This is a genomic window from Ectothiorhodospira sp. 9100 (assembly GCF_022227565.1).
Classification (GTDB): domain Bacteria; phylum Pseudomonadota; class Gammaproteobacteria; order Ectothiorhodospirales; family Ectothiorhodospiraceae; genus Ectothiorhodospira; species Ectothiorhodospira marina.
The window spans coordinates 1-113,699 of sequence record NZ_JAJNAN010000002.1; the positions used below are offsets into that span (position 1 = coordinate 1).

112 protein-coding genes, 1 tRNA gene and 4 pseudogenes (1 of these 117 running past the window's edge) are annotated in these 113,699 nt (G+C 62.0%); 63 read left to right on the top strand and 54 right to left on the bottom strand.

The window, feature by feature from the left end:
* Window positions 1-567 precede the first annotated feature (567 nt).
* The 15 genes from mnmG to glmS all read left to right on the top strand — a co-directional run bounded on the left by mnmG (window position 568) and on the right by glmS (window position 15,545).
* Window positions 568-2,460, top strand: a complete 1,893-nt coding sequence (mnmG, locus tag LPW29_RS00830) for a tRNA uridine-5-carboxymethylaminomethyl(34) synthesis enzyme MnmG (RefSeq protein WP_238626429.1) — start codon at window positions 568-570, stop codon at window positions 2,458-2,460.
* A 43-nt stretch (window positions 2,461-2,503) separates the two neighbouring features.
* The gene (gene rsmG / locus LPW29_RS00835; RefSeq protein WP_090252080.1) at window positions 2,504-3,118 is read left to right on the top strand and encodes a 16S rRNA (guanine(527)-N(7))-methyltransferase RsmG; all 615 of its coding nucleotides are present in this window, start codon (window positions 2,504-2,506) and stop codon (window positions 3,116-3,118) included.
* A 3-nt stretch (window positions 3,119-3,121) separates the two neighbouring features.
* Window positions 3,122-3,922, top strand: a complete 801-nt coding sequence (locus tag LPW29_RS00840; protein WP_090251936.1) for a ParA family protein — start codon at window positions 3,122-3,124, stop codon at window positions 3,920-3,922.
* An 86-nt stretch (window positions 3,923-4,008) separates the two neighbouring features.
* Window positions 4,009-4,872, top strand: a complete 864-nt coding sequence (locus LPW29_RS00845; RefSeq protein WP_238626430.1) for a ParB/RepB/Spo0J family partition protein — start codon at window positions 4,009-4,011, stop codon at window positions 4,870-4,872.
* Between the two features lie 135 nt (window positions 4,873-5,007).
* Window positions 5,008-5,409, top strand: coding sequence for an ATP synthase subunit I (locus LPW29_RS00850; protein ID WP_238626431.1), 402 nt, complete (start codon window positions 5,008-5,010; stop codon window positions 5,407-5,409).
* A 15-nt stretch (window positions 5,410-5,424) separates the two neighbouring features.
* On the top strand, window positions 5,425-6,198 hold the full coding sequence (gene atpB, locus LPW29_RS00855) for a F0F1 ATP synthase subunit A (RefSeq protein ID WP_238626432.1): 774 nt from the start codon (window positions 5,425-5,427) through the stop codon (window positions 6,196-6,198).
* Window positions 6,199-6,292: 94 nt separating this feature from the next.
* Window positions 6,293-6,562, top strand: coding sequence for a F0F1 ATP synthase subunit C (gene atpE / locus LPW29_RS00860; RefSeq protein ID WP_025283074.1), 270 nt, complete (start codon window positions 6,293-6,295; stop codon window positions 6,560-6,562).
* A 60-nt stretch (window positions 6,563-6,622) separates the two neighbouring features.
* Window positions 6,623-7,093: a F0F1 ATP synthase subunit B gene (locus LPW29_RS00865; protein WP_238626433.1), complete on the top strand. Its 471-nt coding sequence runs from the start codon at window positions 6,623-6,625 to the stop codon at window positions 7,091-7,093.
* 10 nt (window positions 7,094-7,103) lie between these two features.
* A complete protein-coding gene (locus tag LPW29_RS00870) occupies window positions 7,104-7,640 on the top strand; it encodes a F0F1 ATP synthase subunit delta (RefSeq protein WP_238626434.1) in 537 nt (178 codons plus the stop codon).
* 29 nt (window positions 7,641-7,669) lie between these two features.
* On the top strand, window positions 7,670-9,211 hold the full coding sequence (gene atpA / locus LPW29_RS00875) for a F0F1 ATP synthase subunit alpha (RefSeq protein WP_238626435.1): 1,542 nt from the start codon (window positions 7,670-7,672) through the stop codon (window positions 9,209-9,211).
* A gap of 14 nt (window positions 9,212-9,225) precedes the next feature.
* On the top strand, window positions 9,226-10,086 hold the full coding sequence (gene atpG, locus LPW29_RS00880; RefSeq protein ID WP_238626436.1) for a F0F1 ATP synthase subunit gamma: 861 nt from the start codon (window positions 9,226-9,228) through the stop codon (window positions 10,084-10,086).
* Between the two features lie 44 nt (window positions 10,087-10,130).
* Window positions 10,131-11,513, top strand: a complete 1,383-nt coding sequence (atpD, locus tag LPW29_RS00885) for a F0F1 ATP synthase subunit beta (RefSeq protein WP_238626437.1) — start codon at window positions 10,131-10,133, stop codon at window positions 11,511-11,513.
* A gap of 12 nt (window positions 11,514-11,525) precedes the next feature.
* Window positions 11,526-11,957 (top strand): F0F1 ATP synthase subunit epsilon, encoded by a 432-nt coding sequence (locus tag LPW29_RS00890; protein ID WP_238626438.1) that lies wholly within the window; start codon window positions 11,526-11,528, stop codon window positions 11,955-11,957.
* A 180-nt stretch (window positions 11,958-12,137) separates the two neighbouring features.
* Complete coding sequence (gene glmU / locus LPW29_RS00895; protein WP_238626439.1) at window positions 12,138-13,511, top strand: bifunctional UDP-N-acetylglucosamine diphosphorylase/glucosamine-1-phosphate N-acetyltransferase GlmU; 1,374 nt, start codon at window positions 12,138-12,140, stop codon at window positions 13,509-13,511.
* 201 nt (window positions 13,512-13,712) lie between these two features.
* A complete protein-coding gene (glmS, locus tag LPW29_RS00900) occupies window positions 13,713-15,545 on the top strand; it encodes a glutamine--fructose-6-phosphate transaminase (isomerizing) (RefSeq protein ID WP_238626440.1) in 1,833 nt (610 codons plus the stop codon).
* 603 nt (window positions 15,546-16,148) lie between these two features.
* Here the strand turns inward: glmS and LPW29_RS00905 are convergent.
* The 3 genes and pseudogenes from LPW29_RS00905 to LPW29_RS15710 all read right to left on the bottom strand — a co-directional run.
* A complete protein-coding gene (locus tag LPW29_RS00905; protein WP_238626441.1) occupies window positions 16,149-16,484 on the bottom strand; it encodes a type II toxin-antitoxin system PemK/MazF family toxin in 336 nt (111 codons plus the stop codon).
* A 32-nt stretch (window positions 16,485-16,516) separates the two neighbouring features.
* Window positions 16,517-16,771: an AbrB/MazE/SpoVT family DNA-binding domain-containing protein gene (locus LPW29_RS00910; RefSeq protein WP_238626442.1), complete on the bottom strand. Its 255-nt coding sequence runs from the start codon at window positions 16,769-16,771 to the stop codon at window positions 16,517-16,519.
* 536 nt (window positions 16,772-17,307) lie between these two features.
* Window positions 17,308-17,382, bottom strand: a pseudogene (locus LPW29_RS15710) (FitA-like ribbon-helix-helix domain-containing protein); the annotation flags it as partial.
* 250 nt (window positions 17,383-17,632) lie between these two features.
* Between LPW29_RS15710 and LPW29_RS00920 the strand changes: the two are divergent.
* Window positions 17,633-18,814, top strand: coding sequence for an MFS transporter (locus LPW29_RS00920; RefSeq protein WP_255705602.1), 1,182 nt, complete (start codon window positions 17,633-17,635; stop codon window positions 18,812-18,814).
* A 15-nt stretch (window positions 18,815-18,829) separates the two neighbouring features.
* Here the strand turns inward: LPW29_RS00920 and LPW29_RS00925 are convergent, their stop codons facing one another.
* The 4 genes from LPW29_RS00925 to LPW29_RS00940 form a co-directional block, all read right to left on the bottom strand.
* On the bottom strand, window positions 18,830-19,381 hold the full coding sequence (locus LPW29_RS00925) for a DJ-1 family glyoxalase III (RefSeq protein ID WP_238626443.1): 552 nt from the start codon (window positions 19,379-19,381) through the stop codon (window positions 18,830-18,832).
* The gene (locus LPW29_RS00930; protein WP_238626444.1) at window positions 19,321-20,058 is read right to left on the bottom strand and encodes a divergent polysaccharide deacetylase family protein; all 738 of its coding nucleotides are present in this window, start codon (window positions 20,056-20,058) and stop codon (window positions 19,321-19,323) included. The genes LPW29_RS00925 and LPW29_RS00930 overlap by 61 nt, the downstream gene beginning before the upstream one ends.
* A 97-nt stretch (window positions 20,059-20,155) precedes the next feature.
* Window positions 20,156-21,457: a S41 family peptidase gene (locus LPW29_RS00935; RefSeq protein ID WP_238626445.1), complete on the bottom strand. Its 1,302-nt coding sequence runs from the start codon at window positions 21,455-21,457 to the stop codon at window positions 20,156-20,158.
* A 96-nt stretch (window positions 21,458-21,553) separates the two neighbouring features.
* Window positions 21,554-22,744, bottom strand: coding sequence for a murein hydrolase activator EnvC family protein (locus LPW29_RS00940; RefSeq protein WP_238626446.1), 1,191 nt, complete (start codon window positions 22,742-22,744; stop codon window positions 21,554-21,556).
* 117 nt (window positions 22,745-22,861) lie between these two features.
* On the opposite strand from LPW29_RS00940, the gene LPW29_RS00945 reads away from it, so the two are divergent.
* From LPW29_RS00945 to LPW29_RS00965, 5 genes are all read left to right on the top strand, one after another.
* Entirely contained in the window at window positions 22,862-23,176 is a 315-nt protein-coding gene (locus tag LPW29_RS00945; protein ID WP_238626447.1) for an ArsR/SmtB family transcription factor, read from the top strand.
* 76 nt (window positions 23,177-23,252) lie between these two features.
* Window positions 23,253-23,681 (top strand): rhodanese-like domain-containing protein, encoded by a 429-nt coding sequence (locus tag LPW29_RS00950; protein WP_090251985.1) that lies wholly within the window; start codon window positions 23,253-23,255, stop codon window positions 23,679-23,681.
* A 27-nt stretch (window positions 23,682-23,708) separates the two neighbouring features.
* Entirely contained in the window at window positions 23,709-23,987 is a 279-nt protein-coding gene (grxC, locus tag LPW29_RS00955) for a glutaredoxin 3 (RefSeq protein ID WP_238626448.1), read from the top strand.
* Window positions 23,988-24,067: 80 nt separating this feature from the next.
* Entirely contained in the window at window positions 24,068-24,589 is a 522-nt protein-coding gene (gene secB, locus LPW29_RS00960) for a protein-export chaperone SecB (RefSeq protein WP_090251988.1), read from the top strand.
* Between the two features lie 20 nt (window positions 24,590-24,609).
* Entirely contained in the window at window positions 24,610-25,611 is a 1,002-nt protein-coding gene (locus LPW29_RS00965; RefSeq protein ID WP_238626449.1) for an NAD(P)H-dependent glycerol-3-phosphate dehydrogenase, read from the top strand.
* Here LPW29_RS00965 and trmL read toward each other — a convergent pair.
* A complete protein-coding gene (trmL, locus tag LPW29_RS00970; protein ID WP_238626450.1) occupies window positions 25,608-26,072 on the bottom strand; it encodes a tRNA (uridine(34)/cytosine(34)/5-carboxymethylaminomethyluridine(34)-2'-O)-methyltransferase TrmL in 465 nt (154 codons plus the stop codon). The genes LPW29_RS00965 and trmL overlap by 4 nt on opposite strands.
* Here trmL and LPW29_RS00975 point away from each other — a divergent pair.
* Complete coding sequence (locus LPW29_RS00975) at window positions 26,071-27,018, top strand: dihydroorotate dehydrogenase (protein ID WP_090251996.1); 948 nt, start codon at window positions 26,071-26,073, stop codon at window positions 27,016-27,018. The two genes, trmL and LPW29_RS00975, sit on opposite strands and share 2 nt — an antisense overlap.
* Window positions 27,019-27,088: 70 nt before the next feature.
* Here the strand turns inward: LPW29_RS00975 and LPW29_RS00980 are convergent.
* Window positions 27,089-27,164, bottom strand: a tRNA-Thr gene (locus LPW29_RS00980).
* A 235-nt stretch (window positions 27,165-27,399) separates the two neighbouring features.
* Between LPW29_RS00980 and LPW29_RS00985 the strand changes: the two genes are divergently transcribed.
* The gene (locus LPW29_RS00985) at window positions 27,400-27,888 is read left to right on the top strand and encodes a hypothetical protein (RefSeq protein ID WP_238626451.1); all 489 of its coding nucleotides are present in this window, start codon (window positions 27,400-27,402) and stop codon (window positions 27,886-27,888) included.
* A gap of 16 nt (window positions 27,889-27,904) precedes the next feature.
* Here LPW29_RS00985 and fnr read toward each other — a convergent pair whose 3' ends face one another.
* The 7 genes from fnr to LPW29_RS01020 form a co-directional block, all read right to left on the bottom strand.
* Window positions 27,905-28,690 carry a fumarate/nitrate reduction transcriptional regulator Fnr gene (gene fnr / locus LPW29_RS00990; RefSeq protein WP_238626452.1) on the bottom strand — a complete coding sequence of 262 codons (786 nt, stop codon included), beginning with the start codon at window positions 28,688-28,690 and terminating at the stop codon, window positions 27,905-27,907.
* A gap of 141 nt (window positions 28,691-28,831) precedes the next feature.
* The gene (locus tag LPW29_RS00995; RefSeq protein ID WP_238626453.1) at window positions 28,832-29,236 is read right to left on the bottom strand and encodes a fluoride efflux transporter FluC; all 405 of its coding nucleotides are present in this window, start codon (window positions 29,234-29,236) and stop codon (window positions 28,832-28,834) included.
* Window positions 29,233-29,625, bottom strand: a complete 393-nt coding sequence (locus LPW29_RS01000) for a fluoride efflux transporter FluC (RefSeq protein WP_238626454.1) — start codon at window positions 29,623-29,625, stop codon at window positions 29,233-29,235. Before LPW29_RS01000 ends, LPW29_RS00995 begins: the two co-directional genes overlap by 4 nt.
* Window positions 29,626-29,630: 5 nt before the next feature.
* Window positions 29,631-30,596, bottom strand: coding sequence for an alpha-L-glutamate ligase-like protein (locus tag LPW29_RS01005; RefSeq protein WP_238626455.1), 966 nt, complete (start codon window positions 30,594-30,596; stop codon window positions 29,631-29,633).
* On the bottom strand, window positions 30,593-32,119 hold the full coding sequence (locus tag LPW29_RS01010; protein ID WP_238626456.1) for an inactive transglutaminase family protein: 1,527 nt from the start codon (window positions 32,117-32,119) through the stop codon (window positions 30,593-30,595). Before LPW29_RS01010 ends, LPW29_RS01005 begins: the two co-directional genes overlap by 4 nt.
* 27 nt (window positions 32,120-32,146) lie before the next feature.
* Window positions 32,147-32,629, bottom strand: a complete 483-nt coding sequence (locus LPW29_RS01015; RefSeq protein WP_370642796.1) for an ATP-dependent zinc protease family protein — start codon at window positions 32,627-32,629, stop codon at window positions 32,147-32,149.
* A gap of 131 nt (window positions 32,630-32,760) precedes the next feature.
* Window positions 32,761-33,708, bottom strand: coding sequence for a LysR family transcriptional regulator (locus LPW29_RS01020; RefSeq protein ID WP_238626457.1), 948 nt, complete (start codon window positions 33,706-33,708; stop codon window positions 32,761-32,763).
* Between the two features lie 135 nt (window positions 33,709-33,843).
* Between LPW29_RS01020 and ppsA the strand changes: the two genes are divergently transcribed.
* Window positions 33,844-36,228 (top strand): phosphoenolpyruvate synthase, encoded by a 2,385-nt coding sequence (ppsA, locus tag LPW29_RS01025; RefSeq protein WP_238626458.1) that lies wholly within the window; start codon window positions 33,844-33,846, stop codon window positions 36,226-36,228.
* A gap of 234 nt (window positions 36,229-36,462) precedes the next feature.
* On the top strand, window positions 36,463-37,278 hold the full coding sequence (gene ppsR, locus LPW29_RS01030; protein WP_238626459.1) for a posphoenolpyruvate synthetase regulatory kinase/phosphorylase PpsR: 816 nt from the start codon (window positions 36,463-36,465) through the stop codon (window positions 37,276-37,278).
* 16 nt (window positions 37,279-37,294) lie between these two features.
* Here the strand turns inward: ppsR and cysQ are convergent, their stop codons facing one another.
* Both cysQ and nudE read right to left on the bottom strand, forming a co-directional pair.
* Entirely contained in the window at window positions 37,295-38,110 is an 816-nt protein-coding gene (gene cysQ, locus LPW29_RS01035; RefSeq protein ID WP_238626460.1) for a 3'(2'),5'-bisphosphate nucleotidase CysQ, read from the bottom strand.
* Window positions 38,107-38,655, bottom strand: coding sequence for an ADP compounds hydrolase NudE (nudE, locus tag LPW29_RS01040; protein WP_090252019.1), 549 nt, complete (start codon window positions 38,653-38,655; stop codon window positions 38,107-38,109). The genes cysQ and nudE overlap by 4 nt, the downstream gene beginning before the upstream one ends.
* 107 nt (window positions 38,656-38,762) lie before the next feature.
* Here nudE and yrfG point away from each other — a divergent pair, with 107 nt between their 5' ends.
* Both yrfG and LPW29_RS01050 read left to right on the top strand, forming a co-directional pair.
* Complete coding sequence (gene yrfG / locus LPW29_RS01045) at window positions 38,763-39,431, top strand: GMP/IMP nucleotidase (RefSeq protein ID WP_338018668.1); 669 nt, start codon at window positions 38,763-38,765, stop codon at window positions 39,429-39,431.
* Window positions 39,432-39,544: 113 nt separating this feature from the next.
* Window positions 39,545-40,231, top strand: a complete 687-nt coding sequence (locus LPW29_RS01050; RefSeq protein ID WP_238626461.1) for a sulfite exporter TauE/SafE family protein — start codon at window positions 39,545-39,547, stop codon at window positions 40,229-40,231.
* A gap of 42 nt (window positions 40,232-40,273) precedes the next feature.
* Here the strand turns inward: LPW29_RS01050 and LPW29_RS01055 are convergent, their stop codons facing one another.
* A complete protein-coding gene (locus LPW29_RS01055; protein WP_090252024.1) occupies window positions 40,274-40,573 on the bottom strand; it encodes a DUF167 domain-containing protein in 300 nt (99 codons plus the stop codon).
* A 124-nt stretch (window positions 40,574-40,697) separates the two neighbouring features.
* On the opposite strand from LPW29_RS01055, the gene LPW29_RS01060 reads away from it, so the two are divergent.
* Together LPW29_RS01060 and LPW29_RS01065 are read left to right on the top strand one after the other, a co-directional pair.
* Window positions 40,698-40,925: a hypothetical protein gene (locus LPW29_RS01060; protein WP_238626462.1), complete on the top strand. Its 228-nt coding sequence runs from the start codon at window positions 40,698-40,700 to the stop codon at window positions 40,923-40,925.
* Between the two features lie 46 nt (window positions 40,926-40,971).
* A complete protein-coding gene (locus tag LPW29_RS01065) occupies window positions 40,972-41,301 on the top strand; it encodes a high-potential iron-sulfur protein (RefSeq protein ID WP_238626463.1) in 330 nt (109 codons plus the stop codon).
* 100 nt (window positions 41,302-41,401) lie between these two features.
* Here LPW29_RS01065 and LPW29_RS01070 read toward each other — a convergent pair whose 3' ends face one another.
* From LPW29_RS01070 to LPW29_RS01080, 3 genes are all read right to left on the bottom strand, one after another.
* On the bottom strand, window positions 41,402-41,956 hold the full coding sequence (locus LPW29_RS01070) for a YggT family protein (protein ID WP_090252030.1): 555 nt from the start codon (window positions 41,954-41,956) through the stop codon (window positions 41,402-41,404).
* Between the two features lie 9 nt (window positions 41,957-41,965).
* Entirely contained in the window at window positions 41,966-42,793 is an 828-nt protein-coding gene (gene proC, locus LPW29_RS01075; RefSeq protein WP_090252100.1) for a pyrroline-5-carboxylate reductase, read from the bottom strand.
* 77 nt (window positions 42,794-42,870) lie between these two features.
* Complete coding sequence (locus LPW29_RS01080) at window positions 42,871-43,554, bottom strand: YggS family pyridoxal phosphate-dependent enzyme (RefSeq protein WP_238626464.1); 684 nt, start codon at window positions 43,552-43,554, stop codon at window positions 42,871-42,873.
* A 92-nt stretch (window positions 43,555-43,646) separates the two neighbouring features.
* Between LPW29_RS01080 and LPW29_RS01085 the strand changes: the two genes are divergently transcribed.
* From LPW29_RS01085 to LPW29_RS01135, 11 genes are all read left to right on the top strand, one after another.
* Entirely contained in the window at window positions 43,647-44,681 is a 1,035-nt protein-coding gene (locus tag LPW29_RS01085) for a type IV pilus twitching motility protein PilT (RefSeq protein WP_090252035.1), read from the top strand.
* A 159-nt stretch (window positions 44,682-44,840) separates the two neighbouring features.
* Window positions 44,841-45,029 (top strand): hypothetical protein, encoded by a 189-nt coding sequence (locus LPW29_RS01090; RefSeq protein WP_238626465.1) that lies wholly within the window; start codon window positions 44,841-44,843, stop codon window positions 45,027-45,029.
* The gene (locus tag LPW29_RS01095; RefSeq protein WP_238626466.1) at window positions 45,014-45,652 is read left to right on the top strand and encodes a type II toxin-antitoxin system RelE/ParE family toxin; all 639 of its coding nucleotides are present in this window, start codon (window positions 45,014-45,016) and stop codon (window positions 45,650-45,652) included. Before LPW29_RS01090 ends, LPW29_RS01095 begins: the two co-directional genes overlap by 16 nt.
* A 2-nt stretch (window positions 45,653-45,654) precedes the next feature.
* Window positions 45,655-46,356: a DUF3800 domain-containing protein gene (locus tag LPW29_RS01100; RefSeq protein WP_238626467.1), complete on the top strand. Its 702-nt coding sequence runs from the start codon at window positions 45,655-45,657 to the stop codon at window positions 46,354-46,356.
* A gap of 18 nt (window positions 46,357-46,374) precedes the next feature.
* Window positions 46,375-46,809: a hypothetical protein gene (locus LPW29_RS01105; RefSeq protein ID WP_238626468.1), complete on the top strand. Its 435-nt coding sequence runs from the start codon at window positions 46,375-46,377 to the stop codon at window positions 46,807-46,809.
* Between the two features lie 156 nt (window positions 46,810-46,965).
* Window positions 46,966-50,061 (top strand): type I restriction endonuclease subunit R, encoded by a 3,096-nt coding sequence (locus LPW29_RS01110; RefSeq protein ID WP_238626469.1) that lies wholly within the window; start codon window positions 46,966-46,968, stop codon window positions 50,059-50,061.
* A gap of 38 nt (window positions 50,062-50,099) precedes the next feature.
* Complete coding sequence (locus LPW29_RS01115) at window positions 50,100-50,315, top strand: linear amide C-N hydrolase (RefSeq protein WP_238626534.1); 216 nt, start codon at window positions 50,100-50,102, stop codon at window positions 50,313-50,315.
* A gap of 141 nt (window positions 50,316-50,456) precedes the next feature.
* A complete protein-coding gene (locus tag LPW29_RS01120; RefSeq protein ID WP_238626470.1) occupies window positions 50,457-50,774 on the top strand; it encodes a cupin domain-containing protein in 318 nt (105 codons plus the stop codon).
* 70 nt (window positions 50,775-50,844) lie between these two features.
* Window positions 50,845-51,150, top strand: coding sequence for a hypothetical protein (locus LPW29_RS01125; RefSeq protein WP_238626471.1), 306 nt, complete (start codon window positions 50,845-50,847; stop codon window positions 51,148-51,150).
* Between the two features lie 111 nt (window positions 51,151-51,261).
* Window positions 51,262-52,428 carry a PilT/PilU family type 4a pilus ATPase gene (locus LPW29_RS01130; RefSeq protein WP_090255224.1) on the top strand — a complete coding sequence of 389 codons (1,167 nt, stop codon included), beginning with the start codon at window positions 51,262-51,264 and terminating at the stop codon, window positions 52,426-52,428.
* A 40-nt stretch (window positions 52,429-52,468) separates the two neighbouring features.
* Window positions 52,469-53,692 (top strand): PilT/PilU family type 4a pilus ATPase, encoded by a 1,224-nt coding sequence (locus LPW29_RS01135; protein WP_338018669.1) that lies wholly within the window; start codon window positions 52,469-52,471, stop codon window positions 53,690-53,692.
* A 49-nt stretch (window positions 53,693-53,741) separates the two neighbouring features.
* On the opposite strand, the gene LPW29_RS01140 is transcribed toward LPW29_RS01135, so the two are convergent.
* From LPW29_RS01140 to gshB, 11 genes are all read right to left on the bottom strand, one after another.
* Window positions 53,742-54,623: a dihydroorotate dehydrogenase electron transfer subunit gene (locus tag LPW29_RS01140; protein ID WP_238626473.1), complete on the bottom strand. Its 882-nt coding sequence runs from the start codon at window positions 54,621-54,623 to the stop codon at window positions 53,742-53,744.
* Window positions 54,624-54,638: 15 nt separating this feature from the next.
* Window positions 54,639-55,919 carry a dihydroorotase gene (locus tag LPW29_RS01145; protein WP_238626474.1) on the bottom strand — a complete coding sequence of 427 codons (1,281 nt, stop codon included), beginning with the start codon at window positions 55,917-55,919 and terminating at the stop codon, window positions 54,639-54,641.
* Window positions 55,916-56,932 carry an aspartate carbamoyltransferase catalytic subunit gene (locus LPW29_RS01150; RefSeq protein ID WP_090255217.1) on the bottom strand — a complete coding sequence of 339 codons (1,017 nt, stop codon included), beginning with the start codon at window positions 56,930-56,932 and terminating at the stop codon, window positions 55,916-55,918. Before LPW29_RS01150 ends, LPW29_RS01145 begins: the two co-directional genes overlap by 4 nt.
* Window positions 56,929-57,438: a bifunctional pyr operon transcriptional regulator/uracil phosphoribosyltransferase PyrR gene (pyrR, locus tag LPW29_RS01155; protein ID WP_090255214.1), complete on the bottom strand. Its 510-nt coding sequence runs from the start codon at window positions 57,436-57,438 to the stop codon at window positions 56,929-56,931. The genes LPW29_RS01150 and pyrR overlap by 4 nt, the downstream gene beginning before the upstream one ends.
* Window positions 57,431-57,907, bottom strand: a complete 477-nt coding sequence (gene ruvX / locus LPW29_RS01160) for a Holliday junction resolvase RuvX (RefSeq protein WP_238626475.1) — start codon at window positions 57,905-57,907, stop codon at window positions 57,431-57,433. Before ruvX ends, pyrR begins: the two co-directional genes overlap by 8 nt.
* Window positions 57,900-58,457 carry a YqgE/AlgH family protein gene (locus LPW29_RS01165; protein ID WP_090255210.1) on the bottom strand — a complete coding sequence of 186 codons (558 nt, stop codon included), beginning with the start codon at window positions 58,455-58,457 and terminating at the stop codon, window positions 57,900-57,902. The genes ruvX and LPW29_RS01165 overlap by 8 nt, the downstream gene beginning before the upstream one ends.
* Before the next feature lie 90 nt (window positions 58,458-58,547).
* Entirely contained in the window at window positions 58,548-59,432 is an 885-nt protein-coding gene (locus LPW29_RS01170) for an energy transducer TonB (protein WP_238626476.1), read from the bottom strand.
* Window positions 59,429-59,938, bottom strand: a complete 510-nt coding sequence (locus tag LPW29_RS01175) for a Gx transporter family protein (RefSeq protein ID WP_090255206.1) — start codon at window positions 59,936-59,938, stop codon at window positions 59,429-59,431. Before LPW29_RS01175 ends, LPW29_RS01170 begins: the two co-directional genes overlap by 4 nt.
* Before the next feature lie 22 nt (window positions 59,939-59,960).
* Window positions 59,961-60,323: a NusG domain II-containing protein gene (locus tag LPW29_RS01180; RefSeq protein WP_238626477.1), complete on the bottom strand. Its 363-nt coding sequence runs from the start codon at window positions 60,321-60,323 to the stop codon at window positions 59,961-59,963.
* Window positions 60,320-61,408 carry an FAD:protein FMN transferase gene (locus LPW29_RS01185; RefSeq protein ID WP_238626478.1) on the bottom strand — a complete coding sequence of 363 codons (1,089 nt, stop codon included), beginning with the start codon at window positions 61,406-61,408 and terminating at the stop codon, window positions 60,320-60,322. The genes LPW29_RS01180 and LPW29_RS01185 overlap by 4 nt, the downstream gene beginning before the upstream one ends.
* Entirely contained in the window at window positions 61,405-62,370 is a 966-nt protein-coding gene (gshB, locus tag LPW29_RS01190) for a glutathione synthase (RefSeq protein ID WP_238626479.1), read from the bottom strand. Before gshB ends, LPW29_RS01185 begins: the two co-directional genes overlap by 4 nt.
* 141 nt (window positions 62,371-62,511) lie before the next feature.
* Here gshB and LPW29_RS01195 point away from each other — a divergent pair, with 141 nt between their 5' ends.
* From LPW29_RS01195 to LPW29_RS01220, 6 genes are all read left to right on the top strand, one after another.
* A complete protein-coding gene (locus tag LPW29_RS01195) occupies window positions 62,512-62,946 on the top strand; it encodes a response regulator (RefSeq protein WP_370642793.1) in 435 nt (144 codons plus the stop codon).
* Window positions 62,947-63,033: 87 nt separating this feature from the next.
* Window positions 63,034-63,396, top strand: coding sequence for a response regulator (locus tag LPW29_RS01200; RefSeq protein ID WP_090255198.1), 363 nt, complete (start codon window positions 63,034-63,036; stop codon window positions 63,394-63,396).
* Entirely contained in the window at window positions 63,396-63,956 is a 561-nt protein-coding gene (locus LPW29_RS01205) for a chemotaxis protein CheW (RefSeq protein ID WP_238626480.1), read from the top strand. Before LPW29_RS01200 ends, LPW29_RS01205 begins: the two co-directional genes overlap by 1 nt.
* Before the next feature lie 61 nt (window positions 63,957-64,017).
* The gene (locus tag LPW29_RS01210; RefSeq protein ID WP_238626481.1) at window positions 64,018-66,114 is read left to right on the top strand and encodes a methyl-accepting chemotaxis protein; all 2,097 of its coding nucleotides are present in this window, start codon (window positions 64,018-64,020) and stop codon (window positions 66,112-66,114) included.
* Window positions 66,115-66,199: 85 nt separating this feature from the next.
* Entirely contained in the window at window positions 66,200-71,695 is a 5,496-nt protein-coding gene (locus tag LPW29_RS01215) for a hybrid sensor histidine kinase/response regulator (protein ID WP_238626482.1), read from the top strand.
* The gene (locus tag LPW29_RS01220; RefSeq protein ID WP_238626483.1) at window positions 71,692-72,159 is read left to right on the top strand and encodes a chemotaxis protein CheW; all 468 of its coding nucleotides are present in this window, start codon (window positions 71,692-71,694) and stop codon (window positions 72,157-72,159) included. Before LPW29_RS01215 ends, LPW29_RS01220 begins: the two co-directional genes overlap by 4 nt.
* Here LPW29_RS01220 and LPW29_RS01225 read toward each other — a convergent pair whose 3' ends face one another.
* Together LPW29_RS01225 and LPW29_RS01230 are read right to left on the bottom strand one after the other, a co-directional pair.
* The gene (locus tag LPW29_RS01225; RefSeq protein ID WP_238626484.1) at window positions 72,160-72,924 is read right to left on the bottom strand and encodes a 16S rRNA (uracil(1498)-N(3))-methyltransferase; all 765 of its coding nucleotides are present in this window, start codon (window positions 72,922-72,924) and stop codon (window positions 72,160-72,162) included.
* A 73-nt stretch (window positions 72,925-72,997) separates the two neighbouring features.
* Window positions 72,998-73,681 (bottom strand): annotated as a pseudogene (locus LPW29_RS01230) (ATP-binding protein); the annotation flags it as partial.
* 104 nt (window positions 73,682-73,785) lie between these two features.
* Here LPW29_RS01230 and LPW29_RS01235 point away from each other — a divergent pair.
* The 6 genes from LPW29_RS01235 (at window position 73,786) to LPW29_RS01260 (ending at window position 82,461) form a co-directional block, all read left to right on the top strand.
* A complete protein-coding gene (locus LPW29_RS01235; RefSeq protein ID WP_238626485.1) occupies window positions 73,786-74,466 on the top strand; it encodes a TnsA endonuclease N-terminal domain-containing protein in 681 nt (226 codons plus the stop codon).
* Window positions 74,466-76,400, top strand: a complete 1,935-nt coding sequence (locus LPW29_RS01240; RefSeq protein ID WP_238626486.1) for a Mu transposase C-terminal domain-containing protein — start codon at window positions 74,466-74,468, stop codon at window positions 76,398-76,400. Before LPW29_RS01235 ends, LPW29_RS01240 begins: the two co-directional genes overlap by 1 nt.
* Window positions 76,397-77,287, top strand: a complete 891-nt coding sequence (locus tag LPW29_RS01245) for a TniB family NTP-binding protein (RefSeq protein ID WP_238626487.1) — start codon at window positions 76,397-76,399, stop codon at window positions 77,285-77,287. The genes LPW29_RS01240 and LPW29_RS01245 overlap by 4 nt, the downstream gene beginning before the upstream one ends.
* Window positions 77,284-78,351, top strand: a complete 1,068-nt coding sequence (locus tag LPW29_RS01250) for a TniQ family protein (RefSeq protein ID WP_238626488.1) — start codon at window positions 77,284-77,286, stop codon at window positions 78,349-78,351. The genes LPW29_RS01245 and LPW29_RS01250 overlap by 4 nt, the downstream gene beginning before the upstream one ends.
* Before the next feature lie 506 nt (window positions 78,352-78,857).
* Window positions 78,858-79,949, top strand: a complete 1,092-nt coding sequence (locus LPW29_RS01255) for a hypothetical protein (protein WP_238626489.1) — start codon at window positions 78,858-78,860, stop codon at window positions 79,947-79,949.
* 985 nt (window positions 79,950-80,934) lie between these two features.
* A complete protein-coding gene (locus LPW29_RS01260; RefSeq protein ID WP_238626490.1) occupies window positions 80,935-82,461 on the top strand; it encodes a hypothetical protein in 1,527 nt (508 codons plus the stop codon).
* A 40-nt stretch (window positions 82,462-82,501) separates the two neighbouring features.
* On the opposite strand, the pseudogene LPW29_RS01265 reads toward LPW29_RS01260, so the two are convergent.
* From LPW29_RS01265 to LPW29_RS01310, 11 genes and pseudogenes are all read right to left on the bottom strand, one after another.
* Window positions 82,502-82,897: pseudogene (locus LPW29_RS01265) on the bottom strand (transposase); the annotation flags it as partial.
* 52 nt (window positions 82,898-82,949) lie between these two features.
* Entirely contained in the window at window positions 82,950-84,218 is a 1,269-nt protein-coding gene (locus tag LPW29_RS01270) for an McrC family protein (protein ID WP_238626491.1), read from the bottom strand.
* A 20-nt stretch (window positions 84,219-84,238) separates the two neighbouring features.
* Window positions 84,239-85,849, bottom strand: a complete 1,611-nt coding sequence (locus tag LPW29_RS15595) for an McrB family protein (protein WP_238626492.1) — start codon at window positions 85,847-85,849, stop codon at window positions 84,239-84,241.
* Window positions 85,850-85,852: 3 nt separating this feature from the next.
* On the bottom strand, window positions 85,853-86,881 hold the full coding sequence (locus LPW29_RS01280; protein ID WP_238626493.1) for a DNA-methyltransferase: 1,029 nt from the start codon (window positions 86,879-86,881) through the stop codon (window positions 85,853-85,855).
* A 192-nt stretch (window positions 86,882-87,073) separates the two neighbouring features.
* Entirely contained in the window at window positions 87,074-87,241 is a 168-nt protein-coding gene (locus tag LPW29_RS01285; RefSeq protein ID WP_238626494.1) for a hypothetical protein, read from the bottom strand.
* 184 nt (window positions 87,242-87,425) lie between these two features.
* The gene (locus LPW29_RS15715) at window positions 87,426-87,908 is read right to left on the bottom strand and encodes a helicase-related protein (protein ID WP_443112346.1); all 483 of its coding nucleotides are present in this window, start codon (window positions 87,906-87,908) and stop codon (window positions 87,426-87,428) included.
* Between the two features lie 21 nt (window positions 87,909-87,929).
* Entirely contained in the window at window positions 87,930-88,085 is a 156-nt protein-coding gene (locus LPW29_RS15720) for a hypothetical protein (RefSeq protein WP_443112347.1), read from the bottom strand.
* A gap of 134 nt (window positions 88,086-88,219) precedes the next feature.
* Window positions 88,220-88,417, bottom strand: coding sequence for a carbon storage regulator (locus tag LPW29_RS01295; protein WP_238626495.1), 198 nt, complete (start codon window positions 88,415-88,417; stop codon window positions 88,220-88,222).
* A gap of 91 nt (window positions 88,418-88,508) precedes the next feature.
* Window positions 88,509-89,168, bottom strand: a complete 660-nt coding sequence (locus LPW29_RS01300; RefSeq protein WP_238626496.1) for a DUF4145 domain-containing protein — start codon at window positions 89,166-89,168, stop codon at window positions 88,509-88,511.
* A gap of 97 nt (window positions 89,169-89,265) precedes the next feature.
* Window positions 89,266-90,519: a hypothetical protein gene (locus LPW29_RS01305; RefSeq protein ID WP_238626497.1), complete on the bottom strand. Its 1,254-nt coding sequence runs from the start codon at window positions 90,517-90,519 to the stop codon at window positions 89,266-89,268.
* A gap of 656 nt (window positions 90,520-91,175) precedes the next feature.
* A pseudogene (locus LPW29_RS01310) lies at window positions 91,176-92,033 on the bottom strand (YifB family Mg chelatase-like AAA ATPase); the annotation flags it as partial.
* 114 nt (window positions 92,034-92,147) lie between these two features.
* On the opposite strand from LPW29_RS01310, the gene LPW29_RS01315 reads away from it, so the two are divergent.
* The 4 genes from LPW29_RS01315 to LPW29_RS01330 all read left to right on the top strand — a co-directional run bounded on the left by LPW29_RS01315 (window position 92,148) and on the right by LPW29_RS01330 (window position 96,581).
* A complete protein-coding gene (locus LPW29_RS01315) occupies window positions 92,148-93,059 on the top strand; it encodes a lysylphosphatidylglycerol synthase transmembrane domain-containing protein (protein ID WP_238626498.1) in 912 nt (303 codons plus the stop codon).
* Window positions 93,060-93,127: 68 nt separating this feature from the next.
* A complete protein-coding gene (locus tag LPW29_RS01320; RefSeq protein ID WP_090255231.1) occupies window positions 93,128-94,135 on the top strand; it encodes a glycosyltransferase family 2 protein in 1,008 nt (335 codons plus the stop codon).
* Window positions 94,136-94,316: 181 nt separating this feature from the next.
* Complete coding sequence (locus LPW29_RS01325; RefSeq protein WP_238626499.1) at window positions 94,317-95,957, top strand: tetrathionate reductase family octaheme c-type cytochrome; 1,641 nt, start codon at window positions 94,317-94,319, stop codon at window positions 95,955-95,957.
* A 12-nt stretch (window positions 95,958-95,969) separates the two neighbouring features.
* Window positions 95,970-96,581, top strand: coding sequence for a cytochrome b/b6 domain-containing protein (locus LPW29_RS01330; RefSeq protein ID WP_090255188.1), 612 nt, complete (start codon window positions 95,970-95,972; stop codon window positions 96,579-96,581).
* A gap of 118 nt (window positions 96,582-96,699) precedes the next feature.
* Here the strand turns inward: LPW29_RS01330 and LPW29_RS01335 are convergent, their stop codons facing one another.
* On the bottom strand, window positions 96,700-96,903 hold the full coding sequence (locus tag LPW29_RS01335) for a cold-shock protein (protein ID WP_090255187.1): 204 nt from the start codon (window positions 96,901-96,903) through the stop codon (window positions 96,700-96,702).
* A gap of 218 nt (window positions 96,904-97,121) precedes the next feature.
* Here LPW29_RS01335 and LPW29_RS01340 point away from each other — a divergent pair, with 218 nt between their 5' ends.
* From LPW29_RS01340 to LPW29_RS01350, 3 genes are all read left to right on the top strand, one after another.
* Complete coding sequence (locus LPW29_RS01340; RefSeq protein ID WP_238626500.1) at window positions 97,122-99,305, top strand: tRNA(Met) cytidine acetyltransferase TmcA; 2,184 nt, start codon at window positions 97,122-97,124, stop codon at window positions 99,303-99,305.
* A gap of 226 nt (window positions 99,306-99,531) precedes the next feature.
* On the top strand, window positions 99,532-101,289 hold the full coding sequence (gene ilvG / locus LPW29_RS01345; RefSeq protein ID WP_238626501.1) for an acetolactate synthase 2 catalytic subunit: 1,758 nt from the start codon (window positions 99,532-99,534) through the stop codon (window positions 101,287-101,289).
* Window positions 101,286-101,567 carry an ACT domain-containing protein gene (locus LPW29_RS01350; RefSeq protein ID WP_090255182.1) on the top strand — a complete coding sequence of 94 codons (282 nt, stop codon included), beginning with the start codon at window positions 101,286-101,288 and terminating at the stop codon, window positions 101,565-101,567. Before ilvG ends, LPW29_RS01350 begins: the two co-directional genes overlap by 4 nt.
* A gap of 327 nt (window positions 101,568-101,894) precedes the next feature.
* On the opposite strand, the gene LPW29_RS01355 is transcribed toward LPW29_RS01350, so the two are convergent.
* Genes LPW29_RS01355 through LPW29_RS01365 form a run of 3 tightly spaced genes read right to left on the bottom strand, consistent with a single transcriptional unit; the run spans window position 101,895 to window position 105,200 of the window.
* Window positions 101,895-103,226, bottom strand: a complete 1,332-nt coding sequence (locus LPW29_RS01355; protein ID WP_238626502.1) for an MFS transporter — start codon at window positions 103,224-103,226, stop codon at window positions 101,895-101,897.
* Between the two features lie 29 nt (window positions 103,227-103,255).
* Window positions 103,256-104,329, bottom strand: a complete 1,074-nt coding sequence (gene metA, locus LPW29_RS01360; protein WP_238626503.1) for a homoserine O-succinyltransferase MetA — start codon at window positions 104,327-104,329, stop codon at window positions 103,256-103,258.
* Window positions 104,330-104,351: 22 nt separating this feature from the next.
* Window positions 104,352-105,200, bottom strand: a complete 849-nt coding sequence (locus LPW29_RS01365) for an ATPase (RefSeq protein ID WP_090255175.1) — start codon at window positions 105,198-105,200, stop codon at window positions 104,352-104,354.
* A gap of 144 nt (window positions 105,201-105,344) precedes the next feature.
* Between LPW29_RS01365 and uup the strand changes: the two genes are divergently transcribed.
* Window positions 105,345-107,246: an ATP-binding cassette ATPase Uup gene (gene uup, locus LPW29_RS01370; RefSeq protein WP_238626504.1), complete on the top strand. Its 1,902-nt coding sequence runs from the start codon at window positions 105,345-105,347 to the stop codon at window positions 107,244-107,246.
* A 147-nt stretch (window positions 107,247-107,393) separates the two neighbouring features.
* Here uup and LPW29_RS01375 read toward each other — a convergent pair whose 3' ends face one another.
* Window positions 107,394-107,933, bottom strand: coding sequence for a SprT family zinc-dependent metalloprotease (locus LPW29_RS01375; protein ID WP_238626505.1), 540 nt, complete (start codon window positions 107,931-107,933; stop codon window positions 107,394-107,396).
* 371 nt (window positions 107,934-108,304) lie between these two features.
* On the opposite strand from LPW29_RS01375, the gene cspE reads away from it, so the two are divergent.
* Entirely contained in the window at window positions 108,305-108,511 is a 207-nt protein-coding gene (gene cspE / locus LPW29_RS01380; protein WP_025280460.1) for a transcription antiterminator/RNA stability regulator CspE, read from the top strand.
* 101 nt (window positions 108,512-108,612) lie between these two features.
* On the opposite strand, the gene LPW29_RS01385 is transcribed toward cspE, so the two are convergent.
* The gene (locus tag LPW29_RS01385) at window positions 108,613-109,101 is read right to left on the bottom strand and encodes an FKBP-type peptidyl-prolyl cis-trans isomerase (RefSeq protein WP_090255170.1); all 489 of its coding nucleotides are present in this window, start codon (window positions 109,099-109,101) and stop codon (window positions 108,613-108,615) included.
* A gap of 64 nt (window positions 109,102-109,165) precedes the next feature.
* Window positions 109,166-110,335, bottom strand: coding sequence for a ribonuclease D (rnd, locus tag LPW29_RS01390; RefSeq protein WP_090255168.1), 1,170 nt, complete (start codon window positions 110,333-110,335; stop codon window positions 109,166-109,168).
* A gap of 182 nt (window positions 110,336-110,517) precedes the next feature.
* Between rnd and LPW29_RS01395 the strand changes: the two genes are divergently transcribed.
* Window positions 110,518-111,504 (top strand): ChaN family lipoprotein, encoded by a 987-nt coding sequence (locus LPW29_RS01395; RefSeq protein WP_238626506.1) that lies wholly within the window; start codon window positions 110,518-110,520, stop codon window positions 111,502-111,504.
* Window positions 111,505-111,542: 38 nt separating this feature from the next.
* Here the strand turns inward: LPW29_RS01395 and LPW29_RS01400 are convergent, their stop codons facing one another.
* Window positions 111,543-113,138: a sulfatase gene (locus LPW29_RS01400; protein WP_238626507.1), complete on the bottom strand. Its 1,596-nt coding sequence runs from the start codon at window positions 113,136-113,138 to the stop codon at window positions 111,543-111,545.
* A gap of 30 nt (window positions 113,139-113,168) precedes the next feature.
* Here LPW29_RS01400 and LPW29_RS01405 point away from each other — a divergent pair, with 30 nt between their 5' ends.
* On the top strand, window positions 113,169-113,699 hold the beginning of the coding sequence (locus LPW29_RS01405; protein WP_238626508.1) for a glucan biosynthesis protein. Its footprint extends 984 nt past the window's final position; the window shows 531 of its 1,515 coding nt (coding positions 1-531); its start codon is at window positions 113,169-113,171; its stop codon lies off the right edge, out of view.

Genomic DNA, 113,699 nt, shown 5'->3' on the forward strand with positions numbered 1-113,699 from the left:
CCCCCCCCCCCCCCCCCCCCCCCCCCCCCCCCCCCCCCCGCGGGGGGGGGGGGGGGGGGGCCCCCCCCCCCCAGGACCGGCACAGTGCCTACCCCACCCCCTCATCCCCGCCCCTTCTCCCCCAGGGGGGAGAAGGGAGTGTCTCAAGCGAACCCCGGTTCCTTCACGTTCAGGCCAGCGATTACCTACGAGCCATTCGGAGGGCACACCCAACGCGAAGCCACGAATGCATCCAAACCCCTTTGTGGAGGGTGAGCCTGTCCGCGGGTGTGCGCCGCATGGAAGCGGCGCCCAAGCCTACAGGGACGTATTCACGGCGTCCCGCGGACAGGCTCACCCTCCATAAAGGGGTTCCCTCCAATGCCAAGCCAAGGGAGCGATGCTCACCCGTAGCAACCGACACTGATACCCTGCCCATCTCTCCAAGTGGGGTTCTCCCCTATGCCAAACCAGGGGGGCAATGCCAAAAGGTGCCAACCGATGCCCAAACAACCCCCTCACGATCCCCCTGCAACCAACCCCTCAACCGGTTAAACTAACCCCATATCCCAACCCCGGCCCTCAACCATGCACTACCAGGCTCAATACGACGTCATCGTTGTCGGCGGCGGACATGCCGGGACCGAGGCAGCCCTGGCGGCCGCACGCATGGGCTGCAACACCCTGCTGCTCACCCACAACATCGACACCATCGGCCAGATGAGCTGCAACCCCGCCATCGGCGGCATCGGCAAAGGCCATTTGGTCAAGGAAATCGACGCCCTGGGCGGCCTCATGGCCCGGGCGGCTGACCGGGGCGGCATCCAGTTCCGCACCCTCAACAGCCGCAAGGGCCCCGCCGTACGCGCCACCCGGGCCCAGGCCGACCGCAGCCTCTACAAGGCCGCCGTGCGCCATGCCGTGGAAAACCAGCCCCACCTGCAACTCTTCCAGCAGGCCGTGGATGACCTCATCATCGAAGGCGAACGCGTCACCGGCGTCATCACCCAGGCCGGCCTGCACTTCATGGCCCCCTCAGTGGTGCTCACCGTAGGCACCTTCCTGGCTGGCCGCATCCACGTGGGCGAGGCCAACCACGCAGGAGGCCGCGCCGGCGATCCCCCCGCCACCCGCCTGGCCGAACGCCTGCGGGAACTGGCACCCCGGGTCGGACGCCTCAAGACCGGCACCCCGCCCCGCCTGGACGCCCGCAGCATCGACTTCAACCGGGTCAGCGAACAGCCCGGCGACACCCCCACACCCGTGTTCTCCTATATGGGGAGTGTCGCCGAGCACCCGCGCCAGATCAGCTGCCACATCAACTGGACCACACCACGCACCCTGGAGATCATCCGCGAGAACCTGCACCGTTCCCCCCTGTACAGCGGTCTGATCGAAGGGGTCGGCCCCCGCTACTGTCCCTCCATCGAGGACAAGGTGGTCCGCTTCGCCGACAAGGAACGCCACCAGATCTTCATCGAGCCCGAAGGCCTGGACACCCACGAGATCTATCCCAATGGCATCTCCACCAGCCTGCCGTTCGATGTGCAGGTCCAGGTGGTGCGCTCCATCGAAGGCTTCGAGCAGGCCCATATCACCCGGCCTGGCTATGCCATCGAATATGACTTCTTCGATCCCCGCGACCTCAAGCCCAGCCTGGAAACCCGGGCCGTGCCGGGGCTGTTCTTCGCGGGCCAGATCAACGGCACCACCGGCTACGAAGAGGCGGGTGCCCAGGGTCTGGTGGCCGGTATCAACGCCGCCCGGCGCGTGCAGGACCAGGACGCCTGGTGCCCGCGCCGGGACGAGGCCTACATCGGCGTGATGATCGACGACCTCATCACCCGCGGTACCGGTGAGCCCTATCGCATGTTCACCAGTCGCGCCGAGTACCGGCTCACCCTGCGTGAGGACAACGCCGATCTGCGACTCACCCCGGCGGGGCGTGAGCTGGGCGTGGTGGACGACGCACGCTGGGCAGCCTTCACCGCCAAGCGTGAGGCCATCGAGCGGGAAACTGCCCGGCTGGACAGTGTGATGCTCAAGCCTGGACGCGTGCCCGAGGATCAGGCACGGGCCCTGTTCGATGGGCCCCTGACCCGGAACTGCTCATTGCTGGAGCTTTTGCGCCGTCCCGGCGTTGGCTACGCCGAACTCACCGCCCTGCCGGATGCCGGGCCGCCGGTGGCTGACCCGCGGGTGGCCGAGCAGGTGGAGATCCAGGTCAAATACGCCGGCTATATCCAGCGCCAGAAGGACGACGTGGAACGCGCCCGTCGCCTGGAGGATGCCGGTTTGCCTGATCACCTGGACTACCACGCCGTGGCCGGTCTGTCCCATGAAGTACGCCAGAAACTGGCCGAACACCGTCCAGCCACCGTGGGGCAGGCGTCGCGTATCCCCGGTGTGACGCCGGCGGCCGTCTCCCTGCTGCTGGTGCACCTGAAGAAACAATCCATGAGTCTCAAGCGCAGTGCCTGATTCCACCCACCTGTCCGATGCCCCTCATCCCTTTCCGCCCCACGTGGGTGAGCGCCTGGCCCGGGGATTGGGCCAGCTGGGGCTCAACGCCGAACTGAAGGCGCCGCTGCTGGCCTACGTCTCCCTGCTCTCCCGCTGGAATAAGGCCTACAACCTCACCGCCGTGCGCGATCCTCGGGACATGGTCAATGTCCACCTGCTGGATTCGCTGGCCGCACTGCCCCATGTGCGGGGTCCGCGTATCCTGGATGTAGGGACCGGGCCGGGTCTGCCGGGCATCCCCCTGGCCCTGGCCAGGCCCGAGTGGCAGTTTGTGCTGCTGGACTCAGGGATCAAGAAGACCCGGTTTCTGCGTCAGGTGGCCATGGAGTTGGGTCTCGAGAACGTTGAAGTGGTCCATGCCCGGGTGGAAAACTACCGTATGGAGCAGGGCTTTGATACAGTCATCAGCCGCGCATTCTCCGCCACCGGCACATTCACGCGTGTGGCCGGCCACCTGTGCGGGCCCAGCGGGCAGTTGCTCGCCATGAAGGGCCGTGACGCCGACAACGACCCCGAAGGGCTGCCTGCCGGCTGGTCCGTGGTGGCGACCCATTCGCTCCGGGTGCCCGGCCTATCCGCCGTGCGCCACCTGGTCGAAATCACAAAGGATTCCTGAGACATGGTCAGAATCATCGCCGTGGCCAACCAGAAGGGTGGGGTCGGCAAGACCACTACCAGCATTAACCTGGCCGCCTCCCTGGCGGCTGCCCGGCGGCGCGTGCTCCTGATCGACCTGGACCCGCAGGGCAACGCCACCATGGGCAGTGGTGCCGACAAGTACGACCTGGAACACAGCGCCTGTGACGTACTCATGAAGCGCACCACGGCCGCCGACACCATCATGAAGATGGAGGCCGTGGGTTACAGTCTGATGCCCGCCAACAGCGACCTCACTGTGGCCGAGGTGAACCTGATGACTGCCCTGCGCCGGGAATACCGTCTGCAGGAGGCGCTGGCTGGCGTACAGGAAGACTACGACTTCATCATCATCGATTGTCCGCCCGCACTGAACATGCTGACCGTCAATGCCCTGGTGGCGGCCCATGGAGTCATCATCCCCATGCAGTGCGAGTATTACGCCCTGGAGGGGCTCTCGGCGCTGGTGCAGACCATCGACAGCATCCGTGAGTCGGTCAATCACGAACTGCAGATTCACGGTTTGTTGCGCACCATGTTCGATCCGCGCAATAACCTGTCCACCGAGGTGAGCGAACAGCTCACCCAGCACTTCGGGGAGCGGGTCTATCGCACCGTGATTCCGCGCAATATCCGTCTGGCGGAAGCGCCCAGTCATGGGCTGCCGGTCATCCTGTATGATAAGTCCTCCCGCGGCGCCCTGGCCTACCTGGCCCTGGCCGGCGAGATCCTGCGTCGCGAAGGTCGGGCCACAACACCTGAGAATGTCCCGGGCGTGGCCTGAGTCCATTCGCCGACCGCGACTGGGTTGCCCGTCCCGCGGCGCGCCCCATCCGCTTTGCAGCCCCTTACTTTCGGGTAAACAGCATCATGGCAAGAAGAAAATCGGGACTGGGTCGCGGCCTGGACGTGTTGCTTTCCAGCGCCAGCCAGGCCGGACATGAACGGGATGACCCTTCCGATCTGCGGCAGGTGCCGGTGGAGCAGATCCGCCGTGGGCGCTATCAGCCTCGTGTGAACATCCAGCCGGAGGCGCTTGAGGAGCTGGCCAGCTCCATCCGCGCCCAGGGCATGGTGCAGCCGGTGGTCATTCGGCCGGTGGGGGAGGGGTTTGAACTGGTGGCCGGTGAGCGTCGCTGGCGGGCCGCGCAGATGGTGGGTCTGCACGAGATCCCCGCCGTGGTGCGCGACGTGCCCGACCGGGCCGCCGCGGCCATGGCCCTGATCGAGAATATCCAGCGGGAAGACCTCAATCCCCTGGAAGAGGCCAATGCATTGCATCGTCTTATTGAGGAGTTCGGCCTCACGCACCAGCAGGCGGCAGACTCCGTGGGGCGTTCCCGCACCAGTGTCACCAACCTGCTGCGCTTGCAGGAACTGGAGGATCCGGTCAAGACCCTGGTGGACGAGGGGCGTCTGGAGATGGGGCACGCCCGGGCGCTGCTCACCCTGATGGGGTCGGTGCAGGTGGACGCCGCACGCCGCGTGGCCGAGAAGGGGCTGTCCGTGCGCGAGACCGAGCGTCTGGTGCAGTCCCTGCTCAATGCGCAGGAAAAGCCCCCCGAGACCGCCAAGCCCCCACGCAATCCGGACGTGGAGCGCCTGGAATCCGAGCTTTCCGACCGCCTCGGCGCGCGGGTGAATATCCAGTACAATACCCGCGGGCGAGGCAAGCTCGTCATCCAGTACAACAGCCTCGACGAGCTCGATGGCATCCTTGGCCACATTAATTGATGGGACATCAAACGTCGCGTTTGTCAATTCCAGCGTTGACCGCCCGTTAGTGGACTCTTATAATGCCGCGCTGCTGTCATCGGTGCGCGGTCTTCCGGAGCGCCGGAACAAAAAGGTGAATCACCGATCGACGACATGACCCACCACCCGCTCGCCCAGGCAAGACTCTGGAACCGGGCGACCAAGTTCATCCTTGGCCTGCAATTGCTGGTCGCGGCCCTGGGTTACCTGGGGGGATACTTGGCAGGCGGGCCGGAGACGGCGTGGGCGGCCCTGATGGGCGGCTTGATCAGTTTCATCTCGACAGCGTATTTTGCGTTCCGCGTCTTTTCTGGCCGCAGGGGGCGGCCGGCGAAAACCATCGTAAGAAGTTTCTATGCCGGGGAGACCCAGAAAATCTTCCTGACTGTGGCCCTGTTTGTGGTCGCAATCGTGTGGCTGGAGGTTGAGTTCCTGCCCATGTTTCTGACTTACATGGCCGGACTCATGGCCTTTTGGCTGGCCCTGCTGCCGGTGATGTCCGGCGCAAACGAGTAAAAGCGAGCGAACACCATGTCAATGGAATACGAGTCTGCTGGAGACTACATCAAGCACCACCTGAGTCATTTGACTCTGGGCAACCCGGAATCGTTCTGGTCGATCCACCTGGATACCATGTTCTTCTCCCTGGCCATGGGTGGTTTGTTCCTCTACATCTTCATGCAAGCCGCCAAATACGTCACACAAGGCGTGCCGGGCAACCTGCAGAATCTCGTGGAGATCATCGTAGGCTTCGTGGATCAACAGGTGAAGGACACCTTCCATGGTCGCAGCAATCTGATCGCGCCGCTGGCGCTGACCCTGTTCGTGTGGATCTTCCTCATGAACCTGCTCAAGCTGCTCCCCTATGATCTGATCCCCTATCTGGCCCATTCGGTGGGGATCGAGTACATGCGCATCAACCCCACCTCGGACATCAATGCCACCTTCGGCATGTCCCTGGCAGTGTTCGGTCTGATCATCTTCTACAGCATCCACATCAAGGGGGGCGTCGGTTTCGCCAAGGAAATGCTCCTTCACCCCTTCGGCAAATGGCTGATGCCCTTCAATCTGGTCCTCAAGGTGGTGGAAGAGATCGCCAAGCCGGTCTCGCTCTCACTGCGACTATTCGGCAATATGTATGCCGGTGGCCTGATCTTCACCCTGATCGCCCTGCTACCCTGGTACATCCAGTGGACGCTGGGGTTGCCCTGGTCGCTGTTCAAGTTGCTGATCATCACCTTGCAGGCGTTCATCTTCATGGTGCTCACCATCGTGTACCTGAGCATGGCCCACGAAGATCATTGACGAACGGCATCCCGGTCGCCGTTGGCGGCCCGGGATGGATTCACCCCAAGCTGTTCTTTGTAACCTTTGACTTTTAAACTTTCTGGAGGAAGTTATGGAACTCGCCATCGCTAACGTTCAGGGCATGACCGCCATTGCTGTCGGCCTGATTCTGGGTCTGGGCGCTCTTGGTACCGCCATCGGCTTCGGCCTGCTGGGTGGCCGTTTCCTGGAAGGCGCCGCGCGTCAGCCCGAGATGGTCCCCATGCTGCAGGTGAAGATGTTCATCGTTGCCGGTCTGCTGGATGCCGTGACCATGATCGGTGTGGGTCTGGCCCTGTTCTTCACCTTTGCTAACCCCTTCCTGGGCGCGGTGACCGGTTAAAGCGCGGATGTATTATCGCGCAGTCCACCCGATACAACCGTCTCTAGGGGAGGTAGCAACGTGAATATCAATCTCACGCTGCTCGGTCAGATGATCACCTTCGCCCTGTTGGTGTGGGTCACCATGAAGTATGTGTGGCCCCCCATCATCAAGGCGATGAAAGAGCGTCAGAAAGAGATCGCCGATGGCCTGGCGGCCGCCGAGCGCGGCAAGCATGAGCAGCAGCTTGCCGAAGAGAAGGCTAAAAAGGCCCTTCAGGAAGCGAAGCAGCAGGCTGCGGAGATCGTCGCCACAGCTCAGAAGCGCGCCAACGAAATCGTTGAATCCTCCAAGGATACCGCTCGCCAGGAAGCCGACCGCATCAAGGAATCCGCTCAATCCGAGATCGAGCAGGAGGTCAATCGTGCCCGCGAGGAACTGCGCAAGCAGGTGGGTACGCTGGCGGTCACCGGTGCCGAGCGAATCCTGAAAAAGGAAGTCGACGCCAAAGCCCACAATCAGGTGATCAAAGACCTGGTGAGCCAGATCTAGGTGAGCCGCCATGTCTGAGAAAACCACGGCCGCAAGGCCCTACGCCAAGGCGGCGTTCGAGGTCGCAAAGGACGCCGGCAATCTGGCCGGCTGGTCCGATCAACTCGCTTTCATGTCCGCGGTCGCCAGCGACGCGAAGATGAACGAGTTCCTCGATAGCCCCAAAATCACCCGCGAGACGATGGCCAAGGCCTTCCTCGAGACCTGCGAAGGCAAGGTGGACGATGGTGGACGCAACTTCATACGCCTCCTGGCGGAGAATGACCGTTTGCCGCTGCTGCCCGAGATCGCCTGGCTCTTCGAGACCATGAAGGCGGAAGCAGAACGCAAGGTGGAAGCCACGGTGTTCTCCGCGCAGGATGTGGATGCGGATCAGAAAAAGTCGATTGCCGACGCGCTGAAAAAGCGCCTCGGGCGTGACGTGGATCTGGTCTGCAAGGTGGACGACAGCCTCATCGGCGGCGCCATCATCCGCGCGGGAGACCTGGTCATCGATGGCTCGGTCCGAGGGCGCCTGTCGCGCCTGGCCAGTAGTCTGAGCCGCTAAGAGGATTCGAGCTAAGAGGATTTCGAACTATGCAACTCAACCCGTCTGAAATCAGTGAACTGATCAGCCAGCGTATCAAAAGCTACGAATCGGCGGCCGAGGCGCGCACCGAGGGCACCGTGGTCAGTCTGTCCGATGGTATCTGCCGACTGCACGGTCTGGCCGATGTCATGCAGGGCGAAATGATCGAATTCCCCGGCGACACCTATGGCCTGGCGCTCAACCTTGAGCGTGATTCCGTGGGCTCCGTGATCCTGGGTGATTACAAGCACATCACGGAAGGCGACACCGCCAAGTGCACCGGTCGCATCCTGGAAGTGCCGGTAGGCGAGGCCCTGCTGGGTCGCGTGGTGAACTCCCTGGGTATGCCGGTGGATGGCAAGGGCAGCATCGAATCCGATGGGACGGCCCCCATCGAGAAGATTGCCCCGGGCGTGATCGAACGCCAGTCCGTGGATCAGCCGGTGCAGACCGGTCTGAAGGCTGTGGACGCCATGGTGCCGGTGGGTCGCGGCCAGCGTGAGCTGATCATCGGCGACCGCCAGACCGGCAAGACTGCCGTGGCCGTGGATGCCATCATCAATCAGAAGGGCACCGGCATTAAGTGCATCTACGTGGCAGTGGGGCAGAAGGCCTCTTCCATTGCCAGCGTGGTGCGCAAGCTGGAAGAGCATGGCGCGATGGAGCACACCATCATCGTCGCTGCCACTGCGTCCGAATCTGCCGCGATGCAGTACATTGCTCCGTACGCCGGTTGCGCCATGGGTGAGTACTTCCGTGACCGGGGTGAAGATGCCCTGATCATCTATGACGACCTCACCAAGCAGGCCTGGGCCTATCGCCAGGTCTCCCTGTTGCTGCGTCGTCCGCCGGGTCGTGAAGCCTATCCCGGTGACGTGTTCTACCTGCACTCCCGCCTGCTGGAGCGTGCTTCCCGCGTGAACGCTGAATACGTGGAGAAGTTCACCAACGGCAAGGTGAAGGGCAAGACTGGTTCGCTGACCGCTCTGCCCATCATCGAGACCCAGGCCGGTGACGTGTCTGCCTTCGTGCCGACCAACGTGATCTCCATCACCGACGGTCAGATCTTCCTGGAAACGGACCTGTTCAACGCAGGTATCCGGCCGGCCATCAACGCGGGCCTGTCCGTGTCGCGTGTGGGTGGCTCGGCCCAGACCAAGATCATCAAGAAGCTGGGTGGCGGCGTGCGTCTGGCACTGGCGCAGTATCGTGAGCTGGCGGCCTTCTCGCAGTTTGCTTCCGACCTGGACGAAGCCACCCGCAAGCAGCTGGAACGCGGTCAGCGCGTCATGGAACTCATGAAGCAGAAGCAGTATGCGCCGCTGTCCATCGGTGAGATGGCCTTCTCGCTGTTCGCTGCCGAGGAAGGCTATCTGGACGACGTGGAAGACAAGAAGGTCGTGGACTTTGAACACGCTCTGCATGATTACCTGCGCTCGAGCCAGAAGGAACTCCTGGACAAGATCAACGAGACGGGTGATTTCGGTGACGACATCAAGTCCGGCATGAAGGCCGCCCTTGATGAGTTCAAGGCAAATCACAGCTGGTAATCGGGGGCTGACTTATGGCAGGCGCAAAAGAGATCCGCGGCCAGATCAAGAGTATCAAGAATACTCAGAAGATCACCAAAGCCATGGAAATGGTGGCCGCCAGCAAGATGCGCAGGGCGCAGGACCGCATGCTGGAAACTCGCCCCTACGCGGAAAAGATCCGGCAGGTCATCGGCCACGTGGCCATGGCGAACGCAGAGTACCGGCATCCGTATCTGGAAGAGCGGGACGTCAAGCGGGTGGGCATCATTGTGGTGTCCACCGACCGGGGGCTGTGCGGTGGTCTGAACATCAACCTGTTCAAGAAGACCGTGCAGCAGATGCGCGAGTGGCAGGAACAGGACGTGGAGATCGATTTGTGCCTGATCGGCAGCAAGGCCCTCGGGTTCTTCCGTCGCATGGGTGGCAATGTGGTGGCCAATACGGCCAACCTGGGCGACAAGCCCCGTCTCAATGACCTGATCGGCACCATCAAGGTGATGCTCGAGGCCTATGACGAGGGCCGGATCGACCGGCTATTGCTGGTGGAGAACGAGTTTGTCAACACCATGAGCCAGAAGCCCAAGGTCACGACCCTGCTGCCCATCGAGCCCGCCGGCGAGGACGAGCTCAAGCATCACTGGGACTACATCTACGAGCCGGATACCGTGCCCGTGCTGGACACCCTGCTGACCCGTTACATCGAGTCCGTAATCTACCAGGCGGTGGTCGAAAACGTGGCCTGTGAAATGGCAGCCCGGATGGTGGCGATGAAGTCGGCCACCGACAACGCCGGGGATCTCATCGATGAGCTGCAACTGGTGTACAACAAGGCACGCCAGGCAGCCATCACCCAGGAGATCTCCGAGATCGTCGGCGGCGCCGCTGCGGTTTGAGGCCGACCCCGGTTCAAGATTCGAAAGACTAGAGGATTATCAACATGAGTGCTGGAAACATCGTTGAAATTATCGGCGCGGTGGTGGACGTAGAGTTCCCCCGTGACGCCGTGCCCAAGATCTACGATGCCCTCATGGTGGAAGAGGTCGGCCTCACCCTGGAAGTTCAGCAGCAGCTGGGTGACGGTGTGGTGCGGACCATCGCCATGGGTACTACCGACGGCCTGCGCCGTGGCATCAACGTCTCCAACACCGGCAAGGCCATCACCGTGCCGGTGGGCAAGGGCACCCTGGGCCGGATCATGGACGTGCTGGGCAAGCCGGTGGACAACGCCGGCGACGTGAAGGCGGAGGACTCCTGGTCCATCCACCGTGCGGCGCCCAGCTACGAAGAACAGGCCGGTTCCACCGACCTGCTGGAGACCGGCATCAAGGTGATCGACCTGCTTTGCCCGTTTGCCAAGGGTGGCAAGGTGGGTCTGTTCGGCGGTGCCGGCGTGGGCAAGACCGTGAACATGATGGAGCTGATCCGCAACATCGCCATCGAACACTCCGGTTACTCCGTGTTCGCCGGTGTGGGGGAGCGTACCCGTGAGGGTAACGACTTCTACCACGAGATGAAGGACTCCAACGTGCTGGACAAGGTGGCCTTGGTCTATGGCCAGATGAATGAGCCTCCGGGCAACCGTCTGCGCGTGGCACTGACCGGTCTGACCATGGCGGAATACTTCCGTGACGAAGGCCGTGACGTGCTGATGTTCATCGACAACATCTACCGTTACACCCTGGCCGGTACCGAGGTGTCCGCACTGCTGGGCCGTATGCCCTCCGCAGTGGGTTACCAGCCCACCCTGGCTGAGGAAATGGGTGTTCTTCAGGAGCGTATCACCTCCACCAAGAAGGGCTCCATCACCTCCATCCAGGCCGTGTACGTGCCTGCGGACGACCTGACTGACCCATCCCCGGCCACCACCTTTGCTCACCTGGATGCCACGGTGGTGCTGTCCCGTCAGATCGCCGAGCTGGGCATCTATCCGGCAGTGGATCCCCTGGACTCCACCAGCCGTCAGCTGGACCCGCTGATCATCGGTCAAGAGCACTACGACACTGCCCGTGCCGTGCAGAACACCCTGCAGCGCTACAAGGAACTGAAGGACATCATTGCCATCCTGGGTATGGATGAGTTGTCCGAGGAAGACAAGCAGGTGGTGTCCCGGGCGCGTAAGATCCAGCGCTTCCTTTCCCAGCCCTTCTTCGTGGCAGAAGTGTTCACCGGCGCGCCCGGCAAATATGTGTCCCTCAAGGACACCATCAATGGCTTCCAGGCCATCGTCGACGGCGAGTACGATCACCTCCCGGAGCAGGCCTTCTACATGGTGGGCAGCATCGAAGAGGCCGTCGAGAAGGCGGAGAAGCTCAACAAGTAAGCGGGGGCAACCATGTCCATGACGTTTCACGTCGATATTGTGAGCGCGGAGGAGTCCATCTACTCCGGTACGGCTCACATGCTGGTGGCGCCGGCAGAGCATGGCGAGGTGGGTATCATGCCTCGTCACTCCCAGTACATCTCGCTGCTCAAGCCGGGCGAGATCCGGGTAAAGGTGTCGGACTCCGGTGAGGAGCACAACATCTTCATCTCCGGGGGTGTGCTGGAGGTGCAGCCCCATGTGGTAACCGTGTTGGCGGATACCGCCATCCGGGCCAAGGATCTGGACGAAGCGGAGGCCCTGGAGGCCAAGCAGCGTGCCGAGGATGCCCTGGCCAACCGCAGGGCGGACTTCGACTACGCCAAGGCCCAGTCGGAGCTCATCGAGGCGGCAGCACGCCTGCGCATGATCCAGAAGCTGCGTAACAGCGGTAACAATCAGTAAGGCCGGACGGGCACCGTTCCCGTTCGTGACAAAGGCCCCTTGCCCGCCTGGGAGAGGGGCCTTTTGTCGTTCTGCGTCAGGCATGGGACGAGGCAGTCGGGGCCCTGTCGGTTCCCCCGCCGCGTTCCATTCCGGTAGACTTTCCCACTTCATTGGAATATAGATCGGGAAGGCCCCCAAGTGAGCAACCCAACCACCGTCATCATCCTCGCCGCTGGCCAGGGTACGCGCATGCGCTCAGCCCTGCCCAAGGTTCTGCACCCTCTGGCTGGACAGCCCTTGCTGGCGCATGTCATCCACACCGCACAGGGGTTGATGCCCGAGCGGATTGTTGTCGTCTATGGTCATGGGGGCGATCAGGTGCGTCAGGCCATGGCAGATGCCCCGGTCACCTGGGTGGAGCAGGTCGAGCAACTGGGCACGGGGCATGCGGTGGCTCAGGCCCTGCCTGAGGCCGGGCAGGACGATCGTGTTCTGGTTCTCTATGGGGATGTACCCCTGGTGGCCCAGGATAGCCTGGCTCGGCTGCTTCAGGGCCTGGATGACCATGAACTGGCCGTGCAGACCATGATGCTGGAAGATCCCACAGGCTACGGACGCATCCTGCGCGACGCCAAGGGGCAACCGGCACGCATTGTTGAACAAAAGGACGCCACAGCCGATGAGCTTGCCATTCGCGAGGTGAACACCGGTTTCATGGCCGCCCATCGCCAACGGCTGGAAGACTGGCTGGGCCGGGTGGACCGCAACAATGCCCAGGGCGAATATTATCTCACCGACTGCATCTCACTGGCTGCCGGGGATGGTGCCCGGGTGGCGGCGGTGGTGGCCGATGATCCCGAACAGTTCCAGGGCGTCAACGATCGGCTTCAACTGGCGACCCTGGAACGTGCCTATCAGCGTCGCCAGGCGGAAATCCTGATGCGCGCCGGCGTCTCGGTGCGTGATCCGGCGCGTCTGGATGTCCGTGGTACGGTCACGGCTGGGCAGGATGTCGTCCTGGATGTGAATGTGATCCTGGAAGGTCAGGTCACCCTGGCCGAGTGCGTTCAGGTGGGTGCCCATTGCGTGCTGCGCAATGTGATGGTGGGTCCGGGCACCGTGATCCAGCCCCATTGTATCCTTGAGGACGCAACCATCGGCCCCGACGCTCGTATCGGGCCCTTCGCGCGCATTCGTCCGGGTACGGATCTGGCGGCCGGCGTGCACGTGGGTAATTTTGTCGAGATCAAGAAAAGCCAGGTGGGCGAGGGATCCAAGGTGAATCACCTGAGCTATGTGGGCGACAGCCAGATAGGCCGAGGTGTGAACGTGGGCGCCGGGACCATCACCTGCAATTACGATGGCGCCAACAAGCACCTGACCGTGATCGGCGACGGCGCCTTCATCGGCTCCAACACCGCCCTGGTGGCCCCGGTCACGGTGGGCGAGGGCGCCACCATCGGTGCCGGTTCCACCATCAACGCCGATGCCCCGGCAGGGCAACTCACGCTGACCCGCGCGCCGCTGGAAACCCGCGCGGACTGGCAGCGACCGACGAAGAAGGGCGGTTGAGGGACTTGGGGTGCCATACGGGCCCTCACCCCAACCCCTCTCCCGCTGGCGGGAGAGGGGCTCAATACCCCTCTACCCCAGGGCACAGGGGCTACAGCTCCCTTCTCCCCTCGGGGGAGAAGGGCCGGGGATGAGGGGCGCGGCGGGCACGAAGCCCCGGCCCAGATACTCGCCCTCATGACATAAACAAAAGGATTCACCATGTGCGGAATCATCGGCGCCATCGCCCAACGTGACGTCCAACCCATCCTCATCGAAGGCCTCAGGCGCCTGGAGTACCGGGGCTACGACTCTGCCGGCATGGTCATCATGGACGCTCAGGGTCGCCTGCAGCGGGAACGCTCCGTGGGCAAGGTGGAAGCCCTGGCGCAGCGGGTGGCCGGCAGTGGCCTCACCGGCACCCTCGGCATCGCCCACACCCGCTGGGCGACCCATGGTGGCCCCACCGAGCGCAACGCCCATCCCCACCTGAGCGGCGAGCGCATTGCCGTGGTCCACAACGGGATCATCGAAAACTACCAGGCCCTTCGGGACGATCTCAAGGCTCGGGGCTTTGAATTCACCTCCGACACCGACACCGAAGTCATCGCCCACCAGATCATGGACTACTGCCAGCAGGGTCATGATCTTCTGGAGGCGGTGCGGCGGGCCACGGCGCATTTCAGTGGCGCCTACGCCCTGGGTGTCATGAGCCGGGACGAGCCCGGTCGCCTGATCGCCGTGCGCGAGGGCAGTCCATTGATCATCGGACTGGGCATCGGCGAGCATTTCATCGCCTCGGACATCCAGGCCATGCTGCCGGTCACGCAGCGCTTCGTGTACCTGGAGAACGGCGACATCGCCGAGCTGCGACGGGACGGCTATCGAGTCCTGGACGCGCAGGGCCACACCGTGGAACGGCCGGTGACCGAGAGTTCGCTCACGGCCGGGGCCGCCGATCGCGGCCGCTTCCGCCATTTCATGCTCAAGGAGATCCACGAACAGCCCCGCGCGGTGGCCGAGACCCTGGAGGGCCGCCTGGCCCCGGATGGTGTGCTGGAAGGCATCATGGGCCCCGGCTCCGAGGAGATCCTGGCGCGGGTGAAGTCGGTGCAGATCCTCGCCTGCGGCACCAGCTACCATGCCGGCCTGGTGGCCGGTTACTGGATCGAGGGCCTGCTGGGGCTGCCCTGCCGGGTGGAGGTGGCCAGTGAATTCCGCTACCGGCGCCATGCCGTGCTCCCCGACTGCCTGCTGGTGACCATCTCCCAGTCCGGCGAGACCGCCGACTCCCTGGCGGCCCTGCGTCAGGCCAGCGAGGATGACTACCTGGGCTCACTGGCCATCTGCAACGTGCCGGAGAGCTCCCTGGTGCGTGAGTCCGACATGGTGCTCATGACCCATGCCGGCCCCGAGATCGGCGTGGCCTCCACCAAGGCCTTCACCACCCAGCTGGTGGCCCTGTTCCTGCTCGTCCTCTCCCTGGGTCGCCACCATGGCCTGTCGTCTGCCCGGGCACAGGCCTTCGTGGAGCAGCTGCGCGCCCTGCCTGCCGCCCTGGAAAAGGTGCTGGCCCTGGATAAGCCCATCGAGCGCCTGGCCATGGGCCTGGCCGACAAGCATCACGCCCTGTTCCTGGGGCGTGGCTGCCATTACCCCATTGCCCTGGAAGGCGCCCTCAAGCTCAAGGAGATCTCCTACATCCACGCCGAGGCCTACCCCGCCGGGGAACTCAAACACGGCCCTCTGGCCCTGGTGGACGCCGACATGCCCGTGGTGGTGGTGGCCCCCAACAATCATCTGCTGGAAAAGCTCAAATCCAACCTGGAAGAGGTGAGGGCCCGCGGCGGACACCTGATGGTCTTCACCGACGATGTGGCCGCCCTGGGCAGCGACGACTCCATCCAGAGCCTGGCCGTCCCCCCCGTGGACGACTGGCTCTCCGCCATCATCCATACCGTGCCCCTGCAACTGCTCTCCTACCACACCGCCATCCTCAAGGGCACCGACGTGGACCAGCCCCGCAACCTGGCCAAGTCGGTGACGGTGGAGTAGGGCGATGCTAGGCCCGCTGCAGTGGGTATGGAGCCAAACGCCAGATACATGATGATTGCTGTCATGTGCTTTGCTGCCTAATTTCTGACTAAAAATTGGCTCAGCCTTTGCGGGCGGTATTCCAAATATCGCTTCGATAGGATGGTGTTGTCATTTACTAGGGCGAGATCCGCCCATCACGAAGATAAAGCTAGGAATATAGGGTGTGGCGATGGATCAAGATACGCACGTAACACAATCTAGATCTGTTCAGGCGCTTGAAAATCTACGCATGAGGTTGCTGGATTTGACCGCGCGTAATCGGCTAATCAACTATCGCCACAACAAAGCTAGCACTGCCCTTTACCCACAAGTGTCGCAGACCAGTTACTTTTGCCGAGCATGATCATTCGATTCCATCCCGCAAGGCATAGGCAAAGCTCATGCTGGTGAGCTTGGTGTAGCCATGCCAGATGAGTTGACGGACTTGGCAATATCAACCCCGACGCGGATAATGTTCATGTGGACTTCTCCTCATCTTCATGATGGTTGACAGTTCACTCACCATTTTGGCACATAGATGCCGGTTAGGTGAGGAGGAGTCCATCCCATTGCTTACGAGCTTCAAGCCAACTGAATAACCTGATTCAGCAGTGCCAGTACTTCGGCGAAGCGGGCGTCGGTGATTTTTTTCATCGGGTGTGGCGCTCCGCCGCGCAGACGCCAGTCAAAAGATTTGGGTTGGTGACAGGGCACGTAGCTGGGTTTTCCGGCCTTGCGCCCGCTTGCTACCCCTACGTTAATGGCAAAAGGGTTGTCGGCGTTGTACTCGGCGGTGGTCATGGGCAGGCCGATCACCAGCGAGGTGCGTTTGTTGAAGGCTTGGGGGGACAACACCAAAAATGGGTGCACGTCGCGCATTTCCTGCCCGCGCTGGGGGTTGCAGTCAATCCAGATCACATCTTGGCGCTCTGGTATCCAGGCGCTGCGCTTTACCACTTTTCGGCGCCCAGGTTGTCGCTGGTTTGCATGGCTTCGCCGCCGTGACGTTCTGGATCAAAGCGGGCCAGGCGTTGTTCCAGCGTGAGGGGCTCATCGTGCAAAGGGGTGATAATGACGCGCTCCCCTTCCACAGTAATACGCACGCGCTGGTCAGCGTGCAGATGCGCGGCACGAGCCACAGCTGCGGGCAAGCGCACACCAAGATTGTTGCCCCAGTGTTTGATGTCGAGCACGGTTTCAGTCATGACGGATTCCAGTCAAATGTTTATACAAAGTTTAAACATCGTTATGACTGTTGGCAAGCGGTAACGACAAGTCTCGTCTATAACAGCTTCAGTTTAGAGGGTGTGGCCGGGTGGCCACTCAAACAACCTGAGTATTCCACGCCCATTCGGCCACCTTCAGGGCAGGAGGCGACGCAGGACATCCATCGTTAGGATCGGCCCCTTTTCCGGAGCGAAAGGGGTCCAGATGGGGCGTGCGCTGGGCGGAAAAGAGCGGACCGAACACCGCCGGGCTTATCCGCCACATTCTCAACCGTCGCGCCCATCCCCAGCAGGGCTTCCGGTCTTGCCTCGGCATCCTGCGCCTGGGCGAGCAGTACGGCAGCGATCGTCGAGCGCCCGGCGCGAGCAAACCCAAAGGATGCCAGTTCTATATCGGTCAGCTTGGCCGTGCGGCCAATGTCTGCCAACAGAGAACCCAGCCGGATGCGCCCTTCGGGTGCTACAGTGGCTTCCAGGATTTCGCGGACCTCCGCTTCCATGCTGTGCCCGCGCAAGGCTGCACGGACACGCAGGGCGCGATGCACCTCGTCGGGCAGGTTGCGTACTGTGAGCATGGCCATAGCCTGCATTTTCCATTGCCTTCAATGCAGTCACTGTATGGCAATGCATGCGGCATGGCGGCAGAAAGTCTGCCGGGATGCATCCTGTATCGTCGTACCTGGTCTTTGATCAAGGATGCTGGAGTAGGTCTCGATCTGGAAAATCTGGGAGGTGCGTTTGGTGGCTGTCTTGCTACTTGGACCGGGGGCAGGCCTTTAGCCTGCCGTATTCGTTTTGCTCTGGATCTGTGAGCCTTTGGGAGGACGAAACTTTATTTTCTTGCCACAGCCACTCACCACCCTCATCCGCCGCCATCCGGTCCCCGTGGTGGTCCTGGCCCAGCTGTTCGGGACGTCGCTGTGGTTCAGCATCAATGGTGTCTGGCAGTCCATGTCCGAGGACCTGGGGCTATCGGATGCGGACCTTGGGTATCTCACGCTCACGGTACAGGCCGGCTTCATCGTGGGCACGCTCACCCTGGCCGCCACCGGCCTGGCGGACCGGTTCCGGGCGAGCCACATCTTTGCGGTGGCCAGCCTGTGCGGCGCCCTGGTGAATGCCGGTTTTCTGCTGGTGGCGACCCAGCCTTATCTGGACGTCCTGGTGCGTTTCCTCACCGGGCTGTGCCTGGCGGGGATCTATCCGCTGGGAATGAAGCTGGTCATTTCCTGGGTGCCTCAGTACGCCGGGGCGGCGTTGTCCTGGCTGGTGGGGATGTTGACCCTGGGCACGGCCCTGCCGCATCTGATGCGCGGGGCCACCCTGGGACTGCCGTGGGAGTGGACCTTGCTGGCGGCATCCGGGCTGGCGCTGCTGGGGGGGCTGTTGATCCTCACCCTGGGCGATGGCCCGCATCTTCCCAGGGCCGGGGGCAGGACGTCCCTGCGCCATGGGCTCTCGGGCCTGAAGCTGCCGCATTTTCGCGCCGTGGCCGGGGGCTATTTCGGCCATTGCTGGGAGCTGTATGCCTTCTGGATGCTGGTGCCGCTGCTGGTGGGGCGGGAGGTCGCCCGGCTGGAGGCGCCGGAGGCCTGGATTCCCTGGCTGGCCTTTGCGGTCATTGCCGTGGGCTTCCTGGGCTGCGTATGGGGGGGGCGGCTCAGCCGGCGTCTTGGCAGTGAGTGGGTGGCCCGTCGCGCCCTGGCGGTTTCGGGCGCCCTCTGCCTCGCCTACCCGCTGCTGGCCTGGGCCCCCGCCGGCGTGCTGCTGATCCTGCTGGTCCTATGGGGTGTGACCGTGATCGCCGATTCGCCCCAGTTCTCCGCCCTGGCGGCGGCCCATGCGCCCCGGGAACTGGTGGGGTCGTCGCTTGCGGTGATGAACGCCATCGGTTTCGCCCTGACCGTGCCGGCCATCTGGCTTACCAGCCTGCTGTGGGAGATGCAGGGCACCTGGGTGATGCTGTGGCTGCTGCCGGGGCCGCTTCTGGGGCTGTGGGCGATGCGGGGGCTGCACCGGTGACAAGGTGCCGGCCTGTCAGGGTCGGCACAGGGGGCCCTCCACCTCCCGGCGCTTATCGGTGCCAGCCAGCAGCTCGATCAGGGCCAGGGCGAAGTCCATGGCGGTGCCCGGGCCCTGGGAGGTGGCGATGTTGCCGTCCACCTCCACCGCCTGCCCCGTGAATCGGGTCTCCGGCAGGTCCAGGGCATTCACCACCGAGGGGTGGCCGGTGGCGGTGCGACCCTTGAGCAGGCCGGCGCTGCCCAGCACCTTGGGCGCGGCGCAGATGGCGCCGATGAATCGCCCTTCATACTGCATTCGGCGCAAGAGGGCATGCATGCGGGGATCGGCGTCGAAGCGGTTGGCCCCTGGCAGGCCACCGGGCAGCACGACCAGGTCGAAGGGGTCATCCAGGACCTCGTCTAGGAGCACGTCGGGCTTTATGACGACGCCCCGGGAGCAGGTCACCGGGCCCGGTTCCAGACCGGCGACCACCACCTGGAAGTCGGCGCGGCGCAGCAGGTCGATCAGTGTGACGGCTTCGAGTTCTTCGCTGCCGTGGGCGATGGGGATAAGGATGCGTGCCATTGCTTCACCTCCTGCTTGCGTGTGAGGTAATCGCTGACGGTGACCAGGCGGATACCCTGGGCCTGCAGTTCGGGCAGCATCGCCTCCAGCACCTCCAGGGTTGCGGGGTAGGGATGTCCGATGCCCAGTGCATAGCCCCGCAGGCGTGCCAGCCGGCTCAGCCGTTTCACCTGCTTGCGCACGAAATCCGCGTCGTGGGGTTTTGCGTCCAGGAAGACATCCCGCTGGGTGCTGGGCAGGCCGGCCCAGGTGGACACATGCCGCACCAGAGTCTGTGCATGGGTGCGGCTGTCCACGAAATAGAGCGCTGGATCGGTATGGCTGACTTCTGCCATCACCCAGGCCAGATGATGCGCCTCGCGGGATAGGCGACTGCCCATGTGATTGTTCACGCCGCGGACGTATGGGACGCTGGCCAGTGCCTCGCGGACCGTGTCCCGGGTCTCGTACTCGGTCATGTGTCGCAGGATGGCCCCGGGGCCGGGGTCGTGCCCATTGTCGGCTTCCATGGGCAGGTGCAGCATGACTTCATGGCCTCGTTGATGGGCCCAGAGGGCGGCGTTGTGCGCCTGAGGGGTATGAGGCAGTACCGCCACGGTGAGGGGGCCGGGAAGCGCAACGGTGCGTCGCGCCTCCCGCGGGTCATTGCCAAGGTCATCAATGACGATCGCCACCACGGGCCACGGATCCGCGTCCGCAGTTGCCCCGGTGGCGGCTCCCGTCAGGGCCCAGAATAGAAGACCCCAGAGGCTGGCTCGCCCCAGGCCTGGCACCTCAGCGACGCGCCTGGAGCAGATCCAGCCCCTTGAGCATGTTCAGGGCCTCATAGAGCTGGTAGTCCCGCTGCGCCAGGGATTCCAGCGTCTCTTCACCTTCCTCGTCGTCGGCTTTCTCGTTCTCTCCCGCGAGGTGACGACTCAGTTGGGCCTCCGTGATCGGGCGGATGCCGGGTTCACCGGATTCGGCCAGGGTGATCTGTTCCAGCTTGATGTCCGGCTCGATGCCGTCGGCCTGGATGGAGCGGCCCGCCGGGGTGTAGTAGCGTGCGGTGGTCAGCTTGAGTGCCTCGCCCTTGTCCAGAGGCAGGATGGTCTGCACCGAGCCCTTGCCGAAGGTGGAGGAACCCATGATGATGGCCCGCTCATGGTCCTGCAGGGCCCCGGCGACGATCTCCGATGCCGATGCCGAGCCGGCGTTCACTAGCACCACCAGGGGCGCGCCATTGAGCACGTCTCCCGGGGAGGCGGTGTAGCGGAACTCAGAGTCCTTCACACGGCCTTCGGTGTAAACGATCAGACCGTCGTTGAGAAAGGCATCCGACACGCCCACGGCGCCGTTGAGAATGCCCCCCGGGTTATTGCGCAGGTCCAGCACCAGGCCCTTGAGGCCGCCGCTTTCCTTCTGCAACGCACGGGCCTCTTCCACCAGCATCTGTGCGGTGCGTGACTGGAAGGTGGTCACCCGCAGGTAGCCGAAGCCTGGCTCCAGCATTTCACTACGCACACTCTGCACGCGAACCGTGTCCCGTGTGATCTCCACCTCGAAGGGGGCCTCACGGCCCTCACGAACCACGGTCAGGGTGATGTCACTGCCCTTGGGGCCACGCATCTTGCTCACGGCCTCGTTGAGGGTCATGCCCTTAACCGGCGTGTCGTCCAGGCGGATGATCAGGTCGCCCGCGCGCATGCCGGCGCGACTGGCCGGCGTGTCGTCGATGGGGGAGATGACCTTGACGAAGCCATCTTCCATACCCACTTCCAGCCCCAAACCGCCGAATTCGCCCTGGGTGCCAATCTGCAGTTCCGAGAACTCATCGGAATTGAGGAAGGTGGAATGGGGGTCCAGGCCGGAGAGCATGCCTCGGATGGCGTTCTCCAGCAGGTCCGAGTCTTCCACTTCGTCCACGTAGTTGCGCTTGATGCGCATGTATACGTCCGTGAAGGCCCGCAGGTCCTCAAGGGGAACAGCTTGTGAGGATTCCTGTCTGTCGGCGACCACGCCGAAAGAGATGCTGAGCATCACGCCCAGGATCACGCCCATCAGCAGGCCTGCGCCCACGCGGGTTTGGGTTTTCATATACTTTTACTCCACTACTGTCCCGTCGTGCGGGGAATCCGCGGGATACTGTGACAGGGCCTCAATAGGCCAGACGGTCTTGGCTGGCATGCGCCATTAACGAGAGCCTACCATTCGCTGGTTAGAGTCGCACCATCGGGCGGGGTTCACGGGCTGGCCCTCGTGGCGGATCTCGAAGTACACCCCCGGTGTCTGATCGGCGCCGCTGTCCCCGGCATGGGCGATGGCGTCACCTTGTCGTACCCAATCTCCCGGGGATTTGAGCAGGCTCTCGTTGTGACCATACAGGGTCATGTAGCCATCACCGTGATCCACGATCAGTAGCATGCCGAAGCCCCGCATCCAGTCGGCAAACGCTACCCGGCCGTGATGGATGGCCCTCACTGGATCGCCTCGCTCCGCGGTGATCACCAGGCCACGCCAGCGTTGCCCGGTGTCGCTGGCGCGGGTTGTGCCGAAACCGTGCCGGATCTCGCCGGGCACGGGGTAGGGCAGTTGACCGCGATGATCGGCGAAGGCCTCATCCATGAGCGATTCGTCCGGGATGTCGCTCAATGCGGCATCCAGGGATTCAATGAGGTCTTCAAGGGCCTGTTGATCGCTTTCCAGTTGAGTGAGGGTCTGGCCAGCGGCGTCGATGTCCGCCTGTAGCGCAGCCAGGGCCCCGGCCCGTTCCTCCCGACGCCTCTCCAGTTCATTTTGCAGGCGTTGCCGGGCGGACCGTTGCCGGGCCTGGTCCACCCTGACCTCGTCAAGGGCCTGTCGGGTGTGCGCCAGGTCGGCCAGGGCCTCCCGGGCTTCCCGGATGCGTTCGCTGCGCGCCGCGTTGAAGTGGCGATAGTAAGTGAGCATTCGCTCCAGTCGCGCCGGGTCTTCCTGATTGAGGATCAGCTTGAGTTGATCCTGCTGACCGGCCTGATAGGCGTGACGCAATTGCAGGGCGAGGCCTTCGCGGTGCGCCTCCAGGCGCGCCTCCTCCTTCCGGGCGCGGGCCTCCAGGGTGCGCAGACGTGAACGGGTTTTCTCCAGATCGGCCTCGCTTTGGGTCAGGTCCCGGGACGTTCGACTGACCGCGCGCTCGGTCTCGCGCAGTTGCGCTTCCAGCGTGCCTCGTTTGCCCCGGGCCTTCTCCAGTTCATCCCGAACCTGCTCAATTTCCTGCTGCACTTCCTGAAGGCGCTCGCGGGCCTGCTCCCAGTCCGTCCCGTCGGCGCTGGCCGCCGGGGACAGTGCCAGCAGGGCGGTGAACGTGATCGCCCTGAACAGGCCTTCTGACCGGTCACCCATTGAAATATTTTTGATAAAGATCATAATTGGATTAACCACTACTAATATACGAGATGTCCGATGCCACCGGTTCCATTCGCTAACAGTGCTGCTGAGCCCGTCAACAGGGTTGGGTCCATGCCATCCGACCCGTCTGAATTGATGGGCAAGGAGGAGGATATCGAGCGTGCCTCGCGTTCGCTCAAGGCCATGGCGCACCCGCTGCGTCTCAAGATCCTCTGTGTGCTCGGGGACCGCGAGGTGAGTGTGCAGGAGATCGTGGACCATGTGGGCACTTCCCAGAGCAATATCTCCCAGCACCTGGCGATCCTGAGGGATAAGGGTATTCTCTCCGCCCGCAAGGACGCCAATCGGGTGTATTACCGGGTGGGCGATGGCCGCACCCTGCGCCTGATCGGGATGATGCAGGATGTGTTCTGCCGGTCCGTCTGAGTCCCCTGGCTTGCCCGCCGGGCCCCGAGGGGGCAGAATGCGGACCTCCCAATGATTGACCCAGCCCGAGCGATTCATGGACCAGTATCTGGAGTTTGTTGCCAACCACCCCCTGCTGTTCGGCCTGCTGGCCGCCGTGATCGGTGCCATTGGCTACACTGAGTTCTCCCGCCTGACCCGAAAGTTTCAGGTCATGGGGCCACAGCAGGCGGTGCGCGCCATGAATCAGGACGACTCCCTGGTCCTGGATGTGCGAGAAGAGGCGGAGGCCCGCAAGAATGGCAAGATCACCGGTGCCCGCCATATCCCGCTCACCAAACTCAAGGATCGCTTGAGCGAGATCGACAAGCACAAGGACAAGACCGTGATTGTCTACTGCGAGAGTGGCAGCCGCTCCGGCCAGGCCTGCAACACGCTGGTGAAGAATGGCTTCGATAAGGTCATCGATCTGCGTGGCGGCGTGCTGGGCTGGCAATCCGAAGGCCTGCCGCTGAGCAAGCGCTAAGCCCGATCGACCGTTGAGAGTCCCCCGTTGACTGAATCCTCCCTCCGTAAGCCGGTTCCCGTGATCATGTATGGCACCGGCTGGTGCGCCTTCTGCATGATGGCCCGACGCCTGCTGCGCGGCAAGGGTGTGGAGATTCAGGAAATACGCATCGATGATGATCCGGCACAACGCCGCGTCATGGAAGAGCGTTCCGGGCGGCATACGGTTCCGCAGGTCTTCGCCGGCGAGGATCACCTTGGGGGGTATACCGATCTGGTGGAGCTGGAACAGCGGGGCGAGCTGGACGAACGCCTCGGCCTGTAGACCCAGCTCTGCCACCGTTGCACCCCGGGGGGGCGCACCCTATCATGCCCCCCGAATAGTCACTTGCCCGCGGAGTTATCATGTCGGAAAACCAGTCACCGAATGCAGGCGCCGACGGCGCCGCCCAGGATCAACCGCAGCAGGAGTTCGGGCTGCAGAAGATCTACACCAAGGACATCTCCTTTGAAGCGCCAGGTACGCCGGGTGTGTTTACCCGTGAGTGGAAGCCGGAAACCAATGTCCAGCTGAATTCCCAGGCGCGCGCCCTGGACGAAAAGGGCGTGCATGAGGTGGAACTGACCCTGACGGTAACCACCAAGTCCCAGGGTGAGACCGCCTACCTGGTGGAGGTCAAGCAGGCCGGTGTGTTCATGGTTCGGGGAATTCCCGAGGAACAGAAGGGACCGCTGCTCTCTTCCTACTGCCCCAACATCCTTTTCCCCTTTGCCCGCGAAGTGATTTCCGATCTGGTCACCCGCGGCGGTTTCCCCCAGCTGCTGCTGGCGCCGGTGAATTTCGATGCCCTTTATGCTCAGAAGATGCGCGGTCAACAGCCGGCCACTGAGGGGCGCAAGAATGGCGACGCGGGTATCATCACGTAGAACGGATCCGGACCGATTTCATGAGTGACGTTCGGAATGTGGCGGTGGTGGGTGCCGGCTCCTGGGGCACGGCACTGGCCCTGCACCTGGCTCGCAAGGGGCTGGGAGTCGGCCTGTGGGGTCGCGACGCGGACCATGTCAGGGCCATGCAGGCAGAGGGCCGCAATGCCCGTTATCTGCCGGATGTGCCTTTCCCTGCGACCCTGGAGGCCACATCAGACCTGGAAGGTCTGGTGAGTCGGGCCGACCATGTACTGCTTGCCGTGCCCAGCGGTGGCTTTTGGGCGGTGCTCCATCGCATTGCGCCGCATCTGGGTTCAGGGGGCCTGATCTGGGCCACTAAAGGACTGGACCTGGACAGTACTCGCTGGCTGCATGAGCTGGTGCTGGAGGATCTGGGTCCGGATCGACCCTGGGGCGTGGCCTCCGGGCCCTCCTTTGCCGGTGAACTGGCCCGGGGGTTGCCTACCGCCCTGACCCTGGCCTCCCCTGATACGGATTTTGCCGAGGAGGCCATGGCCTGGCTGGCGGGGGGCACGCTTCGTGTTTATACCAGCGATGACGTCGTGGGGGTGCAGTTGGGCGGGGCCTTCAAGAACGTGCTGGCCATCGCGGCTGGGGTGTCTGACGGTCTGGGTTTCGGTGCCAACGCCCGCGCCGCCTTGATTACCCGGGGGCTGGCGGAACTGATGCGTCTGGGAGCCGCCACCGGGGCCCGTTCCGAAACCCTCATGGGGCTGTCCGGTCTGGGGGATCTGGTCCTCACCTGCACCGACAACCAATCCCGTAATCGCCGCCTGGGCCTGGCCCTGGGGCAGGGGCAGAGCCTGGAAGAGGCCGTCGCGGCCATCGGTCAGGCGGTGGAAGGGGTGAGTACGGCCCGCATCGCCGTGGCCAAGGCCTCGGCCCTGGGGGTGGATATGCCCATCTGCAGTCAGGTGGCGCGGGTCCTGTTCGAGCAACTGCCCCCCACCGTGGCAGTGGAGGAACTGCTCAGTCGGGATCCCAAACCCGAATTCTAGGCCCCGCCTGCATAACTGCATTGCCGCCAGGCCTCGTACACCACCAGGGCCACCGAGTTGGACAGGTTGAGGCTGCGGCTGTCCGGTACCATGGGGATCCGTAGCCGCCGGTTTGCCGGCATGTCCGTCAATATCGTTGCCGGCAGGCCCCGGGTTTCAGGCCCGAACAGCAGTGCATCCCCCGCCTCGAACCGGGTGTTGCCCAGGGTCTGCTGTCCCCGAGTGGTGACGGCAAACAGTCGCCGGGGGGCCACTGCTTCCGAGAAGGCCCCCAGGCTGTCATACTCCGTCACCGACGCTAGATCCCGATAATCCAGTCCGGCGCGACGCAGCCGTGTGTCATCCAGGGTGAACCCCAGGGGATGGATCAGGTGCAGGCGGCAGCCCGTGTTGGCCGCCAGGCGCATGATGTTGCCGGTGTTGGGGGGGATTTCCGGTTGATACAGGACGATGTGAAACATGCCAGTCGATACCCATCACAAACAGACCCTTGCCATCGATTTCTGCGGTCTGCCATTTGCCTCGCCCCTGGTGCTGCTCTCGGGCTGCGTTGGTTTTGGCGAGGAGTATACCCGCGTGGCAGGGTTCTCCAATCGTCAGGTGGGGGCGGTGTGCCTCAAGGGCACCACGGGGGATGCCCGCCTGGGCAATGCACCCCATCGGGTGTATGAAACGCCCGACGGCATGCTCAATGCCATCGGTTTGCAGAACCCCGGGGTGGACCATGTGGTGGATGACATCCTGCCCCGACTGGACTTCGATGAGACGCGTTTCATCGCCAATGTGTCCGGCTCTACCCTCGAGGAATATATCCGGGTGACCCAGCGGTTTGACGACTCCCCGGTGGATGCCATCGAGATCAACATTTCCTGCCCCAATGTGAAGGAGGGCGGGGTGGCGTTTGGCAATGATCCGGATATGTCGGCCCGGGTGGTGGAGGCCTGTCGCAAGGTGACGCAAAAGCCCCTGATCACCAAGCTGTCGCCCAATCAGACAGACATCGCCGGGAATGCCCGGCGCTGCATCGAGGCGGGTACCAATGGGCTTTCCGCTATCAATACCCTGATGGGCATGGCCATCGACACCGAGCGTCGCCGCACGGTGATTGGCAATAACCAGGGGGGGTTGTCTGGCCCGGCGGTGAAGCCGGTGGCCCTGCTGCGGGTGCATCAGGTCTACCAGGTGGCTCGTCCTCACGGCATACCCATCATCGGTCAGGGTGGGGTGGCCAGTGCCGATGATGCCATCCAGTTTCTGCTGGCCGGTGCCACGGCGGTGGGGGTGGGTACAGGGCTGTTCTACGATCCGCTGCTGTGCGGCAAGATCAACCAGGGCATCAACGACTATCTGCAGCGCCATGGCATGAGCCATGTCTCGGAGCTCACCGGGGCATTGGAGCTCAACTGAACCGATCCTGTGCCCGGGGCACACATCACCGGATACGAAAAAGGGCGGCCCCAAGGGCCGCCCTTTGCATTGGTGCCGGAGAGAGGAGTCGAACCCCCGACCTTGGCATTACGAATGCCCTGCTCTACCAACTGAGCTACTCCGGCGTGCCCGGGCAGGTGGCTGGGACGATGATCTCGCGCCTACCTCTCCGACAGCCCGCGAAGGTTACAACAACCAGCCGAAGGACTCAAGATTGAACCTTGACGGAAGTGGGGGCGCAGCGGTCTCGACAGGGAAGGAGCAGGCGTGTACAGATGAAGCCATGTAACGGGCACCCACCCTCTTGTGGATGCCGGATGCATGGCCCATTGATCCACTTTCACGTCCCGAGGAACTGCCATGTCGGAAAAGTCCCGCTTTCTGCCCCATGCCGAACGCCTGGTGTGGTTCGGTTTCATGCTGTTCCTGCTGATCACCGCGATGATCTACATCCATCGGGGGATGGGTCTTGAACGGGATCTGCAGCAGGCCCATCAGGAAACCCTGGCGCTGCAGATGCGCCTGAATGCGTTCATGGCGGGGCAGGTGGAGCAGCCCGCTGCCGTCGGGCTCACCAAGGCGCAGACGCGTCGTCTGCGGCGTCAGGGACTGAATCAACCTCGGGAGGATCTGCTCAATGATCTGGTCCAGCGACCGGAACTCATCGATCATGAGCCCGTGCTGGGCGGAACCCTGTTCTTCGTGCCGGATGAAAGTCATGTCCTCAATGACCAATGGGTGCTGGCCACGCTCGAGGACGGCCATGTCCGGGGGCAGATGTTGCTGGAATACCAGGTGGCCTTCGGTACCATCGACTGGCGCGTGCTGGCTTCCCATCTGGACCGGTAAACGGAAGAGAAGACCCTCAGCCGCTCGCGGAAGCCTCGGAACGGTGCTCGCATTCCGTGGTACATGGTTGCTGGCCGTGCAGTCCTGCCACGCGCCGCAGGCCTTCGATGTCGTGGAGGGTGATCAGCTTGCGCCGCACGGTGATCAGGTCCTGGGTTTGAAAGCGGCTGAACATCCGGCTGACCGTTTCCACCGCCAGCCCCAGATAATTGCCGATATCATTGCGGGACATGGTCAGGTTGAATTCGTGCCGGGAAAAACCCCGGCGCCCGAAGCGGTCGGAGAGGTTGAGCAGGAAAGCGGCCAGGCGGGCATCCGAGGCGCGCTTGCCCAGCAGGGTCATAAGCTGTTCATCGCTTTGCAGCTCGCGGCTCATGATCCTGAGCAGTTGATGCTGCAGGCCCGGCGTGCGTGCCGCCAGGGCCTCCAGGCCCTCAAAGGGGATCTCGCAGACACTGGAGGTTTCCAGGGAGATGGCCGTGCAGGGGTGTACCCCCTCGCCGATGGCATCCAGCCCCAATAACTCCCCCGGCAGATGGAAGCCAGTGATCTGTTCCTCGCCGTCATCGGTGAGCACAAAGGTCTTTACCGATCCACAGCGCACGGCATACAGGCAGCCCAGAGAGTCTCCCGCCTGATAGAGCGTGTCGCCGCGATGTACCGGTCGCTTGCGGCTGATGATGCCTTCCAGCAGTTCCAGATCCTCCAGGGGGACCCCAAGCGGTAGGCATAGATCACCCAGACTGCAGGCCTGGCAGGCCTGTTTGAGATTCTTGATGTTCATGACATTGCTCGGGGTCATAGCTGCACTCGTCAAGTGGATTCGACCGCCTGTCCGGAAAATCCTGGGGAGCCGGAACTCAACATACTTGAGTTTAGCACTGAGGTACAAGCCTGCCAGGGGAAGTTCATTTCGCCTGACTGCTGAGTTTTCAGGACGGCTTCAAGGGTTGCGCGGGCGAGAGGCGTTGTAACGGGCGGCCAGGCCATGGCCCAGCCAGGCCGCCGCCAGGGCTGCGATCAGGTGCAGACCCATGGCGATTGTCGCGGAGGTTAACCCGTTCGAGTGGGCCCAATCCAGGGTTTCCACGCTGAGCATGGAAAAGCTGGTGAATCCCCCAAGGAATCCCGTGACCACCGCCTGGTGGGTGACGGGGCCCACCCTGAGGCGTCCGCCCGGCCCGGTGAGGGTGGCAAAGGCACCGATCAGCAGGCAGCCCAGCAGGTTGACACCCAAGGTGGCGATGGGATGCACCAGGCCCAGGCCGCCGACCACCATGATACCTGTCAGATAACGGGTGAGCCCCCCCAGGGCGGTGCCGGCGGCGATGGCCAGACGCAGTCTCACGGGTGGCCCAACCAAAGCGTGGTCGATTGGTATCCCAACCAGACTGCCCCCAGGCACAGGAGACCCGAGGCCAGGAGGTTGCCCGTGGCCTTGAGCTGATGGCCCTGTCGAGCCAGGTTGAGGGTCTGCAGGGCAAATGAGGACACCGTGGTGTACCCCCCTAGAAAACCCGCCATCAGCAGGGCCTGCAGCCCCGGTGAGGACGGATCTTCAGCGGGCCACAGGGCAATGAGCACGCCGGCGGCGAGGGCACCACTGACATTGACCACCCCTGTGCCCCACGGGAACGAGGTGCCGGCGAACTGAGTGACCCAGGCCCCTACCTGAAAGCGGGCGACGCCGCCCGCAGCGCTACCCAGGAGTACGCCCGCCAGGACTTCGATCGTCATGGTGCTCATGCCGCGGGTTGTATGGCCTGAGAGAAGTGTTCCTGGGCCAGAGTGGCGCGGCTCTGGGGGGTGTGCCTCTCTCGCTGAAGTGCATCGATCACGCGCACCCGCTCACCCAGACCGGCACCATTGGCCAGTTGCACGGCCAGACCGGGACGGGCATTAAGTTCCAGCATCAGGGGCCCGCGCTCCCGGTCCAGCACCACGTCCACGCCCAGGTAGCCCAGGCCGGTGAGTTCAAAGCATTGTGCCGCCAGTTCCAGCAAGGTATCCCAGTCGGGGATCTGCAGGTTCTTGATGGGGGCGCCGGTGTCCGGGTGGAGGTCGACGATGCGGTTATGCCACACCCCCTGCCCGGTGCGCCCAGTCGCCATGTTGATACCCACACCCACCGCGCCCTGATGCAGATTGGCCTTGCCGTCGGAATCCCGGGTGGGCAGGCGCACCATGGCCATGATGGGGTAACCCTTGTAGACCACGGTGCGGATATCCGGCACGCCCTGAAAGCTGACCTTTTCGAACAGGGGGTCGAATTTCACCCGATATTCCACCATGGCTGTGTCCGGCTGTCCCCCCAGGCTGTGCATGCCACTGAGCACATTGGACACATGGTGGCCTACCCCCTCCAGATCCACCATGCGGCCACTGGATTTGCGGAAGCTGTCCCGCATCCGCCCCGTGATCACCAGAATGCCGTTGCCCCCGGCTCCGTGGGCGGGTTTGATCACGAAGTCATCGCTGCGCGCGACGATGCGTGGCAGGTGCCGGATGTCGTGATTGGTTTCGATCACTCCGTAGAGTTCGGGCACAGCGATGCCCGCCTCCAGGGCCAATTGCTTGGTACGCAGCTTGTCATCCACCAGGGGGTAGCGGCTGCGCGGATTCAGCTCGGAGATCAGGCCGGCATTGCGCTGGTTCATGCCCACCACGCCACGGCGCCGAAGCTCACGGGGGGAGACGAACCACGTCATGAGGACGACGCCCTTTTGAAGGCCCGGAAACGCACCAGTTCACTCAGGCGGTAGCCTGTGTAACGACCCAGCAGGAGTGTGACCGCCAGGGCGATCAGCAGCATTTCCGGGAAGACGAAGAACAGGTGATCAATATAAGGGTTGATCATCAACAGGTAGGCAGCGGCCGCCACGGCGAGGCTGCCAATGCCCTGGCGGATGGCATCTGCTGGCCCGTGTTCTTCCCAGAGGATGGACATGCGCTCGATGGTCATGGCCAGGATCACCATGGGGAACAGGGCGACGGACAGGCCGTATTCGATGCCCAGGTTGTGACTGAGGATGCTCAGGGTGAGCATCAGCATGATGACCACGATCACCACCGAGGCCAGTCGGGGCACCAATAAAAGCTTGAGTCGGTCCAGGTAGAAACGGATCGCCAGCCCCAGGGAGACGATCAGCGTGAAGAGGATGATGCCGCCCAGAAGCTCCGTTTCCCGGAAGGAGAGGGCGATCAGTACGGGCATGAACGTGCCAAAGGTCTGGACGCCGACGACATTGCGCAAGAGCACAATGATCATTGCCCCCAGGGGGACCAGCAACAGAACCCGATACATGTTCTGGGTCTGTACCGGCAGGTTGAGCAGGGAAAAATCCATCAGCCGGGAATCCAGTATCTCGGCACGCTGCTGGGCCACGCCGACGGCGTCCATGTAGTTTTGGGTCACCGCGAAACTGATCTGCGGGTTGCGCGCCCGGTTGAGTCGAACAGGATCCACATCCCCATACCACCACACCATGAAGTTTTCCGGGTAGCCCACGCTGCCGTCATGGATATTGATGGGCACCCACTCGCGGGTGTTGTGCACTTCAAGCCAGGTTTGGGGTTGCAGATCCCGGCCCCGCTCCGTGAGGGGAATGCCATGGGCCATGCGTGCCGGGATGCGGGCTCCGGCCAGCAGGTCAATGGCCGTCCTGACCTTGGTACGGTCACTGTCCGAACTGGAGACGAACAGACTGATGTTTTCGTCCGGAATCTGGTTCATGTCGCGCACCAGCACCGTGGCAAAGCTGGTGATATCGGCTGATCGGGCGCGCACCCGGGTGACCACCTCCTCGGCTGCCGAGGCGTAGGGTTCTTCCAGCTCCGGTGGGCTGACCGGCCCGGGGTAGGGGGGCTCGCGTCGATCCCTTTCCAGTTGATACACCGTGGTGCGGTAATACAGCACCTGTCGACCGCTGGGTTGACGGGTGGTCCACACGGCCTCGCGGTTCTCGCCCGAGAGGCTGGTGGTCAGGCCATACCCCCGCGAGATGAAGTTCTCGTCCAGGATGGCCAGCCCCTTGGGTTCATAGGGGATGAATACCCGCGCCGTGACCGCGCCTCCATTGGGTTCGAAGCCGACCCGCGCCTCCACGATCCAGTTATTGGTGGTCTGGGCGGGTGTGAGCGGAAACCCCAGGTTGAAGGCTTTGTGATAGAAGATCGTGAGGCTCGTGGCAACCAGTGCCACGATCAGCAGGGGCAGGTGAAATCGCTTCATGCGGTGTCCTTGGGGCACGGGCCCGGATCAGTCGAGATTGCAGTCCGGGGCCTGCAGGAACTTGTCCCTGGAGTCCAGCAGGATCGCGCCTGCCATGTGGTTGCGGCCCACCAGCAGTTGATAGCTCAGGGCTGTTCGGTCAATCAGACTGACCTCCTCCTTGCGGTAGACGTCCCCCATGCACAGGCCCACCTCGACCACAGGGCGGCGCTGATGGTCGCCGCTGTGACGAATGATGCGCACATGGCGGGTGATCTCCCTTTCCAGCCGGATCCTGTTGTCCTCGTCGTTCGGGTCGATGATGTCAAAAGCGATCCATTCCTTGCCGTCACGCTCGAAGGTCTCCTTGTTCAGCGCATTCAGTGAACTGGTGGTGGCGCCGGTATCCATCCTTGCCTTCAGCACCACCCCCTCCGGCATCAGGGTGACATCTTCCACATACCCCAGGATGCGCATCGGCTCGGGTGCCTCGGAATCCGGTGCGTCCTTGTCATCATCGGCGCCAGCCATGGGCGCCAGCAGGGCCCCGGCCAGGGCGGTCATCACCAGCCATTTCATTTGGGTCTCCGGTTGTTTTTTCGGTAATGGTTCACAATTTTAAGCGCGCGGCCCGGCCCGGAACGTTGACGAAGGCCCCATTTTCAGGCCTCCGGTTCGGGGTGTTCGACGTGCTCGGCGGTATAGGCCTGTTCCATGAAGTGGATAAACCGTTTGGCCTGCGGGGAGAGGTGTCGGCCCAGGCGTTGTACCACGCCATAGCTGCGGGCGGGGAAATGGTGATCCAGGGGGATGGCCGCCAGCGACTCCTCGCCGGTGAGGCAGACATCCGTCACGATGGAGATGCCAAGCCCCAGTTCCACGTACTTTTTGATGACCTCCCAGCCCCCCGCCTCCAGGGATACGTGATAGTCCACATGATGCTGACGGAACACCAGGTCCACCATGCGCCAGGTGGACAGATGCCGTGGCGGCAGGATCAGGCCGAAGGGGCTGATATCCTCCAGCCGAACCGGATCGGTCTTGCGCGTCAGGGGGTGGTCGATCGGGGTAATGAGCTTGGGGTGATAATCCACGATGGGCTGATAGGTGATGCCATCGGGCACCTCGAGCATGGAGCCCACTGCGAAATCCACTTCGTCCCGGTGCAGCATGGCCAACCCGTCGCGACCGGTCACGTTATGCAGTTTGATACGGATATGGGGATGTACCTCGGCAAAACGCCGCAGCGGCTCGGGGAGCACATAGAGGATGGTGGATTCCCCGGCCGCCACGTTCAATTCCCCCGATTCCAGGTGTCCGAATCGGGCGGCAAAGGTCTCGTGCAGCTTGTCCACGCCCTCCACCAGAGGGTCGGCCAGCTTGTAGAGCGCTTCGCCTTCGGGCGTCAGCTTGATGTGCGGGCCGCGGCGTTCGAAAAAGGTGGTGCCGAATTCCCGCTCCAGTGCCTGGATCTGCAGCGATACGGCTGGCTGGCTGAGGAACAAGGATTCGGCCGCCATGGAGATGCTGCCCAGCCGGGCGGCCCGGCAGAAGGCTCGCAACTGCTTGAGACGGTTCTGTTTGTAGTAGAGGTTGGGCACCGAGCCCATGATCTTCTCCCCATCAATGTTACTATTAACAAACACAAGACTGATTCATGGGGCAATAGCTTGGCTGAATACTCGTCTTCAAGCTACGGTCCCGGCTACAATCACATTCCAACGTAAGAGGCAAAGGGCAGGACCATGGATAAGTATGTGATCTGGTTCCAAGATCTGGGCATGAACGACGTTCCCGATGTGGGAGGGAAGAATGCATCCCTGGGGGAAATGATTCGCGGCCTGTCCGAAGCTGGCGTGCGTGTGCCTGGCGGCTTTGCCACCACCTCCTACGCCTTCCGTGAATTTCTGCGTCACGAAGGCCTGGCGGACCGCATCAATAATGAGCTGAGCAAGCTGGACGTGGATGACATCAACGCCCTGCGCGAGGCCGGTGCCAGGATTCGCCAATGGGTGGTGGAAACCCCTTTCCCCCCGGCCCTGAACGAAGCCATCACCGAAGCCTGGAACCGGATGATGGAAGAGGCGGCCGGCGACGAATTCACCGTGGCCGTGCGCTCTTCCGCTACCGCCGAGGACCTTCCGGATGCCTCCTTTGCGGGCCAGCAGGAAACCTTCCTGAACATCCAGGGCCTGGACAGCGTACTGCACCACATCCACGAAGTGTTTGCGTCTCTGTACAACGACCGCGCCATCTCCTATCGCGTGCATCGGGGGTTCGATCACTCCGAGGTGGCTCTGTCCGCCGGCGTGCAGCGCATGGTGCGTTCCGACATTGGTGCCTCCGGCGTCATGTTCACCCTGGATACCGAATCCGGTTTCCGCGATGTGGTCTTCGTGACCGCCTCCTGGGGCCTGGGTGAAACCGTGGTGCAGGGGTCGGTCAACCCGGACGAATTTCATCTCTACAAGCCTTCCCTGGAGGCCGGGCGCCCCGCCGTGCTGCGCCGCCACCTGGGCAGCAAGGCCATCCAGATGACCTTCGGCAACGATGGCCAGAGCACCCAGACCATCCCCGTGGAGGACGCCGACCGCAACCGCTTCTGCATCAACGACAAGCAACTCGAGGAACTGGCCCGCCAGGCCGTGATCATCGAGAAGCACTATGGTCGACCCATGGACATCGAATGGGCCCTGGATGGCGTGGACGGTGAGCTGTATATCGTCCAGGCCCGTCCGGAGACGGTGGAGAGCCGCCAGGACGGCCAGGTGATCGAACGCTTCCGCATCCGTTCGCCGCGCAGCGAAGTCATGGCTCGCGGCCGCGCCATTGGCCAGCGCATTGGTGCTGGCAAGGTGCGCGTGGTGATGGACCTCAACGACATGCACAAGGTGGAGGCTGGCGACGTGCTGGTCACCGACATGACCGATCCGGACTGGGAGCCGGTCATGAAGCGGGCCGCCGCCATCGTCACCGACCGGGGCGGGCGTACCTGTCACGCGGCCATCATCGCCCGCGAACTGGGCATCCCGGCTGTGGTGGGCTGTGGTGACGCCTCCTCACGCATCAAGGATGGCCAGGAAGCCACCGTGTCCTGCGCCGAGGGCGACGAGGGGCGTATTTACAAGGGGATTCTGGATTTCGAGGTCACTCAGACCCGCACCGATTCCATGCCCGAAGTGCCCTGCAAGGTCATGATGAACGTGGGCAACCCGGGCCGAGCCTTCCATTTCCGCAACATTCCCAATGCCGGGGTAGGGCTGGCTCGCCTGGAATTCATCATCAACAGCATGATCGGGGTGCATCCCAAGGCGTTGCTGAATTTCGACTCCCTGTCCGGTGACCTGAAGGAAGAGATCTCCCGTCGCATCGCCGGCTATGATGATCCGGTGACCTTCTACGTGGAAAAACTGGTGGAGGGGATCGCCACCCTGGGTGCCGCCTTCAACCCGCAGCCGGTGATCGTGCGCCTGTCGGACTTCAAGTCCAACGAATATGCCAACCTGCTGGCCGGTGAGCAGTATGAGCCCGATGAAGAGAACCCGATGATCGGCTACCGGGGTACCTCCCGGTACCTGTCGGAAAACTTCCGCGACTGCTTCGAACTGGAATGCCGCGCCGTGCGCAAGGTGCGTGACGAGATGGGTCTGACCAACGTGGTCATCATGGTGCCCTTCGTGCGCACCCTGGGCGAGGCCGAGGGCGTCATCAATCTGTTGGCGGAACTGGGCCTCAAGCGTGGCGAGAACGGCCTGAAGATCTACATGATGTGCGAGATCCCCTCCAACGCGGTGCTGGCCGAGCAGTTCCTGGAGTATTTCGATGGTTTCTCCATCGGTTCCAACGACCTGACCCAGCTCACCCTGGGGCTGGACCGGGATTCCGGTCTGGTGGCTGCCACCTTTGACGAGCGCGACCCGGCGGTGAAGGCCCTGCTGTCCATGGCCATTCAGGGTGCTCGCAAGGCTGGCAAGTACGTGGGCATCTGCGGTCAGGGCCCGTCCGACTATCCGGACCTGGCGGAATGGCTGATGCAGGAAGGTATCGAGTCCATCTCCCTGAACCCGGATACGGTGGTGGAGACCTGGCTGCGCCTGGCCGGCGACGAGAAGGGCCGCAAGGACGCCTGAGGCCGTGGGGGCGCACCCGCCCCCTCACCCCAACCCCTCTCCCCGACGGGGAGAGGGGCCATATCAACTCCCCCTTCTCTCCCAGCGGGGAGAGGAGCTATATCAACTCCCTTCTCCCCTCGGGGGAGAAGGGTTGGGGACGAGGGGAGTGGCGGGCATGGTGCCCCACCGCCCCTCACCCCACGGAGGAAGGGGCTCTTTTTTGAACACTGGCTGCACGCGAGGAGAATGGCCATGATCCGCTCCGTCTTTTTCGTCTCCGACGGCACCGGCATCACTGCCGAGACCCTCGGACACACCCTGCTCACCCAGTTTGAGCAGGTCTCCTTCCAGCAAATGAGCCTGCCCTTCGTGAACACCGACGACAAGGTGGAATGGGCCGTGCAACGCATCAATCGGGCGGCCCAGTCCGATGGGGTCAAGCCTCTGGTGTTCTCCACCCTCATCGACTCCCAACTCAGAACCCACCTGGCCAAGTGCGACGGCGTGGTCTTTGACTTTTTTGAGACCTTTACCGGCGCCATGGAGAAGGAACTGAGTGTGACTGCCCAGCGCGTGGCCGGGCGATCTCACGGCATGGGGAATGTGCGTACCTATTCAGAGCGCATTGATGCCCTGCATTACGCGATCCAGAATGATGATGGTGCGACCACTCGCGACTACCCCATGGCCGACGTGGTGGTCATGGGCGTGTCCCGGGCCGGCAAGACGCCCACCTGCATGTACCTGGCACTCACCTACGGGGTGCGAGCCGCCAACTATCCGCTGGCGGATGACGATTTCGAGCGTGGCAGCCTGCCGGCAGTGCTGGAGCCCTACCGCCACAAGCTGTTTGGCCTCACCGTGGATCCGGAGCGGCTGCATCAGATCCGCAAGGAGCGGCGCCCCGACAGTGGCTATGCCAGCATGGAGCAATGCCTGATGGAGATTCGCGCCGTGGAGCGGCTTTTCAAGCGTGAGCGGATCCCGTTCTTCAACATCACCCAGCGCTCCATTGAGGAGATCTCCGCCCAGCTCATGCAGCAGGCGGGCCTGACCCGCCGCATCTGAAGGGTGTAAACAGGCCTCAAAGACCTTCCAGGTACCGGCTCCAGTCGCGGTCCGTGTCGCCGATCACCAGGAATTCGGGATTGAGCAGCGAATCCTTGGTGTTGTAGCGCAGCGGCTCGAACTGGACATCCGTGACCTGCCCGCCCGCCTCGCGGACAATACAGTGCGCTGCTGCCGTGTCCCACTCGCAGGTGGGGCCCAGGCGAGGGTAGAAGTCGGCCCTGCCATCGGCCACCAGGCAGAACTTGAGCGAACTGCCCATGCTGATGAGTTCGTGCTCACCCACGCGTTCCAGAAGAGCCTGTAAGCGCTCGGTGCCGTGGGATCGACTGCCGGCGATCACGGGGATGCGCTGCACGCGGCTCACCTGGATGGGTTCGGCCGCAGCCGTTGATGGCTGGCGACGATGGGCCCCCAGGCCTCGGGCGGCGCTGTAGAGCAGATCCAGGGCCGGACAAAAGACCACCCCTAGCACGGGTTCGTGGTCCTGGATCAGGGCGATGTTCACGGTGAACTCACCATTGCGCTTGATGAACTCCCGGGTGCCATCCAGCGGATCCACCAGCCAGTAGCTGGACCACTGTCTGCGTTCGCTGAAGGGGATCTGGTTCGACTCCTCCGAAAGGATGGGAATTGCCGGCGTCAACTCGCCAAGGCCCTGGACGATATGCCGGTGTGCCGCCATGTCTGCCTCCGTGAGTGGTGTGCGGTCGGCCTTTTCCGTGACATCGAAGCCTTCACCGTAAATGGCCATGATGGCCGCGCCAGCCTCGCGGGCAATGCGGCAGGCGTTATTGAGCAGGAGGTCCAGTGAGCGTTCGTCCAGTGTCATGAGATTCTCGAGAGTTGGTCGCGGGCCATGTAGAGGGCGGCGATGGAGCGCGCTTCGGTGCAGTCGTCCAGGGCGATGAGTTGGTCCAGTTGGCTGAGCTTCCAGGGTACCACCTGGATGTCCTCAGGTTCGTCACCGGGACGACGCTCCGGGTAGAGGTCACGGGCCAGGATGACATGGGTGCTGTGGCTCAGATACCCCGGGGCCACGGTCATGGCGGTCAGGTAATCCAGTTGATGCGCGCCGTAGCCTACCTCTTCCATGATCTCGCGGTTGGCCGCTTCCAGGAGTTCCTCGCCGTGTTCCACCAGCCCCTTGGGCAGGCCCAGTTCATAGCGCTGTGTGCCGGCAGCATATTCACGGATCAGCAGCACCGTGTCGTCATCCAGCATGGGCACGATCAGCACCGCGCCCCGGCCCGAACTCACCAGGCGTTCAAAGCGGGTGCGGACGCCGTTGGCAAACAGCAGTTCCAGCTCCTCCACCTGGAAGAGTCGGCTGCGGGCCACGGTGCGGCGGCTGAGTATCTGGGGTTTTTGCGGCATGGTGTCTGGGTGCCCTGTGATGGGTCGATAGGGTAGTCTCATGCTTGCCGGCCCAAGTCTCAAGGCCCGGATTTCACGTTTTTGAGTTTCTCGAGGACCCCCGCACCGTGAAGCCAACAGCCCCAAGCCTGCCGTGGACCGACGTGGATACCGTGTTACTGGACATGGACGGTACCCTGCTTGATCTCAACTTCGATAACCATTTCTGGCTGGAGTATCTGCCCCGCCGCTACGCGGAACGTCACGGCATGGCGCCGCAGGCGGCCCGCGAGGGCATGATGAAGCGTTATGCCGCGGTTCGGGGTACCCTCAGTTGGTACTGTCTGGATTACTGGCAGCAGGAGTTGCAGATGGATATCGTTGCCCTCAAGCAGGAAGTGGCCCACCTGGTGGCGGTGCATGAACACGTGCCGGCCTTTCTGGCCGCCGTGCGCCGCCAGGGCCGCCGGCTGGTGCTGGTGACCAATGCCCATCGCGGCGGGCTGGAGATGAAGCTCACATTGACCGCCCTGGAGGGGCATTTCCACCGGGTGATCAGTGCCCATGAATACGGACGTCCCAAGGAGGATCAGCGTTTCTGGGAGCAGTTCCACGCCAAGGAGCCCTTCGATCCCGCCCGCACTCTGTTCGTGGACGATAACCTGGATGTGCTGCGCGCCGCCGAGCGTTTCGGGATTGCCCATCTGCGTGCCGTGCGCCGGCCCGATACCCGCCGCGACGAAGTGGACACCGGCGAGTTCGCTGCCATCCGCGATTTTCGGGAACTCATGCCCTGATCGCGTAACGCGGCGTACACCGTGCGCACAGCGTTCGCGCGTGCGTACGGGCCGTTCGCGAACGGCCCTGCGGCGTGCACGACTCAACTCTGATCGACCACCCAAGGAGTCACATGTCACTGGAACCCGGAACCCTCCTCGCCGCCTTTGTCGTCGGCCTGCTTGGCGGCGTGCATTGCGTGGGCATGTGCGGCGGCATCGTCGGTGCGCTGACCCTGGGCGTGAAGGGCGCCCAGAGTGAGGAAAGCCCCCGGCTGGCGCCCTTCCTCCTGGCGTATAACAGTGGCCGCATCATCACCTACACCCTGGCCGGTGTGCTGACCGGGGGCGTGGGTGGCTTTGCCGCCCATCTGACCGACATGCACCATGCCCAGCAGGTGCTGCAGATCCTGGCTGGTCTGTTCATGATTGCCCTGGGGCTGTACCTGGCCGGGTGGTGGTACGGGCTCACCCGGCTGGAGCGGGCAGGTGGTGTGGTGTGGCGGCGCCTGGAACCCCTGGGAAGGCGCATGATGCCGGTGCGCTCACCCGGCCAGGCGCTGGTGCTGGGGCTGGTCTGGGGATGGCTGCCCTGCGGCCTGGTCTACAGCGTGCTCATCTGGTCGCTCACTGCTGGGGGCGCCCTGCAAGGAGGGGCACTGATGCTGGCTTTTGGCCTGGGGACCTTGCCCAACCTCTTGCTCATGGGGGTGTTTGCCGCCCGCCTGGCCCGCTTCGTGCGCAAGCCCTGGGTGCGCGGCATTGCCGGCGGTGCGGTGGCCGCTTATGGGGTGTACATGCTGTTCGTGTCCTGGGCCTGATCCCGACCTGGAGGCGAGCTGGCCCCTGGTGTGACCAATCCATTATTCCTTGGCGCAAAGCTGAAGTGTTGCCAACAGCCGTCTTGGGGCATGGATGGCCACGGTTTTCTCCCGAGCGGTTTCTCCTCTCACCAGGCTCACACTGGATTTGGACACGCCGCAGTGCCGGGCCAGAAGCTTAATGAGGCGCTCGTTGGCCGCCCCCTCGACCGGCGGGGCGGTGACATACACCTTCAGCCGATCGCCCAGCGGCTCACCCAGTTTATCCCGCGAGGCCTTGGGCTGCAGTTTGAGATGCAGCACCAGGGTATTGTCCTGCCATTGCCACCATTGATCGCTCATTGTTCGACTCCTTATTCCGTGTGATCCCCGTGGGGTGATGATGCATGGGGGTGCTCGTGGGGTTTGCATATTATGCACATATGTTCATAATGGACCTGAACACACCGCAGAGGAGAATTCTGCAATGCGAAACAGAGCAAGAAAGATGTCCGGCATGGGGCAGGTCATGATGGGCCGTGGTCAGGGATTGGGTCGAGGTCGCGGCATGGGCCGCAGCCAGGACGCCGTGGCCGGGGGCTCAAGAGTGGCCATGCCCGCCGAAGAAGCCCAGCACATTGAAATGACAGGCCCTGGCATGGGGCGCGGCCATCGTCGCGGCCGTGGACGCGGCGGGTGCCGTCAGTTGCCCTGAAGCGCCGATGGGCGATGCCATTCCGTTCGATAGGAGAAAGATGAAGATGAAACAGGCTGATCTGAAGCGTCGCAACTTTCTGAAGCTTGCCGCCTCTGGAGTGATGGCAGCTCCGATGGCGGGGCTGGTGTCCACGGTCTCGGCAGAGGATGACGCGTTACCGCACCTGGAGGAAGATTCCGCCGATGCCCAGGCCCTGAACTACCGGCATGATGCCACGCAGGTGGATCATGCCGATCACGAAGAGGGTCAGCAGTGCGGGAACTGCCTGCTGTACACCGATCCGGAGGCCCAGGAGTGGGGTCCGTGTGCGGTCTTCCCCAATCATCTGGTATCAGAGGGCGGGTGGTGCACCGCCTATGTCCCCCGAGGGTAATGGATGCATCCATGCCCAAGGTCCATTCCTCTCCGCCTTTCCCTTCGGGAGGGGCGGAGAGCCCCTCCCGAGAGAAGCATGCTGGTATCCAGTGCCCTACTCAGATAGAGCCCACGAAGATCAGCAGCACGTTCAGTATGATGATGGCCACCAGTGGTGACAGATCCACCATGCCGGTCTGAGGCATGATGTTGCGGATGGGGGCCAAGATGGGGCGGTTCAGACTGAACACCAGATCGGCCACTGGATTGCGCCCCATGGCGCCGCCAGCCTGGAACCAGCTCATCACTGCCTGGATGATGATGCTGATGATATAGATCCAGATCACCAGGCGGATCAGCGCCAGCACGCTCACCATGAACAGGGTGAAGAGGGGGATGCCCACCCCGTGCAGCAGGGTGATCAGCCAGATCTCCAGCATCTTGAGCACCAGCACCAGTACGAAGGCCGCCGTGTCGATTCGACCCATGGGAGGGATCACCCGGCGCAGTACCCGCAGCGGCGGATTGGTGATGGTCACCAGGAACTGCGACACCGGGTTGTAGAAGTCCGCCCGGGACATGGCCAGCAGGGTGCGGAGCATTACCGCCAGGATATACAGGCTGAACAGCGTGGAGATCAGAAAGTCAGCGACGTTTTGAAACGCGTGCGTCATGGATAAACCTCAGTCCCGACCCAGTTGGTCGGCCAGTGCATGGGAACGGTCGCGGGCAGCGGTGAGGGCGCGCAGCATCAGTTCGCGCAGCCCTCCGGACTCCAGCTGCGCCAGCGCCTGCTCGGTGGTCCCTCCCCTGGAGGTCACCCGGGTGCGCAGGGTGGCTGCATCCTCATCAGACTCCAGGGCCAGCTTGGCGGCGCCAAAGACGGTCTGCAAGGCCAGCAGTCGAGCCGTTTCCCGGGGCAGGCCCAGTTCCACGGCGGCATCTTCCAGGGCCTCGATGAACAGGAAGCCATAGGCCGGTCCGCTGCCCGACAGGGCCGTCACCGCATCCAACTGGGCCTCATCGTCCAGCCAGACGGCCAGCCCCACCGCCCTCAGAATGGATTCCGCCAGGTCGCGCTGTTCATCACTCACATGAGGGTTGGCGGCCAGGCCCGTGGCCCCACTACCCACCAGCGCCGGCGTGTTGGGCATGCAGCGTACCACTGGCAGATGACCCCCAAGCCAGCGCTCGATATCCGCACCGCGCACGCCAGCGGCGATGGACACCACCAGGGGGTGTCGTTCCTGTACCTGTGCGGCCAGCGACCGGCACACCTCGCCGAGCACCTGGGGTTTTACCGCCAGTACCAGTACCTGGGCATGGGCGATGGCTGCGGCATTGTCATCGGTTGCGTGTACACCGGTCCAGCGCTGGCTCACCGCATCTCGCTGATGCGGGTCCGGGTCGGCCGCCCAGAGGGCGTCCTCGTTCCAGCCATCGGCGATGAGTCCGCCGATGAGGCTGCGCGCCATATTGCCGGCGCCGATAAAGGCGATCGTCTCATTCATGGGATGGCCCGCCATGGCTATGTCTGTAGGGGCGTTATGGTAACCCGAACGCCGGGTGGATTCGTATGCTCTGCCACCTATCCTCTGGCACCGAAGATGGCTGTGCCTACGCGGACAATGGTGGCGCCTTCGGCCACGGCGGCCTCCAGGTCGTCGGTCATGCCCATGGAGAGGGTATCCAGATCAAAGCCGCGCCGGATCAGGTCTTCCTGGGCTTCCCGCAAGCGGGCAAAGGCGCGTCGCTGCTCGTCAAAGTCCTCGCTGGGGGCAGGGATGGCCATCAGGCCGCGCAGTGTCAGGCCGGGCAGGGGGGCCACGGCTTCGGCCAGAGCCGGGAGGGCTTCCAGGTTGACACCGGATTTGGTGTCCTCCTGACTGATGTTCACCTGCAGGCACACATTCAGCGGCACGGCGCCAACGGGGCGCTGCTCGCTCAGTCGGCGGGCAATGCGTTCCCGATCCACCGAGTGCGCCCAGCGGGCCGTATCGGCGATGAGGCGCGTCTTGTTACTCTGAATGGGGCCGATGAAATGCCAGGCAGGCTGCCGGTCCATCAGTGTTCGGGACTTTTCCTCCAACTCCGAGGCGTAGTTCTCGCCGAACTCCCGGAGCCCGCAGTCCATGGCCTGGGCCACGATTTCCGCGGGGCGCGTCTTGCTCACGGCCAGGAGTTGGACGTCTTCAGCGGGGCGGCCAAAGCGCTGAGCTGCCGCCTGTAGGCGGTCCTGTACCGCCTGGATTCGATCGCATAGCTGGGTCATGGGCCTATGCTATATTCGGCACTGATCAGAGTCACCTGTTGGCAGACGTTACATCCGTGCTCAGGTGAGGACAGGACATTAAAGGGGGCTGGATGGACATCACCCAATTGCTCGCGTTTGCCGTGAAGAATGGCGCTTCCGACCTGCATCTCTCCTCGGGACTGCCCCCCATGATCCGGGTGGACGGGGACGTCAGGCGCATCAACGTACCCGCGATGGACCACAAGCAGGTCCATTCCATGGTGTACGACATCATGAACGACAAGCAGCGCAAGGACTTCGAGGAGTTCCTGGAAACCGACTTCTCCTTCGAGATCCCCGGCCTGGCGCGCTTCCGCGTGAATGCCTTCAACCACAACCGTGGCGCCGGCTCGGTCTTCCGCACCATCCCCAGCAAGATTCTCACCCTCGAGGAACTGGGTTGCCCCAAGATCTTCGAGAAGATTTCCGAATATCCCCGCGGCATCGTGCTGGTGACGGGCCCCACCGGCTCGGGCAAGTCCACCACCCTGGCGGCCATGGTGAATCACAAGAACGAGACCGAGTACGGGCACATCCTCACGGTGGAGGATCCCATTGAGTTTGTGCACGAATCCAAGAAATGCCTGGTCAACCAGCGCGAGGTGCACCGCGACACCCTGGGTTTCAACGAGGCCCTGCGCTCCGCCTTGCGGGAAGATCCCGACACCATCCTGGTGGGGGAGATGCGTGACCTGGAAACCATCCGTCTGGCCCTCACCGCTGCCGAAACGGGTCACTTGGTCTTTGGCACCCTGCATACCAGTTCCGCCGCCAAGACCATCGACCGCATCGTCGATGTCTTCCCCGCAGCCGAGAAGGACATGGTGCGCGCCATGCTCTCCGAATCCCTGCGTGCGGTCATCTCCCAGACCCTGATGAAAAAGATCGGCGGCGGCCGCTGCGCCGCCCACGAGATCATGCTGGGAACTCCTGCCGTGCGCAACCTCATCCGGGAAAACAAGATCGCGCAGATGTACTCCGCCATCCAGACCAGCCAGGGCGTCGGCATGCAGACCCTCGACCAGGGCCTTAAGGAAATGCTCCAGCGAGGCCTGGTGAGTAAGGAAGAGGCCAGACGCAAGGCGGCGAATCCGGATAACCTCTGAATGTGTCAGGCCCGATGTTTGCCGCCGTCCCCTTGGAAGTCCACAGCCTGCCAGATGAGCTGACACGGGTTCTTGCAGCGGTTGCCGACCAAGGGCCTCATACGCGGCATGTCTTCCATGCCTATCGGTTATATACGCGAAAATCCGGGGTGATACTTCATGAACACAGCAAAGGATGAAGTGAAGGCTATTCTCAACAAGCTTCCTGACGATTGTTCGCTTGAAGATGTTCAGTATCACCTTTACGTGGTTGAAAAAATCCGCAGAGGCATAGAGCGGGCTGAGAAGGAGGGTACGATCAGCCAGAAAGATGCGGAGAGGAACTTCAGTAAATGGACTTCGATGTAAGGTGGTCACCTGAAGCGACCGAGGACCTTGAAGCCATTGCCAAGTTTATAGCCAGGGATTCCGAGTTCTACGCTCGGGCCGTGGTTTCCGAGATGTTGTCGGTTTCCAGGGGTATCGGTGAATTTCCTTATATGGGCCGCACTGTCCCGGAGATCCGTGATGACAACATCCGAGAGCGATTTGTCTACAACTATCGTTTGATATACCGGATTGCGTCCGGAATGATTCATATCGTGGCAGTGATCCCTGGAAAGAGGCTGAACCAGATCATCAGCGGCGTGGTGGAGATCCGCAATGCCCACGGTTCGGCGGCCCGCGGTGCCGATGCCTACGCGCCCTTGTTGGATAGCCGCTATGCTGAGATTCTGACGCGCTCCACCGACGCAGTGGTGGGCCTGCTTTTCCGCACCCATCTCGAATCGGCCCGACGCGAACCGCTAGCGCGCTTCGTCTATGAAGAGCATGCGGATTTCAATGAAGCCGTCGATAATGAGCACGGCCCGTTCCAGGTGTTGGACATCCCGTTGATCGCCAGCGAGGCGCTCTACCGCACGGATTTTCAGGCCTACCGAGCGGCACTGGTGCAGTTTAAGCAGGAACAGGCGGAAAACGGTGGGGATTAGGCGTGAAGTTTGACGTATATTGCGATGAAAGCCGGCCTGACTTGCTGGGCTCCCAAAACCCTCAGAGTCAGTTCATGGTCATTGGCGGGCTCTGGCTTCCCACATCAAAGCGTGAATCCTTCAAAGCTGAGATTCATCAGTTGCGCGAACGGTATCGGATTGGGGGGGAGTTCAAGTGGCAGAAGGTGTCTCCGTCAAGAGTCGCCTTCTATCAGCAACTGGTAGAGTGGTTTCAGGGCAAGGGCGATCAACTGCGTTTTCGTTGTATTGCCGTGGATCATAGTCAGGTCGATCTAAAGCTCTACCACGAAGACGATCAAGAGCTGGGGTTCTATAAATTCTATTATCAGTTGCTGCACCACTGGATACTGGATTTCAACGAATACAGTGTCTTTGTGGACTTCAAGAGCAATCGGAGGCGCGACCGTTTGCACGTGCTGCGCCGGTGTCTGGACTATTCCAATCTTTCCTCGGAGGTGCACGGAGTTCAGGCAGTCCGTTCTGAGGAGTCGGTGCTCATCCAGTTAGCTGATGTGCTGAGTGGCATGGCCGCATACCGCCTCAATAATCGGCTACGCGAAGATAGCGCCAAAGCTCAGACGCTGGAACACTACGAGGCCCTTATCGGGCGCCGAATTGCACCGACATGCAAAGGTGAACAGAAGTTTAACGTGTTCCGCATCAATCTGGCCGGGGGCTGGTGACTTTTGCCCTATCCCCCGTTGCTCGAACTGGCCAGCGAAGCGGAATATCGCGCTCACTTCGAGGCGACCTATTGTCGCGGCCCGATCCGGGCATTTGATGGCATCGAAGTGCGGTTTCGCCAGCGGGACTTTGACCACTGCTGCTTCGAGTCATCCCGCCGAGACGGCAACAAGGATGCGTTTTCATCGCCGAGGGCGAGAAGGCTGGATTGGATCAAGGCCGCATTGCAGGATCCGCACAGTGAGTGCTACCAAGGCTGGGATAAAAAACGAAAATGCTACGACGGCAGCCGTAGAGTGGCCGTGGTGCTGGAGGATTATGTGGTCGTTATCGCATTCAAGCGAAGGAGCGGCCAGGCTGAATTCGTGACTGCTTTTTTGGCAGACACGCCCTCTGTGCCGGGGAGGCCATCCACGGTGGAGATGATCAGGAGGGGGCCGAAATGGAAATAAAAAACCGCTGATTTGCCAGGCTGGCTCAGCGGAGGCCTTTGTAGGTTCTGCTGCCACTGGCAGAGAACAGTTTGATGGTGTGGCCCGCAGGACCAATTGTCAAGTAATGCCGTTATTGCTCGCGGCCGGAAAAAGCTGCAGTTCAAGGCGCGAACGATGAAGAAAGCCTTTTCAGAACAACAGGTTGAGCAGGCCGCTCTCGGCTGGTTCGAGGCTCTGGGTTTCGACACCGCTCGAGGCGTCGACATCTCGCCCGGGGTCGATAGGGATCTGCGCGCCAGTCATGAACAGGTGATCTTGGAGTCGCGTCTTCGTTGGGCCCTGGGCAAGATCAATCCCAATCTGCCGGATGAGGCCGTCGACCAAGCGGTGCGGGCCGTGATGAGACCGCCAGAACCCACGCTGGCACAGAATAACTGGTGGTTTCATCACCTGCTAATCGATGGCATCGATGTGGAGTACCGCACCCCGGATGGCGAGTCGCGTGGTGACAAGGCCTGGCTGGTGGATTTTGCCCACCCTGACGCGAACGACCGGCTGATAGCGCATCAGTTCACCGTGCAATGCGGTAACGTCACGCGGCGGCCGGATCTCGTCGTGTTCCTCAACGGCCTGCCGCTGGTCGTGATCGAATTGAAGGACCCCGCGAATGAGCAGGCGGATCTATGGACGGCCTACCGGCAGTTACAGGACTACAAGGACAAAATTCCCCTGCTGTTTGCCTATAACGTGCTACTGGCCGTCAGTGACGGCGATCGGACTCGGGTCGGGTCGCTCACCGCCGGTTCCGATCGTTTCGCGCTCTGGCGCGCACTGAACGATGCCCGGGCGCCGGGGGAGCCGACCCTGGAGGCGTTGATTCGGGGGCTGTTCGAGTCGGGCTGCTGGGAGGATTATGTGCGCCATGCCATTGCCTTCGAGGAAGACGAGCGCAGTGGGACGATCATCAAAAAGGTGGCCGCCTACCATCAGTTTCGCGCCGTATTGCGGGCGCGGGCTTCGGTCAAGAAGGCCCTGAAGGCGCCTATCGGCCAGGGCGAAGGACGCGGGGGCGTGATCTGGCATACCCAGGGCTCGGGCAAGAGCCTCACCATGCTGATGTTGGCCGGGGCGTTGATCGGCGATGAGCAGCTGGCCAATCCAACCATTGTGCTCGTCACCGACCGAAACGACCTGGATGGCCAACTCTTCGGCACCTTCGCGGCCGGTCGTGCCCTATTGCGCCAGGACCCGGAGCAGGCTGAAAGCCGGGAAGACCTGACCGCACGGCTCCATCGCGCCTCGGGCGGGGTGGTGTTCACCACGATCCAGAAGTTCGAGGAGCGCGGTGCACCGGTGAGCGAACGGGCCAATATCGTGGTTCTGGCGGACGAGGCTCACCGCAGCCAGTACGGCTTTCTCGACGGCGGCGCGCGCTGGATGCGCGATGCCATTCCCAATGCCACCTACGTCGGTTTCACTGGCACGCCTCTGGAGCGGGACGACCGTAATACACAGGCTGTGTTCGGGGATTACGCCGACGTCTACGACATGCGCCAGGCCATCGCGGATGATGCTACTGTGCCGATTTTCTACGAAATGCGGCTGGTCAAACTGGTGCCGGACGAACAGGGGATACGCGAGGCGGAAGATGAACTGAAAGAGCAGGCCGCCCAGGCCGACCAGAATGGTCAGCCGGTCAATGATTACGTCCGCGTGGAGCTTGAAGCGTTGGCCGGTGCGAACGCGCGTTTGACCCTGGTGGCCCAGCAAATTGTGGAGCACTTCGAGCAGCGCCGCGAGGCGATCGAGGGCAAGGGTATGGCGGTATGCATGAGTCGCCAGATCTGTATGGACTTGTATGACGAGATCATTGTGCTGCGCCCCGAGTGGCATGCGGATGCTGACGACGCTGGCTTTATCAAGGTGATCATGACCGGGTCGGCCGCAGAGGGTGACCGGGTGACGCAACATGCGCGCACGAAGGCGCGGCGGGAGGCGCTCGCCCGTCGTTACAAGGACCCGGACGACGAGCTGCGCCTGGTGATCGTTTGCGACATGTGGTTGACTGGTTTTGATTGCCCGCCCATGCACACCCTGTATCTGGACAAGCCGCTGGCCGGCCACAACCTGATGCAGGCCATCGCCCGCGTGAATCGGGTGTTCGGCGACAAGCCGGGCGGTGTGGTGGTGGATTTTCTGGGTATTGCCGATCAACTGCGCGATGCCGTGCAGACCTACACCCAGGCGGGTGGCGAAGGCAGCCCGGTGGAAGACATTCAGAACGAAGCGGTGCCCTTGATGGAGCGCCAGTTCGAGGCGCTCAAGGATTTCTTCAACGGCCTGGACTACAGCAGCTTTAGTGGAGGGGATGCGTCGGCCCAGATCCACGCCGTTACCGTCGGGGCCGATTACGTTTTTGAGCAGGAGGATGGCAAGCGCCGGTTCATGAGCATGGTGGCGGGACTCTCCAAAGCCTTTGCGCTGGCCGTACCGCGCCCGGAAACTGAAGCCATCCGCGACGAGCTGGCCTATTTCCAGTCCGTGCGGGCCGCGATCCGCAAGCGACTGGCGGACGATGGTCCGCCACCCGCCCCGGATAACCGCGCGGCGGTGCGGCAGGTTCTCTCGGGCGCCATTGCCTCGGATGGCGTGATCGACCTGTTCCAAGCGGCTGGGCTCGGCGGGCAAGAGGTGGGCGTCCTCTCCGAAGAGTTTCTCGGTCAGTTGGCCGGCATGCCGCAAAAGAACCTGGCGCTGGAAACGCTACGAAAGTTGCTGAACGATCAGATTCGTAGCCGAGAACGTGTGAACATCGTGCAGTCTCAGGGCTTCCGGGAATCGCTCGAGGCAACGCTGATGCGTTACACCAATCGCGCCATTACCACCGCCCAAGTCATTGAGGCGCTGATTGGGTTAGCCCGGACCATCCGCGACGCCGTGCATCGCGGAGTGGAAACGGGCCTGTCGGAAGATGAGCTCGCTTTTTATGACGCCCTTGCCAGCAACGAATCGGCCCGCGAGTTCATCGCGGATGACACCTTGCGCCAGATCGCTCATGAGTTGGTCGATCGAATCAAGGCCAAAGCCACGCTGGACTGGACCCAGCGCGATACCGTGCGCGCCGATATGCGCCGCACCGTGCGGCGATCATTGGCCAAATATGGTTACCCGCCGGACGCGCAGGAGGCCACCACCCAATTGGTGATTCGGCAGGCCGAGTTGATGGCTGACAATGAAGTGACGTGCAGTTCTGCGTCCCCGGTGGTCTGACTATTCTGCCGGGAACCAATCGTAACGCCGGTCGTTTTGTGAGGGCGTCGTTCTATATGGATATGATCCCAAGGACCAGGGACCCGAGAGGGGCTGTAGCCAGTGTCTTTGGTGTGATCAGAAATACGTCGGTCCCTTTGGGTATTTCATCTGAAGATGAGCCGAATATCTCTTCAACGCGATGGAGATCCGTATCTGACCACAAGAACCTGATGTACTATTTCGAGACCGCGCTCACGCCCAGCACGTTCTGAGTGGATTCGAGATGGCCGATTTTGGTGAGGAGCAACCGGTCAGGAGGCTGTCTGTCGAAAATCACGAGATCTATACGGGTAACACGCTGGACAGATTCGAGGTCAGTGAGCCATTTCCCTTCGCGGGTTTATGACAAGATCATGCCAGAAAATATACTTGACGCGGTGCCAGACGACCTCGGGTCCGAGGTTTTCGAAGAGATCGTTCGTAGCCCGGGCGTCAGGATCGAGCGTATTGTTTCCAAGGGTCATGCATCACCTGACGTGGGTTGGTACGATCAGGATGAGAACGAATGGGTGCTGGTCGTTCAGGGCAGGGCATCGTTGACATTTGAGGATGGTTCAACATGCCCATTGTCAGCCGGCGATTATGTCAATATTCCAGCGCATACCAGGCACAAGGTGGACTGGACCGATCCCGATGAAATCACGGTCTGGTTGGCGGTGTTTTACAAGTAGGCAGGGAAGGCACACGTCAGGGTGTTCGTGCTGATGAAGGCTTACGGCTTTCTGGTATTCGGGGTGGCTGGTGCGGAGACCTGTCAGGGCAGACGCCGATATCCTTGAACCCTTGCTGCAACATGCGGACACGTTGATATTCCTGAATCCCGGTGTGGAAACCTGTGCTGCCCATTGCCGGGCTCGGTTGTGGGAAGCGGAGAAGTTTGAGTCACCCGAGGCGCAGGATGCCAACCTGCAGAATCTGATCGACTGGGTGCGCAAATACGAATCCCGGGACGATGAATATGGGCTTGAACGCCACCAGGCATTGTTCAAGGCCTTTCGGGGCCGAAAAATTGAATACAATCAGCCATCAGAGTATCTGCCGATATGACATGGCTGCGGTGGCTTGCCGTTCTATACCGCGCCGCGCTTCCCGTATAGACTCAGGGTACGGTGGCCGGCACCGGGCCGGCGGGATGTTTTCCAGACCGAGGCACGCTTCATGGATCGGGACAAGGCAATACGCTTCATGCACGACCTGCTCAGAACCCTGCTGAGCAAACAGGGGTCGGATCTGTTCATCACCGTGGGCGCGCCGCCGTCCATGAAGATCGATGGCAAGATGACGCCCGTGACCAACCAGCCCCTCTCACCCGCCCACACCCAGGTGCTGGTGCGCTCCATCATGAACGATCGGCAGGCTTCCGAGTTCGAGCGTTATCAGGAGTGCAACTTTGCCATCAGCCTGCCGGGGATCTCTCGCTTTCGGGTGAACGCCTTCACCCAGCGGGGCAGTGCCGGCATGGTGCTGCGGGTGATCACCGCCGACATCCCCGCGCTGGAGGATCTCGGCCTGCCGCTGCAACTCAAGGATGTCTCCATGACCAACCGTGGGCTGGTGATCTTTGTGGGCGGCACGGGCTCGGGCAAGTCCACCTCCCTGGCGGCCATGGTGGGTTACCGCAACCAGAACAGCTACGGGCATATCGTCACTATCGAGGATCCGATCGAATTCGTGCATTCCCATGTGAACTGCCTGGTCACCCAGCGCGAGGTGGGGGTGGATACGGAAAACTACGAGATCGCCCTGAAGAACACCCTGCGCCAGGCCCCGGACGTGATTCTCATCGGCGAGATCCGCGACCGCGAAACCATGGACTATGCCATCGCCTTCGCAGAGACCGGGCACCTGTGTCTGAGCACCCTGCACGCCAACAGCACCAACCAGGCTCTGGACCGCATCATCAACTTCTTCCCGGAAGAGCGGCGCCAGCAGTTGCTCATGGACCTGTCCCTGAACCTCAAATCGGTGATCTCGCAGCGACTGATCCCCAAATCGGATGGCAAGGGGCGGGTGCCGGCGGTGGAGGTCATGATCAACACCCCTTTGATGTCCGACCTCATCTTCAAGGGCGAGATCCACCAGATGAAGGAACTCATGGCCAAGTCCAATGAGGCGGGCATGCAGACTTTCGATCAGGCCTTGTTCCAGCTATTTGAGTCCGGCCATATCACCTATGAGGACGCCCTGCGCAATGCCGATTCCCTGAATGACCTGCGCCTGCGTATCAAGCTGGACAGCAAGCGGGCCAAGAGCCAGGGGCTTCTGGATGACGCGCAGGATCTGAAAATGGAGGAGACCCCGGAGGAGTCGGGGGTGCTGAAATGACCCCTCGCTGCATTTGACGTCGCCGCTTGCTGAATACTGGATCCCGGATATGCTGCTTCAACCCTACCTCAAACTCATGGCCCAGAAGAACGCCTCCGACCTGTTCTTCACCACCGGTGCACCGGCCTGTGTGAAGATTGAGGGGGAGGTGCGGCCCATGAGCCGGCAGCATCTCCCCCCTGGAGCAGCAAAGGAACTGGCTTATGACCTGATGGACGATCGCCAGATCGAGATCTTCGAGCGCGAAAAGGAGATGAACCTGGGCATCTCGGTGGACCAGTTGGGGCGCTTTCGGGTGAACGTCTACGTGCAGCGGGGTGAGGTCTCCATGGTGATCCGCTACATCAAGAGCGAGATCCCCAGCCTGGAGCAGTTACGTCTCCCGCCCGTGCTCAAGGATCTGGTCATGCACGACAACGGACTGGTGCTGGTGGTGGGCTCCACCGGGTGCGGCAAGTCCACCACCCTGGCCTCCATGATCGACTACCGCAACAGCAACCGGGCTGGCCATATTCTGACCATTGAGGATCCCATCGAATACAGCTTCATGCACAAGAAGGCCATCATCGGGCAGCGGGAAGTGGGACTGGACACCCTTTCCTATGACAATGCCCTTCGCGAGGCCATGCGTGAGGCACCGGACATGATCATGATCGGCGAGGTGCGGGATCTGAACACCATGAAGGCGGCCATTGCCTATGCCGACACCGGTCACCTGGCCTTGACCACGCTGCATGCGGTGAACGCCAATCAGGCCCTGGACCGGATCATCAATTTCTTTCCCCCCGAGGCCAAGCAGCAAATCCTCATGGACCTCTCGCTTAACCTGCGGGGCATCGTTTCCCAGCGCTTGGTGGTGGGCAAGGACGGCAACCGCCTGCCTGCCGTGGAGGTGCTGGTGAACACCCCCTATATTGCCGAACTCATCCGCAAGGGCGAGATCAACGGCATCAAGGATGTCATGGAGAAGGGTTCATCCATGGGCATGCAGACCTTCGATCAGTCCCTGTTTGAGTTGTACAAGGCGGATCTGGTCAACTTGCCCGAGGCGCTCTCCAAGGCGGACTCCCGAGGCGACCTGGAGTGGCGCATCCATTTCGGGGGCGGCGTGCGCAGCCTGAAGAAGAAGGACGAGGATCTGAACCTGCCCAGCGCCGACAGCATGGCTGGCTCACGAGGGGTCACGGATGGCCGCAAGGGGTTTGATGATGAACTCAAGCCCCTGTCGGAGACGGGTGTGGAATCGGGGCAACCAAAGGAATAAACGGCCTTGGGAAGGCGCGGTGCCCTGTCGATCCGGGGCACCGCCTGGCTCAGGTGGCCGGAAACACCCGCTCCGCCGGGAACACCGGGCCATCCACGCAGACCCGCTTCATGGCGGGGCCCTGGTCCGTGTGCACCTTGACCACGCAGCCGGCGCAGCCGCCCACGGCACAGGCCATGTATTCCTCCAGCGACACCTGGCAAGGCAGGTGATAGTCCCGGGCCAGGGCGGCGCAGGCCTCCAGCATGGGATGGGGGCCGCAGGCATAGACCTGCACCTTGCGCCGTTCCTGGGGCGGTAGAGCGTCCAGCCACAGGCGGGCCAGGTCGGTCACAAATCCTTCGTGACATCCGGAGAAACCGGCCTGGCTGGTGAGTCGTGAGGCCACGCCCCAGTCCTCCAGCAACGGCATGGCGGCGATCACGCCCTCCGGGATGCCGGGAATCATGATGCGCGAGGGCTGCGGCTTGAAGGGGAAGGGCACTTCCGAACCCATGATGACGAACGGCTCGCTCACCGGGTCACGACGCATGGCATCGGCCAGGAAGACCATGGGGGGGATGCCCACGCCCCCCCCCAGCAGCAGGGCCCGAGGCCGGTCGCCGTGGGGCATCTGGAACGGTGTGCCGATGGGGCCCATCATGTTGATCTTCTCCCCCGCCTGTCGCCGCGCCAGCAGTCGCGTGCCTTCACCCACTGACTTGTAGAGAAACTCCACCCAGCCTTCGCCAGGGTGTGCGCGCATGATGGACAGGGGCCGGCGCATGGGCAGTAGCGGGTCGCACTGCAGATGGGCAAAGCTGCCGGGGCGTGCGTGTGCGGCACACTGGGGCGCCTTCACCCGCAGGATGTGCTGATCTCCGGCGTGGGCTGTGTGAGACAGGATGGGCGCATCCTCGACGAAGATGGTCCCGCGATGTGTGTGGTTCATGGGGCGACTCGTTGCTTACGTTCGGGACTCGAAGATGACACGGCCGGCGGCCAGGGTATGGGTGACCCGGCCCTGGAATTCCCAGCCGAAGAACGGGCTGTTGCGACCGGCGCTGAGCCAGTTGTCGGCGCTGGGGCTATACACCCTGGCTGGATCCACCAGGGTGATGTCGGCCCGTGCATCCGGGGCCAGGGTACCGGTGGGCAGACCCATGATACTGGCGGGGGTGGTGGTCACCCGCCGGATGGCCTCCATCAGCGGCAGCACGCCTTCCTCGGCCAGCCTCAGGGTCAGTGGCAGCAGGGTCTCCAGGGTGGACATGCCTGCCTGAGTGGCCGGGAAGGGCGCCAGCTTGGCATCCGCCTCGTGGGGCTGATGGTCCGAGCAGATGGCGGAGATGGTGCCATCGGCCAGTGCCTGGCGCAGACCCTCCCGATCACGCGCCGTGCGTAGTGGCGGCACCACGTGGCAGACGCTGTTGAAGTCCGCCACATCCATTTCGGTGAGGAATAACTGATGGGCGCACACATCGGCGCTGACCGGGAGACCATCCTGCCGTGCCCGAGCCACCAGGGCCGCGCCCCGCGCCGTGGACAATCGACAGAGATGAATGCGGGCGCCTGTCTGGGCTACCAGCGCCAGGATAACGCCCAGGCTGGCTGTTTCCGCCGCTTCGGGAATGCCCGTGAGCCCCAGCCGGGTGGCCACGGAGCCTTCGTGGGCGCAGCCACCGGCGGCCAGGGACCGGTCGATGGGATGCAGGAACACGGTGATCTCGTGGCTGGCGGCGTATTCCAGGGCCCGGCGCAGCAGGACATGGCTGTCGAGGGGTTTGAGGCCCTGACTGGCACCCAGGGCGCCGGCCCGCTTCAGCGCAGCCATCTCTGCCAGTTGCACCCCCTGCAATCCCTCCGTGAGGGCCCCCAGGGGGTGCACACGCACGCCGCAGGCCTGTTTGGCGCGGCGATGGATCAACTCGATCTGGGCCGGCGAGTCCACCGGTGGATCGGTGTCCGGGGGGCAGATGAGGGTCGTGATGCCGGCGCTGGCGGCGGCCCGGGTCTCGGAGGCGATGGTGGCCTTGTTCTCGAAACCCGGCTCGCGCAGGCGCGCCGCCAGGTCCACGAGCCCGGGTAGCACCCAGCGGCCCCGGGCGTCGATGCGCCGGTCGGGGGTGAAGCCTTCCGGTGCGACGCCCAGTGCGACGATCCGTTCTTTCTCGATGAACAGATCCACAACGTCATCCAGGCCCTGATGTGGATCAATGACCCGGCCCTGTTCGATCAACAGCTTCATTGCGACGCCCCCTGATTGACGCTGCCTCCCATGATCATGGACATGACAGCCATGCGCACGGCGATACCGTAAGTCACCTGCTTGAGGATGACGGACTGGGGTCCATCGGCCACCCGGGAGTCGATCTCCACGCCGCGGTTGGCGGGACCGGGGTGCATGACGATGGCCTCCGGTGCGGCCAGGGCCAGGCGTTCTTCGTTCAGCCCCCAGAGCTGGTAGAACTCGTGCTCGGAGGGCAGCAGACCGCTGTCCATGCGCTCGCGTTGCAGGCGCAGCATGATGATCACGTCCACATCCTTGAGGCCGGCGCGGATGTCATGGAAGACATGCACACCCAACTCCTCCACGGAAACCGGCAGCAGGGTGCGGGGCGCGATCACCCGCACCTCGCCGGCACCCAGGACGTTGAGGGCATGGATCTGGGAGCGGGCCACGCGGGAATGCAGGATGTCACCGACGATGGCCACCCGCAGCGCGGAGAAATCCCCCTTATGGTGGCGGATGGTGAACATGTCCAGCAGCGCCTGGGTGGGGTGGGCATGGCGACCGTCGCCGGCATTGAGCACGCTCACATGCGGGGCCACATGCCGGGCGATGAAGTGAGCAGCGCCGCTGTCGGCGTGACGTACCACGAACATGTCCACCAGCATGGCTTCCAGGTTGCGCAGGGTGTCCAGCAGGCTCTCGCCCTTGACCGTGGCCGAGGTACTGATGTTGATGTTGAGGACGTCGGCGGACAGGCGCTTGGCAGCCAACTCAAAGGTGGTGCGAGTGCGGGTGCTGGCCTCGAAGAACAGGTTCATGACCGTCTTGCCGCGCAGCAGGGGCACCTTTTTCACCGTCTGGGCGTTCACGCCCAGAAAGGACTCGGCCGTATCCAGGATCTCGGTAATCAGTGGCCGGGAGAGCCCTTCGATGGTGAGCAGATGACGCAGTCGCCCCTGGTCACCAAATTGCAGTGACGGGGGCAGTGGTCCCGAGGTGGCCGGGGAATGGGGTCGGGCCTCCGTCATGATGATGCCTCCAGTTGTACGATATCCAGGTGTAACGGCTCGGGGCCACGCAGTTTCACCTGTTGGTCCGGGTTCAGTTTCAGGTGTTCCCCCACCACCTGTGCCTGGATGGGCAGTTCTCGACCATCCCGCTCCACCAGCACCGCCAGGGTGACCGAGGCCGGCCTGCCGTAGTCGAAGATTTCGTTCATGGCGGCGCGGATGGTGCGACCGGTGAAGAGCACGTCGTCCACCAGCAGGATGTGCCGGTCTTCCACGGTGAACGGGATGGAGGAGGGTTTGACCTGAGGGTGCATGCCAATGCGACTGAAATCATCCCGGTAGAAGGAGATGTCCAGTCGGCCCAGGGGGGCCTCCAGTTGCAGGCGGGACTGCAACTGCTCGGCCACCCAGACGCCGCCGCTGTGGATGCCCACCAGGCCGGGATCGGTGATGCCTCGGTCCCGCAGGCGCTGACGCAGGTCGTCGGCCATGCGGTCCAGGAGCTTTTTGACGTGTTCAGTCATGGGAGGTCTCTTGGAAAAGCCAGTGTTCCAGGAGCACCGCCGCCGCCACGGCGTCGATGTCCTCTTTACGAATACGTCCGCGGCGTCCCTCGCGGCGCCAGGTCTTGAGATGGGATTCGGCCTCAGCGGAGGTGAATTGTTCATCCACCGAACGTACTTTGAGCCCATACCGGGCGCGCAGCCGGTCGGAGAATGCCTGGATGCGCCGGGCCAGCGGGTGCTCGGTGCCGTCATCCGTTTCCGGCAGGCCGACCACCAGCAGTTGGGGCTGCCATTCGCTCACCAGGGTATCCAGGCGAGGCCAATCGGGGATGCCGTTGCGGGCCGGCAGGGTTTCCAGGGGGGCGCTGGTACCGGTGAGGCCATTACCCACCGCCACGCCGATGCGCCGCTCGCCATAGTCCAGTCCCAGCACGGTACCCGGCGCGGCCGGCACCGCCCTGGCCGGCTTCGACCGTGGTTCAGGCATGTCCCGCCTGGCCGCTCATCAGCGACAGATCCACGCCCAGACGGCCCGCGGCAGCCTGCCAACGTTTCTCGGCAGGCTGCTGGAAGAGGATGTCCGGGTCGGAGGGGCAGGTGAGCCAGGCGTTTTCGCCAATCTCCTGCTCCAGTTGTCCTGGTCCCCAGCCGGCGTAGCCCAGGGCAATGAGATAGGACTCGGGGCCACTGCCCTGGGCCATGGCCTCCAGAATGTCCCGGGAGGTGGTCACCGAGATCTGGTCACTGACCTGCAGGGTGGAGGTCCAGCGTCGTTCGGGAGGGTGCAGGATGAAGCCCCGGTCCGGTTGCACCGGACCGCCATTGAAGACAGGCACCTGAGAGGCATTCACCTCGATGGAGATGCCCATGTGCTCCAGAACCGACTCCAGGGTGAGATCCGTGGGGTGGTTGATGACGATGCCCATGGCGCCGTCCTCGCTGTGCTCGCACACATAGGCAACCGAATGAAAGAAATTCGGATCCTCCAGCGAGGGCATGGCGATCAGGAACTGGTCTGTGAAGTTGGCACTGTGCATGGGTTCAGGGCGCACTTGGGATACGTGGGTTAGTGTACACCCTTGATGCCGGTCGTCGTAGATGGAACGGGCAGGCCGATGGCTCCATGCTCAACGGGTGCGCAGGGTCTGGTTGCCCTGGAACACCCAGGTACGGGTGATCATGATCTGATCGTAGGAGCGGCGCATGTCGGCGGGGAAGGGGGCAAAGGGGGCTGCGAGCTGCACGATGCGTCGGGCCGCGTCATCCAGTACCCGCTCTCCGGAGCTGTTGCCCACCTCGATGCTGACCACCTCGCCCTCCCGGTTCACCAGCACGCTGAGCACCAGCGAGCCCGACAGGCGCTGGCGCCGCGCCTCGTCCGGGTAGTTGAGGTTGCCCACCCGCTCCACCTTGCGCACCCAGGCATCCAGATAACTGGCTTCCACCGCAGACTTGGCGCTCAGGGCATCCACGTAGTGGGTGCGGGGGCGATGACCATGACGCCGGTTCTGTTCGGATATCTCCGAACTCAAACGCGCCATCTGCAGGCTGCGTTCCACCAGTTCATCCGTGGTCAACTCCCGGCTGGGGGCCGGGACCTCGGTGGGAGCATCCGGTGCGCTGGGTTGCTGGCTCTGCTCGGCGGTGATCACTTCCACTGCTTCCCGGGGTGTGGACTCCGGGGCCCCGGCGCGCACCGCTTCCGGCGCCAGGCCATCGGTGGGCCTGAGCAGCGGCGCGGTGACCGGGCTGCTGGGGCGCTCTTCTTCAGCCTCGCGGCCGCTGGCCTGCTGATCCACCTGGGCGATGTGGCGGGCATCCACGGGCGCTTCCCGCGACTGCGACTGAACCAGGACCACGTCCATCATGGGAGGTTGGGCCGGAGAGTGTGCCGGTTCGAAGTCGAAGCCCAGGCCGAAGATGACGATGCCATGGATTGCCAGTGCCAGGAAGATGCCCAGGCCCAGGCGATCGCCGGCTGTCACTGTGCTGGAGGGGGGTAAGCTGCTCACGCTGGGGGCGAAAGCCGTCGTTGCATCAGGACGGCCATTGTACCGCTCACCAGGCCGAAAATCAGTGAGAAGGTGAGCAGCACCGGCAGCAGCTTGAGCAAGCTGGCGTGGGGGATGAACAGCCACCAGGCCAGCAGGAACTGACCCAGCATGTGCGCCAGGGCCGCCAACACGCACAGCCCCATGGGGCTCAGGGTCCGACCCGCCAGGCGATGGGCCAGGCCCAGGGCGGTGAGGCTGCACAGGGCCCCGGCAGCACTGAGCCAGAAGGTGGGGCTGAGAAAGGTGCCGATCACCAGGCTGCCGGCCAGCACCCGCAGGCCGGTGACCCAGGCGGCCATGCGCCAGCCGTAGAGCACCAGCACCAGTACGGTGATCACATTGGCCAGGCCGGGCTTGACCCCTGGCAGGGGGCTGGGAAAGGCGGCCTCAAGAATGTGCACGGCAATGGCCAGGGCGGCCAGCCAGGCAATCCGATGGTCTTCGCGGGTGGTGGCAATCTGCACGGGCGTCAGGCAAAGGCGGGGATCAGTAGTTCATGCTGTCAAATTCGGCTTCATCGCCCAGCACCTCGATGATCACCCGGTTGGGCAGGCTCACCGCCATGTCGCCGGCTCGCTTCAGCCAGCCGGCACTCTGGCAGATGCCCTGGGTGCCGGGGGAGGCAGCACAGCGTGCGGCGCCATCGGCAATCTCCACCACGGTGATGCCGGCGGGCCCGGTGATCTCCAGTTGTTGGGCCTCGTCGAGGGGCAGCCGAGCCACTTCCTCATTGCCAGAGATCACCCGTACCTGCGTGGCGGGGGCACCCGGGCTCCACAGCCAGGCATAGGTGCCGGCCACGAGGCCGCAGGCCAGCAGGATCACCAGGGCATCGGCGCGGGTGATCATGCCGGTGGGGAGACAGAGGCCGTCTCCAGGCTGTCATCGGGCAGCGGGGTGATGATCTGTTCCTTGGGTTCGGACTCGAAGCGCACGCGCTTCTCCATGGCCGGCGTCATGTACACCACGCCCGCATCATCAATGAGCATGACCTTCTCGATGCCCAGGCGGGCGGCGATACGGGGCCAGTCGTCGGCACCGGCGATGAACAGGGCAGTGCTGGCGACGTCCGCCTTGGCGGCATCCTGGTGGATCACCGTGACCGATCGGGTGCCCCGTGCCGGGTGGCCGGTGCGGGGATCAAGGATGTGGTGATAGCGCTCGCCTTCATGCATGAAGAAGCGTTCATAGTCACCGGACGTGAAGACGGCTTCGTCGCCCTGGGTCTCGATGGCCGCGATGACGCCCTGCGCCTCGGGCGAACGCACGCCGATACGCCAGGGACGGTTGCCCGGACGGCCAATGGCACGCAGATCGCCTCCGGCATTGAGGATGGCATGCTCCACGCCCAACTCCTTGAGGTGTTCCATGGCCTGGTGCAGGCCATACCCCTTGGCGTAGGCCCCCAGGTCCAGGCGCACGGCGGTGTTGGAACTGCGCATGCGGATGCCGTCGATGTGCACATCGTCCATGGTCGGGTCCTGGTCCAGGATCGCCTGGATCTCCTCTTCCGCCGGTGGTGGCCCCTGGGGGGCGTCCGATTGGAACCCCCATAGGGCAAACAATTGCCCCAGGGCCGGGTTGAACAATCCTTCCGTGGCCTCGGAGAGGCGTTGGGCCTCGATGATCAGCGGCAACACCGAGGGGTTGGCGGAGAATTCCATGCCCGTGGCCAGGAGTTGGTTGGTGCGCCCCATGGCACCCGGCTCCCAGGCATGCCAGGCACCATGCATGTAGTCCAGGTCCGCCTGTACCGTCTCGGCGGCCGTGCGGGCCAGTTCCCGGTCTGCGGTATAGATGTTCAGCTCCACGATGGTGCCGAAGGCGATGAAGCGGTCACGGTGAATCTCCGGGCGCTCGCAGCCGACCATCAGGGCCGTGGCCACGGCGATGACCAGTGCCAAGGTGACCTTGCGAAGCATTCCCCGACTCATGCCGCAACCTCCAGCTTCCGGGCAATGGCAGCCATGAGTTGATCCCCGATATCCAGCCCGAACAGGGCGTCCAGTTCCCGGATGCAGGTGGGACTGGTGACATTGATCTCGGTGAGGTAATCGCCGATCACGTCCAGTCCCACAAAGGTCAGTCCCTTCTCCCTGAGCCTGGGGCCCACCTGCTGGCAGATCCACTCGTCCCGGTCGTTGAGTGCCAGGCCTTCGCCCCGTCCTCCCACGGCCAGGTTGGCGCGGTTCTCGCCCTTCGCCGGGATGCGGGCCAGGGCGTAGGGTACGGGCTTGCCATCAATGAGCAGGATACGCTTGTCGCCCTGGCGGTATTCGGGCAGGAAACGTTGTGCCATCACCGTGCGGGTGCCCCGTTGGGTGATGGTCTCCAGGATGACCCCCGTATTGCTGTCGCCCGGGGTGAGCCGGAACACGGAAGCGCCCCCCATGCCATCCAGGGGTTTGACCACGATATCCCCTTGCCGCGCCATGAATTCACGGATGCGGCCCGGGTCGCGGCTGACCAGGGTGGGGGGGCAGCACTGGGGAAACCATGCGGTGAACAGCTTTTCATTGGCATCCCGCAGGCTGGCGGGGTGATTCACCACATGGCAGCCTTCGGCCATGGCCAGCTCCAGCAGATAGGTGGTGTAGATGTACTCCATGTCGAAGGGCGGATCCTTGCGCATGAGGATCACGTCCAGGTCGGCCAGCGGGTGGGGGCTGGCCTCACCCAGATCGTACCAGCGTGCCGGGTCGTCCTGCACTGCGAGCGGGCGGGAGCGGGTCAGCACGCGGCCGTCCTCCAGCCACAGGTCGCCCTGTTCCATGTAATGCAGGTGCCAGCCCCGTGACTGGGCTGCCAGTAGCATGGCCAGGGTGGAGTCTTTTTTCACCTGGATGCCCTGAATGGGATCCATGACTACGCCCAATCGGATGTCTGTGCCGTTCATCGGCCCACCCCACACGCTTGAAAGGATAATGGGTGCATCATACAAGACAGCAATGGCAAAGCCATTGGCCGCTGCCGGGAGTTTTGTTTGATACGGCCCTGGCCATGGAGTAGATTCAGGGGCCTGTCTGGATACAACGGCATGCACGGGGGCGTCGTGAGCGAACACACCGAGGAAGGCGGTAACGAGGGTCAGGAGGATCTCTCAGGACTCAAGGTGATGGTCATCGACGACAGCAAGACGATTCGCCGCACGGCGGAGACGCTGCTGAAAAAGCACGGCTGCGAGGTCGTGACCGCCACCGACGGCTTTGAGGCCCTGGCCAAGATTGCCGAGCATAAACCGGACATCATCTTCGTGGACATCATGATGCCGCGGCTGGACGGCTACCAGACCTGCGCACTCATCAAGCACAACCGACTGTTCAAGCAGACACCGGTGATCATGCTGTCCAGCAAGGACAGCATCTTCGACAAGGCCCGGGGGCGTATCGTTGGCTCGGAACAGTACCTGACCAAACCCTTCACCCGCGACGATCTGCTGGGTGCCATCAGGTCGCATGTCAGGAAACAATAGGCCAGGCCCTGGGTGGGGCCGCCCATACCCGGCCCGTGGTGCCTCCCCGGCGCATGAGGCCCAGAGCATCCATAGGGAGACCATGTCATGACCCGCATCCTGGTGGTCGATGATTCACCCACCGAACTGCATGTGATCAAAACCATGCTGGGCAAGCATGGCTATGAGGTGAGCACTGCTTCCAGTGGTGAGGATGGCATGGCCAAGGCGCGGGAAACCCTGCCGGACCTCATCCTCATGGATGTGGTCATGCCGGGCCTCAACGGTTTTCAGGCCACCCGGCAACTGAGTCAGGACGCCGCAACTGCCAAGATCCCCGTCATCGTGGTCACCACCAAGGACCAGGAAACCGATCGGGTCTGGGCCATGCGTCAGGGTGCGCGGGATTACATCGTCAAACCCGTGAAGGAGAAGGATCTGCTGGAACGGCTGAAGGATATCCTGCCTTGATGGCGTCCCACCAGACCCACATGGTGGCCTCGGACCCCTTTGCCTACCTGGTATCCATTGAGCGCAAGGGCCGTTCGCTGGGTGGGCAGTTGCCCATCCAGGATGAGCTGCGCGGGGCCTGGAAGGGCGTCTTGTTCCGCCTTCATGGTGAGTCGCTGCTGGCCCCCATGGAGCAGGTGGCCGAGATTGTCACGCCGCCTTCGTTTACGCGCATCCCCGGGGTCAGGCCCTGGGCCCTGGGCATGGCCAATATGCGCGGCAATCTGCTGCCCATGATGGATCTGCATGGGTTCGTGTTCGGCGAAAACCTGGAATTCGATCCGCGGCGGCAACGCCTGCTGGTGATGAATCATCAGGGCGTGTATGCCGGGTTGCTGGTGGAGACCGTACTGGGCATGAAGCACTACTGGCGGGAAGAGCGACTGGATCAGACTCCCGAAGTGGATTCGCGCCTGCAACCCTACCTGGCCGGGGCCTGCCGCCGAGGTGATGAACACCTGGCGGTTTTCAGTCCATGGAAACTGGTGGACGACGAACGATTCATGAACATCTCGGCGTAAGCCGGAATCACACACAGGGTGCCATGGCAGCAGACGCCCATGGCGGGTCGAGGGAGACACGATGAAATCGCCTTCAAGTGACGGGGCCGCGAAGATGGGTATCAGCCGGGGCATGGCGGTGCTCACCGGCATTGTGGTGCTGTTGATGCTGCTGACTGTGTCCGCCTTCGTGTACTACACCATGCAGGTGGGCAACAGCCGCGACTACGCAGCCGTGGCGGCAGACCAGCGATTGTGGGTTCAGCGTCTGGAATCCCGGATCCCGATGGCCGCGGCGGGAGAGGATGCCGCCTTTGTCGAATTGCGACGTCACCGGGATCGTCTGGATGCCTCGCTGACCCGTTTGCGGGATGGTGATGCCGACATCACGCCGGTCTCCGGAGCCCTGACCGGGCCGCTGGGCGATCTGCGTGGCGCCTGGGACAGTTTCCGTCCTCCCCTGAATGGCCTGCTGGATGCCCGTGCCACCCTGGCCGATGCCAGTGAGCGCGCCGGGCGTGCCGCCTCGGCACTGTTCCAGTTGCGCGAGTCGGCGGAGGTGTTGGCCGGCGATCTGGCGGAGGTCGGGGCGCAGTCCGACCGGGTCTACCTGGCTGCCCGTATCGCCATGGGCACCCGGGATATGGAGCGGGATCTGCTGCTCGTCGAGGCTGGCGAGGGGCTTCCTGGCAGCGCCCAGCGTCTGGAGCAGGGGCTGCGGCGGGTGGAAGCGGACAGCAATCGCCTGCAGGCCTTTGCATCGCCGGAAAATGATGTGGCACCGGCCATGACAGACCGGATGAGCCAGATTCAGGGCCATCTGGACAGCTTGCGCCCCGACCTTCAGGCTCTGGCGGGGCTGTCTTCCAGCCTGGCCCGCGTGTCCACCTCCGCCGAACAGTCGAGTGCCCAGGCCGTCGAATTGCTGGCTGCGGTGGGCGGCTTTCAGGAGGCCGTGGATCGCCATGCTGCCGGGCTGAGCAAGTGGGTGATTGCCGGTTACCTGCTGGCGACCCTGACGGTGATGACCATCGGCCTGCTGGCCTATCTTTTCTATCAGGACGCCCAGCGCCGACTGGCGGTGACCACGGAGCAGAATCGTCGCAACCAGCGAGCCATCCTGCGCCTGCTGGACGAGATGACCAACCTGGCCGAGGGCGACCTGACCGTGCATGCCACGGTAACCGAGGACATCACCGGCGCCATCGCCGACTCGGTGAACTACGCCATCGATGCCCTGCGCAGCCTGGTGACCACCATCAACCAGACGGCCATGCAGGTCTCCACCGCCGCGGTGAAGACTCAGGCCACCGCCTTGCGCCTGGCCGATGCCTCCAATCATCAGGCCCGGGAGATCGCCTCTGCCTCTTCCGGCGTGACCGATATGGCCGACTCCATCGAACAGGTCTCCCGCTCCGCCGAGTCCTCCGCCGAAGTGGCGCAAAAGTCGGTGCAGATCGCCTCCAAGGGGGCGCTCACCGTGCGCAAGACCATCGACGGCATGGACACCATCCGCGAGCAGATCCAGGAGACCTCCAAGCGGATCAAGCGCCTGGGTGAATCCTCCCAGGAGATCGGCGATATCGTCAGTTTGATCACCGATATTGCCGACCAGACCAACATCCTCGCCCTGAATGCCGCCATCCAGGCCTCGTCTGCCGGTGAAGCCGGACGCGGATTCGCGGTGGTGGCTGACGAGGTGCAGCGTCTGGCCGAGCGTTCGTCCAACGCCAGCAAGCAGATCGAGGCCCTGGTCAAGACCATCCAGGCAGACACCAAGGAGGCGGTCATCTCCATGGAGCAGTCCACCTCCAACGTGGTGGGCGGCGCCAAGCTGGCCTTCGACGCCGGCGATGCCCTGGCCGAGATCGAGGGCGTGTCCCACCAACTGGCGGACCTGATCGCCAACATCTCCAAGGCGGCGCGCCAGCAATCCGAGGTGGCGCAGAACATCTCCAACACCATGAATGTCATTCAGGAGATCACCATGCAGACCTCCGATGGCACCAACGAGACGGCCGTCTCCATCGGCAATCTGGCCAACCTGGCCTCCGAACTGCGCAAGTCGGTCTCCGGCTTCAAGCTGCCTGAATCCGAGCAGTTGGAGACGGTGATCATCGACCCCGCCGGGGAGCGCCAGGGAGACAAGCCCGGCCAATCCGGTGAGGGTCAGCCCTGATGACGCTTGAGCCTTCAGCGCAATGACCTGCGGGGCACGACGATCGCCGGTTCGCTAACACCATCGGGAACAGGCTGGGTGGGCCATGAGAGAAGACAGCCGAGAATATAGCGCCCTGCACTGGGTGAAGAAGGAGCTGGATGCGCTGCTGGTGGAGGCCCGCGTCGCCCTGGAAGCTTATCTGGAGGACAGCGCTCAGACCGATCGGGTGCAGGAAACCCGCGCCTGTCTGCGGCAGGTGGAAGGTACCCTGCAGATGGTGGAACTGTATGGCGCCGCCATGCTGGCTCGCGAGATGGAGGCCCTGACCACCGCCCTGGAGGAGGATACGGTCACCAGCCGTGATGAGGCCTTCGAGGTGCTCATGCGGGCCATCCTGCAATTGCCCGACTACCTGGAGCACATCCAGACCGGCCACCGCGACATCCCCATTGTCCTGTTGCCGCTGCTTAACGACCTGCGCACCATCCGCAAAGCCGGTTTGCTCAGCGAGAACGTGCTGTTCTTCCCTCTCCTGGTGGAAGGCGATGCCCTGCCGGTGCAATCGGCTGCCGAGCCCCAGGAGGACGTCCGCGAATGGGCGCGCACCCACCGTCACCACTATCAGCGGGGGCTGCTGGCGGTGTTGCGGGGCCAGAACGTCAAGGCTGGCCTGCACCGCATGGACCGGGTCATCAGTGGGCTGCGCCGCAATGCCCACGAGGCCTCAGTGCGCCGGTTGTTTGCCATCGCCGCTGCCGTCACCGAGGCTCTGACCGATGAGGGGCTGGAGCCTGGCGCGGCCGTCAAGCAGCTGCTTGGCACCCTGGATCGTCAGATCCGTGCCCTGGTCGACCAGGGTGAGCAGGCCATGGCGGATCGGATTCCCGAGGAGCTGGTTCGCAACCTGCTTTACTACGTGGCCCGGGCCCGCTCTGAAGGTGAGCAGGTACGGACAATCCAGCAGGCCTACCGACTCAGTGAGCTGGTGCCCGACGAAGCGGATCTGGAAGCCGCCCTGGAAGGGCTGCGCGCCCCCAATCAGGAACTGATGAGTGCGGTTGCCAAGGTGATTCGAGAGGATCTGGCCGACGTCAAGGATAGCCTGGACGTCTTCATGCACAGCGGGGGCCGCCGTGGCGCGGACCTGGACCCTCTGGTGGACAAGCTGCATGGCATCGCCGATACCCTGGCCATGCTGGGCATGACCGAGCCCCGGGAGATTGCCCTGCGCGAAGCGGAGATTCTGGCTGCCATCGCCCGCGGCGAAACCGAGGCGGACGAGCAGGTGCTCATGCAGGCGGCCGCCGAGATGCTCAATGTGGAAGCGGCCATCGGTTCTGCCGTGGCGGGTGACACCGGGTCCGCACCGGAGCCGACGGCCGGACGTCTGCCGCCGAAGCTGGGGGGGCTGTCGCCGACGGACTCCCGTCCGGTGCTGGGGGCCCTCATCCGAGAGGCCCTGGCCGACATGAATCGAGCCAAGGAGGCCATCATCACCTTTTCCCAGGATCCCAGCCATGTGCGGGCCCTGGACGAGGTCCCCGGGTATCTGGATGCCATTGCCGGTGCCCTGTCCATTCTCAGCCTGGATGATGGTGTGGCTTTGCTGGCAGGCATCCGGGACTACCTGCGCGATACATGGATGCAGGATGGCCAGGTGGCTACGGAGGAGACCTTGTCCACCCTGGCTGATGCCATCACCGCAGTGGAATGTTATCTGGAGGACCTGGACTCGGGTCTGGGCGACCCCGACGCCATGATCGAACTGGGACGTTCTGCTCTGGCTCGTCTGGGGATCGAGGGCATGACGGACCCGGCGGGAGAGGCCCTGTTCCCGGATCTGTCCGAGCTGCCACAGGCCTCGGAAGAACTGGGGGATCTTGACGAGACACTGCTGGCCGGAGGAGAACGGGAACTCCCGGACCTGGAAGGGCCGGATGCCCCGCCTGAGGAGGCCGAGCCTGAAACCCTCCCGAGCGATGCGGGGGATGAAGATCGTACCCTGGTCACGCCGGGTCGTCTCCCTGAGGAGCAGGAAGAGGGCTGGCCGCCGTCATTTCTTGCCGAGCCCGACGCAACCCCGGAGGAGGACGCGAAAGAGGCCTTGCCCGAGGTGGAGGATCAGACCCTTCAACTGGAACCCCTGGAGCCCCTGGAGATGCTGGAATCCGGGGAGTTCGAGGCTGCGCCATTGCCTGAAACAACGCCCGACACCACTGGCGAGGAAGTTTACGGCACCGAATCCCTGGCGGTGTTTTCCGGTGAGCCCGACGATGACATCCTGGAGATCTTCCTGGAGGAGGCGGACGAGGAACTGGAGCGCATCCAGACCTGGCTGCCCCGCTGGCACGCCAATCCGCGGGACGAAGAGGCCCTGGCCACACTGAGACGCTCATACCACACCCTCAAGGGCAGTGGTCGCCTGGTGGGCGCGGAGTTGCTGGGCGAATTCGCCTGGGTCAACGAACACCTGCTCAACCGCATCATTGACCAGGTCATTCCCGTGGACGAGGCGGTGCTGAACCTCACCGAGGCCTCGCTGGAGGCCCTGCCCCAGTTGGTGGGGCAGATCCGCGGCGAGGGGAATCCGGACATCAACGTTCATGCCCTGATGGACCGGGCGCGGCAATTGGCATCGGCTCAGGAGGGGGCGTCAACGCCCCTGCCGGCCGCTGAGTCCACGCCTCCGGCCGAGGCGGAGCTCACCCTGGCCTCAGACGTCGATACCGATGCCCATGCCGATACCGGGGCGGAGAGGGAACCTCGTCTGGATCCTGTGTTATTCGATATCTACCGCACCGAGACCGAGCAGCATCTCCATGCCCTGGAAGAACTGATCGCCCAGGGGCGCCGGGATGCGGACGGACTGGAGGTGACGGAATCCCTGCAGCGCACCGTGCATACCCTCAATGGCAGCGCCCGCGCGGCGGATGTGCCCGAGGTCTCCTGCGTCTGCAGTGCCTGCGAGCGCTATCTCCGTGCCGTGGGGGAGGGCGAGCACCCGCGCCTGCCAGCGGCGTCGCTGGATGAACTGGAACAGATGCTGACCCATGTCCGTGTCGTGCTGGAGGCCCTGCTCCAGCCGGCGGGGGCGTGGGTGCCCGACGGCGCGGCACTGGAGACCCGTTTCCAGGCGTTGCATGACGAGGAACTGGCACGGCAGGAGGAGACTCGCCAGGCCCGCAGTCGGGAGGAAGACGCCACCGACGTCGAAAGCCCGGAAGCGAAAAGCGCCGAAGAGCCCGACGATGAACTCATGGACATCTTCCTGGAGGAGGCCAGCGACATCCTCAACGAGGTGGATAGCACCCTGGAACGCTGGAGCGAGGATCTGAATGATCAGGAACTGATCAACGCATTCCAGCGCCAACTCCACACCCTCAAGGGCGGCGCGCGCATGGCGGGGATCACTGCCATCGCCGACCTGAGCCATGCCCTGGAAAGCCTGATGATCGCCATCTCCGAGGGGGAGCGCCAGGCACAGTCATCCATGCTGGAGACCGTCCACCAGGGCGTCGATCGCCTCACCAGCATGGTGGAGCGAGCCCAACGGGGTGAACCTGTTCCGGTGGCGCCCGAGCTGGTGGCGCAGTTGCAAGACATGCGTGCGGGGGAGGCCACCCCCACCGTGGAATCGATGCCGGATCCGATGCCGGAATCACCCGTCACGCCCCCGCCTGCACCGGACATCTCGGAGCCTGTCCTGCCGCCTCAGCTGTTCACGCCGGAGCCGGAGCCCGCACCGGCCGCGCGTGCGGCCGGTGCGGGACAGGAACAGGTACGGGTGCGCGCCGATGTGTTGGATAACCTGGTCAACTTTGCGGGCGAGGTGAGCATCTACCATGCCCGTATGGAGCAGCAGATCACCGCCTTCGGGTTCAACCTGGGGGAGTTGTCCCAGACCATCGCCCGGTTGCGCGAGCAACTGCGCAAGCTGGAAATGGAGACCGAGGCCCAGATCCTGTTCCGACACGAACAGGAGCAGGGTGAGGAGGCCAAATGGCAGGAGGACTTTGACCCCCTGGAACTGGATCGTTATTCCAATATCCAGCAGCTTTCCCGGGCTCTGGCCGAGAGTGTCAACGACCTGGTGAGCATCCAGGATCTGCTCTCCGATCAGATACGTGATTCGGAAACCCTGCTGCAACAGCAATCCCGCGTCTCCACCGAGTTGCAGGAAGGGCTGATGCATACCCGTATGGTGCAGTTCGATACCATGGCTCCGCGGCTGCGACGCATTGTGCGGCAGACGGCCACGGAACTGGGCAAGCGGGTGGAACTCGATATCGAAGGGGAAGCCAGTGAGTTGGACCGCTCGGTCCTCGAACGCATGGTTGCGCCCCTTGAACACATGTTACGCAATGCCATCGCCCATGGCGTCGAGCCCCCGGAAAAACGTCTCAGCCAGGGGAAGGAGCCCGTGGGGCGCATCCTGTTGCGGGTCAGTCGAGAGGGTTCCGAAGTTGTCCTGCAGGTGAAGGACGACGGCGCCGGCATCCCCCTGGAGATGGTGCGGGAGAAGGTGCAACGCCTGGGACTGGTGCGGGACGTGGCGTCCCTGTCGGACCATGACCTGATGCAGTTCATCCTGGAATCGGGCTTCTCCACCGCCGACCAGGTGAGCCAGATCTCCGGGCGTGGGGTAGGCATGGACGTGGTCAACAGCGAGATCAAGCAATTGGGTGGCGTGCTGGCCATCGACAGCACCCAGGGGGAGGGCACCACATTCACCGTGCGTCTGCCCTTCACCCTGGCCATCACTCAGTCATTGCTGGTGCAGACCGGTGAGGATGTCTATGCCGTGCCCTTGTCCAGTATCGAGGGCATCGTACGCATGCGTGCCCGGGACCTGGATGTCCTGTATGCGGAGCAGGACCCCCAGTACGAATATGCTGGCAATCAGTATGAGGTGAAGCATCTGGGGGCCCTGCTGGATGTCTCCCAGCCGCAGTTGCACAATCCCGAGGCCATGTTCCCGGTGCTGCTGGTCCGCTCCGGTGATGTGCGCATCGCCTTGCAGGTGGACAATCTGCAGGGCAGCCGGGAGGTGGTGATCAAGTCCGTGGGGCCGCAGGTGGCCAAGGTCAAGGGCATCTCCGGTGCCACCATCCTGGGGGATGGCCGGGTGGTGATGATCCTGGATATCCCCGCCCTGGTACGTGCGGGTGCCGGTGTGCAACTCATCTATCACGGCGATGGCCATGCTGGAGCGGAGGAATCTCGGGCCACGATCATGGTGGTGGACGATTCCATCACCATCCGCAAGGTCACGGCCCGGGCTCTGGAGCGCCACCATTATCAGGTGCTGACCGCCAAGGATGGCCTGGACGCCCTCGCCCTGCTGCAGGACACGGTACCCGACCTGATCCTGCTGGACATCGAGATGCCGCGCATGGATGGTTTTGAACTGGCCACCCATGTGCGCAACGACCTGCGCCTGAGCCATATCCCCATCATCATGATCACCTCCCGCACCGGCGACAAACACCGGCAGCGGGCCCTGGAAATCGGCGTCAATCACTACCTGGGCAAGCCCTATCAGGAGGCCGACCTGCTGAGCCATATCCAGGAACTGTTGGAGGCCCAAGGCACCCGATGAGCGAGCAACCGGACAGCGTCAACTGTTTCATCATCTCCCTGCAGGAGCAGAATCTGCTGCTGCCCCAGTCGGTAGCGGTGGAAGTGGTGACCCAGCAGGTGGTGCGCGCCGTGCCCGGTGCCCCTGGGTGGCTACGTGGGGTGTTTGATTGGCGCCAGGCCCAGGTTCCCATCGTTTCCCTGGATACCCTGCTGCAGGTGCCCGAGGAGCGTCAGACCCGCATCAACCGTTTTGTGGTGCTGCACGGGGTGGAGCGCCACGCGGGTCTGGACTATTACGGGCTTCAGGTACGGGGGATTCCCCATCCGGTGAAGCTCAGTCCCACGGATATTGAACTGGAGCCCCGCCGAGAGGAAGACCCTCCGGTGATCGCCGCTCGCGTCCGGGCCAGTGGGGTGCTGTGCATCATCCCTGCCTTCGAGATGATGGAGGACATGCTCCAGGCGGGGCTGCAGGGGCTTTGATCAGCCCATGTCCCCCCAAAGGGACTGAATAATGGCCAGGGCTGCCACACCGGCGGTCTCGGTGCGCAGCACCCTGGGGCCCAGGCGCACCGGTGTCAGGCCACAGTGACGGGCCTGGGAGATCTCCCGTTCATCCAGGCCGCCCTCCGGTCCGATCAACAGTGTGACCGCTTGGGGCCGCGCCCTCGAGGCGGCCAGATCCCCAAGGCTCGACGTGGCCTCCGGGTCAAGGACCAACGACCATGAGGCGGTGTCCTCATCCGTGCGCTCCGGATGTTGCGTATCCAACCACTGGCTCAGGGGCAGGGGCGGTAGTAACTCGGGAATATCCGTGCGACCGCTTTGCTCACAGGCGCTGACGATCACCCCGCGCCAGTGTTCCTGACGCTTGTTCATGCGTTTGGGGTCTTCATGGGTCACGCTGCGCTTGGCCACCAGCGGCTGGATGCGGCTCACCCCCAGTTCCGTGGCCTTTTGCAGGCTGTAGTCCATCCGATCTCCCTTGGCGATGCCCTGCAGCAGGGTCACGTGAAGAGCCGGGCGGGTGTCCCGGGGGCGGTGTTCATCGATGTGCACCCGCGAGGCCCTGCGTTCGGCCAGGGTGAGGGTGGCGGCATATTCTCCGCCCTCACCATTGAAAAGCACCAGCGGCGCGCCGACCCGCAGCCGCAGCACCTGCACCACATGACGGTGGGCGCGCTCGTTCAGGGCGATCTCATCACCCGTTTGCAGGGGTTGATCGAGGAAGCAGCGGGGGATGCGCATGGGCAGGGTCCGGTCGCTATCGAGGGAAGGCGGCTCACCTTACCCGTTCTGTGCATCCCGCTCCAGCCCCGGATTATCCGCCCGTGTCCTGCCGCCACCGGTCCATGGCCCGGTAGCTCAGGGCTTCCATCAAATGCGCCTGTTGGATGGTTTCCTGCTCGTCCATGTCCGCCAGGGTACGGGCCACCCGCAGGATGCGGTGATAGCTGCGGGCCGATAGCCGGAACCGATCCATGGCCTGCTCCAGCAGACGCCGGTTGGCCGGGCTCAGTTCGGTCAGTCGCTCCAGTTCGCGCCCACAGAGGGCGGCATTCAGGCAGCCTTGTCGTTGTAGCTGGCCGTCGCGGCAGCGGAGCACCCGGGCCCGCACGGTGGCGCTGGATTCCGGGGCAGGGCTGCTCTCCATGAGCAGGTCCCGGGGCAGGCGCGGCACCTCGATGCACACATCAATGCGATCCAGTAGCGGCGCCGAGATGCGTCCGCGCTGACGCCTGCGTTGCTCCGGTGTGCAGCGACATTGGGGCCCCAGGTCGCAGTCGTATCCCTGGGGGCAGGGATTCATGGCCGCCACCAGTTGAAACCGCGCGGGGAACTCCGCCTGGTGTGCCGCCCGGGAGATGGTGATCTGTCCGGTCTCCAGGGGTTCGCGCAGCACGTCCAGCACTCGACGATCGAACTCGGCCATCTCGTCCAGGAACAGGATGCCGTTGTGGGCCAGGGAGATCTCCCCGGGGCGAGGGCGTGAGCCACTGTGAATTCCACAAAAAATGCCGATTGCAGCTATCATAGATCAATGACATGCAGCGATTCCAACAAGAATTGATCTGACCAGATAATAGGAATAAGCCGGACTGGATTGATATGGAACAAGAAATTAACGGACTGACTTCAAGGCGCCCTGTGCGATCCATCGGCACGAGCCGCCGAAGCGTTACTGGGCGGGTCGCCTTTGGCGGTAAATCGATCCCCTTCGAGTCCTCGCTGGAGCGGGATTTCCTGGTCTTGCTCGATTTCGATCTGGCGGTGGAGGATGTTCTGGAACAGCCGTGCCGCATTACGTTCACGGATGCGAACGGTCGGGAACGCCACTACACGCCCGACTTCCTCGTGGAGTACGGGGACGGCGAACGCGTGATCTTTGAGGTGAAGTACCGTGCCAACCTGAAGGACGACTGGACCTCACTGAAGCCGCGCTTTCGGGCCGCTATACGGTACGCCAAGCAGAATGGCATGCGCTTCACGATCGCGACGGAGGTCGAAATCAGAGGCGGGGCCTATCTGGCCAACGCCAGGTTTCTGCGACCATATCGGGACTATAAGTGGACACCGGCCATCGACGAACACCTGCTTAAGACGCTCGTTACCCTTGGTGAAACCACGCCGGAATCGTTGTTGGCGGCGGCCTACTGGACCCTGGAGAACAGGATCAAGGCCGTCTCGAGCCTTTGGCGCTTGGTCGCGACCCGAAGGATCCATGCGGATCTTTACGAACCCCTCACGATGGCAACGCCCATCTGGACAACGCTGGAGGATGGCCTCTGATGAGCGAGCCAGCATTCCTTTCGATGAAACCCGGGTCATTCGTGATCTCCGAGGGCAAGCGCTTCAAGATCACGCATATGCTCGGTGTAGACAGTGTTCTTGCCAAGAATCTGGAAACCAACGCGGTTGAGCGGCTTCGGGTCGATCTAATCAGGCCCTTCAAGGAAGAGGATCTGCCTGATGGCGTCGTGGCTGCTGGGCGCGATATCGAAGACATTTGCGATGAGGATTGGAAGGAAGCTCAGCGCCGGTTCGCGGTGATCAAGCCACTACTTGATGATCCTGGGCGAACACGGGAAAAGGTCCGACTGGCGGCAGAGGTCGAGGGCGTGGCTACCGGAACGCTCTACGACTGGATCCGCGCCTACAACGAGTCGGGACAACTTTCTGCGCTTGTTCCTCAGAAGCGTGGCCGCAAGCCAGGGCAGACGGGGTTGGATTCGGACATCGAGGAGATCATTGAGGCTGCAATTCAGGAGATCTATCTGAGCAAGCAACGGCAGAAGCCTCAGGACGTGGTGGACCATGTTGCCCTTCTGTGCCGCAACGCTGGCATCAAGCCTCCACACGCCAATACCGTGCGGAATCGCCTGAAGAGGCTGCGCCCAACGCGGGTCCTAAGGGCCCGAGGCATGGGAGACAAGGCGCGGAACCTGTTCACGCCAATCAGGGGGAATTTCCCCGGCGCGGAGTTTCCGCTCGCGGTTGTCCAGATCGATCATACCGAAGCCGACATCATTGTGGTTGAGGAGGGCACCCGCCAGCCCATGGGGCGCCCTACGATCACGTTGGCGATTGATGTCTACAGCCGGATGGTTACCGGCTGTTATGTGTCCATGGAAAAGCCCAGCGCGGTGGCGGCCGGTATGTGTTTGGCCCGGTCCATGATGCCCAAGAATGAGTACCTTGCCGACCTGGAAGTGCCGGGCGACTGGCCGGTGTGGGGCAAGATCGGCACGGTTCATTGCGACAACGCCAAGGAATTCCGTGGCGCCATGCTCTCCAACGCCTGCGAGCAGTACGGAATAGATCTGCAGATGAGACCGGTGAAGGTGCCGCACTATGGTGGCCATATTGAGCGATTGATGGGCACCAGTGCGGGGGAATTTCGCAAGCTTCCGGGCGCAACCTTTTCTTGCCCAAAGGAGCGCAAGGGGTATGACTCCGAAAAGGAGTCCGCGCTGACCCTGAGGGAGTTCGAGCAGCGTTTGGTCGATTTTATCGTCAATGTCTACCACCAGCGGGTGCATGCCGACTTGAATGTGCCGCCCCGGCGGCAGTGGGAAATCGGCTTGCTGGGGGATACGTCCCAACCCGGAAAGGGCATACCGGAGGTTCCGAGTGACCCTCGGCGGTTGAGACTGGACTTCCTTCCGTTCGTCGAGCGCACGGTTCAGCCCTACGGCATCGTGGTTGACGAGATCTTTTACTACCACGAGGTCCTCACCCCCTGGATTAATGCCCGTGAACCGAAGCGTTCCAAGGAGAAGCGGAAGTTCATTGTCCGGCGTGATCCGCGTGACATTAGCGTGGTCTACTTCTTCGACCCAGAGGCGCACCAATACTACGAGATCCCTTACCGAAATACCGCACACCCTCCGATCAGTGTGTGGGAGCTGAGAGCGGCTCAGCAGAGGTTAAAGGAAGAAGGGCGGGCGCATGTAGACGAGGACACGATATTCGAGGCCATAAGCCGAATGCGCGAAAGGGTCGAGGAAGCTGTGACCAAAACGAAGGCGGCTCGCCGGCAGCAGCATCGGATCAAAACCACCCAGAAAAGTGCGCAGGCCCGCCAAAAAACTGCGGATACCTCCGCGCCGGCGGAGGAACCCCTGCCCGCCGGGGGCAATGCGCCGACAGCCGCTCCCGCGGACGCGGATGACATCTTCTCGATGCCAATTCAACCCTTTGATGACCTTGCGGTGAAGCAATGAGCGATTTGGATCACCTGGAACCGTCTATCCGCGGCGCCATGTCCCTCCCCACGGAAGAACGCATTGCTTTCGCGCAGCAGGACCGTTGGATTGGCTACACGAAGGCCCAGGAGGCGCTACGTACCCTCTCGGATCTCCTCGCGCACCCACGCACACTGCGGATGCCGAACCTCTTGCTGGTGGGTGAGAGCGGGAACGGTAAAACCACGATCATCGACAAGTTCCGGGAACTTCACCCGGTGGTATCCCAGCCAGGCGGGGAGCCGTTGGTACCGGTGGTGACCATGGGGATGCCTTCGGAGCCCGTCGAGGCGCGATTCTGGACTGAACTTCTGCTGGCTCTGAAAATCGCCCACCGGGACTCGGATCCTGTGCAGCGCAAGAAGAACCAAGCGCACTCGATTCTCACGTACGTGCAATGTCGCATGCTGGTGATCGATGAGATCCACAACCTCCTCTACGGACATGCACGCCAGCAGCGCCATTTCCTTGGGGTGATGAAGAACCTGAGTAACGATCTCAAACTCCCGATCGTCGCAGTCGGCACCCGGGATGCGATCCGAGCACTGCATACGGACACGCAGCTATCCAGTCGTTTCGAGCCCTTTGGGTTGCCCCGATGGCAGCTTGATGCCGAGTTTTTGCGCTTGCTCGCGAGCTTCGAGCGCCTTCTGCCACTCGCCAAGCCCTCCAACCTGGCCAGTAGGGAATTGGCGATCAAGTTGCATGGAATGAGTGGGGGCACGATTGGAGGGCTTGCCAGGATCCTGAAACGGGCGACAGTCCAGGCCATCCGCGACCGCAGCGAGCAGATCACACTGAAGACGCTTGATCAGCTTGATTGGGTCAAGCTGTCTGATTATGGCAAGCAAGCGCAGACCCTATGATCGGTGACACGTGGCCTTACTGTGTACCGCTGCAGGAAGATGAACTGCTTTCCTCCTTCCTGATTCGCAATGCGCGGGCGCACGGCACCACACCGTATTGTTTCATGAGCTACTACTGGCCAGGCCGCCACTTCTGGGACCGGGATACTGACCGGGCGGCGGATGCAGATTGGCTTAAGGAGTTGGGAGTCCTGGCCGGGGTTCCGGCGGAGCGATTGGAGGCCAGTACGCTACTGCCCTTTCGCCGTGTCTTGGGAAGCACGCTGCGCAGTGGTGACACGCCGCTGCTTCTGGCGGTGAGTCTCTTTCACCGGACGCGCCGTCGCCATGGACTCCAGTTCTGCCCGGCATGCTTTGCGGAGGGGCGACAGTGGTTCCGTAGGATTTGGCGGTTAGGGTTTGTCTTTGTCTGCCCCGAACATCAGATCACGCTCCTGGACGCCTGTCCCGCGTGTGGGGCCCCCGTGGTGCCGCATCGCTCGTTGTCGTTGGACCAAGGGCGCTGCCATCAATGTGGAGCATTCTTGGCTGGCGGAATCGCTCGGCAGCAGCCGATCACAGGTGTCCTAGAATGGCAGAAAATACTGCTGGATACCTTGATGGGTGTATCCGACACGGGGCCCTTCGAGCGTCTTGAGACATTCACATCGGTGCGAGCCCTGCTGTCCGTCCTCACCGCCCGTTGTGTGCTCACCGCAATTCGGGACGCATTCCATCTTTCTCCGGCTACTCTGACGGCCGAAAGGCTTCAGTTCGAGCATGTGCGGACGGCCGATCGCGCAGTCCTGATGGAAACCCTGGCCGCATGGCTTTCCGACTGGCCATCCTCATTCCGGATTGGCGCCAATGCTGCCCATCTGACCCAGCGCACATTTCACCGCCTAAACCAATCGTCCTCAAGGCTGCGGCAGGAAGTCGAGCGTCTTCCTGTGGGGGGAAAGCGTGACAGGCGCTATGTGGTGAAGGTTCTTGATGCAGAACTGGTGCGTCTCGCTCGTGTGGACAAGAAAGCCTATCGGGCTCTGCGCGCACGACGGCTTCAAGCGTTGTCAGGGCTTTCATGAAAAATATCTTCAACCAGAAGAACATACGGCGTTGCGATGAGTGCGGCAGGGAAATGGTTCGTGCTTCTCGAATTGAGAACGGCTACACATACTGTGCAACTTGCTACAACAGGGTGTTCAAGCGAGTGCCCTGTTCGTTATGCGGTGCGCCGGCTCGGGCCCGTGAGCATGGCGGGGAACCTGTATGTCCCTCATGTCGAAGGAAAAACCGGTCGTGTTCGCGGTGTGGAAAATCGATTGGTGATAAGGTCGGACGTATCGTCGGGGGAAAGGCGATATGCGCGGCCTGCGCCTATTATTTCACCGAACCGAAACCCTGTACCAACTGTGGGCAGTTATCCCGTCGTCTGAGCCGGGCGCCGGCCCTGGGGTTCGACGAACCGGTATGTGACCGGTGCCGGACTCAGCATATGGAGACGTGTAGTGTCTGCCATCGTTACCGCAAAGTGGAAAGCCGCGACGAAACAGGCCGCCCGGTATGTGGACACTGCGCTGGGGAGGAGCCCGTGCAGCATTCCTGCCCAGAGTGCGGCGCTGATGTGCCAGGCGGCGGATCCTCACGATGTGAAGCCTGCGCCCTGAAAGACAGGATTCGTCGACGTGTAAGGCTTAACGCCGAGCTACTAGAGCAGCCCTGGGTGCGTTCGTTATTTGGGGGCTTTTGTGCGTGGCAGGGGCTTCCCAAGAAAGCAGGCAATATGACTGCCAGGATCGACCGATATGCCGTATTCTTTGCTGACATTGATCGTCACTGTATGGTGCCTGCTGAGATCACCCAGGGCCGCTTGTTCGAGATCTTCGGGGCAGAACGACTCCGGCGGGGATTTCTCATCGTTTCGTTCCTCTGTGAGCGTTTGGATATCGAGTGGGACATGGTCGCTCTTGAAGATATGATCGAGGCAAAGAGAATGCGTCTGCAGGCCCAAGCATGGCGAGATCGGCCTTGGGCCCTGGGTCTGCAACGTTTTGTTGAAGAACTCGAGCAGCGTAAAGGCCCGGTGCTCAAGCGAAAGACGATCAGGATGTATCAGGCGGCTGCCGGTGGTTTTCTCGAAAAAGCCGGTGTTAATTCACCCGAAGAGCTGACGCAGGCAGATCTGCACCAATATCTGAAACGGTATCCAGGGCAAGCCGCGAACGTGAGCATTTTCGTTCGGCATTTGAACGCGACTCTAGGTATTGAGCTCGAGGTGAAATATAAGCCTCAGACATCGCTGATGAGCAAGGGCCGCAAACTCGTTGATCGTGTCCAGGCGATAGCTAAACAGCTTGACGAAGAGGGTGATGAGAGTCGGTGCAAGGTGTTGCTGGTGGGGTTGTTGGCCGACCTTTTTCGGATCCCGGTCAAGGAGGTTCTGTTTCTGAAAATCGATGATGTTGTCGAGGATTCGTCTGGGTTCCTCCTTTGGCCAGAAAGCCATGGGCTCCGTATTGAGGGGTGTCTTGCAGAACATTTTAGGCGCTGTGTCTTCACTCACTCAGAAGGCGAGATGGGGTTCCTGTTCAAGGGAAGGAATAGAAGGCAGCCTTTGTCTTATGACACGGTAAGGTATCATTTGAGGGCGTCCAGTAAAGAGATTCCTGATGCGTCACAGTAAATTAATGCAGGGATGGTCAGGCGGCAGGTTATATATCCTTAGTTTGCAACTGTTCAGAATCCATGCTCAAAGCCTGCCAATTTTCCACCGATAGGCCATGCTGCCCTATATGAATATGCAGCGCCCTACTCATGCGTAACCCGATGGCAGGAGCCAAGAGTAGATTGGTTGAAATAGGCGTCCTTGGCGGCGCAAAGACGCCACTATCGCAGGCTGTACCCGTTATCGGCGCGGGGGAGCAGCGCGGGTCCGAAGAGGCGGTCGGACGGGCCGATAATCCCAATCTAGAAATGGGTTGGCCATCTTTGGCCTACATGTTGTGCTGAAATGGCTTGGCAAGACCGATATGTAGTGCCTAGTGCCTGGATTGCCTGCTGATCGCATCGCGAAGTTGACTACTCCGCAGAGTCACGTAGAATGATCGCCGAATAGCCGCAGTCGGCGGATAGCTTTTGATTAAACGAACAGGCGCCAAAGTGACTGTTCGTTTTTTTTTGATGGGTATACTGAGGTGACGTGCAAGCTTAAGTGGTAGCAATTGTCAGGTTGTTGCGTCGCGGTCCCGGTCCGTAAATGCCGGGTGTGGTTGCTTCATAACAGCGAAGTTTCGTCTGGAGGGGGCTGAATGTCTATGGGATCAACGGATTTGATTGTCCTAGTGGTTTCGATGGTTTTGTTTGGGGTTGGTGTAGGTCTGACTGTATATTGGGTGGCTCAAGCAATACAAGATGTTGTGTGGCGCCGGAAAATGAGCCGTCGAGAGCAAGAGCTTAACGAGTCAGGCATAACGCCGCATGGATCATCGCTCTCGCATGGTATGTATTATGATCGTAGTACTGGAATAACTTACGCCGATCAAAAGGAATCTCTTGTCTGGTATAAGCGCCTCATGCATTGAATGTTGTGAGGTTCGCGCGTAGGTGTCGGGCTCTGTGTGCTATTCGGAAGCGCCGATTAGGATTAGTATTTCTTCTAGGGATGTGCCATGGCCGTGCTCTACACGCATATAGGATGGATCCCGTGTGTGACGGGGCACCTGAACTTCTCCCTGATTAGGCCCGGCATTGTTGGCGGGTTCACTAATAAAAGAGTAAATCGGAAAGATTCTTCGCTTGTTTGCTATTCTGTTGCCGAAGGGGGCGGGTCCCTGAAGCTTAAGGCTATGATGCAATCAGAGGTGGACTGGAAAGACTCTTTGCACCTGAATATTGACGCATCTGGCCATTACCGTGTTTTCTTGCTAGCACAGACAACTGACCTGAATAATCTAGACGGTTCATGTTTGTCCGGCAAAATCTTCATTTACCCCAATGACCTTGTAGTAAAGTCCTTTGAAGACTCAGGACATGTTTTTGAGGCAATACATCATGCCAAAAAGCGCATCGATGAGGCTTTGACTCTAAGGTGTGAACGGCAATGTAAAGGGCAATATCTATCGCCTAAGTCGTTGTTGAGCCGTTTCCTAAATAAGTGTTTCTCACCGTATCTCAGCTGCGCTTGCTCGTCGCCCTTGATTTTGTCATTGGATTCAGGAGACATCCAATTAAGGGAAGAGCTAGACCAACACTACGCGGACATAACTAAAGGCTTAACTGAGGCTTTACAGGATAATGGTCGCCTAGGGCTGTACGGTGTTTCTTTTTTTGTTAAGCATAACGGGCTGGCATATTTTACCTTTGATGGATGCTGTCGCCCCAGTGACGAAGAGCGGTCCACAATTCTTCGGCAAGCCTATTATTATTTGAAGTACTCAATCCACTCACACGCGCATCACGACTGTGACGCTGACTCCCTGACCCAACTCGTCAAGCTCGGCGGTGATGGTGAAGAAGACCTCGAAAGAGCATCCCTTGAGATGGTCGGTCAATTGAAAAGGGAGCTTACATTCGTTAAGCGAAATACCTATGAGAATTTTTCATATGAGCCAGTAGATGCCTGTGGCGTTTTGGCGTATATGGGGTCACTATGCGTTACGCTGCGCGATGAGGGCATGATAACGCGAAGCACTTACGAAAGAGAGGGCCAGTACCTTCATCAGGTGGAAGAATCTTTTCGAGCTCAACTGAAGCGCCATGAGCTGAAGAAGGCGGAAAAGGAGTCTGTGACTTCGACATATAGGACAAAGCTGACTTGGTTTCTGTCAGCTGTGTCTCTTCTGGCGATACTGTTCGCTTCGATATACTTGCGGGATGCTGGGGGGGATGTTGTCTTGCAGAACCCCGTGTCTGCTCCCTATTTTATTCTTTGCTTTAGTATCTTCGCAGTAGTGGTCTTTTCGGTACATGGAGCTCTGCTCCGCAGAAGCTTGCAGCGGCTACAGAATGAAAGAAAGACCAAGGAGTGGGTGGAGCGTGAATATAAGCAGCCGTTTGCTCAGCGTGTGAAGAGGAAGGTTGCTCCCACCCTCATTAAAGTGCTGGTGATTATGGTCATATTTGGTTTGGCTGTTGTGTTGTATTTTGTTAGCGGCGCCTCTGGACCTGAAGTGGACCCCATCCACTGGACCACCTGACAGGGGGGTTAAGCTCTAACCGGGTTGTAGCTCTTAGGCGTCAGGCCGCCCGAGTCAGAGGTTGGTTGAAGTAAACCTCATCCGGTGTTGCATCGTCCAACCCCTGATGGGGCCGCTCGGCGTTGTACCAAGTGAAGTACTGCTTCAGATCCTGGCGTAAGTGGACTCCATTATCAAAGGCTTTCAGGTAGACGCACTCGTACTTCACGCTGCGCCAGAGCCGCTCCACAAAGATGTTGTCCTGGTAACATCCCTTGCCGTCCATGCTGATCTGGATTTTGTGGTCTTTCAGCACCTGGGTGAACACCTTGCTGGTGAACTGGCAGCCTTGGTCCGTGTTGAATATCTCGGGTCGCCCATGGCGTGCCAGAGCCTCCTCAAGGGCATCAATGCAGAAGTCGGTGTCCAGGGTGTTCGACACACGCCAGCCCCTGACTTCCTAGCCTTCGGGCACAGGCACTAAGTTATTATCGGTCAACGAAATCTTATTATGTTGGCACTGTATCTTCCGAAGGCAATAATGCCGAAACATCCTTTATCATCTGCGCTTGTGCGGCGTTTATATCACCACGGATATCGACGCGATAGTGATAGAACTGCGCGCCCGTCGCCAAGCGTCCGATCCGCACCAACCTCTGGCTTTCACCTTCGTTCGCGGGAGAAAACAGGATGCCGAACGGCGCTTTGGCCGCCGTGACGTGGCTAATGATCTGGTAACGGTCGACTTCCTTGATCTTGGGTTTGTACTTCACTTCGCCGAGGCCGATCACATTCTTCTTTCCGCGCCTAAAGATAAGGTCGGGCTTCGTCGGATAGGTCTTATTGTCCTCGAAGAGCCTGCCCTGGTGTTTGTTGCCATCAAGCACCGCGATCTTTTGCTCGCGCAGCGCGTCGATGAAGGTCTGGCGAATGAAGCGCTCGAAAATGTCTTCGAGATCAAAGAGGAACGACGGAAGCTCTTTCCCGCTTGGCTCGAAGGTGAAGGCGATGCCGCCGCCTGTCAGCAAGAGCTGATAAACACGAATAAGACCCTCGTAGTTGCTTCGCAGCCTGAGCGAGACGGTTTCATCGAGGAAGAAGTCCTGCGCAGTTGGCTCGCGCTCATTGACTCGGCGGAGCGTATCAAGAGCTATCTGAGTGAGGAGGCGTTCTTCGTCCCAGGCTTTCGTGGGCGGGATGATCCGCGCAAAGCGCAAACATGCCGCTTTGACAATCTGGTTCACGGGGCTGTCGAGCCCAAATTCAAAGACGCTCGAAGCGGTGTCGATGGGATTCCCTCGCGAGAGATAACAGCTGATCGTTTGGCCGAACTCGACACGCGGCTTGTAAAAGCCGTGTACTGTGCGCGGGTAGTAGCTGCGCTCAAAGCCTGCTGAGAGCGCGTCACGCAGGTAGTGGCAGAAGCTGCGCGCGAGAAGCAGGATCGGGGCAGGTTTGTCGGTCGTCTGGTAGCGCCTGATCGTCGGTAGAATGCGGTCATATGTTTCCCCGCCGATCTCCAGCATGTTCCAGAGGTTCTCAATTGAGAACTTGGGGACGATATTTAGCGTGATGGAGCTGGTAAGCGGCAGATAGCCGATCAGTCCGAGAGCTACGAGGTTGACGCCATCGGCAACCTCCTTGAATTCAAGCGCCTTGAGATCGCGGGTTTCGGGAAGAATGAGCGAGTGTCCATGACGATCAACAAGCTCACTGCGGGGAAAATACTGCTTGCCGCGTTCTTCAACTTCGATAATGCGAGTTTCAGAAAGTGGCATGGTTCCTGCCTCATGTGGCGTTAAGCAGGCGCATCGCCATCGGCAGCGCCGCCATCATCGCCCGCTGCTTCCGCTGCTTCATCTATTTCAAGGAGCTCATCCACGTTTTCTTTGATGCCATTGAACCTCTGGCGATCATGGAACAGTGTGCGCTGCAAACCGAGCTTCACACGTCCTTCCCATACATCAGCAAGATCTTCGATGGTTCGGACATGCAAGAAATTGGTATGGCCGAACCCTGCGGGGAACGACTCATTGAGGATATCGAAAAGGCGCAAGACACGCTTAAGCACCCGCTCTTCAACGCCCTTATCCTTGAGATACTTTTGCAGAAACGGCTTGTCGGGCTCCATCGTGATAACAATGAAGCGGCGCAAGAGCGCATCATCAAGGTCAGTGACGGAGCGGTCGAACGGGTTCGCGGTCGCCAGAACAATCAGGTTTCGGGGGAGCTTGGTCTTGGTGCCGGAGATTGCGAGCGTAAATTCCTTCTCTCGGTAGTCGAGTTCGAGATACGTGAGAAGCTCGCCGAAAATGCGCGCAACATCACCTCGGTTCAGCTCGTCAATGACAAGCACATAATTGTTGTCGACATCTTTCTTTGCCTGCTCTGCGAAGTTCAGGAAGTGGCGCGGATCGAGCTTGTAGGTAACGCCTTGGGCTTCGCCATCTTTGCCTTTAGCTTCAACGGGTCGGAAACCTTCAACAAAATCGTCGTAGCCGAAGGCAGGATGAAACTGGAGGAAGAGTACACGGCTCTCATCGCCGCCTGTCAGGTAGTCAGAAATGTCGTGCGCGTACTTCGTCTTTCCCGTTCCAGGCGGTCCTGCAAGAAGGAAGGAATGACTTGTCTTTTTGCTTATAGCGTTAAGGATGACTGACAAGACCGCATCGTCTGCGCTCATTAGTTCCTTCTTGGCGGAGTCGTGTTCAGGTTCTTCTGGTGTGGGGGGCGCAGCGAGATAAGCCGCAAGGCGCGGTGCCAGTTCATTGATGAAGTCATCATTGGCAGGGCGGACATTTAGTGTGACAGGCCATGGGCGATCAGGCGTCAGTTTAAACCTGCCCTTATACGGGGGCTGGAAATCCTGAAGTCCGAGCTCGTTTTGCAATAGGTGATCGTAGAGGGCTTGCCAACTCGCGACCTCGTCCGGAAAGCCATTGAAGGCGAAAAGCCAGACCATAAGGTCTTCAAACTCGAACGTATCGGGAATTTCGCTCTCGAAGGCGGGCTGGAAGTCAGCGGTGAGGCGGACGGTGGTTTTCTCACCTTCGATGTAGCCCCGCATCCGCATGTCGCGGTAGCCACGACTTGAAAAGAGGTTGCCCCACATCTTTGTGTCTTGGCGGATCATATAGTCGCCGGCTAAATCACCCCGATCCCACTTGATCCCTTTGAGACGTGGGCGCAGAAGGTTGTTGCCTGTCTTGAACGGCTCGATTCCGACAAGGCTTGCGCTGAAATATCGATCAAGAAAAGTATCGGTGCCGAGGTTCTTTGACATATCGACGAGTGCGCCCGTGCCAACGTCATTGGCGGCGAACACAAAAGAGGGGATCAGCCAATTCGCACTGACCCCTTGGAGAGCTTCAATCGAAGTTTTTATTGTCGGAATATCGAAGTATTGCACGATCTACACTTTTTTTGCTGTCCCTGGCTTGCGGAAATTCTGCCTATTTCCCGTCCACGCTTCCCAAAGCGGAGACGGTTTTTGAAGACGTTTAACCAGATCATCCCAAGACGAGGATTCGTATCCTTCGCTCTCAATAGCACCTTGAACGTAGTCGATATAGTCGTCGCCCATATCGATGCCGACAACATTGCGGTGGTGAACCATCGAAGTCAGAACGGTTGTGCCGCTACCAACGAAGGGGTCGAGAACATGACCGTTCGGCGGGCTGGCGACTTCGACGCAGCGCCGCACAAGCTCGGAAGGGAACGCGGCATTGTGCTTTGCGCGCCGATTGCGTTCGATAGGGATATTCCAAACGTCTTCTTCCACCAGCTTTGAGCGATCAAAGCTGTAAAAGCGCGTCTTCGAAAACATGAAGACGAATTCGTACTGCCGATATGGTCGATCCCGCGCCGTGGGTTCGACAAAGGCGTTGCAGCGATTCCAGATGATTGAGCTACGAAGCGTCCATCCGCGCTGCTGCATTTCGAAGGCAACTTTCCACGGTATGCCGATCATGCTCTTTTTGGGGATATCCCATCCGCTCACGTCAACGGGGCGAACTTTTTTGCGAAGAAAGTTGCGAGAAGAGCATTTCGGGTCGCTGCCGTGCGGCTGACCGTTTCCTGAGTAGTAAGTATCGCCGATATTTAGAAAAAAGACACCTTCGGGGTGAAGCGTCCGTTTCACTTCATCGAAAACGCCCATCAGCGCTTCAACATAGGCCTCGACGGATTTTTCGTGACCAAGCTGGTCATCGTATCCATAGTCGCGCACCCAAAAGTACGGGGGTGAAGTAACGGCGACATTGAAAACGTCACTTGGGAGGGTTTTTAGCATGGTGGCAGAGTCGCCATGCATTAGTCCTGCAAAGTGCTGTCCTGATTTCGATGAATATGCGTACTTTGAAGAAACACCAGACGCAGGAACAGATGAAGGGGTCGGCTTGCTATCGACGGTGATAACGGGTGAAGAACAGGACGAATCCATAGCGTTCTTGTTTCCTTTAATTATGCGCTGATTTGTGCGTTCCGCACTGAACGCGAGAACATAACAAGAACTTGAGACCCAGCGGTTAAGGCTTCATGCAGGTCGTGTGTCTCGGGTGTCACCGGTACTGTCTCCCTGCTTCTTCGTACTTCGCTCTACGGCGGCTAGTCCAAATTGTAGCGCCTACGCCATTCACATGCAACAAACAGTATACCCGTCGATCAGGCTATGACGCCGGGCTTCTCTCAGATCGTATTGGTGCGCCCCCAGGCTACCGAAATACCGAGTGGAATCGTCGTGCTCCACGGCCCCCTTGATGATGGCGTCCACAATGCGGTCGTCAAAATCTGCCATTTCCATTATTCAGTCCTCCTTCCTTTTGCGGCGATCACACCAAAATTGACAGTATCCATAGCCTGCACTCCCTGCTTGGGGTTGACTGGCCTGTGATGTCGCCAGGTTATCAAGACTGACCATAACCGCCGAGCTACCGGCCACATGCTTCAATCCAAAAGGGCCATCCCCGAAGGGCGGGCGTGGTACATCATGTGGCCAACTGCTTCGCCAGTGCCGCTTCGATGCTGTCACCATCCTGGTTGAGCACATCGAGTCCGGTCTCCGGCATATCGCCCGAGGTGGATTGCGACGCCGCGATCTTGCTGGCCATCAAGCTCAGGCACGCGGTCTGGGCCGTCTCGGCGCAGCCCAAGAACACCACTTCAACCGGCTGCGTTTGCCCGGTCCACCAAGACCGGCGAGCCGCCTGCTGCAGGGTGTACACGTTGTAGTCGGTCTGCAAAAAGGCGATGATGGGGAAGTCCAGTAGATTCAGCCCGGTTTTCACAGCCTCCAGGCTGGTCAACAGGACGTCGATCCCTTTCTCCACCTGCTCCAGGATCCAGTCCTCCCGACTGGAGGTGTCCACGGAGGCATTCAGCACACCGACCTTCAGGCCCGCTTGCTGTAAAAGCGCCTTCAATCGCGCTGTGGTGTCACGGGTGCCGGTGTAGACCGTATAGGCCAGCACACGACACCCAAGGGCCTTCTGCTAACGACACAGGTCGATCAGCGCCTGCTCCTTCGGTGATGGCTCATCACCAAACACCGACCCCACATAGGACAGCAGGGCGCGGGTGCGTGGATGCTTGACCACCTCCTCATAAAAGCAGGTGTCCGGCCAGGCCGGCAGGGTGTTGAGTACCACCCCGAGTAGACTGTTATCCCCCGTGCGCAGCGCCTGGTTCAGCCCTGCGGTCAGGATGGATTCCAGAGATTGATAACGGCTCGCTTAAGGCGAGTTGTCATTGGAAAGTTGGTGAGTGACTTCAGTCGTATAGTCTATCCTCCCGGAGCCTTCTCCGTGCCGGTGTATCGCAGCATCTGGATGTTCTCATACAGCTCCTTGCGAAATATCTCCATGTGAGGTGGGGCCGAGATGCCGAGCTTCACCTGTCCACCACTCCTTTTCAAAGGCTCAATCACCACTTCGCCACCAATAGAGACGCGTTCGTTGATCGTGAGGTCGAAGATCACCATATTCAAAGGTACCTTGTGTCAGTGTATTAGTGATAGCCGGAGCAGAATACTAAGCTCCGCCATTACCCAAGTCTTCGATGGTGTCGTGCAGTTAGCTAATCCTCGCCGGAAGTACATAGAAATACTCTATTAGCTCTTCGGCAAGTTCAAGCATTAGTTCAGATACACGCTGGTCAGGTTCTTTTTCTAGATCAAAGTGTGCGCCTAGATTCCCACCTTTTCGGATAGCATCTGCAATGGTAATAATTGGGGCGTCGAGATCTCTCACCGACGGGAGTTTTTCGATCTGCTTGGCGAGAGTGAGCTTCTGGTCCTCTTCATTCAATAAGCTCTTTGTGACACCCTCTAGCAATCTGCGCGTTAGAACTGCGGTTGCATTCCATTCTCCAGAGTTGAAAACGCTGACTGCTGAACTATAGGCACGGCGCAAGGCTTCCCCAATCTCGTCATTATTAAGGATTTCGGGAAGGGGCGTTCTGCCGCCAGGTTCGCGATCAATAAATAGGCGGCCGTGCCCATCCAGTGTCTTGGCTTTTCCTTCAAATCCAACGAGTAGAAATAAAGACGAACTGCCACAGCCGGGACAACGAGATGGCCCAACCCATATTTTATGAGGAGCTGAATGCCATCGTTTAATTTCGAAGGAAACTATGCGCCTGCAATGTGGACACCGAAGGTCAATTGCACTGGGGAAATATGTTGTAGTTTCCTTTCGCCAGTTGGCTACGTTGTCATCGCAAAGTTGGTACATTTGGCAGAGTTAACTCTTTATGTGGCGATGGAAGTGATGCCCCATTTTCGAAGGTGACCCTTGCGGCTTTGTATAGGGATTAATGTGGTATTCGAAATTAGTAAGATCGGGCCCGGATGGGGTCGTGCTCGTCACGGACGCTTGGTAGACACACTCGGGTAATAGTATCCAGTGCTCTGCCCTCATTCAACCGCCCTCCACCTCTTTGCCTAGACCTTCCAATATAGGAGTGCTTCCATGGCTCGGCCATCGATACTCCTGCGAACTCAATCAGTTCGTCGCAGGGCAGCCATTTGCCGCGATTGAGAGCCGCAAGCTCGAGAAGCTTAAGCGTGGCAGTTTCGAAGAACTCCTCAGCGACGGTATATACAAGTGCCTTGCGTCCGGCCTCGTTATGCCTAACTTCGATTTCAAGCCAATAGATGGTTTCATCCCCAAGCTGTAATTCACAAACTAAGGCGCCACGTGCTCTTCTTTCTTGTCTTTCGATGTAGCCGAAAGGAATGAATCTGTTACTGTCTTTGGTTCTGAGTGGAAAGTGCCAGAGCGGGAGAGAATCGATATGAAGGTGTGGTCTAGGGTGCGGGATGGCAGACCAGGATTGTATTGCTCCAGTTCGCTGGAGCATTTCAAACATATCGATGACTTCAGAGAAGCGCTGACTTACATCGCGGTTTCGCATTGATGATGCGGAGTAGGCGGATGCGCCTGAGTCAGTATCTCCCGACCAACTGACACCTGGCGATACACTTCCTACCTCGGGACCTGTGTCTCCGTTTGGGCGACCTTCATAAATAAAGCTCTCGTCTTTGGGCTTTCGGGTCCACGGAGGAAGATTACCCCAAAGGACTGATGGGAGGGTAAACGTGGTAAGCGGTGCAGTCTCTATTGGGTCTTCTTGGGAGTTGGTGTCAATGAGGCCGTTGTCATCAGGAGGCGGGGGAGTGCCAGGTTTGCTGTAGGGCTTATCCTTGGCAATAGGCGTCTGAGTTTCTCCTTTCATGCCGCTATTGTCTCGGTGGATTACCAATGGCGGCGCGTCGGGCCAGTCCATGGCAACAATATTTAGCGCCAAGAATTTTGGTGGCTCCCCTTTTAACCATAAGCCCCTGGCGCTGAGTCGGAGTTTATAGAGATTGAAGGGAATAGGGGCATTCAAGTACCCGGCGCCTTCGTCTTTCAGCAGGTGCGTGTAGATGCCATTGGCGGCGGCTATGCCGGTTTCCGGGATGCAGAGGTTGGCCAGATGATTGGCATAAATATCACCTATCGTGCGACGTAACGTGATACCCCAACGACCGTCCGCAAGTTTGCCGGTCCCTTCCGGGGCGATCACCTGGGTTTTAGTCAAATCCCAGGGGCCGGAAGTTAGGGCTAGTGCGATATGGGAGTGTGGGGCATACATCGTTCGGAACACTTCGTGACAAGGGATGACTATCACGAAATCAGCTGATTCAACAACAACTACTTGGCTTTTCCCCGCTACGGCGAGGTCTCCGAGGTGGTAATCACGCCGATTAATGGCTCGGTATGGGTATTGCCACCAGCTGGGTTTGCTGGGCAATTCGTCGGAAATGCTTCGTACGGACAGAGTAAATTCGTGAAGATCGAATCGAGCTTGGCGCCAGGGTATGCTTGCGACTTCGATGCCATTCTGGAAAACGAGCCCAAGTGGGAGGCGAGGTATAAACCCGGTGAATACTGGGATGGGTGGGTGCATTACAGGGTTTTTCGGAGCGGCGATCTCATGTGGATCGGCGTTCCGCAGGTCGCCAAGGGATATATCCAGTGGGCTTAAGAATACCTCCACCCCGGGTGTAGCGGTCCCACCCTTTGGTACGTGGTAGCGATCAACCCATCGCACCCACCACAGGCGCCCATCCATGGGAAATTCCCGAATCCTATCAATCGTCTGGCCTGCCACTGGTTATCCCTCACGGTTGGCGAGGGATAACTGTGCCAGAAACCCAGAAATTTGAGTAGTAGGCTTAATTCGTGGAATTCACAGCCACCGCCCACCAGGGCCACGCCGGAGGCGGTGTGGTGGGGGGCTCTGAAGGGTCGTGTGCGCCACTGACGGGTATCGATCCCATGCTGACTGATGGCGTGCAGGGCCGCGGTTTCCAGGGCCTCGGTCTCGCTCATGGGGGGCAGCAGGCCTGGCAGCCGACTGGCCAGCATGGTCTTGCCGGTGCCCGGTGGGCCGATCATCAGGAGGTGATGGGCGCCGGAAGCCGCCGCCTCCAGGGCACGTCGGGCCTGGGGCTGGCCGCGCACGTCCGCCAGGTCGGGCATTCCAGCGGCGTGAGTCTCATCGGTACCCTCGGGGCGGCGCGGGTGGCTGCCCAGGGGCGCCTCGCCACACAGATGCCCACACACCTCCAGCAAGTGCCCCGCGGCGATCACATCCACGTCCTCCACCAGTACCGCCTCGTCCGCATCCCCGCGGGGCAGAACCAGCGTGCGCCCCGCCTGGTGGGCGGCCATGGCCGCCGGCAGCACGCCGCGGACCGGGCGCAGCTCGCCGGTGAGGCCCAGCTCGCCCAGGAATTCGCTGTTTCGGATGGAGGCCATGGGGATCTGACCCGAGGCGGCCAGGATGCCCAGGGCAATGCCCAGATCAAAGCGGCCGCCGTCCTTGGGCAGGTCGGCGGGGGCCAGGTTCACGGTGATGCGCCGGGCGGGGAAGTCGAAGCCGCTGGTCTGCAGCGCGGCCCGCACCCGGTCGCGGCTCTCTTTGACCGCCGCCTCGGGCAGGCCCACCATGGCAAAACTGGGCAGGCCATTGGCCAGGTGCACCTCAATGTGTACCGGCGGTGCCTGGATGCCCAATTGCGCGCGGCTGGCGATAACAGCAAGATTCATGGATCCTTCCATTGGGTCTCGTCCGTGGAGGCCTCCGACTATAGCCAGCCCTCATGCCTGGAACAACACCCCGAGGACCTTGCAGTCCCCCTACGCGGATAACATGCCTACCTCATGCACCCTGTAAAGCTTTTGATCTCCTTCGCTATCTTCGCCATCTTCCTGGTCTTTGTGGAACTGGCCCATGGCTGGTCGCGGGTATTGTCTCCCTGGGTGGAACTCTCCTGGGGGCTGGTCATCGTCGCGATCCTGCTCACCGGGCTGACCTATGGGCTGCGCACCCTGCGTCTGTACGACTATTATCGGCCGGTGATGAGGGGCCGCTTCGGCGCCTGTCTGCGCCTGACCCTCATCCATAATCTGCTCAATAATCTGTTGCCCATGCGCACCGGGGAGTTGAGTTTTCCGCTGCTCATGGCGCGTGATTTCCAGGTGCCACCACTGAACTCGGTGCCAGTGCTGCTGTGGTTTCGGTTGATGGATCTGCACACCCTGGGGTTTTTTGCCCTGTTGGCCCTGGGCAGTCATGTCCTGGGTCCGGTGCCAGCCCTGATGCTGTCCCTGATGTGGCTGGCCACCTTGCCGCTCATCCGCCGGGTGGCACCTTTTCTGATGACTCGAATCGAACCCTGGGAGGATCATTATCTGGCATCCCGGGTGCTCAGGGCGCTGGAGGCGCTTCCCGAGTCTCCCAGGGCCTTCTGGCGGGCCTGGGGCTGGACGATGGGCAACTGGGTCGTCAAACTCGCCGTCTTTGTCTGGGTCCTGTCCCTGTTCCTGGAGGCCTCCGCCCCGGCCCTGTGGCTGGCGGTGATCGCGGGTGACCTCACCAGTGTGCTGCCAGTGCACGGCGTGGGCGGGGCCGGCACCTACGAGGCTGGTGTCATGGCAGCACTGCTGCCCTTCGATGTGTCTGCCCAGGATGCCCTGGCGGCCGCCGTCAATCTGCATTTGTTCTTGCTGGGATCAACCCTTGTCGCTGGTGCCCTGGTGCCCTGGCTCCCGGCGACTCGAGGAGAAACTTGATGTCCAATCCGTTTCCTGTCGACCCCTTGGCCGACGCAGCCAGTTCGAGTGAAGGCCTGGGCTATGCGATGTATGTCACCGAAGCGGGGCTGTCACTGTCCCTGGTGGTGCCCATGTACAACGAGGAGGACAATGTGGCCCCCCTCGTGGAGCGCATCCATGAGGCCCTGGCGGGACAGCCCATCCCCTGGGAGGTGGTTCTGGTGGATGATGGCAGCGCCGACGCCACCCCCGACCGCATGCTGACACAGCGCAAGCACCACGGGCCGCATGTGCGGGTGGTCTGCCTGCAGCGCAATTTTGGTCAGACTGCCGCCATGCAGGCAGGCATCGATCATGCCCGGGGCAGCATCATCGCCACCCTGGACGGAGACCTTCAGAATGACCCCGGCGACATTCCCGCCATGGTGCGACGCCTGCTGGAAGAGGATCTGGACATGGTGGCGGGCTGGCGCAAGGATCGCCATGACGATTTGTGGAAACGCAAGATCCCCTCACGCATTGCCAACAAGCTGATTCGTTGGACCACCAAGGTGAACCTGCACGACTACGGCTGCAGTCTGAAGGTGTTCCGCGCCGACGTCCTCAAGGGGGTGCGGCTTTACGGGGAAATGCATCGTTTCATTCCCGCCTGGTTCGCCACCCAGACATCACCCCGGCGCATTCGCGAACACGTGGTCACCCACCATGCCCGGGCCCATGGAGACTCCAAGTACGGGATCTCCCGTACCTTTCGGGTGATCCTGGATCTGTTGTCGGTCTATTTCTTCATGCGCTATAGGGCGAGGCCCGGGCACTTCTTCGGTTCCATCGGCCTGGTGTTCGGGGGGCTGGGGTCGGTGATCCTGGGCTATCTCTTCCTGGTAAAGGTGCTGTTGCATGAGAGCATCGGTACACGTCCGTTGTTGTTCGTGGGGATCACGTGTGTGCTGGTGTCGGTACAGTTGCTGACCACAGGCGTGCTCAGTGAGCTCATGGCGCGCACCTATTTCGAGTCCGGCCGCATCCGCTCCTATGTGGTTCGCGCCGGTGGCTATGAGCGGGCCGAGCAGGCCGATTGGTATCGCGCGGGCTGAGAAGGATTGCCGTTGATCTGGGTCATGAACTTCGGGCTCTGCCATGGCGCGCCCGGCTGTGGTAGTTTATTAGTAGATGCTAATTGATAGACCCATCAGCGGTCTCGATGGGCCCCGGCGCGGAACGCGCATTCCGCTGCCCCCGGAGCCTCCCCTTGCGACACCTCCCGAGGAGTCATTCGTGTCAAGACCCCTTGTCCGTGCTTTCCTGGTCGGAACCCTCCTGGCCTTGCTGATGCCGCCCGCGTTGACTCAAACGCTGGACCGGTCGGCAACCACATCCACATCCAGTGCTCCCACGATGTTGCTGGAGAGCACTGCGAATCACCATGAGTTTGAAGAACTCAGCGGCCCGTTCGAGTCCGGCCCGGAGGTCACTCAGGCCTGCCTGGAATGCCACACCGAGGCCGCCCTTCAGGTTCATCGCAGCATTCACTGGACCTGGGAGTACGATCAGCCGGAGACCGGTCAGAAGCTGGGCAAGCGCTTTGCCATGAATAACCTGTGCCTGGGGATTGCGGGCAGCGAGGAGCGCTGCAGCTCCTGCCACACGGGTTACGATTTCGACGGCCCTGACTTTGACTTTACCGCTGAGGAAAAGGTGGACTGCCTGGTTTGTCACGACACCACGGGCACCTATGTGAAGTTTCCTACCGGCGGGGGCCACCCGCCTGCCGAGGATACCGTGTTCCGTGGCACCCTGTTCAAGGCTCCGGATCTGGCTGAAGTGGCCCGGAATGTGGGCAAGACCAGCCGCGAGACCTGCGGCTCCTGTCATTTTGAGGGCGGTGGCGGTGATGCCGTGAAACATGGCGACCTGGACAGCACACTGCTGTCCCCGGCACGTACCGTGGATGTGCATATGTCCCCGGATGGCCTGGATTTCAGTTGTTCCACCTGCCATGAGTTCAGCGGACATATCCAGGAGGGGAGTCGTTACCATATGACCGCCAAGGCTGAGGCGGGTATCGCCGTGCCCGGGCGGGAAAACGAGCGGCCCGCCTGCGAGTCCTGTCATGGCACCGAACCTCACGAAGCGGGCGTCCATGACAAGCTCAACCAGCATGTGGAGAATATTGCCTGTCAGACCTGTCATGTGCCGGAACTGGCCCGGGGTGGCCTGCCGACCAAGACCTCCTGGGACTGGTCCACCGCCGGTGAATTGGATGAAAATGGCCGACCCATCGTGCGCGAGGATGAACAGGGGCGGGTCATCTACGATGGCATGAAGGGGAGTTTCCTCTGGGACGAGAACCATGTTCCCGAGTACCGCTGGTTTGATGGCAACATGCGCTACACCCTGTTGGGCGAGCGAATCGACCCCAGTCAACCGGTGGAGGTGAACTTCCCCGAGGGCACCCCCGATGATCCGCGTGCTCGCATCTGGCCCTTCAAGGTAATGCAGGGTCGCCAGCCCTACGACACGCAGTACGAGATCCTGCTGCTGGCCCAGCTGTTTGGTCGGGACGACGACGCCTTCTGGCGAGGCTATGACTGGGACAAGGCCATCATCTCGGGCATGGCCGAGGCCCGCCGTGCCGGCCAGACTGACGCGACCTACAGTGGCAGTTTTGATTTTGTGGACACCCGCATGTACTGGCCGGTGAATCACATGGTGGCGCCCAAGGAAGACTCCCTGAGTTGTGAGTCATGCCACAGTACGGACGGGCGCCTGGCAGATTTGCCCGGGCCTTATATGCCGGGGCGGGATCGCCATCCCTGGATCGAACCCATCGGCTGGGCAGCCGTGATCCTCACCCTGCTGGGCGTGCTGGCCCACGGGGGAATCCGTTACCTGCTCCATCGCCGCCGCTATCAATGACGAGTGCCTCCCATGAGTTCATTTCGAATCTTCACACTGTATGAACGCTTCTGGCATTGGTCCCAGGCGCTACTGATCTTTGGCCTGGTACTGACCGGCCTTGAGATCCATGGCACTCACGGACTGCTGGGGTATGACGCGGCGTTTTCCACCCACATCGTGCTGGCCTGGGCGCTGATCGTGCTCTGGGCTTTTACCATCTTCTGGCACGTGGTGACCGGCGAGTGGCGTCAGTACGTGCCCAGTCACCGAGGCATGCTCGCCGTGATGATGTATTACGCCTACGGAATCTTCTCGGGGGAGGCCAAGCCCTACACCCAGACCCCTTCATCCAAGCATAACCCCCTCCAGCGCATGGCCTATTTCAGTTTCAAGGCCGCCATCGCCCCGGCGTTGTGGATCTCGGGATTGCTGCTGCTTTTCTATGCCGCCTGGCGGGGCACGGCCCTGGAAGGTGTGATCTCCTTTGCCACCGTGGCCTACGTGCACGTGGCAGCCACCTTCGCGTTGCTGGTTTTTGTTATCGGCCACGTCTATATGGCCGGCACCACGGGTGATCCCTGGTACGCCTATGTGAAGTCCATGTTCACTGGAATAAAAGAGGATCGGTCGGGTCACCACTGACGCCAGGGTCGGGGGGGCTGAAACAAAAGAACCCCGCCAAGGCGGGGTTCGCATCACTCAAATCTGTCGTCAGGCTCGTTGGGTACAGCAGACTGCAGCCTGCCGCCCCACCGCCGGATCAGACGGCCTTGACGTTCGCCGCAGCCATGCCCTTGGGCGTGGTCTGGGTCTCAAAGGAGACCTTCTGGCCTTCGGCCAGTGTGCGGAAACCACCGCCATCGATGGACGAGAAATGTACAAAGACATCCTTGCCGCCATCATCGGGGGTGATGAATCCAAAGCCCTTGCTTTCGTTAAACCACTTCACGGTACCAGTCAGCACTTCAGTATTACCTCGATCAAAAGAACAATAGAGCAGAGCGAGTGAAGTCCATACCATCAAGCGATTCAGGCCCGTCCAGTCAGGGCTTTCACAATGTCTGCTGCCAGGATCATACGCCTGCCCCTGGTTGGATGCTATAACTGTTTCACATTTTTGCGTTCCTGTGATCTCAGTCTTCCCCACAAGCAGCATGCAGCTTCGGCCCTGACGGCAAAACCATGTTCTCATCCCAGGTTGACCGGCATGACCCGGCGCATCGACTCCCGATTTCCTGCGCCCAGGTTCTGGCCACACCGGCCAATTCCCCGGAACACCGTCGCCTTGTCTGGCTGGCCGGCCCCGCCGGGCCCATGCAAACGCTGGCCCGGGACTGGACCAGGGGGGTGTGCGAAACCACGCGGATGACCTGGGTGGGGCCCGCATCGGCCTCTCCGGCCTCGTGCCCACTTTTGCCTGCGGCCCAGGCCGATACCCTGCTGGGCCGGACGCTGGATGCCCTGATCCTGGACGCCACCGCTGGCTTGCACCCCGATGCCCTGGGGGCTGCGACGGGGGCGGTGCGCGGGGGCGGTGTGGTTCTGTTGATCCTGCCCCGGGAGCAGGCGCAGGCTTCCCGTTTCGGGCAGCGGTGCCTGCGCGTTCTGGAGGCCTGGGGACTGGTCCCATTGAACCCCTCACACGGGTGCGTGACGACGCCGGATCTGCCGTTGCCCTTGCCTGTATCAGTCGGCATGCCCCGGATACCGGATGAGGACGGTTGCCTCACAACCGATCAGCGGCAGGCGGTGCAGGCCCTGGAACATCTAGCGAGGGGGCGGGCCAGGCGTCCACTGGTGCTCACCGCTGACCGGGGCCGGGGCAAGTCCGCTGCCCTGGGCATGGCCGCCGCCGCGCTCCTGGTGAGCCGTCGTCACCTGGCGGTGCCCGATGCCCCCTATCGCATCCTGGTCACGGCCCCACGTCTTGCTTCGGTGGCGCCGGTGTTCGTTCATGCCCGGGCGGGTCTGGAGAACCGGGGCCTGGCAGTGAGGCAGGAGGGAGGGCACCGGCTGGAGGTGCCGGGTGCCATGATGGAATATGGCCCCCCGGACGAGGCCTGTGACACGTCGGCAGATCTGCTGCTGGTGGATGAGGCGGCCGGGCTCCCCGTGCACTGGCTTATCCGACTGCTGGAAGGGCATCAACGGGTCGCCTTTGCCACCACCCTTCATGGCTATGAGGGGGCCGGGCAGGGATTTGCAACACGCTTCCAGGGGATCCTGCGGCGCCGTGTCCCGCAGACCCGTTTCCTGCACCTGACTCAGCCCATTCGGTGGGCGGTGGATGACCCTGTGGAGGCTCTCATGGATCGCCTGTTGATGCTCAGCCCACGGCCGGTCAACCTGGAGGATGACACCTGTCCGGATCCTGAGGAGGGCGTGGCCGAGGTGTTGTCACCGTCTCTGTGGCTGGAGAATGAGTCACTTCTGGAGCAGGTCTTCGGTCTGCTGGTGCTGGCCCATTACCGCACCCGTCCCTCGGATCTGCAGCGTCTGCTGGATGACCCCCACCTTCAGGTGCTGGCCTGGCGCCATCAGGGGCAGGTGCTGGCGGTGGCCCTGCTGGCCCGGGAAGGGGGGCTGAATGATGACGTGAACCGGGCCGTGGCTCAGGGCCGGCGCCGACCCCAGGGGCACTTCTTGCCGGTGGGGATGATCCTCTATGGCGGGGCCCCGCCGGCTGCGGGCCGCCTTGGCTATGAACGGGTGGTGCGGATCGCCGTGCATCCCCGACTGCAACGACAAGGACTGGGTACGGCCTTGTTGAAGCAGGTGGTGGATCATGCCCGCCAGGATGGTGCGGATCTGGTGGGGGCCGGCTTTGGTGCCACCCAGGGGCTCCTGGATTTCTGGCGTGGTGAGGGGTTTGAGATCACCCGCATCGGCGTCAAACCTGAGGTGAGCAGTGGTGGCTGGGGGGCTACGGTATTGCGCCCGCTCACGCCGGAGGGGCGACAGGCCATGGAACCCACGCGGAGCCACTTCGTTCGCGGCCTGCCGCGGTTGCTGGCCGGTCCCTTGTGCTGGATGGAGCCGGACCTGGTGGTGGCTCTCGGCGCCGGTTCGGATACTCCGCCCCCCGAGCCCCGGGATATCCCGGCCCTGGAGGCCTTTGCCCGTTGGCAGCGGCCCTTCGAGGCCTGTCTGCCCGAACTGGATGCCCTGATCCGTTGGGGACTGTCCGATCCGGCCCGCCTGACCGGGTTGCCCAGGGAGCAGCGTCATGCCCTGGTGATGTGTCTGCTGCAGCAGCGCTCCTGGGAGGCCACGGCCCGTGCGCTGGGGGTGTCGGGGCGCAAATCGGTGATCCGATGCCTGCGCCAGGGGGTGGAAGGGCTTGCCAAGCAGTTTTGGGGCGCTTAATATGAAAAACCAAGCAAACAACGTAACGATCGAGATCGTCATTTAATGTTCAACCACATCGTCAGCGTACGGGTACTGGTAGTCGTGGAACCTCCACGGCCCGGGGGCCTGTTGCGCTGACGATCTGACCACACCGATCCGATACCTTCAAAAACCCCCGGGCACCCCCCGGGGGTTTTTGCGTTTTGGCCGCCCCAAAAACAGGATTCAGCAGGAGAGTGACACCATGCCGCCCAGCCAAGCCGCCAATGCCGACGGGGCTCAAGCCCCGGATCATCCCGGCACATCGCCCGCTGCTCAGGACGATGCCGCCAATGGCGCCGATACCGTGATCCAGATCCTGCGGCGCCAGGGAGTGGAGACGGTGTTCGGTTATCCCGGCGGCGCCATCATGCCCCTGTATGATGCCCTGGCCCGGCAACCCGGTGCCCTGAAGCATGTTCTGACCCGTCACGAACAGGCCGCTGGTTTTGCCGCCAATGGCTTTGCCCGATCCTCGGGACAGCTGGGGGTGTGCATCGCCACTTCCGGCCCCGGTGCCACCAACCTCATCACTGCGATTGCGGATGCCTATATGGACTCGGTGCCCCTGCTGGTGATCACCGGCCAGGTGCCCACCGGACTCATGGGCACCGACGCCTTTCAGGAGACCGACGTCCTGGGACTGACGCTCCCCATCACCAAGCACAGCTATCTGGTGCGCCGGGTGGAGGATCTGCCCGCCATCCTGGAGGAGGCCATCCATCTGGCCCAGGAGGGGCGTCCCGGCCCGGTCTGGGTGGATATTCCCAAGGACGTGCAACTGGCCCCTCTGCCCGCGGCGAAGCCCATGGCGCCCGGGGAGGCGGCCATTGCTGATGACGTTCCAGGGCTCGATGACATGGGGCTGGCTCAGGCCCGGGCGCTGCTGGCCGAGGCGGCCCAGCCCATCATCTATGCCGGTGGTGGCGTGGTGCTGGCCGAGGCGGTGGAGGCATTTCGTGGGTTTGTTGAAACCACCGGGGCGCCGGTGGTCACCACCCTCAAGGGTTTGGGCCTGCTGGCCGCGGATCACCCCCTGAACATGGGGATGCTGGGGATGCATGGGGCGCCCTGCGCCAATCGGGCCGTGCAGGCCTGTGATCTATTGGTGGTGGTGGGGGCGCGCTTCGATGATCGAGCGACCGGGCGGCTGGCAGATTTTGCCCCCCATGCCCGAGTGGTCCACCTGGATGTGGATGCGGCCGAGGTCTCCAAGCTGCGCCCGCCTCAGGTGTCGCTGCTGGGGGATCTGAACCGCCTGTTGCCGGCACTGGCCACGCCCTTGTCCACCGAGGCCTGGCGGGCGCACTGCGCCGAGCTGCGCCGGATGGGGGATTTTCGTCTGCCGCCGGAAAAGGGCGATGCCTTTCCGGCCCTGCGTTTTCTCAGGCGCCTCTCTGAGCAGGCCGATGCCCACACCCATATCGCCTGTGACGTGGGCCAGCATCAGATGTGGGTGGCCCAGTTCTACGGTTTTCCGCACCCGCGTCGGCACCTGAGCAGCGGCGGGCTGGGGGCCATGGGTTTCGGCCTGCCGGCGGCCATCGGCGCCCAGGTGGCGCACCCCAGCGCCCAGGTGATCAATATCAGTGGCGATGGCTCCTTCATGATGAACGTGCAGGAGCTGGCCACCCTGCGCCGTTACAACCTGCCGGTGAAGATGGTGATCTTTGATAACCAGTACCTGGGCATGGTGCGCCAGCAGCAGGAGCTCTTCTATGAGGGACGCCTGGCGGAGGTGGATCTGTCCGATAACCCGGACTTTGTCCAGGTGGCCCAGGCCTTCGGTATCCCGGCGCTGCGCATCGAGGGCGTGGATGCGGTGGATGCCGCCATCGAGGCCTGCCTCGAGACCCAGGGTCCCTTGCTCCTGCATATCCCGGTGGCCCGGGAACAGAATGTCTGGCCCATCGTCGGGCCGGGCATGTCCAATGACCAGATGATCGAGGAGGATGTGGCATGAACCCGCAATTTCAGTTACTGGCCCGACCGGCCGATGGCAGTCTTGAGCGAATTCTGCGCACGGTGCGTTCCCGGGGTTTCGAGGTGCGGGACATGCATGTGCGCCTGGATGACGACGGCCATCGCTATCACGTGCGTCTCAAGGTGGCTGGCAGTCGTGACCCTTCCATGCTGGCCCGGCAGTTGGAGAAGCTGTGCGATGTGGAACACCTGGCAGCCCTGCACACCGCCGGGGCAGCGGATGAACCCGCCAACGCCCCCCGAATGGCCGCCGGCTAGCCCAACGCCCCCGCCCCTGTGTCGGCATGGTTTTTGTGGGAGCGGGCCTGCCCGCCAAGATCGCAGCCTCCATGTTTGCTCTGTGGATAGAGGCAGGTCTTGGCTTGGGCGCCCTGGGTTTCAGGGCCCGGGGGTGCGCCCTGCCGAGGGGGGTGATCCTGGAGGCGGGTGTTCACCGCATGGATGCGGTGGCCAAGCCTACAGGGATGTATTCACGGCGTCCCGCCGCAAGGATCACCCCCCTCGGCAGGGCTGGATGGTCATGAGGCTTCGCCTGTAAAAAAACTTCGCGGCCGAGGGCCGCTCCCACGGGAGGGGCAGCCGATCCTATTGCACCTCTTCGAGTCGCCAGGCGCTGGCGACGCCGGCCAGGGTGATCAGAGAGAGCACCAGGATGGCGGCGGCGGTGCCGGCCAGTTGGGCCACCATGCCGAACAGGCCGCCTACCAGGAGCAGGGCGCCGATCAGGGTATTGCTCACAGCGGTGTAGGCGGCGCGGGTCTCGGTGGTGGCCATGTCCACCAGGTAGGTCTTGCGGCCCAGGCGGATACCGGCGTGGGCAATGCCCATCAAGAACAGGTAGCCAGCGAAGGCCCAGGGGGTGGCGGCCCAGTCCACGCCTGCAGTCACCAGGGCGAAAACCAGGATCCCCAGAAGCCCGGCCATGGCTCCGGAGAGCATCAGCACCTGACGGCTGGAGCGATCCGAGAAGCGCCCCCAGAAGGGGGCGCTGAGGGCGCCGGCCAGGCCGGTGGCAATGATCAGGATGCCCAGGCCGGAGATATCACCGGACCCTTCCTGCTGGGCCAGCATCACGTAGAAGGGCAGGGCCAGGGCGGTGGTCATGAGCAGGGCCCGGGTGATCACGAAATGCCTGAAGGGGCGATCCGTGCGCATCAGGCTCAGGGAACGCAGGCCCTCGCTGACGGCGTTGCCACCGCCCTCGGTGGCACCGGGGGCCTCCTTGAGGGCGGCAAAGACCAGGGCAGCCAGCAACCACAACCCGCCGGCGATCATGAGCAGGGCCACGAAGAAGCCGATGCCCGCACCCTCGCTAGCCTGGAAGGTGAGCCACACCCCCACGGCCAGGGTGACGGCGCCGGCGGCTGCGGCGGCATAGCCCATGAGGGTGCCGCGGCGCTGTTTGGCGATGGTCTTGCCCAGTACGTCCTTGGAGGCCACAGAGTTGACCCCCCGGGACAGGGCGAACAGAGTCAGAAGACCGATGATGGCCCAGCCGGCGGCAGCCCCGGTGAGGGTGAGGGCCACCACCGCCATGAGCATGACCGCCACCGCCTGACCCACGCTGCCCCACACCCAGAACCATTTGCGCACCGCCGCGCGGCGGATGTGGGCAGCCACGAACAATTGTGGCAGCAGGGAACCGGATTCGCGGATGGGCACCAGGAAACCGGCCAGTGCCGCGGGGGCGCCCAGGGCAGCCATAAGCCAGGCCAGCACCAGCCGGGCACTGGCCAGTTCATCACCGATCTTGGAAGCGGTGTTGGAGACCAGGTGGACGAAGAAATTGGCCGGCTGTACCCGGCAGGCGGCATCGGGAATGTCCTTGCAGACGCGGGCGTCCTCGTCGCCCGTGAGGGTCTCGTAGAGTTCCACCACGGGGCGCGCGGGCTGCTGAAAGGGCGGTTGTGCTGGCATGAGCGGGGTCCTTCTTGATGCGCGCTGGTTCAGCCCCGAGTGCGATTCAGGGGGTTGCCTGGGTCCACTTCGTCGCGGAAGGGGCGTTTGCGATCAATGTGGGTGTATTGGTAGACGTTGCCGATCCAGTTGTTGATCACCGCCTCGGCGGTATCGTGCCAGGTGTTGTCCAGTTGCTCGGTGATGAGTTGCTCGGGAAAGGCCGGGGGTTCTTCATGGCGAGCCAGGGCCAGGTTCAGTTGTTCCCGATGCTCTTCGAGGATGGCCTGACTCTTGAGGCTGAAATAGTTCTGCACGATGGGTGGGTAATCGGGGCGTTCCCCCGCGGCGTAGCGCCTGACTTCCCGCTTGTACTCCTTGAGCAGACTGATGAGGTCGTATTCCGGGTGCCCCTGAAAGAAGACGATGCGGAACTCGTCCTCGCTCACTGCCAGGTGCACGCCGGCCTCCTCGCTTTCCGCCAGCACCTTGAGCCCGGCGGCCTCGAACTGCTCCCGGGACACATGGTTGAAGCGGGAATGGGGCACGTCGAAGCGGGTGTTCACGCCCGCCACAAGGGGGTGGGTACGATCCACCACCCGATGGGAATACACTCCCCAGCGCTTGAAGCCCAGGGGGCTGCGGGTCTGACCGTAGCGGAACTGCATCACCGCGTGGGTGGCCAGGCAGGAGCACAGGGTGGAGGTCACGTTCTCGTGGGCCCAGTCGATCACCTGGATCAGGGGTTCCCAGAAGGGCTCCAGCGAGAGATCCGGCTGGGTGACATTGGCACCGGTGATGATCAGGGCGTCCAGGCCCTGCTCCTGAATCCGTTCCCAGGGCTCATAGTGCCGCTCCACATGCTCGCGTCCCTTGGGTCCGCGTTCCAGGGCGTCCAGGGTGAAGGGATGCAGATAGAACTGGGCGATCTGGTTGCTTTCGCCCACCAGCCGGAAGAACTGGCGCTCGGTGGCTGCCAAGGCGGCGTCGGGCATCATGTTCAGCAGCCCGATATGCATGGCCCGGATGTCCTGACGCAGAGCGTAGGCACCGGCCAGCACCGTCTGGCCTTCCTGCTGGAGTCGGGCAAAGGTGGGCAGTTCAGAGTTGGCAACAAGCGGCATGGTGGTGATCCGGGTCCGGGGTTCAGTAGGCCTGTCTTTCCAGTGCCTGCTCGATCAATTCATTGAACTGGTCTTCGCTCTGTACCTGTGCCAGTTCATCCGTGGTGATGGTGTAGCCGTACTGCTCCGCGAGGGCCTCGTAGCGGGGTAGACGGTCACGGAACAGGCGCGGGAACATCCAGCGCACGAACTGATCCGGGTCGATCTGGGCCACGTAACGCAGATTGTTTTCCGCAAGATAAACATCCAGTTCCCGATCCAGGAAGTCCTCCCGGTAATACAGTGGCTTGGGGCTTTCCTCGGCTCGCTGGATCAGTTCCCGCTCATCCCGATCGGTGGCCTTGATGTAGATGATCAGGGAATGCTCTGCCAGCAATTCCATCACGCCGGGATCGTCCAGCTCGCACACGCTGCCGCCAGCGTCGTTAACCACATGGTCGAAACCATAGATCTCATGGGCCTTGCGGATGAAATCCGGCACATCCCGCATGGCGTTCACTTCGGCATCATGGTGCAGGCGCTGGCGGCGCTTGAACTCCTTCAGTGACAGCCCCCCCTTCTCCGGGTTGCCCAGCTTGCCCAGGAAGCTGGAAACCGGCTGAAGGTTGTCCACCGACAGGTTGTTGACGATGCTGATGGAGTCCGAGCGCAGCAGATCCCTCAAAAATTCGATGTGCATCACCTGACGCTTGATATTGTCCAGGATGGGCTCGTCCAGATAACGGCTGCCGATGCGGTAGTCGCCGGAGTAATGGAACCAGTGAGCGCGTCTCAGCAGGTGAGACAGACGCGTCTTGCCCACGCCGGACATCCCCAGCAGGGTGATGGATTTGTTGCGCCAGTGCCGGTACTCAGAGGCCAGGAGTTTCAAGGCATGCTCATCGGGTGATGGGTGGATAGCCTCCCATTTTACTGATGTTTGGGCCATGGGTGTCACCTGGCCGCTTGGGTGATCGTCTGAGACCCGCGCCTTCCGGGTACAATGCCGGTACACCCAAACCTTGCCGGAACCTTCATGCCTTTGCTGGTCATGCGCAACATCCAACTCAGTTATGGTCATCACCCATTGCTTGATGGGGTGGACCTGACCATCGAGCCCGGGGAGCGTTTGTGCCTGGTGGGCCGCAATGGAGCGGGCAAGTCCACGCTGATGCGCATGCTCAAGGGCGAGGTACAGGCCGACGATGGCGACATCGTGTGCAGTGATGGCCTCAAGGTGGCCATGCTGGAGCAGGCGGTGCCCCAGGGCGTTGAGGGCAGTGTCTACGATGTGGTGGCCGATGGCCTCGGAAGTCTGGGGCAGACGGTGCGCCGCTATCATGGCTTGATCCGCGCCATGGAAACCGGGGCCGATGAGGCTCAGCTCAAGGCCCTGGAACAGTGCCAGCACGAACTGGAAGCGGCCGATGGCTGGATGCTGGAACAACGGGTGGAGACGGTACTGTCGCGCCTGGGGCTGGAGGCGGACGCCCCGTTCCATGGTCTGTCGGGCGGCCTGAAACGGCGTGTGCTACTGGCCCGGGCCCTGGTCACCGGCCCCGATCTGCTGTTGCTGGATGAGCCCACCAACCACCTGGACGTGGCCGCCATCGAGTGGCTGGAAGAGTTTCTGCTGGGGTTTGAGGGCACGTTGCTGTTCATTACCCACGATCGGGCTTTCCTGCGGCGACTGGCCACCCGGATCATTGAACTGGATCGCGGTCGCCTCACCAGCTGGCCCGGTGACTACGATACCTACCTCACGCGCAAGGCCGAGGCCCTGGAGGCAGAAGAGCGGCAAAATGCCCTGTTCGACAAGAAGCTCGCTCAGGAAGAGACCTGGGTCCGTCAGGGCATCAAGGCCCGGCGCACCCGTAACGAGGGGCGGGTGCGGGCGCTCAAGGCCTTGCGGGCGGAGCGAAGCGAGCGGCGTGAACGCCAGGGTACAGCGCGCCTGCAAACCCGCTCGGCGGCACCTTCCGGACGCATTGTGGTGGAGGCCGAGAACGTCAATTTCAGTTTTGACGACAAGCCGGTGATCCAGGACTTTTCCTCTTTGATCATGCGTGGCGACAAGGTCGGCATCCTTGGCCCCAACGGCGCGGGCAAGACCACCCTGCTCAAGCTGCTGCTGGGGCAGTTGGAGCCTCAGTCCGGTCATATCCGCCTGGGTACCAATCTGGAGGTGGCCTATTTCGATCAGCACCGGGCCGCCCTGGACGAAGAGGCCAGCGTGATGGACAACGTGGGCGAGGGTCGCGACCGACTCACCCTGGGGGACGAAAGTCGTCATGTGCTGTCGTATCTGCAGGATTTTCTCTTCGAGCCCTCCCGCGCCCGTCAGCCGGTGAAGGCCCTCTCCGGTGGCGAGCGCAACCGCCTGCTGCTGGCCAAATTGTTCACGCGTCCCGCCAACGTGCTGGTGCTGGACGAACCCACCAACGACCTGGACGCGGACACCCTGGAAATGCTGGAGGCGCGGGTGGTGGAGTTCCCCGGTACCGTGCTGGTGGTGAGCCACGACCGTGACTTTCTGGATAATGTGGCCACCAGCGTCATCGCCTTCGAGGGAGAGGGTCATTTCCAGGAATACGTGGGGGGCTACTCCGATTGGTTGCGGCAGCGGCCCAGATCCCGGTCCGGGTCTTCTGGCGGCGCATCGGCCAAGGCTCAGCGTGCTGCGGAGTCCGCCAAGGCGAAGCCGGCAGCCAAGCCGGCCAAGCTCGGTTACAAGGACCAACGGGAGTTGGAGGCCTTGCCCAAGCGTATCGAGACCCTGGAGGCTGAATTGGCTGACATTCAGCAGACCATGGCAGATCCGGTTTTCTACCAGCAGTCCAAGGACGAGATCGCTGCGGTACAAACCCGGATGGAGTCCCTGGAAGCCGATCTGGCCCAGGCCTATGAGCGCTGGGAAGCCCTGGAATCGGGCAACTGAGGCGTTCTCATGGTTGAGGTGCGAGGGAACCTCGCGCGGTGGGAGCTGGCCTGCCAGCGAATATCGAAGGCACCCAGAGCCAGGTGCCGCCACCATTCGCGACCAGGGTCGCTCCCACGGGGGTATGCCCGGTTCGGGGGCAGGGGATCAGCCGGTGTCCGGCAACGGTTCTTCCGGGGCAAAGCGCAGGGTTTCGCCGCAGTTGCGGCAATAGTAGATGCGCTCCCCGGCCTGGGCCGTGCGATGCCGCCGGGTGCCCAGGGCGTACACATTGCAACTGCAGCGATAGGGAAACTTACGGGTACGACGGATGGGCACGCCGGAGAGATCCGATGAATGGGTCACCCGGGGTTCAAAGCCCAGTTTCAACATGACTTCCCGCCATTCCGGCCCATGGGGCCGTCGTCGCTCCGTGCCCAGGCCAAAGCGTCGGTAGATGATGCTGTGGGCCACCTCGTGGGCCACGGTATCGGGGAAGTGGTTGTCCCAGTCCTGTGCGAAGATGTGCGGGTTGAAGCGTAACGATTCCTCACCGTGGACCACGCGCCATTGACCCGCGGCGCGGCCACGCAGGTTCAGTTTCACGGGCGGAGGCGGGGTGGTGATGTCGTACCATTGAGCGGCGCGGGTGAACAGGCGATGGGCCGTCTCCAGGATGGCCTGCTGGCGGGGATCATCAAGGGGCATTGCAGGTCGTCGGGGTCCAGGGAGCACGAGGTGAAACGAGGAGGCAAGGATAGCCCGTTTGCAGGCCTGGCACCAATCCGGGGGGGGCGTTCTACTTTATGAGCAGTTCGGCTGAGGATTCGGGCCTCAACCGTAAATATTATGGTGCAATTTGAGGCTCGGCCAATACCCTGATCCTGAAGGGGAAAATCCCCCGGGCACTCGCTTCGGCCGCCTTGAATACAGTGCTTGGGGTTATACCGGTATGGCGTGCGGGGCGGGAAGCGGATAGACTGGGCTCATGTAGCGGTTTGAGTTGTCCGTTCGACGTCGGCACCGGCCCGCTGCATGGAGCTGTACTCACCTGAAAGAAAAGATTGAGGTTAGGATCAATGTCTACCGGTACTGTGAAGTGGTTTAATGAAACGAAGGGCTTTGGGTTTATCGCCCCCGCAGATGGCGGTGCCGACGTGTTCGTGCATTACTCAGCGATCTCCGCTGATGGCTTCAAGACCTTGGCTGAAGGCCAGAAGGTCAACTACCAGGTTCAGCAAGGCCCCAAGGGTCTGCAGGCCGTTAACGTGACCGTTGAAGGCTAAATAAGCCGGAATTCGATCATGAAAAACCCCGCCGGTGAGTGATCGCCGGCGGGGTTTTTTTTGGCCTTATGAATCTCAGGCCTCTTCAAGCGGCTTGACGATCAGTGATCGTTGGCCCCTTCATCGGTGTGCGCATGACCGTGTTCCACCTCTTCGGCAGAGGCTTCGCGCACTTCACGCACCGTGACATCAAAATTCAAGGTGGTGCCGGCCAGCGGATGGTTGGCATCAATGGTGACATCATCGCCATCGATGGCCACCACCGTGACCACCTGAACCCCGCCGTTCTGGCTGCCGGCGTGAAACTGCATGCCCACTTCCAGTTCATCAACGCCCTGAAACTGACTGCGGCTCAGGGTCTGGATCATTTGTTCGTCCCGCTCTCCGTAGGCCTGTGCCGGCTCTACGCGAACACTGAGTTCGTCACCCTGCTGCTTGCCCTCAAGGGCTGTTTCCAGCCCAGGAATGATATTGCCCGCCCCGTGAAGGTAGGCCAGGGGCCCACGCTCGGAGGAGTGATCGATCACCCGGCCTTCGTCGTCGGTAAGCTTGTAATCGATGCTTACCACCTTGTTGCTGCCGATCTGCATGCGGCCGTTCCTCCAACTTCTTTCATGAATGAGTGTGCAGTCTAACGCGCATGCGGGGGCGACTTCATCTTTCCAGGTTCCCAGCGCGGTCTAACTGCAATGCGTTGCCCTGCACCGATACCTCCAGTTCACCCCGCAGCCAGGCTGCCAGTTCCCGTCCGGCCAGCCGGGCACGCCAGCCCTGCAGGAGCGAGCACTCCGGATCACCCGACACCAGGGCCTCCAGATCACGACGGGTGGCCATGGCGGCCGGGCTGATGTCGTTTTTCAGCGCCAGATGGCGCAGCAGGCCCATGGCCACATCCACCAGGGCTTCCTGATGAGGTTCCAGGCGTATCCGCGGGGGCAGGGTGGGGCAGTCGGCCGAGGGGCATTGGGTCCCCTCGCGAATCAGTTCCAGCAGGGTGTCGCCGTGGCGGCGCGCGGTCTGTTCCGCCAGGCCCCTCACCCGTTCCAGGGTCTTGAGGTCGCGGGGCTTGCGGCGGGCCAGATCCAGGATCACCTCGTCCTGCAGCAGCCAGCGGCGCGGACGATCCAGGTGCATGGCTTCCTGTTCACGCCAGCGGGCCAGGTTGCGGGCCACGGCCAGGGCCTGTTCGCCGCGCAGGGTGTTGATGCCCTTCAGGCGCCGCCAGATGGTCTCCGGGTCGGGCTGGTAGGTGCGCGGATCCTGCATGCGCTGAAAATCGTCCTCCAGCCAGGCCAGACGCCCGTTGTCCTCCAGGGCCTGGCGCATCACCGGGTAGGCCTGGGCCAGGTAATGCACGTCATCGGCGGCATAACTGAGCTGTACCGGCTCCAGTGGGCGCTGGGCCCAGTCGGTGCGCGACTGCCCCTTTTCCAGTTCCACGCCCAGTACCAGCTGGATCAGTTTGCCATAGCCGACCTGATCCCCATGGCCCAACAGGGAGGCAGCCACCTGGGTGTCGAAGATGGGGCCGGGCACGCGGCCTTGTTGATGAAAAAAGATCTCCAGATCCTGGCTCGCCGCGTGCAACACCTTGGTAATGTTCGGGTCGAACAGCAGGTGGATGAGCGGTGAGAGATCCTCCAGATTGAGTGGATCGATGCAGGCGACTTCCTCGGGGGTGGCCACCTGAATCAGACAGAGCTGCGGGTAATAGGTCTTCTCGCGGATGAATTCCGTGTCCAGGGCAAACCATTCCACGCCCTGGAGCCGATCACAAAAGGCCGTGAGCGCCTCGGGCTGGTCGATGAAAGGGACCGTTTCCATGTTCAACGCCCCCTGCCGCGTGGATATGTGGCGGTGGTGACACGGTCACTGAAGGCGAGGAATGCGGGGTCCATCAGGGGCTCCAGGGTGTTTTTTACTTTAAAGGTTTTGGGCAATACTGGCCGGGACCAGTATAAACCTCCACCCGGGGTCACCGACCAATCCAGTGCAGGAAAGCCACCATGCGATTTCGTTTGCCTCATCTGCTGTCTGCCATGGGCCTGAGCGCCCTCCTGTGTCTCCCGGCGCAGGCCCTGAGCGAAGGCCGTGAATGGCGGGCACCGCACTTGCAGGATCACCCCCTGGTGGGACAGATCTGGGTTCCCAGCGAGCAACGATCCCTGTCCCGGAAGGCGCTGGAAGCAAGGCTTCTGGAGGCGCGTATCCTGTTGCTGGGAGAGGTGCACGGCAATCCGGATCATCATGCCTTGCAACTGGAGTTGATCCAGGCCCTGGCGGCAGCAGACAAGGCACCCGCGTTGGCCATGGAGATCTTTGATCTTGAGGACCAGTCAAGGCTGGATACCCTGCGCGACCAGGGTGAGGGAGACGCCGATGTGCTTGCCCATGCCGCCGGTGTGGAGGCCCGCCACTGGCCCTGGGATGAATATCGTCCGCTGGTGCAGTGGGCGCTGGATCAGGACCAGCCGTTGCTGGCGGCCAACCTCTCCGGCGAGCGGGCGATGCAGGTGGGCCGGGAGGGCCTGAGCAACCATATGGACGAGGTCGAACGCCGACGCCTGGGCCTGGATGAGCCTCTGCCGGGACCGGTGGGACGCCGATTGATCGAGCATATCGTCGATGCCCACTGCGGTTATCTTCCGGCGGCGCGCACCGGCGGCATGGTGGATGCCCAGCGGGCCCGGGATGCCCACATGGCCGATCGCCTGCTGCAGGCCGAAGGCCGCCCGGTGGTGCTCATCGCCGGCAGCGGCCATGTGCGCCGTGACTATGGGGTGCCCCGGTATCTGGAAGCCCGGGGGGCTCAGGGCCCGGTGTTGAGCCTGGCCTTCGTGGCGGTGCGCGAGGGGGACGACTCACTGGAGGATTACGCGATGGCCATGGACGGCGTGTATGACGTGATCCTGTTTACACCGCGCCATCGTATGACCGATCCCTGCGATGATTTCCGGGAGCAGCTGGAGGGGATGCGCGAAAACGCCTCATAACTCGCGTGGACGCCGTCATGAGCCGGTGGCGTCCGGGCTCACCCAGGACCAAAGTCCGCATGCAGCCAGTGGCGGAAGGCATCCATCCCCGCCGGCTGCCCAGGCCTTGGGGGGACCAGGCCGGGCACAAAACCCCGCTCACGAAAGGGTGCCAGCAGCTGGGGATCCCGGCTGATCAGATGCATGGGCACCGCCGGTGAGGGGGCCTCGCCGATGATCAACGGGGCCGCCTGATGGTCCCCCAGCAGGATCAGCAGCGCATCGCCCTCAAGGAACCGCAGGGCCCAATCCAGGGAGACATGCAGCGAATAGTCCACCGAGCGGGCAAAGTGATCGCGCACCCGCTCCATGTCCTGCCAGAGCGTCTCGGGGCTGGGCTCGGTGTCCCCCCAGGGTGCGAAGATCTGCCCATCCGCCACCTGTTCCCAGTCGTCGATCAGAGGCAGAATGGGTGTCCAGGGGGCGTGGCTGCTCACCAGGGCCACCTTGGCGAATAGCGGGGCGTCCACACTCGCCCGCAGGGCATTGAAGCGATGCAGGGTGAACTGGTCGGGCATGGTCACCCAGTTCAGCGGCGGACCGGCATAGTCCAGGTCGGCAGCGGCGAAGATGTGATCGAAGCCATAGGCGCGACCCTCCGGCCATGGCATGGTGATGGCTGGCATCACCGTCAGGGTCTCGTGACCGGTGGCCTGGAAATCATCCACCAGCGTTGGCTGCCCCAGTTCCAGCAGGAGGCGATACCACAATGGGTTGTCGATCCACACCCCGCTCAGCAGCGAGGCATGCGCCAGCCACGACTGCCCGCCCAGGATGGGCGCATTCAGGCGGCCGGTGACCGCATGCAGTCCCGCCGCCTCCAGACGAGGGGCCATGGCCTCAAGCCGCGGCAGTACAACGCCGGAGAACCGCGGATCGTCCGTCACCGAAGCCCCGTAGGACTCCACGAAGACCAGATAGACATCCCGCCCGGCCAGACCGGGCAGGGGCTGCACTGGTCGCTCCCTGTCGGCCACGGTGCTTTCGAACTGGCGGCGGGCCTGATGGGTCTCGCGGATCTGTCGGGACTGGAACGCCAGGGTATCCACCACCGGGGTTCGGGCCACCGGCACGACACGCTCACCGGCCACCTCCAGCACCGTGAGCACGGCGGCCAGCGCGCCGATACCCAGGGCGAGCCCGGCCACGCCACCGCTCAGCGGTATGGGCCGCAGCCCCCGGAAGACCGCGATCAGGACCCCCAGGAGCAATACGGCCCCCAGGGCGAGGATGGCCACTGCCACGGTCTGGCCCAGGGTGCCCACCAGCAGGTGGTGGACCGAGGCCAGTGCCGGCAGGTCGAAGTACAGGTTGAGCGATCGGCCGAGGAAGTGCTGCGTGGCGGCATCCCCCAAACCCGCCGCCACCGCCAGTATCAGCACGACGGCCACGGTGGCGCGGACGGCATGGGTCGTCCAGTGGGCAGCCAACCAGGCGAACAGCACCGGCAGCCACCAGGCCTCCAGGGCGATCCAGTGTGCCCCGGGTTCACCAAAGCGCAGCCACAGGGGCAGCACCAGCACCAGATTCAGCAGACCTGCAGCCAGCAGCAGCGGCCAGTCGGCGAGGGGGCCTGGGCGGGGGGTGACGGGCATCGGTATGGGGCCGCCATGAGGGGTCGTGGGTTGGCCCTCATTATGCTGATGCTTTGCCTGGCCTGGCCAGCCGCCCAGGCCGATGTGCTGGAGACCCTGGGCGAGAGGGCCCAGCGGCTTGCCGAATCACCGTGGCAGGCACCCGCCACCCTGGAGGCCCCGGCCCTGGCGGCGCTGGACTATGACGCCCATCGGCAGATCCGCTTCCGTCCCGAGCGTGCCCTGTGGCGGGGGGGATCGGACTTCCAGGTGCAGTTCCTGCACGCCGGCTTTCTCTTTGGACAGCCCATTCAGGTCTTCGAGTGGGTGGATGGGCGCCGCTGGCCCATCGCCTTCGACCCGGGTCTGTTCCGCTATGACGACGACGCGGCGCGACTCAGCCCCGAGCAGCGGGCAGCGGGTGGATTCTCCGGGCTGCGTCTGCACTATCCCCTGAACCGGGCCGACGATGGTGACGAGTTCCTGGTGTTCCAGGGGGCCTCCTACTTTCGCCTGGTGGGACGGGGTCAGCGCTACGGCCTGTCGGCCCGCGGGCTGGCGGTGGATACCACACGCCTGGGT

Coding starts and splice junctions, on each gene's coding strand:
- metA (WP_238626503.1), bottom strand. CDS start 104,329: ATGCCGCTTGTTGCCAACTCTGAACTGCCCACCTTTGCCCGACTCCAG.
- LPW29_RS01150 (WP_090255217.1), bottom strand. CDS start 56,932: ATGACGGAGGCCCGACCCCATTCCCCGGCCACCTCGGGACCACTGCCC.
- atpD (WP_238626437.1), top strand. CDS start 10,131: ATGAGTGCTGGAAACATCGTTGAAATTATCGGCGCGGTGGTGGACGTA.
- LPW29_RS01235 (WP_238626485.1), top strand. CDS start 73,786: ATGGAACAAGAAATTAACGGACTGACTTCAAGGCGCCCTGTGCGATCC.
- LPW29_RS00890 (WP_238626438.1), top strand. CDS start 11,526: ATGTCCATGACGTTTCACGTCGATATTGTGAGCGCGGAGGAGTCCATC.
- LPW29_RS00940 (WP_238626446.1), bottom strand. CDS start 22,744: ATGGGTGACCGGTCAGAAGGCCTGTTCAGGGCGATCACGTTCACCGCC.
- LPW29_RS01300 (WP_238626496.1), bottom strand. CDS start 89,168: ATGTACCAACTTTGCGATGACAACGTAGCCAACTGGCGAAAGGAAACT.
- LPW29_RS01260 (WP_238626490.1), top strand. CDS start 80,935: ATGGCCGTGCTCTACACGCATATAGGATGGATCCCGTGTGTGACGGGG.
- LPW29_RS01000 (WP_238626454.1), bottom strand. CDS start 29,625: ATGACGATCGAAGTCCTGGCGGGCGTACTCCTGGGTAGCGCTGCGGGC.
- LPW29_RS00850 (WP_238626431.1), top strand. CDS start 5,008: ATGACCCACCACCCGCTCGCCCAGGCAAGACTCTGGAACCGGGCGACC.
- LPW29_RS01375 (WP_238626505.1), bottom strand. CDS start 107,933: ATGCCCCTTGATGATCCCCGCCAGCAGGCCATCCTGGAGACGGCCCAT.
- LPW29_RS01250 (WP_238626488.1), top strand. CDS start 77,284: ATGATCGGTGACACGTGGCCTTACTGTGTACCGCTGCAGGAAGATGAA.
- LPW29_RS01385 (WP_090255170.1), bottom strand. CDS start 109,101: ATGCAGATCGGCAGCAACAAGGTGGTAAGCATCGATTACAAGCTTACC.
- LPW29_RS01060 (WP_238626462.1), top strand. CDS start 40,698: ATGCGAAACAGAGCAAGAAAGATGTCCGGCATGGGGCAGGTCATGATG.
- LPW29_RS01295 (WP_238626495.1), bottom strand. CDS start 88,417: ATGGTGATCTTCGACCTCACGATCAACGAACGCGTCTCTATTGGTGGC.
- LPW29_RS00975 (WP_090251996.1), top strand. CDS start 26,071: ATGCCAGTCGATACCCATCACAAACAGACCCTTGCCATCGATTTCTGC.
- ppsA (WP_238626458.1), top strand. CDS start 33,844: ATGGATAAGTATGTGATCTGGTTCCAAGATCTGGGCATGAACGACGTT.
- ppsR (WP_238626459.1), top strand. CDS start 36,463: ATGATCCGCTCCGTCTTTTTCGTCTCCGACGGCACCGGCATCACTGCC.
- LPW29_RS01015 (WP_370642796.1), bottom strand. CDS start 32,629: ATGGCTGGCGCCGATGATGACAAGGACGCACCGGATTCCGAGGCACCC.
- LPW29_RS00910 (WP_238626442.1), bottom strand. CDS start 16,771: ATGACTGAAACCGTGCTCGACATCAAACACTGGGGCAACAATCTTGGT.
- LPW29_RS01055 (WP_090252024.1), bottom strand. CDS start 40,573: ATGAGCGATCAATGGTGGCAATGGCAGGACAATACCCTGGTGCTGCAT.
- mnmG (WP_238626429.1), top strand. CDS start 568: ATGCACTACCAGGCTCAATACGACGTCATCGTTGTCGGCGGCGGACAT.
- cysQ (WP_238626460.1), bottom strand. CDS start 38,110: ATGACACTGGACGAACGCTCACTGGACCTCCTGCTCAATAACGCCTGC.
- LPW29_RS00965 (WP_238626449.1), top strand. CDS start 24,610: ATGAGTGACGTTCGGAATGTGGCGGTGGTGGGTGCCGGCTCCTGGGGC.
- proC (WP_090252100.1), bottom strand. CDS start 42,793: ATGAATGAGACGATCGCCTTTATCGGCGCCGGCAATATGGCGCGCAGC.
- atpE (WP_025283074.1), top strand. CDS start 6,293: ATGGAACTCGCCATCGCTAACGTTCAGGGCATGACCGCCATTGCTGTC.
- LPW29_RS01010 (WP_238626456.1), bottom strand. CDS start 32,119: ATGAAGCGATTTCACCTGCCCCTGCTGATCGTGGCACTGGTTGCCACG.
- LPW29_RS01095 (WP_238626466.1), top strand. CDS start 45,014: ATGGACTTCGATGTAAGGTGGTCACCTGAAGCGACCGAGGACCTTGAA.
- LPW29_RS01355 (WP_238626502.1), bottom strand. CDS start 103,226: ATGCCAGCACAACCGCCCTTTCAGCAGCCCGCGCGCCCCGTGGTGGAA.
- pyrR (WP_090255214.1), bottom strand. CDS start 57,438: ATGACTGAACACGTCAAAAAGCTCCTGGACCGCATGGCCGACGACCTG.
- LPW29_RS01205 (WP_238626480.1), top strand. CDS start 63,396: ATGGCGTCCCACCAGACCCACATGGTGGCCTCGGACCCCTTTGCCTAC.
- LPW29_RS00950 (WP_090251985.1), top strand. CDS start 23,253: ATGGACCAGTATCTGGAGTTTGTTGCCAACCACCCCCTGCTGTTCGGC.
- trmL (WP_238626450.1), bottom strand. CDS start 26,072: ATGTTTCACATCGTCCTGTATCAACCGGAAATCCCCCCCAACACCGGC.
- LPW29_RS01090 (WP_238626465.1), top strand. CDS start 44,841: ATGAACACAGCAAAGGATGAAGTGAAGGCTATTCTCAACAAGCTTCCT.
- fnr (WP_238626452.1), bottom strand. CDS start 28,690: ATGACCCCGAGCAATGTCATGAACATCAAGAATCTCAAACAGGCCTGC.
- LPW29_RS01165 (WP_090255210.1), bottom strand. CDS start 58,457: ATGCACAGTGCCAACTTCACAGACCAGTTCCTGATCGCCATGCCCTCG.
- LPW29_RS01280 (WP_238626493.1), bottom strand. CDS start 86,881: ATGGATTCGTCCTGTTCTTCACCCGTTATCACCGTCGATAGCAAGCCG.
- LPW29_RS01245 (WP_238626487.1), top strand. CDS start 76,397: ATGAGCGATTTGGATCACCTGGAACCGTCTATCCGCGGCGCCATGTCC.
- LPW29_RS00925 (WP_238626443.1), bottom strand. CDS start 19,381: ATGGCACGCATCCTTATCCCCATCGCCCACGGCAGCGAAGAACTCGAA.
- LPW29_RS01285 (WP_238626494.1), bottom strand. CDS start 87,241: ATGGAAATGGCAGATTTTGACGACCGCATTGTGGACGCCATCATCAAG.
- gshB (WP_238626479.1), bottom strand. CDS start 62,370: ATGAACGGCACAGACATCCGATTGGGCGTAGTCATGGATCCCATTCAG.
- LPW29_RS01080 (WP_238626464.1), bottom strand. CDS start 43,554: ATGACCCAGCTATGCGATCGAATCCAGGCGGTACAGGACCGCCTACAG.
- glmS (WP_238626440.1), top strand. CDS start 13,713: ATGTGCGGAATCATCGGCGCCATCGCCCAACGTGACGTCCAACCCATC.
- nudE (WP_090252019.1), bottom strand. CDS start 38,655: ATGCCGCAAAAACCCCAGATACTCAGCCGCCGCACCGTGGCCCGCAGC.
- uup (WP_238626504.1), top strand. CDS start 105,345: ATGCCTTTGCTGGTCATGCGCAACATCCAACTCAGTTATGGTCATCAC.
- LPW29_RS01185 (WP_238626478.1), bottom strand. CDS start 61,408: ATGAGTCGGGGAATGCTTCGCAAGGTCACCTTGGCACTGGTCATCGCC.
- ilvG (WP_238626501.1), top strand. CDS start 99,532: ATGCCGCCCAGCCAAGCCGCCAATGCCGACGGGGCTCAAGCCCCGGAT.
- LPW29_RS01270 (WP_238626491.1), bottom strand. CDS start 84,218: ATGCCACTTTCTGAAACTCGCATTATCGAAGTTGAAGAACGCGGCAAG.
- rnd (WP_090255168.1), bottom strand. CDS start 110,335: ATGGAAACGGTCCCTTTCATCGACCAGCCCGAGGCGCTCACGGCCTTT.
- LPW29_RS01315 (WP_238626498.1), top strand. CDS start 92,148: ATGCACCCTGTAAAGCTTTTGATCTCCTTCGCTATCTTCGCCATCTTC.
- LPW29_RS01085 (WP_090252035.1), top strand. CDS start 43,647: ATGGACATCACCCAATTGCTCGCGTTTGCCGTGAAGAATGGCGCTTCC.
- LPW29_RS00840 (WP_090251936.1), top strand. CDS start 3,122: ATGGTCAGAATCATCGCCGTGGCCAACCAGAAGGGTGGGGTCGGCAAG.
- LPW29_RS01195 (WP_370642793.1), top strand. CDS start 62,512: ATGCACGGGGGCGTCGTGAGCGAACACACCGAGGAAGGCGGTAACGAG.
- atpB (WP_238626432.1), top strand. CDS start 5,425: ATGTCAATGGAATACGAGTCTGCTGGAGACTACATCAAGCACCACCTG.
- LPW29_RS01210 (WP_238626481.1), top strand. CDS start 64,018: ATGAAATCGCCTTCAAGTGACGGGGCCGCGAAGATGGGTATCAGCCGG.
- LPW29_RS01350 (WP_090255182.1), top strand. CDS start 101,286: ATGAACCCGCAATTTCAGTTACTGGCCCGACCGGCCGATGGCAGTCTT.
- LPW29_RS01220 (WP_238626483.1), top strand. CDS start 71,692: ATGAGCGAGCAACCGGACAGCGTCAACTGTTTCATCATCTCCCTGCAG.
- LPW29_RS01130 (WP_090255224.1), top strand. CDS start 51,262: ATGGATCGGGACAAGGCAATACGCTTCATGCACGACCTGCTCAGAACC.
- LPW29_RS01070 (WP_090252030.1), bottom strand. CDS start 41,956: ATGACGCACGCGTTTCAAAACGTCGCTGACTTTCTGATCTCCACGCTG.
- LPW29_RS01065 (WP_238626463.1), top strand. CDS start 40,972: ATGAAACAGGCTGATCTGAAGCGTCGCAACTTTCTGAAGCTTGCCGCC.
- LPW29_RS01395 (WP_238626506.1), top strand. CDS start 110,518: ATGCGATTTCGTTTGCCTCATCTGCTGTCTGCCATGGGCCTGAGCGCC.
- LPW29_RS01240 (WP_238626486.1), top strand. CDS start 74,466: ATGAGCGAGCCAGCATTCCTTTCGATGAAACCCGGGTCATTCGTGATC.
- LPW29_RS00945 (WP_238626447.1), top strand. CDS start 22,862: ATGCCATCCGACCCGTCTGAATTGATGGGCAAGGAGGAGGATATCGAG.
- LPW29_RS01400 (WP_238626507.1), bottom strand. CDS start 113,138: ATGCCCGTCACCCCCCGCCCAGGCCCCCTCGCCGACTGGCCGCTGCTG.
- LPW29_RS01120 (WP_238626470.1), top strand. CDS start 50,457: ATGCCAGAAAATATACTTGACGCGGTGCCAGACGACCTCGGGTCCGAG.
- LPW29_RS01330 (WP_090255188.1), top strand. CDS start 95,970: ATGAGTTCATTTCGAATCTTCACACTGTATGAACGCTTCTGGCATTGG.
- LPW29_RS00935 (WP_238626445.1), bottom strand. CDS start 21,457: ATGAAAACCCAAACCCGCGTGGGCGCAGGCCTGCTGATGGGCGTGATC.
- LPW29_RS01145 (WP_238626474.1), bottom strand. CDS start 55,919: ATGAAGCTGTTGATCGAACAGGGCCGGGTCATTGATCCACATCAGGGC.
- cspE (WP_025280460.1), top strand. CDS start 108,305: ATGTCTACCGGTACTGTGAAGTGGTTTAATGAAACGAAGGGCTTTGGG.
- LPW29_RS01020 (WP_238626457.1), bottom strand. CDS start 33,708: ATGGGCTCGGTGCCCAACCTCTACTACAAACAGAACCGTCTCAAGCAG.
- ruvX (WP_238626475.1), bottom strand. CDS start 57,907: ATGCCTGAACCACGGTCGAAGCCGGCCAGGGCGGTGCCGGCCGCGCCG.
- LPW29_RS00870 (WP_238626434.1), top strand. CDS start 7,104: ATGTCTGAGAAAACCACGGCCGCAAGGCCCTACGCCAAGGCGGCGTTC.
- LPW29_RS01225 (WP_238626484.1), bottom strand. CDS start 72,924: ATGCGCATCCCCCGCTGCTTCCTCGATCAACCCCTGCAAACGGGTGAT.
- LPW29_RS01200 (WP_090255198.1), top strand. CDS start 63,034: ATGACCCGCATCCTGGTGGTCGATGATTCACCCACCGAACTGCATGTG.
- LPW29_RS01050 (WP_238626461.1), top strand. CDS start 39,545: ATGTCACTGGAACCCGGAACCCTCCTCGCCGCCTTTGTCGTCGGCCTG.
- LPW29_RS00985 (WP_238626451.1), top strand. CDS start 27,400: ATGTCGGAAAAGTCCCGCTTTCTGCCCCATGCCGAACGCCTGGTGTGG.
- LPW29_RS01005 (WP_238626455.1), bottom strand. CDS start 30,596: ATGACGTGGTTCGTCTCCCCCCGTGAGCTTCGGCGCCGTGGCGTGGTG.
- atpA (WP_238626435.1), top strand. CDS start 7,670: ATGCAACTCAACCCGTCTGAAATCAGTGAACTGATCAGCCAGCGTATC.
- LPW29_RS01140 (WP_238626473.1), bottom strand. CDS start 54,623: ATGAACCACACACATCGCGGGACCATCTTCGTCGAGGATGCGCCCATC.
- LPW29_RS01320 (WP_090255231.1), top strand. CDS start 93,128: ATGTATGTCACCGAAGCGGGGCTGTCACTGTCCCTGGTGGTGCCCATG.
- atpG (WP_238626436.1), top strand. CDS start 9,226: ATGGCAGGCGCAAAAGAGATCCGCGGCCAGATCAAGAGTATCAAGAAT.
- LPW29_RS00845 (WP_238626430.1), top strand. CDS start 4,009: ATGGCAAGAAGAAAATCGGGACTGGGTCGCGGCCTGGACGTGTTGCTT.
- LPW29_RS01110 (WP_238626469.1), top strand. CDS start 46,966: ATGAAGAAAGCCTTTTCAGAACAACAGGTTGAGCAGGCCGCTCTCGGC.
- LPW29_RS01180 (WP_238626477.1), bottom strand. CDS start 60,323: ATGATCACCCGCGCCGATGCCCTGGTGATCCTGCTGGCCTGCGGCCTC.
- LPW29_RS01340 (WP_238626500.1), top strand. CDS start 97,122: ATGTTCTCATCCCAGGTTGACCGGCATGACCCGGCGCATCGACTCCCG.
- LPW29_RS01215 (WP_238626482.1), top strand. CDS start 66,200: ATGAGAGAAGACAGCCGAGAATATAGCGCCCTGCACTGGGTGAAGAAG.
- secB (WP_090251988.1), top strand. CDS start 24,068: ATGTCGGAAAACCAGTCACCGAATGCAGGCGCCGACGGCGCCGCCCAG.